Source organism: Desulfosporosinus sp. HMP52 (genome assembly GCF_000765145.1).
In the GTDB taxonomy this organism is placed as follows: domain Bacteria; phylum Bacillota; class Desulfitobacteriia; order Desulfitobacteriales; family Desulfitobacteriaceae; genus Desulfosporosinus.
The window spans coordinates 1-115,343 of the sequence record NZ_JMGA01000024.1; the positions used below are offsets into that span (position 1 = coordinate 1).

108 protein-coding genes, 1 tRNA gene, 2 pseudogenes and 1 riboswitch (1 of these 112 running past the window's edge) are annotated in these 115,343 nt (G+C 39.7%); of the genes and pseudogenes, 33 read left to right on the top strand and 78 right to left on the bottom strand.

Going from position 1 to position 115,343, the window contains the following annotated elements; all coding sequences use genetic code 11:
• Positions 1-125: 125 nt before the first annotated feature.
• From DP73_RS23440 to DP73_RS10765, 4 genes are all read right to left on the bottom strand, one after another.
• Positions 126-296, bottom strand: a complete 171-nt coding sequence (locus DP73_RS23440) for a hypothetical protein (protein ID WP_165574401.1) — start codon at positions 294-296, stop codon at positions 126-128.
• Positions 297-889: 593 nt separating this feature from the next.
• Positions 890-1,507, bottom strand: a complete 618-nt coding sequence (locus tag DP73_RS10755) for a recombinase family protein (RefSeq protein ID WP_034599446.1) — start codon at positions 1,505-1,507, stop codon at positions 890-892.
• 208 nt (positions 1,508-1,715) lie between these two features.
• Positions 1,716-4,787: an HD domain-containing protein gene (locus tag DP73_RS22525; protein ID WP_081963016.1), complete on the bottom strand. Its 3,072-nt coding sequence runs from the start codon at positions 4,785-4,787 to the stop codon at positions 1,716-1,718.
• Positions 4,788-5,193: 406 nt separating this feature from the next.
• Entirely contained in the window at positions 5,194-5,628 is a 435-nt protein-coding gene (locus tag DP73_RS10765) for a hypothetical protein (RefSeq protein WP_034599447.1), read from the bottom strand.
• A 413-nt stretch (positions 5,629-6,041) separates the two neighbouring features.
• Here DP73_RS10765 and DP73_RS10770 point away from each other — a divergent pair, with 413 nt between their 5' ends.
• Entirely contained in the window at positions 6,042-6,257 is a 216-nt protein-coding gene (locus DP73_RS10770) for a helix-turn-helix transcriptional regulator (RefSeq protein ID WP_034599448.1), read from the top strand.
• 737 nt (positions 6,258-6,994) lie between these two features.
• On the opposite strand, the gene DP73_RS10775 is transcribed toward DP73_RS10770, so the two are convergent.
• From DP73_RS10775 to DP73_RS10785, 3 genes are all read right to left on the bottom strand, one after another.
• Positions 6,995-7,069, bottom strand: a tRNA-Val gene (locus DP73_RS10775).
• Between the two features lie 437 nt (positions 7,070-7,506).
• The gene (locus DP73_RS10780) at positions 7,507-8,898 is read right to left on the bottom strand and encodes a hypothetical protein (protein ID WP_034599449.1); all 1,392 of its coding nucleotides are present in this window, start codon (positions 8,896-8,898) and stop codon (positions 7,507-7,509) included.
• Positions 8,899-12,150 (bottom strand): serine/threonine-protein kinase, encoded by a 3,252-nt coding sequence (locus tag DP73_RS10785; protein WP_034599450.1) that lies wholly within the window; start codon positions 12,148-12,150, stop codon positions 8,899-8,901.
• Between the two features lie 884 nt (positions 12,151-13,034).
• Between DP73_RS10785 and DP73_RS10790 the strand changes: the two genes are divergently transcribed.
• The 3 genes from DP73_RS10790 to DP73_RS22035 all read left to right on the top strand — a co-directional run bounded on the left by DP73_RS10790 (position 13,035) and on the right by DP73_RS22035 (position 15,684).
• Positions 13,035-13,814: a CPBP family glutamic-type intramembrane protease gene (locus tag DP73_RS10790; RefSeq protein WP_034599451.1), complete on the top strand. Its 780-nt coding sequence runs from the start codon at positions 13,035-13,037 to the stop codon at positions 13,812-13,814.
• 206 nt (positions 13,815-14,020) lie between these two features.
• Positions 14,021-15,454, top strand: a complete 1,434-nt coding sequence (locus DP73_RS24190; protein ID WP_052090557.1) for a sensor histidine kinase — start codon at positions 14,021-14,023, stop codon at positions 15,452-15,454.
• Positions 15,427-15,684 carry an ATP-binding protein gene (locus DP73_RS22035; RefSeq protein WP_242865736.1) on the top strand — a complete coding sequence of 86 codons (258 nt, stop codon included), beginning with the start codon at positions 15,427-15,429 and terminating at the stop codon, positions 15,682-15,684. Before DP73_RS24190 ends, DP73_RS22035 begins: the two co-directional genes overlap by 28 nt.
• Positions 15,685-15,795: 111 nt before the next feature.
• Here DP73_RS22035 and DP73_RS10800 read toward each other — a convergent pair whose 3' ends face one another.
• From DP73_RS10800 to DP73_RS10810, 3 genes are all read right to left on the bottom strand, one after another.
• The gene (locus tag DP73_RS10800; RefSeq protein ID WP_034599452.1) at positions 15,796-16,473 is read right to left on the bottom strand and encodes an ABC transporter ATP-binding protein; all 678 of its coding nucleotides are present in this window, start codon (positions 16,471-16,473) and stop codon (positions 15,796-15,798) included.
• Positions 16,474-18,114: an iron ABC transporter permease gene (locus tag DP73_RS10805; protein ID WP_034599453.1), complete on the bottom strand. Its 1,641-nt coding sequence runs from the start codon at positions 18,112-18,114 to the stop codon at positions 16,474-16,476.
• Between the two features lie 84 nt (positions 18,115-18,198).
• Positions 18,199-19,281, bottom strand: coding sequence for a Fe(3+) ABC transporter substrate-binding protein (locus DP73_RS10810; RefSeq protein ID WP_034599455.1), 1,083 nt, complete (start codon positions 19,279-19,281; stop codon positions 18,199-18,201).
• 401 nt (positions 19,282-19,682) lie between these two features.
• Here DP73_RS10810 and DP73_RS10815 point away from each other — a divergent pair, with 401 nt between their 5' ends.
• Both DP73_RS10815 and DP73_RS10820 read left to right on the top strand, forming a co-directional pair.
• Positions 19,683-20,054, top strand: a complete 372-nt coding sequence (locus DP73_RS10815; RefSeq protein WP_034599458.1) for a metalloregulator ArsR/SmtB family transcription factor — start codon at positions 19,683-19,685, stop codon at positions 20,052-20,054.
• Positions 20,021-22,327: a cation-translocating P-type ATPase gene (locus tag DP73_RS10820; protein ID WP_034599459.1), complete on the top strand. Its 2,307-nt coding sequence runs from the start codon at positions 20,021-20,023 to the stop codon at positions 22,325-22,327. Before DP73_RS10815 ends, DP73_RS10820 begins: the two co-directional genes overlap by 34 nt.
• Before the next feature lie 144 nt (positions 22,328-22,471).
• On the opposite strand, the gene DP73_RS22530 is transcribed toward DP73_RS10820, so the two are convergent.
• The 19 genes from DP73_RS22530 to DP73_RS10910 form a co-directional block, all read right to left on the bottom strand.
• Complete coding sequence (locus DP73_RS22530; RefSeq protein ID WP_081963018.1) at positions 22,472-22,603, bottom strand: CcmD family protein; 132 nt, start codon at positions 22,601-22,603, stop codon at positions 22,472-22,474.
• A gap of 10 nt (positions 22,604-22,613) precedes the next feature.
• Positions 22,614-23,300 carry a cytochrome c biogenesis protein CcsA gene (gene ccsA, locus DP73_RS10825; RefSeq protein ID WP_034599460.1) on the bottom strand — a complete coding sequence of 229 codons (687 nt, stop codon included), beginning with the start codon at positions 23,298-23,300 and terminating at the stop codon, positions 22,614-22,616.
• The gene (locus DP73_RS10830; protein WP_034599461.1) at positions 23,300-23,983 is read right to left on the bottom strand and encodes a heme exporter protein CcmB; all 684 of its coding nucleotides are present in this window, start codon (positions 23,981-23,983) and stop codon (positions 23,300-23,302) included. Before DP73_RS10830 ends, ccsA begins: the two co-directional genes overlap by 1 nt.
• Complete coding sequence (locus DP73_RS10835) at positions 23,983-24,681, bottom strand: ABC transporter ATP-binding protein (protein ID WP_034599463.1); 699 nt, start codon at positions 24,679-24,681, stop codon at positions 23,983-23,985. The genes DP73_RS10830 and DP73_RS10835 overlap by 1 nt, the downstream gene beginning before the upstream one ends.
• Positions 24,665-25,129: a hypothetical protein gene (locus DP73_RS10840; protein ID WP_034599464.1), complete on the bottom strand. Its 465-nt coding sequence runs from the start codon at positions 25,127-25,129 to the stop codon at positions 24,665-24,667. Before DP73_RS10840 ends, DP73_RS10835 begins: the two co-directional genes overlap by 17 nt.
• Positions 25,116-25,484, bottom strand: a complete 369-nt coding sequence (locus DP73_RS10845) for a hypothetical protein (RefSeq protein WP_034599465.1) — start codon at positions 25,482-25,484, stop codon at positions 25,116-25,118. Before DP73_RS10845 ends, DP73_RS10840 begins: the two co-directional genes overlap by 14 nt.
• 11 nt (positions 25,485-25,495) lie before the next feature.
• Positions 25,496-25,978 (bottom strand): cytochrome c-type biogenesis protein CcmH, encoded by a 483-nt coding sequence (locus tag DP73_RS10850; protein ID WP_034599467.1) that lies wholly within the window; start codon positions 25,976-25,978, stop codon positions 25,496-25,498.
• Positions 25,959-27,950, bottom strand: coding sequence for a heme lyase CcmF/NrfE family subunit (locus tag DP73_RS10855; RefSeq protein WP_034599468.1), 1,992 nt, complete (start codon positions 27,948-27,950; stop codon positions 25,959-25,961). Before DP73_RS10855 ends, DP73_RS10850 begins: the two co-directional genes overlap by 20 nt.
• A 23-nt stretch (positions 27,951-27,973) precedes the next feature.
• Positions 27,974-28,375, bottom strand: a complete 402-nt coding sequence (locus tag DP73_RS10860) for a cytochrome c maturation protein CcmE (protein ID WP_034599469.1) — start codon at positions 28,373-28,375, stop codon at positions 27,974-27,976.
• A gap of 14 nt (positions 28,376-28,389) precedes the next feature.
• Positions 28,390-29,397 carry a hypothetical protein gene (locus DP73_RS10865; protein WP_034599471.1) on the bottom strand — a complete coding sequence of 336 codons (1,008 nt, stop codon included), beginning with the start codon at positions 29,395-29,397 and terminating at the stop codon, positions 28,390-28,392.
• 169 nt (positions 29,398-29,566) lie between these two features.
• Positions 29,567-30,970 (bottom strand): HAMP domain-containing sensor histidine kinase, encoded by a 1,404-nt coding sequence (locus tag DP73_RS10870; RefSeq protein WP_034599472.1) that lies wholly within the window; start codon positions 30,968-30,970, stop codon positions 29,567-29,569.
• Positions 30,967-31,710, bottom strand: coding sequence for a response regulator transcription factor (locus tag DP73_RS10875; RefSeq protein ID WP_034599473.1), 744 nt, complete (start codon positions 31,708-31,710; stop codon positions 30,967-30,969). Before DP73_RS10875 ends, DP73_RS10870 begins: the two co-directional genes overlap by 4 nt.
• Before the next feature lie 50 nt (positions 31,711-31,760).
• Positions 31,761-32,087 carry a YnfA family protein gene (locus DP73_RS10880; RefSeq protein WP_034599475.1) on the bottom strand — a complete coding sequence of 109 codons (327 nt, stop codon included), beginning with the start codon at positions 32,085-32,087 and terminating at the stop codon, positions 31,761-31,763.
• Positions 32,088-32,312: 225 nt separating this feature from the next.
• Positions 32,313-32,651, bottom strand: a complete 339-nt coding sequence (locus DP73_RS10885; RefSeq protein ID WP_034599476.1) for a YckD family protein — start codon at positions 32,649-32,651, stop codon at positions 32,313-32,315.
• Between the two features lie 59 nt (positions 32,652-32,710).
• The gene (locus tag DP73_RS10890; protein ID WP_034599477.1) at positions 32,711-33,619 is read right to left on the bottom strand and encodes a cation diffusion facilitator family transporter; all 909 of its coding nucleotides are present in this window, start codon (positions 33,617-33,619) and stop codon (positions 32,711-32,713) included.
• Positions 33,620-33,803: 184 nt separating this feature from the next.
• Positions 33,804-33,893: riboswitch (NiCo riboswitch) on the bottom strand.
• Positions 33,894-34,025: 132 nt separating this feature from the next.
• On the bottom strand, positions 34,026-35,714 hold the full coding sequence (locus DP73_RS10895) for a methyl-accepting chemotaxis protein (protein ID WP_034599478.1): 1,689 nt from the start codon (positions 35,712-35,714) through the stop codon (positions 34,026-34,028).
• 327 nt (positions 35,715-36,041) lie between these two features.
• The gene (locus tag DP73_RS10900) at positions 36,042-38,387 is read right to left on the bottom strand and encodes a heavy metal translocating P-type ATPase (protein WP_034599581.1); all 2,346 of its coding nucleotides are present in this window, start codon (positions 38,385-38,387) and stop codon (positions 36,042-36,044) included.
• Between the two features lie 63 nt (positions 38,388-38,450).
• On the bottom strand, positions 38,451-38,816 hold the full coding sequence (locus DP73_RS10905; protein ID WP_034599479.1) for a metalloregulator ArsR/SmtB family transcription factor: 366 nt from the start codon (positions 38,814-38,816) through the stop codon (positions 38,451-38,453).
• 272 nt (positions 38,817-39,088) lie between these two features.
• Complete coding sequence (locus DP73_RS10910) at positions 39,089-39,832, bottom strand: ZIP family metal transporter (RefSeq protein ID WP_034599480.1); 744 nt, start codon at positions 39,830-39,832, stop codon at positions 39,089-39,091.
• A 339-nt stretch (positions 39,833-40,171) separates the two neighbouring features.
• Between DP73_RS10910 and sigI (DP73_RS10915) the strand changes: the two genes are divergently transcribed.
• From sigI (DP73_RS10915) to DP73_RS10940, 6 genes are all read left to right on the top strand, one after another.
• On the top strand, positions 40,172-40,894 hold the full coding sequence (sigI, locus tag DP73_RS10915; protein WP_034599481.1) for an RNA polymerase sigma-I factor: 723 nt from the start codon (positions 40,172-40,174) through the stop codon (positions 40,892-40,894).
• A 10-nt stretch (positions 40,895-40,904) separates the two neighbouring features.
• The gene (locus DP73_RS10920) at positions 40,905-42,176 is read left to right on the top strand and encodes an anti-sigma factor domain-containing protein (protein ID WP_052090561.1); all 1,272 of its coding nucleotides are present in this window, start codon (positions 40,905-40,907) and stop codon (positions 42,174-42,176) included.
• Between the two features lie 210 nt (positions 42,177-42,386).
• Positions 42,387-43,520 (top strand): peptidoglycan DD-metalloendopeptidase family protein, encoded by a 1,134-nt coding sequence (locus DP73_RS10925; RefSeq protein WP_165574403.1) that lies wholly within the window; start codon positions 42,387-42,389, stop codon positions 43,518-43,520.
• 225 nt (positions 43,521-43,745) lie between these two features.
• Entirely contained in the window at positions 43,746-44,441 is a 696-nt protein-coding gene (locus tag DP73_RS10930; protein WP_034599482.1) for a response regulator transcription factor, read from the top strand.
• A complete protein-coding gene (locus tag DP73_RS10935) occupies positions 44,434-45,864 on the top strand; it encodes a HAMP domain-containing sensor histidine kinase (RefSeq protein WP_034599483.1) in 1,431 nt (476 codons plus the stop codon). The genes DP73_RS10930 and DP73_RS10935 overlap by 8 nt, the downstream gene beginning before the upstream one ends.
• Positions 45,865-45,896: 32 nt before the next feature.
• Positions 45,897-46,568: a TVP38/TMEM64 family protein gene (locus DP73_RS10940; RefSeq protein ID WP_348982413.1), complete on the top strand. Its 672-nt coding sequence runs from the start codon at positions 45,897-45,899 to the stop codon at positions 46,566-46,568.
• A gap of 174 nt (positions 46,569-46,742) precedes the next feature.
• Here the strand turns inward: DP73_RS10940 and hflK (DP73_RS10945) are convergent, their stop codons facing one another.
• The 4 genes from hflK (DP73_RS10945) to DP73_RS10960 are packed head-to-tail and all read right to left on the bottom strand — an operon-like array spanning position 46,743 to position 52,495.
• Positions 46,743-47,876, bottom strand: a complete 1,134-nt coding sequence (hflK, locus tag DP73_RS10945; RefSeq protein WP_052090564.1) for an FtsH protease activity modulator HflK — start codon at positions 47,874-47,876, stop codon at positions 46,743-46,745.
• 36 nt (positions 47,877-47,912) lie between these two features.
• Positions 47,913-48,824, bottom strand: coding sequence for a protease modulator HflC (hflC, locus tag DP73_RS10950; protein ID WP_052090566.1), 912 nt, complete (start codon positions 48,822-48,824; stop codon positions 47,913-47,915).
• Positions 48,821-50,392, bottom strand: coding sequence for an FtsH protease activity modulator HflK (hflK, locus tag DP73_RS22040; RefSeq protein ID WP_052090568.1), 1,572 nt, complete (start codon positions 50,390-50,392; stop codon positions 48,821-48,823). Before hflK (DP73_RS22040) ends, hflC begins: the two co-directional genes overlap by 4 nt.
• A gap of 30 nt (positions 50,393-50,422) precedes the next feature.
• Positions 50,423-52,495 (bottom strand): peptidylprolyl isomerase, encoded by a 2,073-nt coding sequence (locus DP73_RS10960; RefSeq protein ID WP_165574404.1) that lies wholly within the window; start codon positions 52,493-52,495, stop codon positions 50,423-50,425.
• A 791-nt stretch (positions 52,496-53,286) separates the two neighbouring features.
• Between DP73_RS10960 and DP73_RS22045 the strand changes: the two genes are divergently transcribed.
• Both DP73_RS22045 and DP73_RS22050 read left to right on the top strand, forming a co-directional pair.
• Positions 53,287-53,520, top strand: coding sequence for a hypothetical protein (locus DP73_RS22045; RefSeq protein ID WP_052090569.1), 234 nt, complete (start codon positions 53,287-53,289; stop codon positions 53,518-53,520).
• 189 nt (positions 53,521-53,709) lie between these two features.
• Entirely contained in the window at positions 53,710-53,925 is a 216-nt protein-coding gene (locus tag DP73_RS22050) for a hypothetical protein (RefSeq protein ID WP_052090571.1), read from the top strand.
• Positions 53,926-53,952: 27 nt separating this feature from the next.
• Here the strand turns inward: DP73_RS22050 and DP73_RS10970 are convergent, their stop codons facing one another.
• The 16 genes from DP73_RS10970 to DP73_RS11040 all read right to left on the bottom strand — a co-directional run bounded on the left by DP73_RS10970 (position 53,953) and on the right by DP73_RS11040 (position 72,344).
• Positions 53,953-55,065, bottom strand: a complete 1,113-nt coding sequence (locus DP73_RS10970) for a VanW family protein (RefSeq protein WP_034599485.1) — start codon at positions 55,063-55,065, stop codon at positions 53,953-53,955.
• Between the two features lie 393 nt (positions 55,066-55,458).
• The gene (locus DP73_RS23035; protein WP_128751401.1) at positions 55,459-55,935 is read right to left on the bottom strand and encodes a hypothetical protein; all 477 of its coding nucleotides are present in this window, start codon (positions 55,933-55,935) and stop codon (positions 55,459-55,461) included.
• A gap of 372 nt (positions 55,936-56,307) precedes the next feature.
• Positions 56,308-56,967 carry a DedA family protein gene (locus tag DP73_RS10980; protein WP_034599487.1) on the bottom strand — a complete coding sequence of 220 codons (660 nt, stop codon included), beginning with the start codon at positions 56,965-56,967 and terminating at the stop codon, positions 56,308-56,310.
• A gap of 486 nt (positions 56,968-57,453) precedes the next feature.
• The gene (locus DP73_RS10985) at positions 57,454-58,281 is read right to left on the bottom strand and encodes a DMT family transporter (protein WP_242865737.1); all 828 of its coding nucleotides are present in this window, start codon (positions 58,279-58,281) and stop codon (positions 57,454-57,456) included.
• Between the two features lie 1,653 nt (positions 58,282-59,934).
• Positions 59,935-62,058, bottom strand: coding sequence for a penicillin-binding protein 2 (gene mrdA / locus DP73_RS10995; RefSeq protein ID WP_034599489.1), 2,124 nt, complete (start codon positions 62,056-62,058; stop codon positions 59,935-59,937).
• 63 nt (positions 62,059-62,121) lie between these two features.
• The gene (locus tag DP73_RS24195) at positions 62,122-62,631 is read right to left on the bottom strand and encodes a serine O-acetyltransferase (protein ID WP_282432672.1); all 510 of its coding nucleotides are present in this window, start codon (positions 62,629-62,631) and stop codon (positions 62,122-62,124) included.
• 105 nt (positions 62,632-62,736) lie between these two features.
• Complete coding sequence (gene rodA / locus DP73_RS11005) at positions 62,737-63,903, bottom strand: rod shape-determining protein RodA (protein ID WP_034599491.1); 1,167 nt, start codon at positions 63,901-63,903, stop codon at positions 62,737-62,739.
• Positions 63,904-64,075: 172 nt separating this feature from the next.
• Positions 64,076-65,503 (bottom strand): HAMP domain-containing sensor histidine kinase, encoded by a 1,428-nt coding sequence (locus DP73_RS11010; RefSeq protein ID WP_034599492.1) that lies wholly within the window; start codon positions 65,501-65,503, stop codon positions 64,076-64,078.
• Positions 65,503-66,186 carry a response regulator transcription factor gene (locus DP73_RS11015; protein ID WP_034599493.1) on the bottom strand — a complete coding sequence of 228 codons (684 nt, stop codon included), beginning with the start codon at positions 66,184-66,186 and terminating at the stop codon, positions 65,503-65,505. Before DP73_RS11015 ends, DP73_RS11010 begins: the two co-directional genes overlap by 1 nt.
• Before the next feature lie 163 nt (positions 66,187-66,349).
• Positions 66,350-67,078, bottom strand: coding sequence for a TraX family protein (locus tag DP73_RS11020; protein ID WP_034599494.1), 729 nt, complete (start codon positions 67,076-67,078; stop codon positions 66,350-66,352).
• 82 nt (positions 67,079-67,160) lie between these two features.
• Positions 67,161-67,946, bottom strand: a complete 786-nt coding sequence (locus DP73_RS11025; protein ID WP_052090573.1) for a M15 family metallopeptidase — start codon at positions 67,944-67,946, stop codon at positions 67,161-67,163.
• Positions 67,947-68,202: 256 nt separating this feature from the next.
• On the bottom strand, positions 68,203-68,277 hold the full coding sequence (locus tag DP73_RS24320) for a hypothetical protein (RefSeq protein ID WP_348982414.1): 75 nt from the start codon (positions 68,275-68,277) through the stop codon (positions 68,203-68,205).
• Between the two features lie 289 nt (positions 68,278-68,566).
• Positions 68,567-69,865 (bottom strand): M20/M25/M40 family metallo-hydrolase, encoded by a 1,299-nt coding sequence (locus tag DP73_RS11030; RefSeq protein WP_034599495.1) that lies wholly within the window; start codon positions 69,863-69,865, stop codon positions 68,567-68,569.
• A gap of 21 nt (positions 69,866-69,886) precedes the next feature.
• Positions 69,887-71,056 (bottom strand): energy-coupling factor ABC transporter substrate-binding protein, encoded by a 1,170-nt coding sequence (locus DP73_RS11035; RefSeq protein ID WP_242865738.1) that lies wholly within the window; start codon positions 71,054-71,056, stop codon positions 69,887-69,889.
• Positions 70,989-71,189: a hypothetical protein gene (locus DP73_RS23045; protein WP_081963022.1), complete on the bottom strand. Its 201-nt coding sequence runs from the start codon at positions 71,187-71,189 to the stop codon at positions 70,989-70,991. The genes DP73_RS11035 and DP73_RS23045 overlap by 68 nt, the downstream gene beginning before the upstream one ends.
• A gap of 33 nt (positions 71,190-71,222) precedes the next feature.
• Entirely contained in the window at positions 71,223-72,344 is a 1,122-nt protein-coding gene (locus DP73_RS11040) for an ATP-binding protein (RefSeq protein ID WP_034599496.1), read from the bottom strand.
• A gap of 500 nt (positions 72,345-72,844) precedes the next feature.
• On the opposite strand from DP73_RS11040, the gene DP73_RS23900 reads away from it, so the two are divergent.
• The gene (locus DP73_RS23900; protein WP_242865739.1) at positions 72,845-73,090 is read left to right on the top strand and encodes a hypothetical protein; all 246 of its coding nucleotides are present in this window, start codon (positions 72,845-72,847) and stop codon (positions 73,088-73,090) included.
• Positions 73,091-73,680: 590 nt separating this feature from the next.
• On the top strand, positions 73,681-73,872 hold the full coding sequence (locus tag DP73_RS23905) for an IS110 family transposase (protein WP_242865740.1): 192 nt from the start codon (positions 73,681-73,683) through the stop codon (positions 73,870-73,872).
• A 337-nt stretch (positions 73,873-74,209) separates the two neighbouring features.
• Here the strand turns inward: DP73_RS23905 and DP73_RS23050 are convergent, their stop codons facing one another.
• Both DP73_RS23050 and DP73_RS11055 read right to left on the bottom strand, forming a co-directional pair.
• Positions 74,210-74,374 (bottom strand): penicillin-binding transpeptidase domain-containing protein, encoded by a 165-nt coding sequence (locus DP73_RS23050; RefSeq protein ID WP_128751402.1) that lies wholly within the window; start codon positions 74,372-74,374, stop codon positions 74,210-74,212.
• Positions 74,375-75,105: 731 nt separating this feature from the next.
• Positions 75,106-76,521, bottom strand: a complete 1,416-nt coding sequence (locus tag DP73_RS11055) for a M23 family metallopeptidase (RefSeq protein WP_034599500.1) — start codon at positions 76,519-76,521, stop codon at positions 75,106-75,108.
• Between the two features lie 835 nt (positions 76,522-77,356).
• Between DP73_RS11055 and DP73_RS23670 the strand changes: the two genes are divergently transcribed.
• Both DP73_RS23670 and DP73_RS11065 read left to right on the top strand, forming a co-directional pair.
• On the top strand, positions 77,357-78,082 hold the full coding sequence (locus DP73_RS23670) for a hypothetical protein (protein ID WP_034599502.1): 726 nt from the start codon (positions 77,357-77,359) through the stop codon (positions 78,080-78,082).
• Between the two features lie 72 nt (positions 78,083-78,154).
• On the top strand, positions 78,155-78,844 hold the full coding sequence (locus DP73_RS11065; protein ID WP_034599503.1) for a hypothetical protein: 690 nt from the start codon (positions 78,155-78,157) through the stop codon (positions 78,842-78,844).
• Here the strand turns inward: DP73_RS11065 and DP73_RS23060 are convergent.
• Both DP73_RS23060 and DP73_RS11070 read right to left on the bottom strand, forming a co-directional pair.
• Positions 78,809-79,048 (bottom strand): hypothetical protein, encoded by a 240-nt coding sequence (locus tag DP73_RS23060; protein ID WP_128751403.1) that lies wholly within the window; start codon positions 79,046-79,048, stop codon positions 78,809-78,811. The two genes, DP73_RS11065 and DP73_RS23060, sit on opposite strands and share 36 nt — an antisense overlap.
• Positions 79,049-79,122: 74 nt before the next feature.
• A complete protein-coding gene (locus DP73_RS11070) occupies positions 79,123-79,470 on the bottom strand; it encodes a YckD family protein (protein ID WP_034599505.1) in 348 nt (115 codons plus the stop codon).
• 298 nt (positions 79,471-79,768) lie between these two features.
• Here DP73_RS11070 and sigI (DP73_RS11075) point away from each other — a divergent pair, with 298 nt between their 5' ends.
• Positions 79,769-80,497, top strand: a complete 729-nt coding sequence (gene sigI / locus DP73_RS11075; protein ID WP_034599506.1) for an RNA polymerase sigma-I factor — start codon at positions 79,769-79,771, stop codon at positions 80,495-80,497.
• A 6-nt stretch (positions 80,498-80,503) separates the two neighbouring features.
• The gene (locus DP73_RS11080; RefSeq protein ID WP_052090575.1) at positions 80,504-81,661 is read left to right on the top strand and encodes an anti-sigma factor domain-containing protein; all 1,158 of its coding nucleotides are present in this window, start codon (positions 80,504-80,506) and stop codon (positions 81,659-81,661) included.
• A 145-nt stretch (positions 81,662-81,806) separates the two neighbouring features.
• Here DP73_RS11080 and DP73_RS11085 read toward each other — a convergent pair whose 3' ends face one another.
• Positions 81,807-82,016 carry a hypothetical protein gene (locus DP73_RS11085; RefSeq protein WP_034599508.1) on the bottom strand — a complete coding sequence of 70 codons (210 nt, stop codon included), beginning with the start codon at positions 82,014-82,016 and terminating at the stop codon, positions 81,807-81,809.
• A gap of 421 nt (positions 82,017-82,437) precedes the next feature.
• Between DP73_RS11085 and DP73_RS11090 the strand changes: the two genes are divergently transcribed.
• The 4 genes from DP73_RS11090 to DP73_RS11105 all read left to right on the top strand — a co-directional run bounded on the left by DP73_RS11090 (position 82,438) and on the right by DP73_RS11105 (position 86,266).
• A complete protein-coding gene (locus DP73_RS11090) occupies positions 82,438-82,758 on the top strand; it encodes a hypothetical protein (protein WP_034599509.1) in 321 nt (106 codons plus the stop codon).
• Positions 82,759-82,851: 93 nt separating this feature from the next.
• On the top strand, positions 82,852-84,087 hold the full coding sequence (locus DP73_RS11095; protein ID WP_052090577.1) for a hypothetical protein: 1,236 nt from the start codon (positions 82,852-82,854) through the stop codon (positions 84,085-84,087).
• Between the two features lie 669 nt (positions 84,088-84,756).
• On the top strand, positions 84,757-85,356 hold the full coding sequence (locus tag DP73_RS11100; protein ID WP_034599510.1) for a type IV toxin-antitoxin system AbiEi family antitoxin domain-containing protein: 600 nt from the start codon (positions 84,757-84,759) through the stop codon (positions 85,354-85,356).
• A gap of 1 nt (position 85,357) precedes the next feature.
• A complete protein-coding gene (locus DP73_RS11105) occupies positions 85,358-86,266 on the top strand; it encodes a nucleotidyl transferase AbiEii/AbiGii toxin family protein (protein ID WP_034599511.1) in 909 nt (302 codons plus the stop codon).
• Positions 86,267-86,608: 342 nt separating this feature from the next.
• Here DP73_RS11105 and DP73_RS11110 read toward each other — a convergent pair whose 3' ends face one another.
• From DP73_RS11110 to DP73_RS11195, 21 genes and pseudogenes are all read right to left on the bottom strand, one after another.
• Positions 86,609-86,887, bottom strand: coding sequence for a hypothetical protein (locus tag DP73_RS11110; protein ID WP_034599513.1), 279 nt, complete (start codon positions 86,885-86,887; stop codon positions 86,609-86,611).
• Positions 86,888-87,632: 745 nt separating this feature from the next.
• Positions 87,633-87,899, bottom strand: coding sequence for a transposase (locus DP73_RS11115; protein ID WP_034599515.1), 267 nt, complete (start codon positions 87,897-87,899; stop codon positions 87,633-87,635).
• Positions 87,900-88,032: 133 nt separating this feature from the next.
• A complete protein-coding gene (locus DP73_RS11120; RefSeq protein ID WP_052090578.1) occupies positions 88,033-88,473 on the bottom strand; it encodes a DUF2812 domain-containing protein in 441 nt (146 codons plus the stop codon).
• A 181-nt stretch (positions 88,474-88,654) separates the two neighbouring features.
• A pseudogene (locus DP73_RS23065) lies at positions 88,655-88,813 on the bottom strand (PEP/pyruvate-binding domain-containing protein); the annotation flags it as partial.
• Positions 88,814-89,011: 198 nt separating this feature from the next.
• Positions 89,012-89,242: a hypothetical protein gene (locus tag DP73_RS11125; protein ID WP_034599516.1), complete on the bottom strand. Its 231-nt coding sequence runs from the start codon at positions 89,240-89,242 to the stop codon at positions 89,012-89,014.
• 107 nt (positions 89,243-89,349) lie between these two features.
• Positions 89,350-90,246: a DUF1385 domain-containing protein gene (locus tag DP73_RS11130; protein ID WP_034599517.1), complete on the bottom strand. Its 897-nt coding sequence runs from the start codon at positions 90,244-90,246 to the stop codon at positions 89,350-89,352.
• Between the two features lie 554 nt (positions 90,247-90,800).
• Positions 90,801-92,258 (bottom strand): Ig-like domain-containing protein, encoded by a 1,458-nt coding sequence (locus tag DP73_RS11135; RefSeq protein ID WP_034599518.1) that lies wholly within the window; start codon positions 92,256-92,258, stop codon positions 90,801-90,803.
• A gap of 323 nt (positions 92,259-92,581) precedes the next feature.
• Positions 92,582-92,722, bottom strand: a pseudogene (locus DP73_RS22555) (NlpC/P60 family protein); the annotation flags it as partial.
• A gap of 199 nt (positions 92,723-92,921) precedes the next feature.
• Positions 92,922-93,176 carry a membrane protein gene (locus DP73_RS11140; RefSeq protein WP_034599519.1) on the bottom strand — a complete coding sequence of 85 codons (255 nt, stop codon included), beginning with the start codon at positions 93,174-93,176 and terminating at the stop codon, positions 92,922-92,924.
• Positions 93,177-93,616: 440 nt separating this feature from the next.
• On the bottom strand, positions 93,617-94,093 hold the full coding sequence (locus tag DP73_RS11145; RefSeq protein WP_034599520.1) for a hypothetical protein: 477 nt from the start codon (positions 94,091-94,093) through the stop codon (positions 93,617-93,619).
• Positions 94,094-94,258: 165 nt separating this feature from the next.
• Entirely contained in the window at positions 94,259-94,519 is a 261-nt protein-coding gene (locus tag DP73_RS11150; protein ID WP_034599521.1) for an SHOCT domain-containing protein, read from the bottom strand.
• Positions 94,520-94,701: 182 nt separating this feature from the next.
• The gene (locus tag DP73_RS23445) at positions 94,702-94,857 is read right to left on the bottom strand and encodes a hypothetical protein (protein ID WP_165574406.1); all 156 of its coding nucleotides are present in this window, start codon (positions 94,855-94,857) and stop codon (positions 94,702-94,704) included.
• Positions 94,858-94,896: 39 nt separating this feature from the next.
• Complete coding sequence (locus tag DP73_RS11155; protein ID WP_034599522.1) at positions 94,897-95,097, bottom strand: hypothetical protein; 201 nt, start codon at positions 95,095-95,097, stop codon at positions 94,897-94,899.
• 526 nt (positions 95,098-95,623) lie between these two features.
• Positions 95,624-95,860, bottom strand: coding sequence for a FeoA family protein (locus tag DP73_RS11160; protein ID WP_081963024.1), 237 nt, complete (start codon positions 95,858-95,860; stop codon positions 95,624-95,626).
• Positions 95,861-96,031: 171 nt separating this feature from the next.
• A complete protein-coding gene (locus DP73_RS11165; protein ID WP_034599523.1) occupies positions 96,032-97,483 on the bottom strand; it encodes a ferrous iron transporter B in 1,452 nt (483 codons plus the stop codon).
• A complete protein-coding gene (locus DP73_RS11170) occupies positions 97,467-98,063 on the bottom strand; it encodes a FeoB small GTPase domain-containing protein (protein ID WP_034599524.1) in 597 nt (198 codons plus the stop codon). The genes DP73_RS11165 and DP73_RS11170 overlap by 17 nt, the downstream gene beginning before the upstream one ends.
• A gap of 212 nt (positions 98,064-98,275) precedes the next feature.
• A complete protein-coding gene (locus tag DP73_RS11175) occupies positions 98,276-99,607 on the bottom strand; it encodes an ATP-binding protein (protein WP_081963026.1) in 1,332 nt (443 codons plus the stop codon).
• A gap of 98 nt (positions 99,608-99,705) precedes the next feature.
• Positions 99,706-100,395, bottom strand: coding sequence for a response regulator transcription factor (locus tag DP73_RS11180; RefSeq protein ID WP_034599526.1), 690 nt, complete (start codon positions 100,393-100,395; stop codon positions 99,706-99,708).
• Between the two features lie 17 nt (positions 100,396-100,412).
• A complete protein-coding gene (locus tag DP73_RS11185) occupies positions 100,413-100,718 on the bottom strand; it encodes a hypothetical protein (protein WP_034599527.1) in 306 nt (101 codons plus the stop codon).
• A 177-nt stretch (positions 100,719-100,895) separates the two neighbouring features.
• Positions 100,896-102,071: an ATP-binding protein gene (locus DP73_RS11190; RefSeq protein ID WP_052090615.1), complete on the bottom strand. Its 1,176-nt coding sequence runs from the start codon at positions 102,069-102,071 to the stop codon at positions 100,896-100,898.
• Between the two features lie 47 nt (positions 102,072-102,118).
• Positions 102,119-103,477 (bottom strand): sigma-54 dependent transcriptional regulator, encoded by a 1,359-nt coding sequence (locus DP73_RS11195; protein ID WP_034599528.1) that lies wholly within the window; start codon positions 103,475-103,477, stop codon positions 102,119-102,121.
• 305 nt (positions 103,478-103,782) lie between these two features.
• On the opposite strand from DP73_RS11195, the gene DP73_RS11200 reads away from it, so the two are divergent.
• From DP73_RS11200 to DP73_RS11235, 8 genes are all read left to right on the top strand, one after another.
• A complete protein-coding gene (locus DP73_RS11200) occupies positions 103,783-104,433 on the top strand; it encodes a FixH family protein (protein WP_052090585.1) in 651 nt (216 codons plus the stop codon).
• A gap of 2 nt (positions 104,434-104,435) precedes the next feature.
• Positions 104,436-105,800, top strand: a complete 1,365-nt coding sequence (locus DP73_RS11205; protein WP_034599529.1) for a 4Fe-4S binding protein — start codon at positions 104,436-104,438, stop codon at positions 105,798-105,800.
• Between the two features lie 89 nt (positions 105,801-105,889).
• Positions 105,890-106,474, top strand: coding sequence for a DUF2318 domain-containing protein (locus DP73_RS11210; protein ID WP_034599530.1), 585 nt, complete (start codon positions 105,890-105,892; stop codon positions 106,472-106,474).
• 114 nt (positions 106,475-106,588) lie between these two features.
• Positions 106,589-107,272: an ABC transporter ATP-binding protein gene (locus DP73_RS11215; protein ID WP_034599533.1), complete on the top strand. Its 684-nt coding sequence runs from the start codon at positions 106,589-106,591 to the stop codon at positions 107,270-107,272.
• Positions 107,273-107,284: 12 nt separating this feature from the next.
• Complete coding sequence (locus DP73_RS11220; RefSeq protein ID WP_034599534.1) at positions 107,285-108,448, top strand: FtsX-like permease family protein; 1,164 nt, start codon at positions 107,285-107,287, stop codon at positions 108,446-108,448.
• Positions 108,449-108,478: 30 nt separating this feature from the next.
• Positions 108,479-109,612 carry an FtsX-like permease family protein gene (locus tag DP73_RS11225; RefSeq protein WP_034599535.1) on the top strand — a complete coding sequence of 378 codons (1,134 nt, stop codon included), beginning with the start codon at positions 108,479-108,481 and terminating at the stop codon, positions 109,610-109,612.
• A gap of 130 nt (positions 109,613-109,742) precedes the next feature.
• Entirely contained in the window at positions 109,743-110,435 is a 693-nt protein-coding gene (locus DP73_RS11230; RefSeq protein WP_034599536.1) for a response regulator transcription factor, read from the top strand.
• Position 110,436: 1 nt separating this feature from the next.
• Complete coding sequence (locus DP73_RS11235; protein ID WP_034599537.1) at positions 110,437-111,828, top strand: ATP-binding protein; 1,392 nt, start codon at positions 110,437-110,439, stop codon at positions 111,826-111,828.
• Positions 111,829-112,236: 408 nt separating this feature from the next.
• Here the strand turns inward: DP73_RS11235 and DP73_RS11240 are convergent, their stop codons facing one another.
• From DP73_RS11240 to DP73_RS11250, 3 genes are all read right to left on the bottom strand, one after another.
• Positions 112,237-112,677, bottom strand: coding sequence for a hypothetical protein (locus DP73_RS11240; protein WP_052090588.1), 441 nt, complete (start codon positions 112,675-112,677; stop codon positions 112,237-112,239).
• Positions 112,678-112,928: 251 nt separating this feature from the next.
• Positions 112,929-113,117 (bottom strand): hypothetical protein, encoded by a 189-nt coding sequence (locus DP73_RS11245; RefSeq protein WP_034599538.1) that lies wholly within the window; start codon positions 113,115-113,117, stop codon positions 112,929-112,931.
• A gap of 96 nt (positions 113,118-113,213) precedes the next feature.
• Positions 113,214-113,654, bottom strand: coding sequence for a hypothetical protein (locus DP73_RS11250; RefSeq protein WP_034599539.1), 441 nt, complete (start codon positions 113,652-113,654; stop codon positions 113,214-113,216).
• Between the two features lie 634 nt (positions 113,655-114,288).
• Here DP73_RS11250 and DP73_RS11255 point away from each other — a divergent pair.
• On the top strand, positions 114,289-115,343 hold the 5' portion of the coding sequence (locus DP73_RS11255) for a methyl-accepting chemotaxis protein (protein ID WP_034599540.1). 661 nt of this gene lie beyond the right edge of the window; only the first 1,055 of its 1,716 coding nucleotides appear in the window; the start codon lies at positions 114,289-114,291; the stop codon falls past the right edge of the window.

The following is a 115,343-nucleotide window of genomic DNA, read 5'->3' on the forward strand; positions in this document are numbered from 1 at the left end:
TTTCAGCGAGATGGTTACACTTTAACAATCAATTGAATTAGGGGGTCAAAATTGGATGAAAAACTGACCCCTTTTATCCAATAGTACCAGGGTCAGTTTTGAGTGAAACTTTTATGAAAAAGGGGTCAATTTTCATTGACAATCAACAATAGTTTCGCTCGCTCTTGTTTTCTTTTCTCCAATTTTTCTTGGTCTAGTTGATCATCATTTTCTGATTCGCGTACAAGTTCGTCATCTACTTCGTCCAACAAATCGTTCTGTACTAACTTTTCGACCGCATCTTCTCCATCACTCATCTCAATTCTCCTCACAAAGAACTCAAAATATGAAGTTGTCTTGGTGATGATGTCGCAACCAAAACTCCAACACACACCCAGAAATATACTTATCTACACATTTCAACACTGAAGCTAATATCCCTTCCAAATATGGAATTTTATTATATATTTTTTTCTTCTTTGATATGGAAAATAAATTGTATAGTTCTGGACAGAGTTCTGTCGATTCTCCCTTTTAGATGAGAGTTACAAAACTAAGCAAAGCTCACCATCTGCATTGAGCATTTTTAAACTTACCCTATCCAAGTGCAACCTCAATTTGCAACGCCCCACTCCTAAACCAATTTGTAGAGCGCCCTTTCTTGCGCAAGAATTATTTAGTCTGTCTGCAAGATTACACTGTTTATTGGGGCATGCTCTAGACGAACAAATCGAAGGTAAAAGAACAGCTTTCAAACGGCATTATTATATCCGTTTGAATATATTAGCCAAATATTAAACATTTGTTTAACAGCTCCAAAGACCTCAAACATACTTATCTGAAACAGAGGGATAACCTTCTGACCGTTGAATCAGAACCACTCCACCCTTGAACAAAGAGAAAGAAGGGCTTAATTACCCTTCTGAACTTCGTGTTGGTTTACCAACTTATAAAATGTAGTTGTCTTCAAATTCAATTCCTGCATTGCTTTTTTAGCCGTAATCTCTTCACTTTTCCATCTTACATATACCTCATTGAATCCTTCTGGAAATGTAGCTTTTGGTCTACCTAAATGCTTTCCTTGTAATTTAGCAACTAAAATACCTTCTGCCTGTCTCGTCTTTATATTTGCCCGTTCCTGCTCTGCAACATAAGCAAGTACCTGTAATATAAGATCAGAAATAAATGTGCCGAGTAAATCTTTGTGTAAGGTTGTATCAAGCATTGACATATCTAACACTTTGATATCTGCTTTAATTTCCTGGGTAATATACTGCCATTCTTTAATTATTTCTTTATAATTCCTTCCCAAACGGTCGATAGACTTAATAATAAGCAAATCACCTTCACGCAACGCGTTTTTTAGAATCTGATACTGAGGTCTATCAAAATCTTTACCACTTTGCTTATCTAACAATATAAACCTTTCATCAACACCAGCCTCAGTCAATGCTTTAATCTGCCTAGCTTCATTTTGATCTTTATCGCTCACTCTGCAATACCCATAAATCCTATTTGTATTTGTCATAGCGAACACTCCCTATAATTTCCTTATATCCAAATTATAGCAAGTGTATTCGTAAAGGTCAATGTGTTTTACGTTTATGTTCGTAATTGTTTTTGAACTTTTACGAATGTATATTTAGGCATATTTTTATGTTTTTTGTATATTTCCAAAGTTACACCTTTCCGAACACCAATAGCTCTAGATCGTCACGAAATAAGGAGTTTGCAAATTAATTTATGAGATCCTTCCCACAACAATTAGCAAAGTGCTGTTTGCTTCCACAAAAACACTTCTTTCCTATTTTCTTGCTACTGAATTTCGAATAGAAGTTCAGTCTATCTATTATTCTGTTAACTGCATCGTTAAATTCAATATCATTATCCTTCGATAAACGAATTAGATTATCTACAGCAATAGGATGCCAAGTCTTTTTGTCAACTAAAAAAGCCCCGTTCATATATGACGTATAACCTTCGTTTACTTCACCAGTTAGCACCAAAGCTAATCCTTTTGTAAAATGGGCGATGCTCCTATAGTTCCTCTGAATAGCCGAATTAGCTGCCTCTATTGATTTGTCGTACTCCCCTTTAAAGCAGTAAGCATAAGCAAGGTTTTCCAAATATTCATCATGATTAAGTTCTTCCATTAAAGGAATAGCATCAATGAAAGAATCATTATTTAAAAGTTTTATTAAAGTGTTAATTTTTTCAACTTCCACTTCATTAATCTTAACTATTATTTCTATAGTTTGCTCTTCTTGCCAAAAGTTTCGTTTCTTCGCCATAAAATTTAACAAGATTGTAAATTGCACTTGATCACCTTTGTCTTTTGACATATAATCAAGAACCTTTTCAATAGGATACCTATTCATACCTTCAAATGTATGTACCACTAAGTCATAAAAATCTTTTGCCCCATAACCGAAAAAATTCTTTCTTAGGGATAGGTTATGGTTTCGTTCATGTATATCTTTAATTAGGTTCTTATTACTTTTAGTATAGCTCTTAATTTTTAATCTTTTCAAATCAAACCAATAAGGTAAAATGCCGAGGCACTTTGTCATGATCGTTTTTTCATGTTTGTCGTTCATATGTAGATAAACTTTTGTAACTTGCTTAGGAATTGTATTTTTAACATCTTGAATTAATGCGCTGCAAAGACTTTCTGTAAGCTCTTCTTCTTTAAGGTTTTTAATTTTTTCAATTGTATCTTCTTTAATCAAATAAGGGCAATCATCCGTATCTATTCTTAATATCGAAATAATCTTGCTAAACTTATAAATAAATCTTCCTGTTTCATGCTTAATATTTGGAGGAACTATTTTTATTGGTTCTTGACCACCTTCACCACTATATATTATAAGCCTTCGAAAACCTTCATCCTCCCACATTCTCATTAACCCATTAAATTTTACTATTTCGGATATTTTTCCTGACATATTGCAGTTTAAGTTGAATGTAATCTCTTTAGACTCATCTCCTGCACTAATGTTGAATTCATAAGGATAGTGAACAGGTTCACTTATCACATCCTTCATAAGTTTGATTTTTAGTTCTCTTCTGCTACGATTAATATCAAAGTCGAATAGTACACTATGATTAAACTGCATACGTTCAATATTTGGCATAACTTTTAATGATATTAATCCGTTTTCGTGTATTTGGTTTAATTCATTATCACGATCAAACACTATATCTTTCATCGCAATATCTTTCGAGAATTCTATTGGAACACCTGCAATTCCTGAAGCAAACACCAACGTCATAAAATCAAGATTAGGCAATTGATTTTTTGTAATTGTAGTAGATACTGTAAACTTACCTCCTATAGATTCATCGCTACTTTTAAACGGATCAATTCCTTGTTCAAATAACTCAATCAATTCTCTTTTTTTTTCTGCTGCATCTGGAATTGAGGAACATATCTTTAGGAGGGGGAAAATATCATCTGAAAGTTTTCGTGCAATCGCCTGGGCGGCAAGATATGTTTCATTTTTTAGTTCCTGGGGATATTTTAATACATCAACACAAAGCGCGTGTAATAAACCTAAATCAAGAGTAACCCTCCTGTCAAAGTTTCCAAACTCATAGGGAGTATTTCTAGGGTCAAAAAAGTACTCAAGGCTTGTTGGGAAGTGAGTCAGTATTAGTATTCTATCCTCTCTATCACCTTCTGAATATGAAACTCCAAATCGATCATTAACATATTCATCAAAAGTTTGATTTAGGTAATTTTCAACAAACTTAGACCTTGTAAACTCCAATTCAGATTCAGTTCGAAGAAAGGTATATAGTAATACCTTGAAGTTCTTTTCTGACATATTTAACGAGTACCTGCCACCATCATCCATTATTATGGTCTTCATACTTTTTAACCTAATAATAGATTCACTAATTTCCTTTTGCCTGCGAGTGGATAATAGCTTTTCAAAAAGTTCTTGCTCGTTTACATTACCCTGGACTGCCAGATATAAACAAATCTCCTGATATACAACTTTCTCTGTATCGAGAATAATTTCTATACTACTAATGAATATTCCATTTTTTTGAAATATAGACTTGAGCTCATCATACTTAGCTTTAATGCCACTGTATAGATCGATTACAGCATGCTCTAGTCTATTATTGGGGATTGTTGCTTTAATTTGGATAATATTCGTTTCTGGATCACGTGCTATGCCTGTACATATTTCATGCCTTTCATGATGAATTAAACTCTCGGGTTTAACATCAAGGTATTTCTTAACTAATTCTGGAGCACGTTCCTCTAGTATATCTAATTCATCGCTCATTCTTAATATTGCTGCTAACAACCTAAGTCTTATTATATCTCCATATCCATAAGGTTCTTTTTCCGCAATTGAATCCAAATCGCGAACCCTGTGTCCTTCGACTATTTTAATTATTGCCTGCGCCTCTCTTTGTTCTAACATCAAGTCATCTCGATATGCATTAATAAAATCAGCAGATCGATACTGATGGCTATCTCTAACCTCCGCAGCATAGTCTTTTTCATCCTGATACTTACTTTGACCCACCATTCCAATATCATGAATAAGTGTTGCTGAAATAAGTAAGAATTTTTCATCATCATTCAATAAAGTAATAATCTCATTGAAACACGCACCAAATAGTTCCTCAACATTTAGAGAATGTTCAACAGTGTGCTCTGTATAATCAATATTAACATTTGTAGTTCTACTTAATAAGGGTGATACTTTATCTTGTATTAAGTCAATTTTTTGTTTAAGTGAATTGTTAATAATACTTTTTCTTAACAACTGCTTTCTATTTCTTGTCATACATTTCCCTCACAATTAAATCTTTGACCATAAAGTTTATTTTTGGTCATGCACAAAACATATTTCCCCATAAAATAAATCTAGCAATATTTCGAATTGTGTCCTTTCCAGTGCTCTTATGATCTAAAACATTATTACCATTTCGACAAGTATTTTCCTTATTCCTCTTTGGAAAACAAAAAACGCTCAAACCTCAATAGGTTTGAGCGTAAACATCAACATCTAAAGAAATTATCGTAGAATTACCACTGCTCTGTTGACAATGGTCGGTGATTTTCTCTAACTGGACTGCCCTTCATTTCCGTTAGCATAGTTCAAAGCAACATGTCATGGCTCTATTAGAAAGAGTTTAATGATTCAAGAATACTTTCGTTCGCCGCCAAAAAATTTACGCCGCGAATATAAATTATTTGCTCTTATATCGTTCTTCTCCAGACTGTCGATTAATCTTCCACGACCCATTGATTTTTATCAGCTCATAAATAGACACGTAGAAGCTTGAACCATCGTCCCTGTGTACATATTCGATAACTGCTCTTTGGTCGCTGATATCTTTCCGAAGTGGTGTCAATATCATAGGTGGTGGAATCTTATTTTCTTCATATAAAGATACAAATGTTTCATAGCCGCCCAAACCACTCTTTAGTCTATCTGTATGCATTGACCACATTTTCTCGTAGTTCTTCTTAGAAAGAGCTTCATGGTACGCTTCCATAGTGGCTTCTGGAGTTTTAGCACTAACAGAAGAACTGGACGTCTGAGACGATCCACAGCCCCCAACAAACGATAGGGCAGTGATCATCAATATAGCTATCAGAATTTTGCGAACTAACAACTTCATGATTGATGTCTCCTTCAATTATTCTTTTCAAATGTTGCTACGCAATCCAAGGATGATGAAGTGTTCAAACTGAGAATTTACTCTAGTTTAACCTAAGTTCTTTTACCAAGTGCGAATAATTTTAGTTGATAAATAACCTACAAATAATGCAGATATTGAATATATTAGTTTTATTTAACGATTACATGTCTCCGATATTTGCCATTTTATCGAACTATCACCCACCACACCAGTTCCCCTTGTCCTTAGATTAAAGTCTCAATTTTCAAGTAAGAAGGGGGTGTATAGATTCGATTCCTTTGATCAAAAGAACACTGCTCCTTTCAAATTGCAGACTATAGTCTGCAGATAACACTAGCTCATTATAATATACTTTTCTTGGTAAATAAATCTATTTTTTAAGCTGGAGTGCTATGGAAAAGTATGTTAATGAGTTAATTCACTTTGGAAATAAAGTTCGTATACTTCGTGAGAGGGCAGGTTTTTCTCAAGAAACACTTAGTTTTAAGGCAAATTTACATCGAACATATATAAGTCAACTCGAGTTAGGTCAACGTAACCCTTCCTACACTACACTTCTAAAATTAGCAAATGCTCTATCAGTTTCTGTTTCAGATTTAATGGATTGATGATAAAAGTTCATACGACATGGTTCTCGATAAGAAGATAATCGAGAACTTTTTTATTTCCTCAGGATCGCTTTTCTCACAGACTTGTAATTTAGGATAAATTTAGGCTACTTACAACTCTTTCGTTCTGAAAAGTTTTTTGTAATTAAAGACAATATCATATTTTTACATTCAGAGAATTGTGTAGGATTTATTTTAGTTTTGTGTTTCAGGTCCTCCGTTGTAATATTAAGAACCGTCCTTGTTTGATTCATAACCCTGCAGATAAATAAAAAATGAGACTGAGGATCTAACGTGGGCAATTAGGAACCCTAGAGACCGATGCAGTTTTTAAGGGTTATGCGGGGTGATTTAATGCCTATGAGTCAATCGTGACATCTTCAACAAGCAAAACCCCTCACTCATACATCTACAAGCTCTTAGAAGGCAATTCTGAAGGCTTTACAGCATAATAATAGTAATTTGTTGTTTCTCAAATCCAATATTACTAGGAAGGACAATTATTATTGAACAATAAAAAATACCCATCCTCTGTTAAAGAATGAGTATTTTGCAAAACTAAACAACTGAATTTATCTGACCGATTTGACCGAATTTTGACCGACTACTTCCAGATACTAAGGGGTTTTTGTAGGTATTTAGCTGTTTTGTCGTTCAGCCCCACAATTTTTATTTATTCGCAAATCCGCCTGTACCAAGGCTTTCAGGGTCTCTATCCATCAATATTTACCTTTAACTGGTGGGCGATACTGGTCTCGAACCAGTGGCCTCATCCGTGTGAAGGATGCGCTCTACCGCTGAGCTAATCGCCCGAAGGATTTATGTATTCTATATTTCCGACAAAAATAAAATTCCCACCATTTATCCACATTGATAAATGGTGGCACTACCAGGATAAATGTTAATAAGATGTTCTTAATGTTCCAAATGTTCTATAAATTACATCCTACAAAAAATACCACAGTTTTTGGAGTTAGTCAATTATTAATTAGCTTAAATTACAATATGTTCGTATGTTGGCATACACCTGTTCGTATACAATTCTCAAGTCATCCTAACCGCGCCAGAGATCAATCTGTTAAATACCCTTCCCCTCACGTCAGAAAAATATTACAGCAACTTTCTTATGTACAATACCGAACGAGTTGACACTCTTCAGTGGTGCGACGGATTTTTTGAATCGAACGGTGTATCTCTGAAATGGTCCGTCCTGCTCATCATCTCAGATTTCTAATATGACTAATTAACTCTATTTTACTTCCGAACGGTCAGATTGAATTAGGGCTCGTAAACTCTCCAGGGTTTGTTGAACTTTAAGAGCATCAAATGATATATCCGAAATCTCTCTCAGTAAATAGCGGCACATATTGTCTTTTACTAATTCATATAAAGAGTTTATTACAAAACCACCCGGGCTGCATACTATTTGAGTGTAATTAATTTTCTTGTCAGACGTTAAAGGACAAAAACTGATATTGTGTCTACTTTTATGGTTTCTTAGTTGAGTGAGTAAATACTGTTGAGATTTATCAACTCCATATTCATCGTTATTATAGATAAGTGTTATTTTTGTATTAGCTAGAATTCCAATAATGGTATTCGTAATGGCATTATCCTGCAAAAGTGATCTGATACGAGAAGAAGCAATGATTAACTCCCTAGGCTTGTATTGTTGGCATTCAGTTAGAATGTCCGTCAATTCTCCATCAAGAAGGTATCGATCTTTATAGTACAAAGACTCAATTTCATCTATAGGTATCGCCGTTTTTGACCTTTTCTGTAGCACGGACATAAGATCAATTAGCGCTTCGTTTTTTGCCGAATCATTTTGATGTACATTGGATTTTTGCTGAGCAATAAAACCCCTGTTAGTTTCAAACAATAAACTCGTGCTCGTAACGTTTTTGGAAATCTGCATATTAGCGATAAGTGAGTAATTAGAAGAGTTTTCTTCCTTAGTATCAAATATCAGTAGTAAGGAAGAGTCTTCCTCGTTAACATACACAAAACAGCCAACTGCTAGATATTTGATATTTAGATATGCAATATCAAGTATTCGATAAAGTGATTTTTCCTTTAATTTTCTTGATATAAAAAAATCTTCCTCTTTGTCTTTGTCATACATTTGCTCAATTATAGGGAATTTATCTCTCAGAAATTGTATATCCAATTCGATATTTTGGTCAAGATGTGCAAATCCTGGGGTAGGCCTATCGAGGAATCGTCCGTTACTATAATTCTCAATATCACCTGTTACCATATTAACAAATAGTTCATTAAGTTGGCTTTTTTTAATAGTAACCTTTGTCAGTTCCTGTAGTGCATTTTTACCTTTTACTGTTAATATAAGCGACATTTCAGATACATCTATAAGGTTCGCTAAAGCCATTTCTGCAATAACTTCTTTATAAATGTCAATCTCCAATCCGAGTAAAGTTGCCATCCTTTCAATGTCATCTACCCCGACAGATAGGTATTTAAGGACTGTTTCATAGACAAAAGATAATGGCGTTACTGTTCTTTCTAGAATACTAACTCCAATTTCTTTATATGGAATAAAGACATTCGTTCTTTTCACGAAAGAATACCCAACGTTTTTAGGAGGAACATACTCGCCAATAGAGTCAAGCAGATGTTTCATTTATTGATCACTCCCATGTTGAACAAAATGACAGAGCTCATTATTCTTGACCATATAATTAATAATTTCTGGGAACTTGTTTTCGGAGATATTCGGATTATTTAGAAAGTCAGAATCTCCCACAATAATAAGTAAACGCTTGGCTCTGGAAAATGAGACATTGATTCTGGCATGTTCATTTAAGAAACCAATTTTTGGTGATTCACTGCTTCTGACTGTAGAGTAAAGAATAATATCTTTTTGGCTACCTTGAAAAGCATCTACAGTATTAGCTTCAACAGATATATTCTTTAGTTCTAGTAGATTTATGTCTCTTTGGACTCTGTCAAGTTGTGGTCTGTATGGGGTTATCACACCAACAGTGTATCCTTTAGAACCAATTTCCTCATCGAGTTGTTTAATATACTCAAGCAATATACTTACTTCTGCAAAATTAAAATAACTCGATTTACCATTTTCATTTTCTACTGGAGTTTCAAATCGCTTACTCTCTGGAAGATCAGAAGTGGATACCCAAAGCATGGCATGATTCTTAAATGAAGGTAAATCTAAAGCACGGTCTTCTTGCCTAGTACCGTTCTGGATACCGTTACCATAAAACACGGTGCTTATCATATCACCGATAACCGGATGCATTCTATATTGTGTAGTAAGAACTTGTTTGCAATGGTCGGGAATCAAGTTAAAAATCTTCTCAAAGCCCCCATTTTTTAAATCGTTAATATCGATCTTTTTATCGGCTCTACTTATTGCTCCTTGATCAAAAACAGGAGGCAATTGCTTATGATCTCCAACCATTACCACCTTTTTGGCTTTTACTAGAGAAACCATAATTTCCGGAAAAGTAGCTTTTGCTGCTTCATCAACGATAACATAATCAAATATTGCGTCATTAACGAATGGATTTGCGGCAAACCCAGAACATGTACCTACTACAATCGATGCGTTCTTTATAAAATATTCTTCAATATCACTTGTTTCAATTAGTTGCCTAATCCAATTGTAGCTTATCAATAACTCGCGTAGTTCTGCGCTGTCTCCTCTGATCTTGTAATTCTGGTAAAATGAAGCCAATATATTGACATTAGTCTGATTTTCTTCGGTTGTACTATTTGCAATTTGTGTAAGATCCAAAGCAGTTGCAAATTGTACAAAACTTTCTTTGTCAATACCCATCGCAACTAAGCTTTTATCCAATTGTTTTTGACTTTCATATATAATATTTTGAATCCAGACCTTTTTCTTATTATCTAAGCTATACTTCTCTCTGGATAAATGAGATAGTTTTTCATCATAACCTATTCTAATAGCATTAATGCCATCAAGATGCGGATCTAGGTCCTCAAGTATTTTGTCAACTGCAGCATGCGATTGAGAAACGATTAAAACCTTTTGTGAGATACTTGGATTCCTCTTGTTATGAGCAATGATCTGTCTAATAAGCTCTACAATAACATTTGTTTTTCCAGTGCCAGGGGGACCTTGTATCAGTGCGATATCGCGAGCATCCATTATTTTTCTTATTGCCAGTTGTTGCGTATCATCAAGAGATGTATCGAAATATCTGACCATTCCTGAATTGGGAAAACTCTCTGGCTGCTCTAACCCAACAAAAATACTTTTTAGATTTCCATGACAGTTGAACTCTCCTCTTTGGAATTCATCTAAGGCACGTTCTTGTTTCTTGAATTGAGCAATTTCCATACGATAATCAATACAGAAATACCCTGATTGAGGTAAAGAAACAAATTTGTTCTTTTTAGCTAGGTTAGTAACCATGATTCTTCCGTTATCAACGTATCTTTCAAAATTACCAATTTCGGATACAGAGTAATCTCCATACCTAGTTAACGCTTCGAAAACTAAAGTTGTAGTTGTATTTAAGACTTCATCACCCACATGAGAATCTTTTTCCAAGCTAAAAAAAACCATATTATTCTTTACTTCATAATTCTTATAATAAAACTTCTGTGCACGCCTTCGAACATCCTCTTTCATTATTTTTATGAAATCATACCAAAAACCATAGTTGTTAGAGTATTCGATATTGACATTCTTTTTCGAGCGTAATGAATCAACATGATTATCAATTCTATTTATAAGCTGGAAATTATCATTTTCTAATGGCCTTTGATCAAATGAAGCTTGAAAAACCATATTTCCAGGTAAAGGCATATATGTTTTCTTGTTTCTTTCGCGGATAAACGATTGTAATTTATTAAATTGAGTAACTCTAAAGAATTGAGTGCTCGTATCGTAAAAACATTGCATACTGAAATTTATTCCATCAAATATGTAAATTGTTTGCTCATTGCGTTTTTCTAACGATACTGATGCATTACTAAAATTTGAAACTAAATCTTCGTGAAAGATCTGTGAATTTGTTTTGCCACTTTTCACAAGGTTGTTTCGCCGAAGGAAGTCACACTTCGTTGAGTCTACCGTTACACAGTACACTTCATTGCTGTTGAGGTATTTCTTGAACAAAAAGGAAAGGTCAATTTCTAAGTCAATCATATTTTCATATCTATTTGATGCATCGAGAGCAGTCATTTTTATAAGTATATCTTTTAACAATGGATCAATCCCACTAGAACTCACTATTGCTAAAGTCATTTCTTCAGGTACAAGTGGCTCCCTTTTTGTAAACATATAGTAGATAACTGTTCCTAGAGAGTATATATCACTGCGTTCGGTTGCATTTTCGCTATGATAACCAACTTCTGGCGCAGCATATTTATTTGTTGCAAAGCGATAAGTAGTACCCTTCATGGACATCCCTTTAATTTTGCAAATCCCGAAATCAATAAGTTTCACTCGCATGTCTTGTGTAATCATTATGTTTCTGGGATTTAAATCCCTGTGAATTATGCCAATTTCATGCGCATATCGCAATGCACTAATTAATTGTTGGATTACATTATATTTGTCACCGATATTAATGATTTGAGGACATTTAGTATGTAAAGTGTCACCGTCCACATACTCTAAGAAGATTCGTCCCTCAAAGACCCCTTTAGTTGTTTTACCACTTTTATAATCAAGTAATTTTACAATGTTCTCCGATTGACGTAATTTATATAGGGCACCTATCTCTTTATCAAATATAGCTCTATGTATAGGATTATCTATTCCACTTATAGATTTAATAACAAGCTCGTCTCCGGTGGATTTATTTTTTACCAACAGCACAGTTGAGTTACTATCGGGATTCTTGTTTAGGACTCGAACCTTTTCATAGTTTACTGCCATAAATCTCCCTCCGTTATTCCCTCGCTGGTTACTATAGACTTCGACCAACAACGCCCATTAGGAGAAGCTAAAAAGCCCCCAAATGCTTCTATTTAATTTTCCACAGAACTCCTTCGTTTCCTCCCACAATAGCAAAAAATAATCCAAGAATAAACAAAAACACCAAATCCTTAAATGATCATGGCATTTCTAGCATATTTAGAGCCTTTGATGTTTTATTGAAAAGAGACCACTTTAAGTTTGGCAAAATTATATCTTTGAATTTACATTCTCATTCAAACTCCATTGTACATTCGTTTTGGCATCAATTTTAGCAGTATTGACCACTCTGGGCCATTACTGTGTATTCTCAAATATTTCTCACTCTCATTGACGAAATAATTTCGTTCCGATGCACTAATATTTTATTCCAAAAGGTACGGTTCGCTGAGCTTGGTTTTCATGGAGATATTTCTACATTTGTGGCGTTTGCGGTTAAAAGTTCGAGATTAAATATGATGAGAAAAGCCAGTAGTGGTTAGCTGCAGATACCCTTCATTGCACGTAGGGAAACAGAGTAATAGTAGCACTTCGTGATAAGCTATCATATTGTTCTAAATAAATAATATGAAAATCAACAAGAAGGGATTAAGATTATCTTGATCAGCTCCAATTGATTAGAACCTGTCTAAAAGATTTGTTTCATTAACATACACAATTACAGAATATTTCAAAGCACTCAATAGACAAAGACATCCCCTGCACAGACTCTACATTCGTGCTTGGATGTCTTTGTTCAAATCTCTATCATATATAAGTTGGTTTAACCACCTACAAGAACTGCCTTGTAAATTTGTAATACTTGTACCTCCAAAATCATAGATTTAGCGATAGAGGTGTTTGACATGCTTGAAGTTAAAACCAAAAAGATAATCATATTTACTATCTTTCAACTGATATTAGGAGTTTTACTATCCTTTATAAATCACAGATACTTAATAAATAGTCCCAGTGATATTACATTAGAGCAGGACTTTTCAGACAGTTGGCAATTATTTATCATGCTCACGTATATATTAGTTATAGTACCAAAATACTGGTTCCTATTTAAGAAACTATTTATTTGCAAGGATTTATTTAAAGCGATTATGCACCCGATAATAATTGCACTATTTCTCTATTACATTCTTTCTATTATTCAATATCTCCCAGTAACGTTTGGAATGTCCTCAATTCCTGTTGGTAGGGGCCAAAGCACTTCTTCATACATCCCTTTATCTTTGGTAGACTTTATTTATATGGGATTTTTCCCTGCCTTTAATGAAGAATCACTTTTTAGATTTTTTCCATATGCCTGGCTATATCTATTTGTTACAAACGGCAGAAGTCGTCGGCTAGGCATATTTTCAAAACTAAAAGGTCAAATAAAGCATCTTCTCTTTGTTACCAGAGATAAACGATTAGAATGGATATGGATTTTCTTCTTCTCAACACTTTTTGCATTAATACATGAACCTAATGTATTTAATTTTTATATGTATTTTATTCCAGGGTCAGTTTTCAATTACATGTTTCTCAGATACGGCTTTATATCTGGAGTAATTGCACACGCAACATTTAATTTCATGAGAGTAGTGATGACCGGTGCAGCCATTGGCACATTAAAGTTGTTTTTCCCTATATAGACCATCCCGTAATGCTCCTCACGTAAAGGCATACGTAACTGAAGATGACCCTGTTAGAATACCGCTAACTCCGTCTGGATTTGTCGCTGAGGCAACATCTACTGAGCAAAAACTCCATTAAACTTCATATTTCACCCTTTCTCGGAAGGATATAATGACTTAATAAAGAATACCTTCTCTGTGTAATCGATAATTTGGAGGTTCATATGAGTGATGAGGAAAAAGATTGGGACAAACAACTATTATCTGAATTGAGAGGGTCTAGTAAATATAATGAGCAATTAGAAGAGCGCCTTTCTTTCGCGAGCGCCCTCAACCTTATTGCTAAAACAATTATACACAATGACAATACGCTCAATATTTTGCGATCGATGGTAGAAATTGTCGGATCAACTCTGTGCGTTGACCGCTCCTTAATTTATAAGGTGGATTTTACCAAGCGCCAAATAATTGATCAATGCGAATGGCTTAACCTCCAAACACCCAATGTTCTCTCCTTTAGGGATACTTATAGTTTAGATGTTTTTATCGATGCTTGCACGTATATGAAAAATTATCGACATTGGCTGGAAACTCATGCAAATGATTACGGTCCTTGTTTTTCCAGCGATGGCTCTGGGGCAATCCTACACGAGACAATGAAGATTAAAAGCGCTCTTTATTATCCATTCTTTTTTCACGAGCAAGATTATTACTGCCTTACGTTTGACCAAGTTAACGAATATCGTATTTGGCGGAAGGACGAAATAGAATTTATAGCCTCAGCTGCTGATTTAGTGGAAATTGCTATTCAGAAGATCCCTTTTATAGAAGAACAACGACGGCAGCAAGAGGCATTACGCTTATCTGAAGAACGCTTTTATAAGGTTTTCCATTATAGCCCAGTTTCCTTGTCGTTGTTCTCTCTTGATAGAGAACAATTTATTGACGCCAATGAGTGTTGTCTTAAAATGCATGGCTATACTAGGGACGAGTTCATTAATCATTCTCCATTGGATCTGAATTTGTGGGTAGACATCAATGATCGTACTAAATTTTACAAAGAACTTTTTGAACATGGATTTGCATATAACCATGAAATTAAATGTTATAAAAAAACGGGTCAAATATTTAATTCATTATTTTCTGGAGTTATTGTTGATCTAAATGAAGAAAAATGTATGGTAGGTACAAAAACAGATATTTCTGAACTCAGACAGTATCAAAGAGAATTATCTCATCTAAATAGTTTAAACCTAATTGGTGAAATGGCCGCTGGTATAGCCCACGAAATTAGAAATCCAATGACAACCGTAAAAGGATTTTTGCAATTACTCAGTAAGAAAAAGGAATATGAACTTCATGCGAATTATTTTTCGATAATGGTAAGTGAACTTGATAGGGCAACTTCATTAATTACTGAATTCCTTTCACTCGCCAAAAATAAGCCATTGGATTTATCGAAACAAAACCTTAATTTTGTTATAGAAAGCCTTCTTCCATTGATTCAAGCTGATGCAATCATTGACGAAAAATATGTTGAACTGGAACTAGGCAAGATTGAAATGTGTTGGCCGATGGTAAAGAAATTCGTCAGCTTATTCTTAACCTTGTTCGCAATGGTTTTGAAGCAATGTCTCCCGGTGGAAAACTCACTATAAAAACCTTCATGATAGATAACACAGTAGCTCTAGATATTCAGGATCAAGGGAAAGGGATAGATTTTAATTTGATAGACAAAATTGGCACTCCATTCTTCACTACCAAAGATAATGGCACCGGATTAGGATTGGCCACTTGTTATAGCATTGTTGCCAGGCATAATGCCTCAATGAATTTTAATACTGGAACATCTGGTACCACATTTAATGTTCTCTTCGATGCCTGCTAGATTCGAATTGGATGTTCGACTTCTACAACACTTCCACGGGTTTGAAAGGTACGTAATATTTAAGCTTGCTTAATTGAAAAATGCAACACGAAGAAATTGAGAGTAATAAACTCAGATAATAATTATGGCTTTTCCTTTCTCAATCGTCTCCCCTTTATCTAAGATCACGACCTGATCAGCGATACTCTTGGCATCTTCCCTATCATGAGTCACAAAAATCGAAGTTATCCCAGTATCCTTCAGAATTCCGTTTAACTCTTCCCGAATCGATTGACGTAAATGGGCATCTAAATTACTAAAGGGTTCATCAAGCAAGAGCATCGATGGCTTCGGAGCAACCGCTCTTGCAATCGCTATCCTTTGCTGTTGTCCTCCACTTAATTCGTAAGGGTAACGCTTAGCATAATCCTCTAAATGTACAAGTTCCAACATTTCACGGATTCGTTCGGTTTTTTCTTGTTTACTCAAATTCGTTAAACCAAACCGGATATTCTCCTCCACCGTCATATGGGGAAAGAGCGCATAATCCTGAAAAACCATCCCAATCCCTCGTTTTTCCGGAAGCACGAATTCATGTTCATTAAATAGTATCTTTCCATTGATTTGCATTTGACCGTTCAAAGGAAATTCAAGTCCAGCGAGAAGTCGCAAAACTGTACTTTTACCACTTCCACTTTCCCCTAAGATACAGGTAACTTCACCCTGATTCATTTCTAGATTAAAGTCCTTAACGTTATCTACAGATGAATTCTTATATCTAAAGGACAATCCTCGTATTTCGGCAAACATTTAGATTCCCTCCTTTTCTCCTAGTTTATTTAGCAAATACACGGAAGTAATGCTGACTAGAATAATCAACAAGGCTGGAATCGCAGCCTCATGAATCATTTCATCCGTGGCATACTCATAAGTTTTAGTAGCTAGCGTATTAAAATTATACGGTCTGAGGATAAGGGTTAGCGGAAGCTCCTTAACGATATCCACAAAGGTTAAAGCGAAAGCACTGATAACCGCCGGCTTAATCATAGGGAGGTCAACTCTAAAGAACGTTTTGGTTACCCCGTTTCCAAGCATACGAGAGGCTTCAAAAAACTTCTTCCCCACTTTTTCAAACCCCGCTTCAATGGATTGGTACCCAACGGCTAAGAAACGAACGGAATAGGCAAAGATTAGCATAACAACACTCGAACTGAGAACCAAAGTGATCGAGTTGGGGTTCAATGCTTTATAGAACCACTCTAGCTTACGATCAAAATCTACAAAGAAAAGAATCACTCCAATAGAAATAACGGCTCCTGGAATCGAATAGCCAAGCAAAGTGACCTTTGTGAAAAGCTTCCCAACCCAGTTTTCTTGAAGCCTAGAAAAATTCGCAATAATCACAGCAACCCCCAAGATAATTAACGCTGCCACCAGCGCTACTACGACCGAATTTCCGAGCAACTTAAGAAATGCTATATTAAAAACCTTTTTAAAAGTTAAGGTACTCCAAACAAGGAGTTGAAGGACTGGAATTATGAACCCTAAACTAAGAAAGATAAAACTGACGAAAAATGCCCAAAACCCCTTCATCCCCCTAAGCCGAGTCCTTACAATTGGCCTTACTTTAGAGGTGGTATAACTGTATTTTTTTCTCCCTCTTAATCCTCTTTCAAGGAGTAATACACTAATAACAATAGTCATCAAAACTCCTGAAAGCTTAACGGCAGTGTCGATATCCCCCATAGAGAACCATGCCTTAAAAATAGCAGTACTAAATGTTTGCACTCCAAAATAAGAGACTACTCCGTAATCATTGAGTACCTCAAAAATAACGAGAGTCATCCCACCTAAGATGGCCCCCCTCGAAATAGGTAAAACTACCTGAACAAAAATTTCTAGTGAATTCTTACCTAACAACCTCGCGTTTTCAATGAGAGACGCTGATTGGTTGGTTAAAAACGCACGAGTGACTGTATAGACATACGGAAATAAGAAGACAGCAAAAATGAATATTGCTCCCTGAATGTTCATAATATCCAACCACTTCGGATTGACTTGAACTTCCAAGACATTTCTGAGACCCCTTTGTACGACTCCAGTATAGTTTAAAATCCCATTATAAGTGTACGCCCCAATATAAGGCGGAATTGTCAATGGTAGAATCAGAGCCCAATTAAAAATCCTTCTTCCTGGAAAATCATAAGCGGAGATCAACCATGCCATCCCGCTTCCAATCAAAACTGTAAATACACCAGTAAAACCAATGATTACCAAAGTGTTGGTAATATAATCTTTAAGTAAATATGTTTTTATGTGATACCAATTCTCATTCGGTTGAACAAACAGATTCCCAAATAAGTCAACATTAGGTAAGATGATCAGTGCAGCGAAAAACGCACTCAACATTCCCCATAGGTTAAAGCTCCGTTTGATACTGCTACCACTCATCAAATTTACACCGCCCTTAATCTATCTATAACTACCATACCAACAAAGGCAGCCTCTCTAGGCTGCCTTTGTCGACTCGCAGGATTACTTCCAACCCACTTGACTAAAGATTTGTACAGCGTTGTTATTATTCTCGCCTAATTTCGTGAGATTGATAGTCTGTGGTTTAAAGGTCCCCCAGGACTTCAAAAGGTCTGAAGGCTCAACAGCAGGGTTAGCAGGATATTCGAAGTTTGCTTCGGCAAATTGCTTCTGCGCCTTTTCGCTAGAAAGGAATTCAACCAATTTAATTGCATTTTCCTTATTCTTTGCGGATGCAGTTACACCAGCTCCACTGACATTAATGTGAGTACCTGTTGTGCTTTGATTTGGGAAGAAGACCCCAAGTTGTTTAGCGACCTTGACTTCTTCGGAATCCGAAGAATTTAGGAGGAGGCCATAATAATACGTGTTCATGATGGCAACATCTCCTTCGCCTGCGACTACAGCCTTTGCTTGATCCCGATCCGATCCTTTGGGTGTACGCGCCATATTGTCGACAATCCCTTTAGCCCATGCTTTCGCCTTTTCTTCCCCGTTCACAGCGATAAACGAAGCAAGTAAGGATTGGTTGTAGATATTGTCTGAACTACGCACGAGAATTTTCTTTTTCCACTTGGGATCGGTCAGATCTTCGTAAGTTGATAATTGGGATGGGTCTACCCGATCCTTGGCATAAACCAAGACCCTCGCCCGAACCGTTAAACCATACCATTGATTATCCTTATCTTTTAGATTCTCTGGAACGTTTTTAGATAAGGTATCCGATTCTGCAGATTGTAATAACCCTTGTTCTTTTGCCCTATGAAGTCTTCCGACGTCTGCTGTCACAAGCAGATCCGCTTGAGAATCTTTCCCTTCCCGTGCAAGACGCTCAATCAATTCATCGGATTTCCCTTCGATGACATTGACCTTAATCCCAGTTTCCTTAGAGAACTCCTCTAAGAGCAACTTATCCGTCTCATAATGTCGGTCAGAATAAATATTGACAACTTGACTTGTTTTTTCCCCTTGCGGTGAACTGGATTCCGTTTGAACTGTAGTCGATGAAGTTGCTGAACAACCCGTAAGTACTGCTCCAGCTAGTGTAAGTACAGCAAGCATTCCTGCGAAGCGACGTTTTTTCATAATATGTTTCTCCTCCAAATTTTCCAAAAATAGTTCATACCCTTTGATTTTAATCTTGCACGCGTTCAAGATATTGAAAATCATTCTCACTCATGAGTATACTTCATTCAGCTAATTTGTCAACAGCTTTTTTGATACCCCGCTATTCATCCGAAGACTTGATTTTGTATCAAATTTAAATAGATATGCTCTCCCATGTATCTAATATTGGTTATCAGTTAACTCCATAAAAAAATTGAAAACCAAAATTCGGTTACCAGCTTGCTTAACGCACTAACGAATGTTTAGATGACAAAAGTATTTTGGATTGTGTTTGAAAGTTTAATCTTGACAAACACATTAGTCAATACTAATATATGAATTAGATATTAGTGCGCACTAATATATGGAGGTTAATTACAATGGATTATCTAGACCTTAAAGTGAAATTTTTAAAGGGGTTTGCTGATCGGACTCGTCTGGAAATACTGGAGTCAATAAAGGACGCAGAGAAAACTGTGCTGCAAATCGTTAGCGAAATCCACGGAAACCAATCTAATATTTCCCAACATTTAGCCTGTTTAAAAGGATGCGGTATCGTTACAGCACGCCAAGAAGGAAAATACATCTATTATTCGCTGCGCGATGAACAAGTCAGACGCCTGCTAACAATGTTTGATACTGTCTTAGGTGATGTAGAACAACAAGTAGCGTCCTGCGATAAAAACGACCAATGCCTTTGCGGAAAGAGTGAGTTGAAATGTCTAACAAAAAGAAGAATAATATCTCCTTGAAAAAGGACATCAGTTCTTGTTGTCAACCAGAGAAAAGTAAGAATCAGTTTCCAATATTTTTACAGACAGAAGCACCTATTATTTCCAGTTGCAGTTGTTGTAGTGATGATCCTGATTCATGTGAGATTCCAGATCAAAACCTTAACCACACTCAGGAATTAACTGGATACATACAGGAATTTCGAATCGAAGGCATGGATTGTGGGGTTTGTGCCCAGACGCTTGAGAAGTACCTAAGAACATTACCAACAGTAAAAGATGTGAAGGTGAACTTCTCAACTGGTAAAATGCAGCTAATACACGATATGACAATTGAAGAAGTTATTAAAGCAGTAAAAAAATCCGGCTTTAAAGCTACATTAACTTCAAGAAATAGAGAAAAGTCGAATGTACCTGTATCAGTTCCTAAAAGATTTATGGTCTCACTCAGCACATTCTCCGGTATTTTCTTACTATTGGGCTATCTCAGCTCCAAATTACCTGCTGTTCCGGAGTATCTTACCGTAATAATGTACTTAGTATCCCTCTTGACCGGAGGATATCGACCAACGAAAAGTGCCTATTACGCTCTAAAAAGCAAGTCATTAGACATGAATGTTCTTATGACCACAGCTGCTTTTGGTGCAGCATTCATTGGGCAATGGTTGGAAGCTGCAACAGTGGTTTGGTTGTTTTCTTTGGGTAACACCTTGCAAAGTAAAACCATTGATAAGGCGCGAAAATCAATTCGTGACTTAATGAACTTGACACCTCCCGAAGCATGGTTAAAAATTGGCCAAGATTTGAGCCGTGTATCTGTTGAAGATATTTCGATTGGCGATATTATTGTTGTAAAGCCTGGAGAAAAAATTCCCATAGATGGCGAAATCATCTCCGGAACTTCAAGTATTAATCAAGCGCCAATTACCGGAGAGTCAATTCCTGTCGACAAAAGTACTGGAGATACGGTATTTGCTGGGACTATCAATGAGAACGGTTCAATCGAAGTCAGAGTTAGCAAGCTGATCGAAGATACTACAATCTCGAAGATTATTCATCTTGTTGAGGAAGCCCAAGAGAAAAAGGCCCAAACCCAAGCCATTGTGGATCGTTTTGCTAAGGTTTACACACCTATTGTATTTGTTTTAGCCCTGCTAACCATGGTTATTCCACCTTTGCTTGGTTCAGGCACGTGGCATGAGTGGTTCTACAAAGCATTAGAGTTACTCGTAATAGCCTGCCCTTGCGCCTTAGTTATATCAACTCCTGTCGCCATCGTATCAGCAATTGGGAACGCGGCCAAAAACGGAATCTTAATTAAAGGAGGTACCTCCTTAGAGGTTGCTGGTACTGTGCAAGTGATTGCTTTTGATAAAACTGGTACTCTAACCGCTGGCAAACCAAAAGTCTCACGAATTATTCCGGTAGATGGCTCTGAGCAAGTGATTATAAGTGTTGCTCGAACTATTGAAGAATACTCCCACCATCCAATTGCGCTAGCAATATTAGACTATGCAATTGCCTACAATATTTCCGGTCAGCAAGCAGATTCCTTTAAGGCTATTGTCGGCAAGGGGGCTGAGGCATCTATTAACGGAACGCAATATTATGCTGGTAAACCGAACCTATTTACAGAATTGGGATTAGTTATTAATCTTGATATACAAAGCCTTATTGTTGATGCACAGAATGAAGGTAACACCGTTATTGTTGTAGGAACTCGGGCAAAAATATTAGGTATGATTTTAGTTGCTGATTTTGTACGAGATGTAAGCGTTGGTGCTTTGAACAAGCTAAAGAGTTTGGGTATCGAACAAATCCTTATGCTCACTGGCGACAACGAAGGAACTGCCAGAAAAGTGGCCTCTGAGACTGGAGTTGATCGATACTTCGCTGAATTACTCCCTGCAGACAAAGCAAATATGATTAGAGAGCTTCAAATGCAAGGGAAAGTTATTGCAATGGTTGGTGATGGTATCAATGATGCCCCTGCATTAGCTACTGCTAATATTGGAATAGCTATGGGTGGAGCAGGAACTGATACTGCTATGGAAACCGCAGACATTGTTCTAATGGCGGATAATCTCGAAAAGCTTCCTCATGCCATCAAATTAAGTAGACAAACACTCAGGATTATCAAGCAAAATATTTGGTTTTCCCTTCTCGTTAAACTAACTGCCTTAGTGCTAATTTTCCCAGGTTGGCTTACTTTATGGGTTGCAGTCCTTAGTGATACTGGCGCAGCAATTATAGTAATATTAAATAGTATGCGATTAATGAGACTAAGAGCTTAATATTCGGTTAAAGTGACCAACTTCAGAAGATTTATATAGACAAATTTAAAGACAGCCGAGTCGGCTGTCTTTAAATATTAGCAGAAACTTGTACCTTGAGCTTCCAAATCTGCAAAAAGTAATAACTACGTTAAAAAACTATCTTCACTTTTTTCCTAACACCATTTCTAACTGGTTAAGTTTAGCCTGAATCGTTCTTTCTCTAAAATCCAAGTAAATAACGTAGCCGAATAGTAACCCCCATATCACTGTATATCCCCAAAACAAATAATCCATTGAAACCTCCTTAATAAGCTTTTAGAGCCTCACTTATAAGATTTTGTAGTTTGCGTTCCACTTGCTCAATCTTCATGCTTTTTAATAGTAATACGAAATAAAGTAAGGTAAACGTTAACAAGCATACCATTAAGGTAGTAAGCATAGAGGGTGGCAGACCAATGTTATTAGCTTCAAAAACAACCGGATGGATAGTCCGCCACCACCGAACCGCCATGAAGACGATAGGTACGTCTATGAACCCAATGATCCCAAAGACAGCAGCGAGCCTAAGATTTCTTACATGCCCTTTTGCCGAGTTTCGAATAATTAAATAAGCTAAATAGATAAACCATAAAATCAAGGTTGTGGTCAACCTAGGGTCCCACGTCCACCACGTCCCCCAAGAGGCCCTACCCCAGATCGGACCCGTAATCAAGACAATTGCTGTAAAAACAACCCCCACTTGGGCCGAGCATCCGGCAATAATATCATATAATTCCAATCTTGTTTTCAAAAACATTAGGCTTGCTGCAAAAACTACAAAAAAAGCAAAAAAAGCTACCCAAGCTGACGGAACATGGAAATAAAAAATCTTCTGCACCGGCCCCATTTGCCTCTCTACGGGAACCCAAACAAACACTAAGTACAAGGAAACTAACATTGAAACAAAGGTCGAAGCCAACAGAACCCTTTTTAGTAAAGAAGTATGCTTCATTAATCCACCTCCATCAAGTAATCAAACAGCAATAAGGGTACTACTAGAAATACAAGATCGTAAACCAGGATTAGTTTAAGCCACGGCAGATATTGATTAAGTGTTAATCCAGCAAAGATTGCGGAAGTTGCTTCGATCGAAGCCAATAAAACTGGTACAAGCAGCGGAAATAAGATAACCGGCAGCAAAGCTTCCTTAGACCTCAGACTACTGGTTAAGGCTGCAAGAAAGGTTCCCACTAAAATAAAGCCCACCGAACCGAGTAACATGGTTAACAACAAAATCCCCAGAGATCCATCAATTTCAAGGTCATAAAAGACAAAGTACAAAGGAAACGTTATTATTTCTACGATGAAAAGCTGTACTAAGCTGCTCGCCGCCTTACCGATATAAATGTGGTAAGGAGCAATTGGAGATGACAGGATACCTATTAAACAGTCATTAAATCTCTCCCTTGCATAGGTGCGGTTAAGGCCTAGAATTCCGGAAAAAATCAGACTCATCCAAATAAGACCAGGCAGGATTTCCCTAACAGTCTCTCTCGACGGTTCAAAGGCCATGCTAAAAAGGACTAAAATCAGAACCGAAAAGGTAACCATGGTTACAACAGATTCTTTTGCTCGAAGCTCGCTGACCAAATCTTTTTTAATGATAGTTGTGATTAGAGCGAGCGCCCGTCCCATTAACTGGCCACCTTTTCAAAGTAGATTCTTTTTAAATCTCCGGATTGAAGATTTTCAGTGGGAAAGTCGGCAGCTATCTGTCCTTTATTGATAATTAGTATCCGATCAATGTCCTCCATCCCCTGTTCAAAACTATGGGTTACCATAAGTATGGTTTTCTGACTGGACTTTAGATCTTTTAATACGTCTTGAAGTAAACTTATGCCTTGCTGGTCCAATCCTGTAAAAGGTTCATCCAGAAATATTACTTCAGGACTATGAATTAGCGCTCTAGCTATGGATAGACGCTGCAGCATGCCTCTCGAAAAGGTGTAGACCGGTTCATTTAAGGCTAACAAGAGCCCAACCTTTTTAATAACCGATATAATTTGCTCTTCCAAATGACGAACATCATATAGACGCCCGTAAAACCGAAGATTTTCATAGGCTGTAAGCTCCGGATACAAGAAAGAGCTATGTGAAAGGATACCAATTTTACGTTTTAATTCACCTTTAAGGTTAACAAACGATTGTTTGCCGATTTTAACTTCTCCTGAATCGGGTTTGGAAATTAAAGCCAGGATTTTCAGGAGCGTCGATTTCCCGGCCCCATTAGGTCCTAAAACAGCTGTGAACTCCCCCTTAGGAATCATTAAAGAAATGTCCCTTAGTACGTTTCTGTTACCGTAGGTTTTAGATAAATTAATCCCTTCTATCAACGATCCGTCCCCTCTCTTCTTCCATTTTCTTAAGAAGAGCCTTATAACTAGCTAATGTCTTAGTATATTCTTCTTGAGTAATTTTCCCTTGGGCAAAGTGCTCTTCGAGTTGGCGAGTTTTGGCTAAAATTATTTGCTTTTTGATCTCTGAATTAGCCACATCAGTTTGAGATTCTACCTCTTGAGCCTTGGCTTGGTTTTTGCGGCCTCTGTATAGGAAGGTGCCTGGAATCATGACGAGCATTAAGCCCATAAAAGCTACCAAGACGTGAGGATCAAGACCCTTTAACGTGCTTTTATTCCACTTTGCCATATGGCTCGAAGAATGAAACAGTACTTTGTCCTGGTATCCTGCGTTAAGAGTGGGGGTTGCCTGAACTCCCAAAGCAGGAAAAAGGGAGAAAACTGTAAGACTACCTAAAACCATTAGCATTTTAACCCTTTTCATTGTCATCTGATCCTTCTAGACTTATTAAGTCAGCTTCGATTTCTTCTTCTAATTTTCTAACCAGATCCCTTTCGGTTACTCCAGAAACTTTGTCGTGATCTTTGAGCAGTCGTACAGCTTTTTCTTTATGTAAAGCTTTCAATTCCTGATAATCATCGACAGTCAGCTTATGCATATTAAAGTCAAATTCGATTTCTCCTAGGGAGGACATGACTATTTCTTTTTGCTGTTCATAGCCGAGGGGTATATTTTTCGCCGGCTTAACTTTCAAGTTATGAATATCCTTTTGAATTAATGGATATCCGATAATGGCTATAGCGCTAGCAATCATGACTAACCCAATAACAAGTTCCAATGCAACCCCTCCTATAAATACTTTTTAAATTCCTCTTCTACCCTGGCCTCATAATAATCATCCAGAGCCCCGGGTTTGGTTTTTGCTTGACTTTTTTTCACACTTGGAACCTTGACCCATCGACTTAGAGCCAAATATATCAAGGTTCCTCCCATCATAATCCCTAGGAAAGGAGTAACCCAAGCCATTAAATTAAAGCCCTTTTTAGGAGGACTTGTTAAAATTCCTTCTCCATACTGATCAACATAGGTTTTAATAATTTCTACCTTCGTCTGCCCTAATGCGAGTTTTTGGCGTATTTCTTCTTTAATCTGCTGGGCAGTAGAATCTTGACACGCTGCTACAGACATACTTTCGGCAAAACAAGCTGGGCAAATCAAGCTGTTTTCAATATCGCTTTGAGTACTGGCTAAAGCAGGGGAAATGTTTAGCAGTAAAAAGCTCCCCAGGAGAATCCAGGTCAGGCTTATCTTTCTAACTAACCCTCTTACCATAGGACACCTCTCCTCTCCCAAGATATCGGCTTCCAACCCCACTACCCTTTCCGGGCCATAGAGCGAATATAACCCCTATGACAATAACCCATCCCCCTGTCCATAGCCATTTAATCTGAGGGTTGATATGGATCTTAAAAATTGCTGACCCGTCATCCTCCCATCCTGTTAAGAGGACGTAAAAGTCTTCTTTAAACGTCGAGATAATGGCTGGTTCCGTCATGGGTTGTTCTGATGTTGAGTAAAAAACCTTCTCCACTTGTAAGTTCCCCATATCATAATTATTCTTGATCACTCTCAAATCGGCATAAATAACCTCCATATTATCCCTTGAGGTTTGCTGAAGTCCCTTAAAAGAGATAGTATAGTCTCCTACTACAGCAGTTTCTCCTGGCTTGAACGTTTTGACAGCTTCACTGTTAAATACATTTGAGCCTGTGATCCCTACAATCATCATCACAATTCCCATATGAATCACATAGCCGCCATAGCGCCGTCTGTTTTTGCTTAAGAGCCTGATTAAGGATACTATGAGATTCTCTCCAGTCAACTTTTTTCTTACCCGAACTCCTTTAAGAATATCCTGGAGCGTTGAAGAAATCACAAAAACGCAGATAGTGTAGGCAATTAAAGCATAGGGTTTGGTAATTCCGCCTATAAAAACCATCACTAACATGCCTATGATCGCAATAATCCATGGCCACAGGAAATTTTTAGCGATATTTTCAAAATTGGCCTTTCTCCATGCGATCAAAGGGCAAATTCCCATGAGCAACGTAAAGGCTAACCCTATGGGTGCGTTGACCTGATTAAAGAAAGGGATTCCCACTGCAATTTTTTGGCCTACAACGGCTTCTGAAACAATAGGGAAAACAGTTCCCCAAAAGATACTAAAGGCGGAGCCCACGAGTAACAAATTGTTTAATAAAAAGCTGCTTTCCTTAGATATATAGGATTCAAACTGATTTCCTTGTCGAAGCAGATTGATTCTGTCAGCTACCAGATATAAGGCTGCTAAAATTATTAATGAGGTAAAGATCAGGAAGTAAGCACCTAAGCTAGAATTCCCGAAGGCATGAACTGAAGCGACAACCCCACTTCGGACTAAGAACGTTCCAAAAAGCGTTAAGCCGAAAGTAACGATAATCAAGACCATGTTCCATATCTTAAGCATATTTTTACGTTCCTGGACCATGACCGAATGAAGGAAAGCAGAACCGGTAAGCCAAGGCATTAACGAAGCATTTTCTACGGGGTCCCAGGCCCAGTAACCACCCCAGCCCAATTCTACATAGGCCCACTGGGCCCCAAATAGATTACCCAGTGTTAAAAACAGCCATGAGATAAGTGTCCATTTTCGAGTCAGCTTAATCCACTGGTCACCGGGATTTTTCATAATGAGGGCTGCCATCGCGAAGGCAAAGGGGACAGTAAAACCAACATAGCCTAGATATAAGGTAACTGGGTGAATTACCATCCCCGGGTTCTGAAGCATTGGGTTCATACCCATTCCATCCGGTGGCGGACTTAGTAGCTGTACAAAAGGTTGAGAAACAAAATTTAGCATAAATAAGAAAAATACACTGACCACCATCATGATAGGACTGGCGTAGGGGATATACTCTCTATTTTCTTTCGAAACTGTAACAAGAGCTGCTAATAGAACAAGTATCCAAGCCCAGAATAATAGGGAACCGGCATTTCCCGCCCACAGAGCCGTTAATTTATAGATCGCAGGCAGATCCTGACTTGTATACTGGGTTACATATTCAATGGAAAAATCGCCGGTTATTAAAGCATAGAGCATAGCAAGGACGCTTATCGTCGTAAATAGTGCTGTTCCATAGACGGCATTTTTAGCGCTTAGGAGATATTTTAGTCCTCTATTACTATTAAACAAAAAGAAAGCAACTACGGAATAGATCCCCATTCCAAAGGCAATCGACAACCCGATAGTACCTATATTGGCCACAATGATGTCCTCCCATTTTCTATTTATTGTTGTTCTTCATATTTTGAAGGACATTTGGTCATTACTTTATCGGCTAGAAAAACTTGTTCAACTGTGTATTTCCCATCCACTATTACATCAATTCCATCATTAAAATTATCAGGCTTAACTCCTTTATATAAAACAGGCATAGTTTCTTTTTGATCTTCTGAGATCATTTCAAACCTTAATTCCACTTTAGATGGTTCCCACTTAACACTTTCACCGACTAATTTACCACTTACTTTAAGATTTTGTTCCCCTAATTTTCCTTTATCTGCGCTAGCCGTTACTTCATTAATGGTCATGTAATACGTCTTAGCATTGTTAAAACTGCTGACCATCAAGTAACCAAATGCCCCTAGTAGTACAGATAGTGCAAAGATAAGCTTTATCTTCTTGGGCATTATCACCCCTCCTCCTAAGAATCTTCCTCTTCATTAAGTTCAGCTAATAATTGGTGATAGGTTTTCTCGCTTATCCTTCCACTTAATAAGGCATCTCTCAATTTCCTTTTTTCTGCCTTAAGTTTTCTTCGGCTTGGTTGTTTATTGTTTGAATTTTGTAGTTCCCTAAATTCCTCATCTATTATAAATTCTTCATGTTCATATTCTTGCTTACGGTTTCGGTGTATAGGAATAGGCTTTCTACTCATCGCTTTATAGACAATTAGCCCTAGAACCCCGACAAATGCGGCTAAGAAGATCAATACAACCGCAGAGCTAGTCCTCTTGTTCTGTGGTGACTGAGTCGATAGACCACTTTGGACTTGCTGCTCGCTCAGAGGGGCAACCGAGGGGTTGGGATCAGACTTAGTGTAGCTGCCCTTTATTTGTACAATCTCTCCAAGTTTTAGGTTCTTTAATTCTTTCTTGTAAACGCTGAAGCCCTCGTAACCAGTTTGTGCTTGGCCAAAATCAGGGGTAACAACCATGTTTGAGGCTTTTTTAGGCTGAAATACGCTAACTTGGGCCTGGGCGACAGGATATTCGGAAATATATTCATACACGAAGGTTTTATCCGGGTCGCCCTCTAAATTGTTGTAATAATACTCAACCTGAAGAGATTTTGTTTCACCGGGTTGTAATGGTGTAGGAAACTTCCAGACAATTTGATCATTTTTTTCATTGTGTTTTATCGTAGGTTCAACGTGATTATCTCCCTTAGTTTTATCTGCTACCGTATATTTTTTTGAGTTCTTGGGAAGATTCCAGGCAAACTCACCTGAGTAGGGCTGGTCCGACGTATTTTTAAAGTCGACGGAATAAATTAATAAAATATCCGGTGTATCGTACTCTGGCATTACATTAATATCCATGTTCATGATTTCCAGTTTAGGCGTTTCAGCATAGGTAGTTTTGGTCCCTATCATTAAACTAAGAACGATGATAAGCGCAAAAACCCATTTTTTTGCTTTGGATTGCCTCATATTCCATACCCCCACGATTTAATCTACTAAATAAACCTATCGTACTCAGGTGTCAGAAGTGTGTCAGAGGTTTGTCAGGAATGGAACAAATAAAATAAGTAAAACCAGATGATAATCACCTGGTTTTAAATGTAATATGAACAAATCGGTTCTATATTTTTCAATTCTCTTATACTTTAGGGAACCTAACGCAAAAGATCGAACCCTTACCTAAGGCGCTTTCTACCTCAACTTGGCCACCATTTTTTTCGGTTAATTGTTTAACGATAGCTAAGCCTAAACCAGTCCCACCTGTTTCGCGGCTCCTGTCCTTATCCACTCGGTAAAACCTATCCCAAATATGGGGCAGATCTTTTTCCGGTATTCCTAGCCCAGAGTCCCTTATTAAAATGTTGATCATGTTCTCAGATTCTTCTATAGATATTGAAACATTCCCACCCTGAGGGGAATACTTTAGAGCATTATCCACTAAATTCACTATAATTTGGTGAAGGGAATTTACATCAATTTTTAGGAGAACTGAATTTACTTTAGATATGACTTCCATCGTAATCGAATTTTCTTCAGCCCTCGATCGAAAGCCTGTTATCACATTTTCTATAAAATCTTTAAGTTCGACATCTTCGGGTTCCAAATAACTCCCTTCTTCAGATCTAGATAAAATCAGGAGGTCATTCACAAGATAAGATAATCGATCAGTTTCGTCATTAATAATTGCAAGAAATCGTTGCTGTACCTCGGGGGTTCTGCCCTTGTTATCAATCAAGGCTTCAATAAAACCTTTGATGGATGTTAAAGGACTTCTTAATTCGTGAGATACATTAGCAACAAATTCCTTCATTCGTTCTTCATTGGCTTCAACCTTACTCGACATTTTGTTAAAGGTTTTTCCGAGTTGGTTTATTTCCTTAATTCTTGTATCCGTCGGAACAGTGACATGCTTTTGGCCATTTGCTATCGATATTGAAGCTTCGGTTATGGTTAGAATAGGCCTTGAAAGACGCCTCGATAGGATTATCCCTATTAGAAAAGCAATGGCTAACGAAACAATGCCTGCGCTCAATACCATTTGGGTAAGGTTAGCTAAGGCTTTATCAATCCCACGTATCGGAGAGTATAAAATAATGGCTCCAATGATCCTTTCCTCATGGTTTATGGGGATTATAACTCGAATAACCGGTTCCTGAAAATATTGGGATTGCCCTTTACTTACAGATACACTGCCTGATTGCATTTTCTTTAGTTCAGAAACCTCTAAATAATTCCCTTCGCAGTACTCATGATTTGCCGCAGCGGCTATGACAGCACCCTTTTTATCAACTACCCAGACCTCAGTCCCCATATTCAAGTCCAAGCGGTTAGCTAAGTTGACAAAATCGTGGGGGTCCCTCTTTTCCACGAGAAAGGGCTTAACCTCCTGGGCCATATCTTGTCCTTTAATAATCAGCTCCCTTTCTTTCTGCTCAAAAAGATAGTTTTTAAACATAAAGGATAAGCTTACCCCTATAACAACCAAACTTATTACAACAATAAGGATAAAGGAGCCAACCAGCCTTGTAAATATGGTTTTCATTGGTTGGGCACCTCAAATCTATACCCAATTCCCCGTACTGTATGTATGAAGATGTAGTTTTTTTCTTCATGATTTATTTTTTTGCGCAGCCTTTTGATGGCTGAATCCACTGCCCTTGTATCTCCTACATAGTCAAAGCCCCAAACTTTGTTCAATAATTGTTCCCGTGTAAAGACTTGTCCCCTGTTGCGTGTTAAGAAAGCCAATAAATCAAATTCTTTAGCAGTTAGTTCAACCTCCAACTCGTCTAAAAGAACCTGATACTTTATAAAATTTATATGAAGCCCTGGTAAGTCAAGAGTATCATCTGGAATACGTTTTCCTCGGCTCATGGAATCCGAAAAGCCCTTATTTGCCCCCCCTTCTCCGCCAATTAAGCTTCTTCTTATTTGGGCCTTAACCCTTGCCAAAAGTTCTCTGGGGCTAAAGGGCTTGGTTATATAATCTTCGGCACCTAATTCTAGACCCAGGACTTTATCAATTTCTTCTCCTTTTGCAGAAACCATAATAATTGGCACTTGACAGAAGGTCCTTATTTGCTTACAAACTTCCAAACCATTTATAACCGGTAGCATAATATCTAACAACACTAAAGAGGGCTCATCCGTTTGGACTTTCTCTATTGCCTTAGAACCATTTTCAGCATGAATAACGAGGAATTCTTCTTCTAAATAAACCTGGATTAATTCCCTAATCAAAGGGTCATCATCCACAACAAGGATCTTTAACCTGTCTTCCACTTTTAAGCCCCTTCCAATAGGATTAAGTTATCATTTGCATATTTTCGCTGCTATTGCCTGGGTGCCCAGAGTATCACAGAGACACCAATCATGCATATTAAAGCTCCAATCCAATCGTAAACATCCGGTGTTTTACGATCTATACCCCAGCCCCAAAGTACTGAAAGAATAACAAAAACACCACCGTAGGCAGCATACACCCTTCCAAAACTGGGAAACTTTTGAAAGGTAGGAATTATTCCGTATAGCACAAGAATAAGTCCACCGATAATTCCATACCCTACAGGCTTGCCCTCACGTAACCAAAGCCAAACTAAATAACCCCCACCTATTTCTGCTAACCCGGCTAGAATAAATAGACTTATTGTGCTAATCATAAATTCAACCCCCTTGTGATACTTATACATTTCATTATAAGTCAACAGTTCAACTATTACGAATCACCCAATTTACAATAAACACTTTTGCCGAAAAAAGTTGAGAACCCTACTCGATCCGTACTCAATTGGAACAATAATTTTTTTGATAACTAAAACACGGGTACCCCATACTGGTTACCCGTGTTTTAGTTATTTGCATATGGATCTATCTAAATCAGAGTCTTACCACATTCCTCCATTGTATCTAGCTCCGCCCCAGCCACAACCGTAACCATAACCTGGTGCATACCCGGGAGTTGGAATCTGACCCTGTTGTTGGCTAAACTGCTGACGATATTGTTCACTAGCGTCGATATTAGCCTTTGTCGCATCTGCTTGAGCCTTGGTGATCTCGCCTGCCTCGGCATATTTGTCCACAATCTGTTTTCGAATCTCTAAAATTTGTTTATTGAGGGCATCGATATCAGCTTTTTGTTGATCCGTGATAGCAGCATAGACAGGAGCAGCAGCCAAAGCGAGGGCAAATACCAAAGTAAGAATAACTAATAACCTTCTTTTCACGTTATGTACCTCCTTGTTATTTCTTGACCATAGTATAAACAAGTTTCTTTACAGAAAGATCACATTAGATTAACATTTTTGTTACATTTCACTTCGGTAGGAAAGGTGCTGACTACAATATCACACCTTGGCATTATATTGATAATCCTCTCTCTGATTTCATGAACTATGGCATGAACAGATCTGTGGCTTTGGTTTGGGCAAATCCCAACATTTATATCTATATATTGATTCCCTCCTAAAGGCCTTATTCTAATTTCTGCTATCTGGAGAACACCGGTAATTTGGCTGATCTCGTTTTCGATCATTTCCTTCATGCCTTTTGGTGCGGTATCAAGCAAAATATCAATGGTCTCCCTGCTAAGCTTGATGCTCACCTTTATAACAAGCAGCGCAACACCCAAAGCCGCTATTGGATCAGCATACTTCAAAACAGGAATGTTAATATAATTACCCATCCATACACTGACCAAGCCCACAAGGACTACTGATGAACTCCATACATCACTGCTGAAATGAAGTGCATCCGCTTCTAATGCCTGACTTCCATGTTCCTTAGCAGCCTTCTTCAAAACCTTTACTCTCGACGCGTCAACAATGATCGAAATAATCATTGTAAGTACACCCCATTGAACTCCAATCAATTCCACACCGCTGCCGAAAAATAACTTTTTCCCAGCTTCATAAACAATCCATCCGCAGGTTATGAAAAGAAGCACTGTTTCTATAAGGGCAGAAAAACTTTCAATCTTCCCATGTCCGTAGTGGTGCGTGGAGTCTGCTGGTTTATCGGAAAACCTTACTGCGAAGAAGGTTATAACTGCAGCACACAAATCCAAAGCTGAATGCAGTGCCTCTGATAAAATACCTAAGCTGCCTGTAAAAATGCCCACTGCAAGTTTCATTAATGTGAGAAATACCGCTGCAAAAACCGAACTCAATGCTGCCTTTTGTTTGTCGATAGCCATTATATCTAATCACTCCTATAATTTCTTTATGAATTTACCAATTAACTCACTACTAATGACGCCTACTATAAAGAAAACCCGGCTTCGCCGAGCCCAAGCGAAAGCGAAACCATTGGTTGCACTTATCAGAAAGTATGCAACGAAGTTTCTGATAAGTGCAAAAAACCTGTGGGACTATAATAATTATAGTCCCACAGGTTTTTATCCTGCTGCCGGCAAACCGGCCCAGCCCCACACACTTAAAGAAGTGTATCGCCTGCTCTATTTAGAGTAAATATTAAAATTTAATTATAGAATATGTTAACCAAATAGATTTGTCAACCAGTTATAACGTCCAAGCGAAGAATACATTTATGCATTTATGATTCCCCCACGCGACTATGGTATTCCTTTTTAAATAATCACGTTAAGTCAGTGTGAATTTCCGCGTCATATCTTGAAGCTTTTGAGTATGCTGTATGAGTTCGGCCATTTGAACTGAGATTTCACTAATGGAGCGAGCCTGCTCCTGACCTCCGAGACTAATTTGTTGAGCTGATTGGCTCATCGAATCATTGGCTCGTGCAATTTCTACGGTCGCCTTTAAGATGACTTCAATTTCTTCTTTCAACTTAAGAATTGCTCTATCCATTGCTTTTACATAATTAACCCCTTGCTGCGAAGCCAAGGCGATTTTTTGAAATTGATCCCCGGAAGCCTTTACTACCTTCATACCCTCTTGAACCGCACCATGTGTTATTTTCATTGATTCAACAACTTCATTCGTTTTATTTCTGATAGAGCTCCCGATCTTTACAATTTCTTTTGTGGAGGATGTCGATCTCTCGGCCAGTTTCCTAACTTCTTCCGCTACCACAGTAAACCCATGACCATGGTTACCCGCACGTGCAGCCTCGATGGAAGCATTGAGTGCTAACAAGTCCGTCTGGGCCGCTAATTCAGCAATCGTATTTACCATTCTCTCTATTTCAGCCGATTCTTCCCCTAAAATAATAATTTTCTCTGTCATTTCTGATTCCCGACGAGCAATTTCCTCTATCTGAAAAACAGAAGCTTTTACCAGAGACTCACCTTCAATTGCCACTTTTTCGGTTTCCTGAACAGCAAGCAGTGTTTGATGTTCAATCATTGAAACTTCATGCATTTCTTGTTTAGCTTGGTTAACCGAAGTAAGAGAATTTGTAAAGTTCTGCTGTTGGGTTTGAAGGCTTCTACTAACCTGATCAACTGACGCGGCGACCTCTTCCGAGTCAGCCAAAGCATGTTGTATTTCACGATCCAGTTTCATACTGATATCTTCAGCATGAATAGAGTTATTCCGAATTTCTTCAATCATCTCACGAAGATTGCTAATCATGCTGACAAATGCTTGAGCTAAACTTTGAACTTCATCTTTAATTTTGGAATTGTTGTTCAACTGAACCGTTAAATCGCCTGCTTCTAATTTCTGGCTTGCTTGTTCCAAAGAACGTATTGGTTTTACGACATTTCTTCGAATTATGAATAATGCAATGACCACTGCCAAACCCAAAATATTCAAAAAAATCGCCAAGTATAATCCTTTTTGCGTAATTAAATGAACCTCATTTATTTCTCTTTCGACTTCCTCCTTTTGATTATTAATTAGATCCGTGATTTCCTGATTTACTTTATCCTTTAGCATCATTTCTTTGTTATAATGTAGATTCTTAGCGTCTGCAAGTTTACCATTTTGCACTGCATCAAGGACTTGTTGACTAACTTGAACGTAATCTATGTAGCTTGTTTGAATTTTATCGACGATAAGTTTTTCCTTAGAATCAATTTTCAATTGGTTCGCTTGTTCTAGTGAATCCTTAATTTTCTGATCAATTGCTTCGAGCTTGTTCCTATTCTTAGGGTCTTGAGTTACTATATAGCTCAGTTCGGACATCCCGCGATCCGCCATATTAGATTTTACCTCTTGGGCAATAAATTGCAATGGGTAGTTGTTTTCTGCCAAATAGTTAAACTCGCTAATCGTTTTCTGTTGAGTATAAACAAAGGTACCTCCTAATGAGGCTAATGAAAAAAGAACTACTACATTCGCTAATCCAAGTTTGAAACCTATTCTCATCTTATTGCTCCGTTCCCCCATTCGCCAACATTTGTCCCTATTCTAATTTTCATAGGAATAATTATATTCTAAGATGATTACATAAAGTTAACGAATTTTTAACATTTTTGTTATAAACCCCGGTTCATAGTCTCTCGGACCATCAGTAATTTAGTATTTCTCCTCAAAAAGGAACAAAAGGTAAAAAAGCAATTGAAAAGGTAGGACAAGGGCCATTCTTAACCTTGTCCTACCTTAACCTTACTTTAACATTTCACGTTACATACTTAATCTCTCATCCCTTTAGGCGATCAAATTTACAAAATAACTTTCTAGTACTCTCAATAACTAATTCGTTTTCATGACACGCATTGCGTTAATAACAGCAATCAACGTAACACCGACATCAGCAAACACTGCTTCCCAAATAGTAGCGATACCTCCAGCACCTAAAACAAGTACAATAGCTTTAACTCCCAATGCGAAAACTATATTCTGCCAGACGATACTTCGGGTTCTTTTGGCAATTTTAATGGCATTTACTAGCTTAGAGGGTTCATCTGTCATGATCACAATGTCCGCTGCCTCTATTGCTGCATCAGAACCTAATCCCCCCATTGCCACACCAACATCAGCACGAGCCAGTACCGGGGCATCATTGATACCATCACCAACAAAGAGTAGCTTCCCTTTTGTTTTCTTTTGTTTTTCTAAGAGTTCCAGCTTCTCAACCTTCTGATCGGGGAGTAACTCAGCATGGACTTCATCAAGGCCTAACTGGTGCCCAATTGCTTCTCCCACCAGTTTGTTATCTCCGGTAAGCATTACCAGCTTTCTTACACCAATCGCCTTAAGTTCTTTGGTGGCCTTTTTGGCATCATCTTTTATTTCATCCGATATTACAATATAGCCTGCATATTTGCCATCAATCGCTACTTGAACTACTGTACCAATTTCATCAACCTCATCATAAGTGATATTTTCTTTAGCCATCAATTTTTTATTGCCGGCAAGAATACGTTTACCCTTGACACTTACTTTGATTCCATGCCCAGATATTTCATCGTAGTTTTCTATTTCGCTCTTATTGATTTCTTTCCCGTAAGCTTTCAGGATTGAAATTGCAATAGGATGGTTTGAATAGCTTTCAGCAAAAGCAGCATACTCCAAAAGATTCTCTTCAGATTCATGACCTTGTGTAGAAATTTTAGTAACCTTAAACACTCCTTTTGTAAGAGTGCCTGTCTTGTCAAAAACTATCGTATCTACATTATTTAAAGCTTCAAGATAGTTGCTGCCCTTAACTAAAATACCACTTTTAGCAGCTCCGCCAATTCCCCCGAAGAAACCCAATGGTATCGAAATTACTAAAGCACAAGGACAAGATACAACGAGGAAAACCAAAGCTCTATAGATCCAATCTGAGAAAGTGGCCCCTGAAACAACCAAAGGTGGAACAACAGCCATTGCTAAGGCAACAAATACGACGACTGGAGTATAATACCTGGAAAATTTCGTAATAAACTGTTCAGTCGGAGCTTTCCTGCTATTCGCATTTTGTACTAAATCAAGGATCTTTGATACGGTTGAATCTCCAAACTCTTTCGTTACCTCAACGGTTAACAGACCATTCTTATTAATGGTTCCCGAAAGAATTTCGTTTCCCGGCTCAACTTCTCTGGGCACTGACTCCCCGGTTATGGCCGAAGTATCGAGCATTGACATACCCTCAATAACCTTGCCATCGAGGGGGACCTTCTCTCCCGGTTTGATAACTATGATATCTCCAACACTAATTTCTTCCGGAGATACCCTCTTAATATCCTCTCCAACCTTAAGATTTGCATAGTCGGGTCGAATGTCCATCAAGGCACTGATTGACTTTCTCGAACGGTTCACGGCCATATTTTGGAACAACTCGCCAACCTGATAGAAAAGCATGACTGCCACACCTTCAGGAAATTCCTTGATTGCAAAAGCACCTATAGTAGCAACCGTCATTAAAAAGTTTTCATCAAACACCTGACCCCTTGAAATATTTCGAACAGCTTTTAAAACAACTTCCCCACCGACTAAAACATAGCTCACTAAGAATATACTAAATTCAGCCCAGAAAGGAAGCTCAACTAATATAGCAACGAAAAAAAGAGCTGCTCCTATACCTAATTGAATAGCTTTTGACTTCTTAATCCCTCCGTCTTCGTCTTCCTTGCTTTCCTCTTTCTTGTCCTGGTTTTCAACTACTTTGATTCCTGATTCTATTTGTACAGCGATTTTAGATGCTTGCTCAACGACCCTAGGCAAATCGCGCTTCTGGTCTACTTCAATGGTTAGTTTTCTCGAAACAAAGTCCACAGTGGCGGAACTCACACCATCAAGACTATTAATCGCTTTTTCAATCTTTGTAGCACAATTAGCGCAGTCTAATCCAATTAATAGTAATACCTTTTTTTCCTTACGTGACAAAGCTTTGTCTTTAATGATAACATCGGGTTCAAGTTTATTAATTATTTGATTAGCTTGATTTAGTACATCCTCTTGCTTTCCACTACTGTCCATGTTTATCGTGAGAATCTTGGTTACAAAATTCAAGGAAGCACCTGAAACACCTTCAACCTTTTTGACTTGCTCCTCAATTTTAGTAGCACAGTTCGCACAATTCAGACCCTCTAAAATAAGCTCTTTTTTTGCCAGTGAACTCACTCTTAATTCCCTTCTTTCTGTTCTACTTTACAACTCTTCAAAAGCGTAACCAATCTATTCATTAATATGGGTTAGACCTTGATTAAATATTTGCTTAATATGTTCATCTTCCAAGGAATAAAATACAATTTTTCCGTCTTTTCGATATTTCACCAGCCGTGCCTGCTTTAAAACTCTTAGCTGATGGGATATTGCTGATTGGGTCATATTTAACAAGACAGCGATGTCGCAGACACACATTTCAGCTTCATCCAAAGCCCAAAGTATTTTAATTCTAGTCGAGTCACCGAATACCTTAAATAATTCTGCAAGGTCGTACAGGTTTTCTTCCATAGGCATTTTTGCCCTGACCATATTTACGATCTCCTCATGTATAACATTGCAGTTACACCTATCTACATCATTTCTTTTATCAACCATTTTAATTCCTCTTTTCATATCCTTTCACTTGAACATATGACTAATCGTTCATATATTATCTTAATAATATCTATCTGTTCTGTAAAAGTCAATATAAAATCAAGTAGATGAACCTAAATAGTCAAAACCATTACAGGGGGCTCGATCCTCCGAGAGTCCATGAACTTCCTAATATTGTTCTACATAATCGGATTCCATGAACGAAATATAGCAATTTCGTCACTGCAGATATCAAATCGAAAAATTGAATAACTTATTAACTGTAGTACTAACTACAAAATGAGAGATGTAAATAAGATTCCCAGAATAAGACCTGTTATAATGCTAGGAAAAAGATGAATTCGTCGGGTATGTTTTATTGCATGGCCCAAGATCTCTTGCCAAGTCACCATGAAAATTGTACCGATTGCAATCCCAAAGAAGATAGCTAGTAATTTCGGGTTAATTATTCCTAAGCTTGAACCAAGGAAGGACCCAAGTCCGGCAGGAAGAGCTACAATGCAGGCGATAATTGGAATGGAAGTACTACTAAGCCCACTGAGTGCCAAGGGGAGTAAGATCGCGAAGCCCTCTGGAAAGTTATGCAATAACATAGTAGCAGCTAAATCTAAACCAATCTTGTCATAGTTCACCAAACCGATTCCCATGGCAAACCCGACTGGTAAATTGTGAATGGCTACCCCTATCGCGAGAAGTATTCCGGACCGAATAAACATGGATTTACTTGGATTGTCAGTTATAATCACAACTTTATGGAAAAAAATCTCCAAACGAATAATCATGAGGATACCTATAATGATTCCGATTCCAGTAGCAAATAAACCACCTGTACTGACACTTTCAGGCAAAAGTTCAAATGTCAGAAGAGAAAATATAACACCGGCTGAACAGGCTAGAATTAGTCCTGAGATTCTCGCGAAGTATTTTCCCAACCCGTAAGCAACTATGCCGCCTAGGGCTATACCCGAACCACCAACTCCCAATCCCATCAAGGTTGAAAACAACTGACTATTCATCAAAGCATCTCCTCCTATGGTAATTGTTTTACACACTTAGCTTTACGCCTTTAGGTGTCGTAGGGTTAGTTACATCAATTGAATATATGCTCATGTGTTAGGATAACAGTTATTGATTTAAGTAACAAGTAGTTGCTTGTCCTTTTTTAAACTTAATTTATTGCGTTGACGTTATTGTGCAATAGTACTTGTCTGCTCTGCAAATTTTATGCAACACAAAAGACACATTAATGTGACAATGCTGTAACATTCTACACCCATAATGGGGAGTAGAATGTTTTTTTCTACCCCTTGAAACTGCTACATACTTACGAATAACTATCAAGCGGAGTGATGAAAATGCAAGAACAGGTTTCGAGAGAGACCCTAATATCAGCCAAGAGCGGTGATCCTCTCGTCCGAGAGGAACTTATAAGATCTCATAAAGCATTTATAGCTAGGGTAAGTTCCAAAATCTGCAGTAGGTATTTAGCCTGGGATAATGACGATGAGCTCAGCATTGCTCTTTTAGCCTTTAATGAAGCGATTGACAGCTTCGACTCCCATGGAGGAGCTTCTTTTCATAGTTTTGTTCAAATGGTGATCCGGCGAAGATTAGTGGACTATTTTCGCAAAGAAGGCAAACATCAACATCTTTCCCTCTCGCCCATGAACTTAGAGGATGAAGAGCTAAGCCGCTACGATCTTGATACTTCCCAAGAGCAATATCAAGAAATCGAGAAGCAAGATGCCTTAGCAGAAGTCATTGAAAACTACGTCCGCGTGCTATGTTACTATAAAGTGACGTTAGATGATTTACTAAAAGTCTCCCCGAAACAAAAAGACAGCAAGCAAACTCTCCTAAAGGCAGCCTTGGCTTTAAGCAATAACCCTGGCCTTATGGCATATCTTAAAACTCATAGACTTTTACCCATTAAAGAACTGGAGGTATTGACCGGCGTAAAACGCAAAGCCCTAGAAAAGGGGCGAAAATATCTTATTGCTCTGGCTCTCATCTTATCCGAGCCGGCATTTTATCCCCTGAAAACTTTCATGCAGATTCCATTAGAACAAGAGGAGTAGGTGAAGAAATATGGAGAAAACCAAAGGCATTGTGATGCGAACCTCACCAAAGCTTACTGTCATCTTCACAGATAAAGGCGACTTTTTAGAAATCTCTACTCCTAAAGAGCCGCCTATAGTAGGCCAGACGATTGAGGTGATTATAAAACCTCAACGGATACCATCATTCCATAATTCCTGGCTTAAATATTCGACAGCAGCAGTTTTATTATTTGTATTTAGCATTACTGCGTTCTACCTCCTTTTCCTTCCTAATATGGCGGTTGCATCCGTTGCTCTGGATATCAACAAAGGTATCGAGCTGCTCGTTAACAACCAAGGCAAGGTTATTAAAGTGCGCGATATCAATGGTGCATCAAGTTTATCGGAAGGAATATCCATTAAAGGGTTAGACGTTTATCAAACCGTTAATTTAATCGTGGAAAATGCTAATAACAAAGGAATGTTAAATGAAAAACAAAATCTGGTTTTAGCCAGTGTGGTACCGGTTAATAAGTGGGGAAACCAAATGATTGATACGGAAATACTCCGAAACACAATCCGGGATGAAATGATTCGCAGGAACCTGTCCGGAAGTGTGGTTGTCGGTCAGACGAACCAGAAAACCCAACAGCAGGCTCAACAACAGGGCATGACGGTTAACAGTTATCTAATTTATGATCGATGTGAAGAAAAAGGTATCACTGTTCAACCTGATACCCTCCGCAATAATGTACAGAAAGCTCTGGTGGATGCGAATGTTAGTGTATCCAGCCTTTTCCCTGAAGAAAGTTTGGAGGTAAGAGCACAAAACTGGAAAGATAACTCCGAAGATACCAAGCCAGAACCACGTGCTAAAAAGGGTTCAGAACACAACCAACCTGCAAATATAGAATCAAAGACTACCGAGAACCATAGTTATACGGACCGTTCCAAGAACCAGAGCCAGTCCTCCGCTGGCAGCACCTCTAGTAATAGGAGCGAACCCAATGATTCCAGCCCTTCTTCTGTAAATCAACCTCCACAAGGAACAACCCCTGAACCTCCGCCAGAAACATCCCATAATTCGACCGAACCGAGTTCCGACGAAAAATCCCCTGACCACAGCACGTCGGAAAGTTCTACACCACAACAACCTACGAACCCTCCCTATAATAGGGAAACAGAACAAGAACGAGAACAAGATCAAGAACGAGAACAACCCATAGAAAGAGAAGATGGATTTAATACTCAGCTTCAGTCCAAGTGGCCGCAGAGTTCGGGGGAGCACACCGAGAGGGATAGCACAGATAGTAGGGATTAGTGATAAAAAACCAAACGAGAAGACAAGCGAAATGCTTGACCTTCTCGTTTGGTTTATGCGTACTAAGATTAATCAGCGTATAACGGATAGTCCATATACCTTTTTAACATTTTTGTTACAATTATCTTTTCAACAGGACTACAGACGCTTCATGTCGAATTGTAATATTTATAATCGGTATTTATGCAAATGTTTGGAGGTTTGTCACTGTTGCGTAATCCTTGGCTTATAGCACTTAGTATTACAATAATTTTAGTCAGTTCCATGGTTGTTCCTGCCAGAGCAAACGAACTTAATGATTTTATGAGTAAGCAAACAGAAATAGAAAAAGCCCAGGATAATGCGAAGAGCCAGATTAAAGATCTGCAATTCACTGAGGAACAAAAGAAACGGAATCTTAAGGAACTGGCGAGCCAAATTAGCGTGGCTAAAATAGCCATGTCCCAAAAAGATACTGCCTATCTTGAAGCTAAGACTAGCGTGGAAGCAGCAGAAAAAGAGCTTCTTGCCAAACAAAAGGACCTTGAAAACAGACAGGAAGCCCTTCGGAAAAGGGTTCGGGGGATTTACGAGGAAGGAAACTTTAGCTACCTGGATATGCTTTTTCAAGCTGAGAACCTCAGTGAATTTATAACCAAGTTTGAGTATTTTGAAATGCTGATACAAAACGACCAGAAACTACTAGAGTCTATTAAAGCAGAGAAAGAAAAAGTCCTTCAAAAAACTGAAGAACTTAAAGAAAAACGGGATATAGCCGAAAAAACAAGACAAGAAGCTATCGCTGCTAAAGGTGTTCTAGAGAGCAAAAAACAGGAAGAGCAGAATTCTTTGGCAGAAGTCACACAAGCACAAAACGAACTCTTTACCCAGATCAACAAATTAGAAAATGATTCCAAAGCCTTGGAACAAAAGATTCGTCAGTTACAAGCCGGGAGCACCGGCGGTGTGGTTGGCAGTATCAGTTATTGGCCTTTGTCAGATTATCACACCATTTCCAGCCCTTACGGCTGGCGTATTCATCCAATTACTAAAACCAAGCGCTTACATACCGGAGCAGACATACCTGCGCCAAGCGGGACGCCTATCTATTCTGTTGGTGCCGGTACAGTAATATACTCTGGCTGGTATGGGGCCTATGGCAATACTGTGATAGTCGATCATGGTCAGGGGATATCCTCGATGTACCCCCATCAGTCAAAAATAACCGCTCCAAACGGCCAAAATGTGAAGGCTGGTGATCTGGTAGGTTATGTAGGGTCAACAGGTTGGAGCACTGGTCCACACCTCCATTTGGAGGTTCGGGTAAACGGTAATCCTACTGATCCCCTTGCTTATTTTCCCTAGAAGTTGTCAGATATTAAATCAAATAATTAAATAACAAAAGAAAAGTAGTCTTTGCATTGCCGTAACAAAATGTTACAGATAGTGCAAAGACTACTCTGGCTAGACAGAACCTAATATGATATCAAAGTAATCTACTTCGTTTGTGGAAAAGGTCTTCATCCCCCTATTTTTATAGACTTTACAAAAAAGTAAAGAATACATTTGATTTCAAATAAGGAGATACCCATGGACAAGAAAAAAATACTCGTCGTGGATGATGAAGAACACATCTGTAATTTGGTAAATCTATACTTAAGCGATGATTTTAATATAACCTTAGCCTATGACGGTCAATCTGCCCTTTCAGCCTTCTTACAAAAACCGTTTGATTTGATCGTGCTGGACATTATGTTGCCTGGATTAAGCGGTTGGGAGTTGTGCCGAAAAATTCGTCAGGTCACCAATACACCAGTTATTATGCTTACAGCCAAGGACGACCCTTATGATAAAATCCTCGGGTTAGAACTTGGTGCTGATGATTATATTACAAAACCATTTATTCCTGGCGAACTTATAGCCAGAGTTAAAGCAGTTTTACGGCGTTTTAATTCTGCTCCTGCGGAAAACCTTCAGATCATTGAGTATCCAGGCATCTATCTAGACAACGCAACCTTTAAAGCAGAAATTCTTAACCAACCCTTAGAACTTACGTCCAAAGAATTCAATTTACTCTGGTTTTTTGCCAGTAACCCCGGAATAGTCCTCCAACGTGAAACTATTATGCTGAGAGTATGGGGATTCGACTATATGGGTGATACTCGAGCCATCGATAACACTATTAAGCGATTAAGAAGAAAACTTGAGTCCGTTCCTGGCGCTCTCTTATACATTCAGACAGTCTGGGGACTTGGTTACAGGTTCGTGGTTCCCAAAGATGAATAAGAGCATTTTTTCAAAGTTATTGGCCAGCTATATCGGGATAGTCCTGGTAGCAATTGCCATAGTCGGCAGTATGCAAGTCTATCTGGTACAAAACTATCTGATTAAAAACAAGGAACAAGAACTTGTAGTACGGAGTCAAGAGCTTAGCGCTATAGTTAAACCGTTTCTCCTGACAAACTTAGACCCTGGACCTATGTTAGTTACAGTTAATCGGGCAGATCGAGTATTAGGAACAGAGGCTTGGATCATAGACAAATACGGCAAAGTCATTGTTGCTTCGGCAGATCACTTATACTGCCTGGGAAATACCTTAGAGGAGATGGACCTCGATCAACTGAAATCCGGCAAGGTCAGTATTCGAACAGGACAGACCGAGTATTTCAAGGGTGCTATGATACGAACGATAGCCCCCATTTTTGAAGAAAATGAGTTTATCGGCGGAGTAATCTTATACTCACCGGTAAAAGGGGTAAATGATACTACCAAGATAATGAGCAAAATTTACCTTGGTGCCGCCTTGTTAGGAATTCTCATCTCAATTTGTATCGGCTTTTTGTTAACTAAACAGATTACCAGGCCAATTAAAAGAGTTTGTGAAATAACTAAGAACATTGCCGATGGTAAATTTGATGAGTGTGTGGAGGTTAAATCTAAAGATGAATTAAGCGTGCTGGCCTCATCGATCAATCACATGACTAAACGGTTATCTGAACTCGAGAAAATGCGACGCAACTTTGTAGCCAATGTTTCCCATGAACTTAGAAGTCCTCTAACCTCTATCCAAGGTTATATCGACGCCCTAATTCAAGGAAAAGCAAAAGATAGGCAAGACGAAACCAAATATCTTCAAATCGTTCAACAGGAAACTCATCGTTTAAGCCGTCTTGTTAATGATCTCCTAGAGATTTCTCGGTTCGATTCTCAAACAGCTCTTTTTGATGTAGATGAATTCCCGTTACGTTCGATTGTAGACAGAGCCTTAACAAGCCTTAAAATTCAGTTGGAAGGTAAGCATTTAAGCGTAAAGGTCGATGTTCCCCAGAACTTGCCTTTCTGTTATGGAGACGAAGATCGAATAGAACAAGTAATCTACAACCTTTTAGATAACGCTATTCGCTATTCTTCTCACGAGGGAGCAATCATTATCTGCGCTACTTCCCTGAACGAAGAGATCATCGTTGAAATTACCGATTTTGGCCAAGGCATCCCTCCTCAGGACTTACCCTCTATTTGGGACCGTTTCTACAGAGTGGACAAGGCACGGTCTAGAAGCGAAGGCGGAACAGGCTTAGGCTTAGCAATTGTTAAGGAAATTGTAGACAAACACGGCGGACAAGTCATGGTAGAAAGCAGGCTTGAAGAAGGAAGCAAGTTTAGCTTCACCATAAAACAATCTGAATCTGAATGTGAAACAGAAACTTAGCAATGTACTATTTCTGAGAGTTGCAGCAGGGAGTGGATATTATTTTAAACCAAAAAAAAGTTGCTTCTGTAGTTACAATATTCTTGTCTTTAGCTCTAATATGGTTCCTTTATCCACACCTTCAAAATGCGGGAGCCTTGCAGATTCTAATTAACGAACTAGGTTGGAAAGGGATCGTATTAGATTTATTCATAATTTCTGCTCAAACACTTTTTCCAATTGTTCCATTCGCATTACTGGCAGGTATAAATGTTATCCTATTTGGACCAATAGCTGGTTATTTCCTATCCTTGACCGGAAGTGTTTTTGGTTCCTCATTAGGTTTTTACCTCGCCAGATCTTTAGGGCAAGAATGGGCTAAACCTAAACTCCAAAAACTAGGAAAATGGGCAGAGTTGCCCGAATCACGAAGCTTTTTTATGGTTATGATGGGACGTATGATTCCAGTGATTCCGGCAGCAGCAATTAATTACGCTGCAGGACTGTCTCCTATGAAATTTAGGTCATTTTTTCTTGCTACTATTTTGGGCAAAATACCAATGATTGCTTGGGAGTCTTGGATAGGCCGTGACTTTTGGGATATATTTAAACATCCACAGAATTTTATCAAAGCCTTGGTAGCAGGTTTACTTTTATTCGGAGGAGCATCTTTATTTTGGTATTTCTCCTCAAAACGCAAAATAGTGAAAAAACAAATTAGTTGATTACTCTCGTTCAGCAAAAGTTGAACATCGCGACTTAGGTGACGAAAGCGCACAGCCCTCAACGAATACTATAGCGCTGGATGATGGCTTTCGTCACAGAAGCAGAGCACGAAGGGGCTGAAACAAACTTGAAAACAAGTTTTGTTTCAGCCCCTCTTGAAAGTAGAAAAGTTATTAATTTTTCTGGCTGGTAGCTTGGTCAAAAAGCCTTAAGTTAATTTTGCCGTCCGAGGGATTAACAATCAATTTTTTAACCTTAGGTAATATTTTTTCCATCGTTTCTAGGAACAAACGGTATTTTGTGGTATCCTGCGAATATATTTGGCTGTTTTTCTGATATTCTGCCAGCATTGTCTCAAATTTTTGGGAATCACCCTTCGCTATGTTTACTACTTCCGCTTTATAAGACTCAGCCTTGGTGATTTGTTCGTTAGCTTTGCCTCGAGCTTCAGGAATCAGGCTGTTGTAGTACCCTCTGGCTTGATTGATTTGCTTCTCTTTATCTTCCTTTGCTGTTGTAACATCCCGGAAAGCATTGGCAACCTCATCCGGGGGTACAATCGCTTTGATATTAAAGGTTGAAACCTGCAGCCCTGAATTATAGCCATCAAGGATAGCCTGTGCCTTTTTCATAATCATGTCCTGCGCTTTGACTTTTTCACTGGTCAAAATCTCATCCACACCCATGCTTGCTGTCAGATAAACCATTGCAGCTTCAACACTATTTCTAACTAAACGTTCCTCATCGGAATTTACATTATATAAATACTTAGGAGCATCTATAATTTTATAGTGCACAATAGCTTCGGTACTGATAATGTTTTCATCACCCGTCAACAACTGAATGTTTTGGGGAGGGTTGTCTTTGTGTACATGGTCGGGTAGACTGACCCCCACATCCGCTCTGCGAACCTCCGATACATTAACCTTTTCCACCTTATCAATAGGCCACGGCAAACGGTAGTGGATTCCCTCAGAAATGGGTTTATCCAAGACGCTGCCAAATCTCCTGATCACGGCTTGTTCACCTGGATTAACCATATAAATACCTGTCAGAACGTATACTAACAGAAAGCCTAATCCCATTGCTAGCGCAGTTTTTTTAGGATTAATATGATTAAACGCTTGGGCAATATCCTCTACAATTGAGATTCGTAACTTGTTATTTTGTGTATTATTATACTTACCGCTGAAACGGTTCTTGAGCATATGGAATAAGGCTGAAAACCTATCTTTTATGATTTTGTAGATTAAAAGACGACTATCTTTGATAGCTCTTTTAGGGGGCTTATTATCTCCTTCACTCACAGTAAATACCTCCTTCAGTTAGAATTTTACAAACGATCATTTTCCAACCTTGCCATTTTCCAGGTATTTAAGAATTTCGGAATTTGAAGGGAGTACAAGGGTTGTTTTTTCATCAATAGTTTTTTCATAGGTTTCAAGGGCACGAGTAAATTCATAGAATTTTGAATCCTTTTGGAATGCTTCCCCATATATTTTTATAGCTTCAGCATCCCCCTCACCCTTTAATTTCTGCGCCTGTTTATAGGCTTCTGAAAGAAGTATCTTTTGTTCCTTTTCAGCATCCGCCCTTATTTTAGCCGCTTCTTCGCTTCCTTCAGAGCGGTATTTCTTTGCCATTTGCTCACGCTCAGCTTTCATTCTGGCAAATACGCTCTGCTTGTTCGCTTCAGGGAAATTCAAAACCTTTATTTGAGCATCTACCACTTCTATGCCGTACTCTTTAGCTTTTTCCTTAGATTTCCGAACAGTATCCTGCATCATGGCATTGAGTTTTAATTTGTTAGTGTCTACACTTATTAGCTCATCTAAATTATACTGACCCAGTTTTACACCCAAACTTGAGGAAAAAACATCCTGCAATCTCGCTTCTGCTCCAACTTTGTCCTTGACTGTTTTCATGTAAGTAACAGGGTCGGTGATCCGCCACGTCCCGTAATAGTCGACCTTAACACTCTTTTTATCTGAAGTCAGCAGTTCCAAAGGCTCGGCCTCATAAATCTGAACTCTATTATCAAACCGTTGTACAGATTGTATAGGCTCAGGCAGCTTGATTCTTAAACCGGGTTGAAGCACCGTGTTTACAGGATTTCCAAATTGTGTTACCACGGCATACTCAGTGGTGTCGACTGTATAAATTATAAGGTTTAAAGTCAGTAAAACCAGACCAAGTATTACACCTACTAAAATTTTAGGTTTTATTTTTAACGTTTCACTCATCTTAACACTCATTCTTTCCCGCCTCCTCCATTAATAATAGGATTTCCTACTCCATCATTCGTCAGCCATAAGTCGGTGCCCTCAACTTTGATATTACCGCCCAGCAGTATCTTCATGACCTTCGGCAGGATTTTATCCATGGTCTCCATATAAAGCCTGTATTCAGTTACTCCCTTTGATTTTTGATATTCTTCAAATTTTTGGACAAAAAGTAAAGCGTCCCCCTGGGCTGTTTTAACTTTCTCATCCTTATAGGCTTCTGCTTCTTTAATGGTCTTATAGGAATTTCCCTTTGCCTCGGGTATGACTGTATTGCTGAATGCCAGTGCTTCATTGATATAAGTTGCCTTATCCTGCCTGGCACTAGCCAAATCTTGAAAACTGTCAATAATCTCCTGCGGAGGGGTCATCTCTAAAAGCTGCAGGTTTACAACCTGCACGCCTGTATTGTTTCTATCCAAGGCCTCTTGAAGTAGTTTCTTTGAAGACACTTCCACTTCATCTTTTCCAGTAGAAAGTAAAAAGTCAATATTCTTTTCACCCACCACTTGGCGAATGCTTGTGGTGGCCACAGCCTTAATCAGGCTGTCGAGATTGCTGACTTTAAGCGAATAATTTACAACGTTAGAAACCTTGTATTGGATTCCCATGTTTACATTTACAAGATTCATATCCCCTGTCAGTAACAAATTTGTTCCGCTCTGTACATTCCTAATGTTGTCCTTCTTCACCAGCACCACTTTCTCGATAGGAAAAGGCAGCCTATAATGCAGCCCGGGGGATACATTTTCTCGGGTAACCGCTCCGAATCTCCTCACAATTCCCTGTTCATCCCATTTTACGAAAAATATCCCGGACGCCATGTACACTGCAGCAAAAACCAAACAAACTCCCGCCAGCATTTTCTTATTTCTGAAAGAAAACTTAAAGTTTGAATGCTCGTGGTCATCCCTGTGAGCCTCTCCTGAACTGAGTGTTTTTAGATTAATTGTGAAGATTTCATAAGAGGCTATAAACATAAAAACCATAGCTATGATAGCCGTTATTTTATCCAAACTGTCCATACCAAATAAAGAACCCGTCAGGCCAACTAAAACTGCAATAGAACAGTACATATCCATCTTGGAATGGTAACCATCGGCAATAAGGCTTTGGGAGTTGGTCTGCATTCCTACATACAATTTATAACGTGCCATAAAGTAGTTTATTATTACACCTAGGAATGCCCCAGCAGCCGTAACGGCAACATATCTCAGTTCTTTTCCTTCATTTCCTAAGGCTTCAAACAATATCTCAATACCCATATAGAAAATAAAAACTGATACAAACAGGGCAAGAATATTTTCCAGCCTGCTTATGACCTTCGTTGCCTTCGTTGCCTTCGTTACCTTCCTTGCCCCAATACGCCCTATGAATAGTCCCAGGAAAACCACTGTCGATACAAAAACGTCTGTAAACGAATGCCAGGCATTCGCTTTCAATCCCAGACTCCCAGAAATATTTGCCAGGAAAAAGCGTAAAACAATGAGAATCAAATTTGCAATAACGGCAATTAGAATTGTACGCTCTTTTCTTTCCACGACCATCACCTTCCTTCACTTGATTATTTCTTAGTTTATGGTTGCTTCCTTCAGCATCTTTCTAAGAGAAGAATTATAAATCACGAGCTGCGACTTCTCAAGGAGTTCATTCTCCAGCTCCGCTTCCTTCACATGGTGCTTTTCATCCAACAGAACCTCTTTTAATTGCGCTTTAACCTCCTCAAACGTCTTCTGCTTTTTATCTTCCTTCTGCCTCAACTTCACTACATAGTACCCGCCTTCATATTCAAAAACACCGCTTATTTCTTCTGGTTGGAGCTTAAAGATATTTTTTTTCAGCACTTGGTCAAGGAGATCATTATCATAGAGCCATTCTTTCATTTTACCCCCAGCCGATGCTGTCGGATCATTGGAATACTCTTTCGCGATCGCCGCAAAGTCAGCCCCCTCTTTAAGTCTTTGCAGCGCTTCATCGATCCGCTGGCGGGCCCTAGTCTTTTCTACATCCGATGTACCCGTTTCAACCCTGATCAAGCTGATTAGTGCTTTAGGCGGATCAAACAATAATTTCTTTTTTTCTTCGTAAAATTTCTCTGCTTCCTCGTCCGAAATTTGTCCTATTTTTTCGTCTATTTCTTCCTTATGCAATATCTGACTTATATACTGGCTTTTCAGTTCCTCTATTTCCTTGCTGCTTTCCGTATCCGCTGTATCGTCCCCTGATTCCTCCAGGAGTAGCTCCTTGGCTATTAACTGGTCTATCAAGTCTTTTTTTGCTTCAAAGCCAGCAAATTTAGCTTGGGTTTCAGGAGAAAGCTCCTTGAATTCTGCTTTAAATTCACCTAAAGTAAATCGTTTACCGTGAATACTAAATAATGCTTCATTTTTTCTTAATTCATACTGCTTATCTTCCTTTTCACTCAGGACGCCTGCTTTAATCTCGTTTAGCGCTTCACCAAAGGTTTTCTGTCGTTTTTCCTGTTTTTCAAGGCACTTCACAATATAGAAGCTGTTCCCGTCCTTAAAAACAGAACTCATTTCGTTAACTTGGAGACTGAATACCTTGTCTTCAAAATTTGTTCCCTTCTCGCCCTGCTTTACATAGAAGGCATCTAACTGTTTACTATTTGAATACCTTTTAGAGATCTCCTCAAAGCTTTCACCGCTCATTATCTTGCTCAATGCCTCATTAGCCTTTTTAAGAACCTCATCCTCTGATCCGGATATATCCAACTGAATAGCTAGTATTCTAGCTTTTTGGGGCTCAAAGTATTTTTCCTTGTTTTTCTCATAGAAGTCTCGCATTTCCATTTCCGTCGGGTCATCTACCTTCAAGATATTATAATTCACATCCAAGGCTGCGTTCTTTTTTAGCCTTTCAATGTATTCTGGAAAGAATTGCTTATCCTTCTCATCGGCTAGAATAGTTCTAATTTCACCCTCAATTTCACTAAAAGGCCTATCCTTGTATTTATCTTTGTTGGCATCATAATACTTTTGTATTTCCCCCTTCTCTATCTTGTCAGGAGAAAGCTGGTCTTTGTGCACTTTATCCACTAGATTATCCAAGCTGACCTCTTCCACAAGATGTTGAAAATCATGCTTCACCTCATTTTTCTGAGTAACGCCTTTCTCCTTTGCCCAATCATCCACAATTTTCTGGACTGCCATCATTTTTATGATCTGCTGGTATGCTTCCATACTGTGTATAGGATGGGTTTCACACACCTCGGTCTTGTCGCATTTACTGTGGTCGAACCCATGTTTTTCGCATAAACCGTGTTCTTTGTCTTTATATCCCTTTAAACTAATATAATTAGATAGCTCTTCTTTAGTAAGGTATTTACCGCTGAAAGCAGCTACTACCTCTTCACTGGGGGGCTTTGGCTCGGTAATAAATCCATATAATTTATAGCCGGGTAATGATAAGATAACTAGAATCGGGATAATTAGGAGCTTTCTAAAGCTCTTTTTAGCAGGGATTTTTCCTACTTCCGAACCCTCGACCTCTTCTAAAGCAACTTCTGTGCTTTCCAGGCTATTTTCCACTTGATATTCTTTGATATTTTCAATTCCGCAGACAATTTTTTCTGCCTGATTTCCCAAATCGTGCCCTTCGGAATTTTTCTGATCTTCTGCCAAACCTTCATCTAAAATATTTCCTTGACTGCCTTCCTCTAGATTGCTTAAACTTACTTCTGAAGTAGCTCCATCAGCTTTGTCTGGTTTAGGTTCACTGATACCAATATCTTTAACTTGCTCTAAAGGAGACATCCTTTTGGGACCCCAAATCCAGAGTCTAATAGTCTCGAGCAAGTCCTGTGTTGCGCTGGTGTCGGATTTCTCCTCAGTATTTACCGGCTCGGCTTGAGAAGGTTCTCCTTGTCCTCCCTTGAGATTCTTCAACACCATTGTCTTCTCCCCTTCATCCGTGAGTTGAGTCCCACTTCCTGATTCCGTTTTATTTCTCGATTTCGTCCATCCTAAATCTTCCTTTGATTAGCCTTGGGCTATACTAGCTTAGTCCTAAATTGTAACAATTCAATGTCCAAAATTTAAAGAATATGTATCAAATATGTAACAAATATGTAACTAAATTTTAGAGAGTCAAAACACTTATAGAATCATCGCCTTATGTAGTAACACAGATGAACATTTTGAGACAAGGCTGTAATTCGCAAAAAAAACCAAACGAGAAGGCGGGCGAAATGCTTGGCCTTCTCGTTTGGTTTGTCTTCTTTTGTTTTTCTAATAGTTCCAGCTTCTCAAGCTTACAACTTTATGCAAGGCTAGTGAATAAATATAGGATGAAATAATATATAAGATGTTTATATTGGTAACTATATAAAGGTTACTTTTAGGTTCTCGTAGAATCCGTGCCGGAAGAAGAAAAAGTGATCAGAAAGTCTTAACTTATGAAAGAGGTGTTTTAATTGGATAATTGGTTCTCAATTGTTCCGTTTATTATTGCCGTGGTTATTGCAATGTTGACTCGACAAGTGCTGGTAGGTCTTATGTTGGGGCTTCTTATAGGTTCTTTCTCTTTACAACCTGGAATAGCTAGTACTCTTTCCAAAATGAGCGACTATATTTTAACTGCTATTGGGGACAGGGGTAACCTTCGTATCATAGTTTTCTTTACGTTTTCGGGGGCCTTGTTGGAATGATGCACGTTGCTGGCGGTGTCAAGGGTTTTGCTAATCAGGTACAAAAACGAATTAAAACCGAAAAGAGTGCTCTCTTGGTTACGTGGGCCACCGTTCTAGTTACCTTTATGGATTGTGAATTCAGGATTATGACAACAGTTCCGATAATGAAGGCTGTAAAAAACACGATAAATGTAACGAGGTCCAAACTTGCATATGCCTTTAGGGGTTTCGCTGGCTCAGGCGACAGGAGCTCCGATCCCTATAACCGTCGGAGCGGTATTTGCAGCTGGTTCCTTTGGTGATTTTACTTCTCCTTTAGGAGAAACTACTGTTACCACAGCATCCAAGGCCAAATTGCCTTCATCACTTGCAGCAGTGGGTATCTCAGCGATTTTGTTTGTTCTTGCGGGGCTGTTTTTATAGTAGAAGAAAGCGCCCGTGATTGCTTTGCTATGTAATGTCATTATCCCATTCCCGAAGAGTGGGATAACCCTTTGGATTCAGAAGCGCTGGGTGTTTATCGTCTGCTAATCCAAACAGTCGAATTCTTAAACATCCCTCCCCTGTTTTTGCACTGATTAAAAGGTACCCTTTCGTGTCATTTCGAAAGCGGAAATCAAGTATGCCGTAGGATACTGTTGCATCTTGCCCTTTTGACGCATACACTACAGGCAAGGAATGACTGTTTTTCTCTACTATAGTTAAACGAGACTGGCGGACAGCTTGATAGAGTGTGCTGGAATCTTGGCATACGCCCCCTCCATTCCCTTTGATTACAGACTGACCCGCAAAGATAGAGGCTTCCATATATCCAGCAGCCTCTGTACGTTCTCCAACGACATCGTTGAAAGAAAACTCTTGGCCAGGTGGAATCAAATAGTTATTTAAAGCCATCGCAGCTAAACGCACGTTTTTTGTACGTGCTACATCCTGAGGATCAAAATACGTCGTGTAATCCCCTAAAACACTCTGAATTTTTGTTATGTCCTCAGCTTTAGGTAGAACTGGCAGGTCTTTTACAACTACCTCAACCTGTTTCTGTCCATAACTACGCACTATTTTCAGCCAAGTCTCTTCGATATCTAGTTCCTGTCCTGCTTGCCCATCTGTCTTTTCCAATCCACTGTCCAAATAAACAATCCTTGCCGGACGCATAGGTTTGTTAATAATCTTACTTAATGATTGCAACTGTAAAATAATTTCTTCTTTATTCAAACCAATGTTATTCGGTGAGATGAACACGGAAGGACGAGCAATATTATTAAGTGCATCTGTGACAGTCTTAACCAGAAAAACTTGATCTAACCACGCCTCAATTTCTGCATCAGAACCATCCTTCTTCAGAGGGTATACATGTTCTTTGTATGTAACGGCATACGGAATCTCATTCTTTAATTGTGATGATAATTGAATTCTACTCAATCCAGAAAAATCCCGGCCCCATGCAATCACCCCTGACGGTGCCCGATCATGAGTATAGCCATACGTGATCAAGGTCCCTAACCCTAGAGAAACTATTAATTGAAGTAATAGAGCCATCGCAAAGACCAATCTTCTCCGCATTAACTTATAACCTCCTAATAACTTTCTTGGTTTTCCGCAAATGTGAACTAACTGCCTAGGTGATGGCAAATAAAAACGCATTATAACATTCTTAAAGCGTAAATTCAATAGGTTACTTGTCCGCTACTACAAAATGGGTGGTAAACCAATGGGTGGTAAATGAAAGATACCTACTGATAGGCATAATAACAAAACACGGGGAAAACAAACCAATTGGTTCGTTTTCCCCGTGTTTTTAATAACTTGTACCATAACCGTCCTACCACATTCCTCCATAGTAATTAGCTCCGCCACAACAACCGTTTCCGTAGCCAGAACCCGGAGCATACCCAGGATTTGGCGCAATCTGGCCCGGTTGTTGTTGGCCCAGTTAAAGTTATTCAGTAGTTCTTATCATTCATGACCGGATTTGCTACCGGACATATGATTCTCACCCGTATTAGTATTATGATTCTCGTTAGAATTATGATTAGTGTTATAACCATTTCCGTTCATATTTGTGCTTTTACTCGTACTGGATGGCTGAGCACTTTGGCTTGGTTGCGTACTATGCATTTGCTGGTGTTGTTGGGGATTCATATTTGAATGTCCGTCATTGTAGTGATAATTGTTTTGTGCAAGGGTGACGGGCGCTGGAGTGACAGGTGCCGGAGTAACTGGTGCCGGGGTAACGTTTGCTTGGGTAACTGATGCTGTGGTGACAGTTGCAACTGGGTCTGGTGCTGGGGTAACAATTGTAGTTGGGTCAGTTGCAGGATTGACAGTTGTAACAGAGTCAGTTACAGGGGTACTGGTTGTTACAGTTGCAGTAGTGCTAGGGTCTACAGACGTTCCTGATGTAGCAGCACTAACTGCTGCTACGGCTCCCATTATCAGCCCAAGAGACAATGTACTTACCATTAGCGTATTTTTTAAATTTTTCATTAAAAACATCCTTCCTTAAACTAATTACTAAAATTCACAAATTACTACAATGGCGCTGCTTTATTGAATAATCTTACATTCGATTCTTTTCCACTGATCACCCCCTGTCTTCAATGAGTTATTCGTAACAGTTTGTTATTTTTTGAGGGTAGTTTTAAAAACAAAACATAAATTTCTTCTTTATCCAACATTGCGCCATCCTTTAATATGAAAGCTTCAAACGTCTCGAGAAATTCGTGCTCCACTTCTAAAATGCTTTTATAGCTTGCTGTAGCCTACAAAGTTTAAGCTCTTTCTTCAGAAGTTTTTAGCCTTTTATTATTTACTCAACTTTCGGTCGCGACCGAAAGTTGAGTTATTTATAAAGGTAGCTACTCCCGGCAATAAAGAAATAAATATGATCGCAAATATTACAAGGGTAAAATTCTCTTTAACAGTAGGTATATTGCCAAAGAAGTACCCTCCGGCTATAAATAATGCTACCCACACCACTGCTCCAATAATATTGTAGCTGATAAACCTCCAGTAGGTCATCCTTCCCATTCCAGCTACAAATGGAGCAAAGGTTCGGATTATCGGTATGAATCTGGCGATTATGATGGTCTTGCCCCCATGCCTCTCATAAAACTCATGGGTTCGCATTAGATATTCTTTTTTTAAAAAACGTACATTTTCTTTATGGAAAATCTTTGGGCCTATGAGCTTGCCAATATGATAGTTTACCGTATCACCCAGAATAGCTGCCAAAATCAAGACAAGAGTAATAGCTGCCAAATTCAGCTCACCGCTCGCTGACAAGGCACCAATTACGAAAATCATTGAATCTCCCGGCAGGAAAGGTGTAACAACCAACCCGGTTTCACCAAACACAATTACAAATAGAACTAGATATGTCCAAATACCATAATCTTTAGCCAGTTCAGTCAGGTTTTTATCGAGATTCATAACAAAATCAAATAGGTTCATTATTAAATCCATTTCACACTTCCCTTGTATTTTTTAAGTCATTCAGTTCAAGTCATTGTAAGACCCTCCCAGTTTCATTATCAAATAGAATCTACCATATGAAAATCACATGAACTTAACGGTTTTTTAACATTTTTGTTAAAATACCATAGAAGCAACCGGGCTACACTAACAGCTTCCGGTGCAAAAACGGCTGTAGAAATAATACTAAAAAAAGCCCCTCAAAACGCTTAACGTTCGGGAGAGGCTTGTTTAATACAAGAACTAATAATTGTTAATGATCAAAAGTTATAGACTATGTGTCTTAGTGCTAATGTGCATGTCTATGGTAAATGTCAGGAGTATGTTGGTGTTCATGAATTATTGATTCGTGTTCATGAACATGGGAGTGGTAGCCACTTTCTGGTATTTTTATCACTAGAATGGCAGTGTGTATGGTGTGCTTCGTTGTGGTAATGCCTATGCTCGTGTTCAGTTAATTCGTGTTCATGTAAATGTTCATGCTCTTCCTTGAACAAAAAGACTGCCCCAATAATCATGATAGGAAGAGCAAAGAAAAAACAACATGCCCTGGCTTTCTCTGAACAAGAGCAATGATAGTACTGCTCCAACAAAAGGAGCAGTTCCGAACAAAGCACTTGTCCTAGCAGACCTTAATTCTCTCATGGCTCGAATAAATAATACGATACTCAACCCATAACTAAAATAGCCTAAGAGCATTGCCAAAAGAATGAATTTGAAAGAAGGCAACGAAAAGCCCAAGATAAAGGATAGAATTAAGGAGAAAGTACCGGCACTTAATCCTTTGATTGTTACAATCGAGAGAGGGTCTTTGTCCGAAACGTTTCGTGTGAAATTGTTGTCTATCCCCCACAGAATGCAAGCACCAAGTACTCCAATAGCACCCAATGAAAAACCCCACTGCCCGGATGAACCCCATGAAAGCAATATACTTGCCATGGTAATCAATAGTACAGCCATCCATATCCTTTTCCCAACAGCCTCTTTGAATACTACAACAGCAATTATGGTAGTTGCTACACCCTCGAAATTCAGCAAAAGGCAAGCCGTAGACGCCGGTGTATTTTTCAAGCTAAACATCAGCACAATGGGGGCTGCTATCCCGCCTATACATACAGCACCAATTATCCAGGGCCAATCATTTCTGGTAAGTCTTGCCTCATCACTGAAACGATTGTCTAAACTTCGGAAGTATCTCTGTACGTAAAGCCCGATACCACTGCCCAGATATAGAAAGGATGCCATTAGAGTTGGGGCAATTTCACCCAAAAGTAGTTTTGAAATAGGGGCACTTGCTCCAAACAAAGCAGCAGCAAATTATGGCTTTTAGTATTGGGGCAATATTTCTGTTCTTCATTCTTATTCAAACCTCTCTTGTATTCCTGAAAAATTATGGGTTACTGTATCATTTGTAGATTGGTAAGATAATAATCATACAACGTTTTTTGTATTAATGTAGCACTAAATGCCATAAATAGCTTATTAAGTATTAACTTCTTAAAACAAAGACCAATATCAGCTGTCACACTAACATAATACCTTGTGTTCAAACTAGTAACATCAGTCCTCTCAAGTGCATATTAATTTTCCTCGCTTTTCAGTTCCCATTCGTTGACTTTTAACGCTGAATCGAGTTTCGAGAAGGTCAATAATGAAATCCCCCAATTTAGCGATATCGGGCAATGTGCTGTCTTATGAGCTTGTATAGCTCCAACTTCTTGGGTTTGTCTAAGGTTCTAAACTCCTTAAGCGTTCATAGTATCCATTTTGCGCTATCTCACATCAGGCTATTACGCTATACACTATGTCCTAAAAAACAATAAATCTACTAACAAAGCCATTTTTTATACACCCCCCGATCTTTTATAGATAAGACGGGGGTTTTCGCTTATTTGGTCTTTGTTATTACGGGGTCGGAGGCGGAGTTGGTGGAGGGGGCGCAGGTGGCAACGGTGCGAATTTAACTTCAACGATAGCTCCCTTAGCCACCACCTTGCCTCCGACAGGGTTTTGCTCAATAGCAAGCCCACTATCACTAAAGTTGAAATGCAATGCCGACTTGCTTAACGTTTCTCCAACCTGTCGCATCGTCATTCCGATAAGATTAGGAACAACAACCTCACTAGCTAGTGGTGGACGCTCAGGGACGCTCTGTGATGAAACAGGTCTAACAGGAATATCGTTTTCGGTGACTGCAATGGTGCTTGTTGCATCATTAGAAAAAGGTACATCAAATTCTTCAAGAGCTCCTTGTATAATTATTTTAGCAACAGGACTACACAGTGGTCCACCCTCATAGATTTACCACCCACCCTAATCCCTGGGATGATCGTTAATTTCCCCGTTCCGTTGATAACAACGCTTTCCATAATCTTTGCCATCTCATCCGATGTGCGATTCGTTTGGATTCATTAGCATAACCAAAGCCTGGAAGTTTAAGTTTGCGAATTTGTTCTATTTTTTCAAGGTCTACTTGACGAGCTATATTAATCCACAACACATCTTTAATAAACTTCTTGAGCCAACACACTCCGACTTAAAATATTTCCCTTGCTATCAGATATAGTCCCTCGTTCAGGTAATAATGTTTGACTTGTCATTCGATTGGAAATCCCTTTAGCAGTTAAGGTATCGGAGTTATAGACCTGCATATAAAACAATCGCCCAACGATACAGATAACTATAAATACAAGAGGTATGTTATACTAAGAATTCTCTGGAAAAATAGACCAGTTTCCATTTTTTCTTCTTTGGTTTTTTCACATGTAAACCCTTCTCTGCTAGGAACTTATGACGATGAGCTCAGCATTGCTCTTTAGCTTTAACCCCAGTCCAATTGATCACACTTGTAACTGATGTAAGAAATAAAAGTAACTGGGCGAATTAAATTGTTTCAGCCCAGTTAATTTCTTCAAAAAATTTTATCATTCGTGACCGGATTGGTCATCGGACTCGCTTTCAGTTTTCATTCGTGGACTTCCAACCAAAATACTTCATAAAAGCTGCCTTTGCCACATAGGCTGCGGTGCTTCCACCACTCTCCCCAAACTCGACAACCCCAGCGAAGGCAATCTGAGGATTATCATAAGGGGCAAACGCCACAAACACCCCATTGTAGATCCTCTCTAACGCCGTGTTTACGTTTCCGATCTGGGCTGTTCCAGTCTTAGCCCCCCCGGAAAATTCCGGCAGATCTGCAAAAATTCCCGAAGCCGTCCCAGCATCATCTCCTGCACCAGTAACTACAGCTCGCATCCCTTGTTTGACCGCATCCAAATTAGCTGGAGAAATTGTTACGGTGTTGATAACCTTGGGTTGGTACTGTCGAGCTACCTCCCCTGTGATTGGATTCAACAGTTTATCTACTACATACGGAGTATAGCGCTTTCCGCCATTCACCAAGGTCGCCGTGTAATTGGCTAATTGCAAAGGGGTATAGCTGTTATATCCTTGCCCAATGGAATTGTTGAAACTATCATAGACCTTCCATTCCACATTTTCATAAACCTTTTGCTTATACTCAACGTCAACAGCATTTTTCTCGGCGTCTTTCTTCATTTGCAGCTTCTGTCGGCTTAACGCATCCGGGGCCTGCTCCAGTTTGGTCGCGTAATCGGCCTCAATTATTGCCAACTTTTTATCACGCGCCTTAATATAAGTAGGACCAAAATACGCTTTCTTCCATTCTGCTGAGGGTGCGGTTCCTTTTGCTTCTCCCGGCAAATCTACACCACTTTCGACACCTAACCCAAATTCATTGGCGATTTGGAGCACAATTTCCGGATTAGAATCGAACACTCGGCGACCGATAACTTGAAAATATATATTAGAAGATTTGGCCAGCGCTCGAGAAAGATTGACAAGACCAAAGTCGTTCCCTCCCCATTCAGCAGTACCTTGTTGCTGAGCAGCTAGATTTCCCAATGAGGACTTTTTATCATCAATGAGTTCAGTCGGAGTCGTCAATTTGAGTTGCAAAGCCGCCATCGCTGTCACCATCTTGAAGGTTGATGCCGGTGGATACAACCCGGACAACGCTCTATTCAGGGAAGCAGCTGGCGCTATTTTATTAGTGTAATATTTATCAAACATTGCCTCGGAAATAATGCCGGTCAAATCGTTGGGGTCCATCCCAGGTCGAGAAGCCATAGCAAGAATCTTGCCTGAATTTACATCCATCACCACGGCAGCCCCAGATTTTGCATTGGGATTAGTGTTCTTTTGAACATCTGCAATAACTTGATCGAGGCTTTCTTCCACAACCTTTTGCAGATCAGCATCAATCGTCAGTTGGACCGTCATTCCCGGTTCCGGTGGTTGGATTAACTGCTTAGAAACTGGGCGGGCGCGATTATCTACTTCAACTTGTTGAATGCCCTCTTTACCCCTCAACCAGAAATCATAGGATTTCTCTACCCCCATCTTGCCAATCATATCCCCCTGAGCGTACTCGAATCCTGCCTTTTGGGCATCCGCATTTTGATTGAACTGTTCAATCTCCTTGTCGCCTATCTCACGAACATACCCCATGAGCTGACCGGCTAGAGTTTTTTGAGGGTAGGAGCGAAGCGGAACCGCATCCACACTCACACCTGGGAGCTCATTCTGATGCTCAGCTATAATGGCTTGGAGCTCTTGAGGAACCTTATCTAGAATCATAACGGGACGATAACGTTCCCACTGACGATTCTGAGTAATAACCAATATATCTTCAGTAATTGACTCAATCGATTGATTGGGATTAGGCCAGTACGGTTTAATGTAACCCGCTAATCGCTTAATAACATCTTTCCAATTGCTAGCTTCGGATTGTTGCAAACCCATCAAATCTAAATTAAGAACAAACTCTGGAACACTTGTTACGAGAATCTTTCCATTTTTGTCTACAATATCTCCTCGTGTAGGGGGAACCTTGACAAGCTTCATGTAATTCCCCTCCGCCTTGGCGGTATAATATGAGCCTTCGGAAATTTGTAAACCCCAGATATTTACACCTAAAACCGTGAAAATGAGGACCACTACGATGTTTAAGCCCCAAAGTCTATATACATAAGGTTTTCGTTCTCTTTTATTTATCTCCATTACCCTCCTTTCGATGAGAGATACGAGCTCTGCACCGAAGATCAAATCGAATCTCGACTCAAACTAACGACCAAGTATATGGCATGCCCTTTCATAACCTTTAACAATTAATCCCGATGAATCTTTTTTTGAGATTATTTTTGCTGGTATTCCTCCAACCGTAACATTGCTAGGAACGTCTTTATTAACGACAGCGTTTGCTCCGATCGTTACATTATCACCAATCGTTATTCCCACAAATAATTTTGCCCCAGGGGCAATATAGACATTATTACCGATGGTTGGGCTCTTTTGATTAAATACCCCTATGTTGACCGCTGAATGAATTCTACAGTTATTTCCAACCCGCACATCTGGATGTACAACAATACTTCCCCAATGAGCAATACTAAGTCCTGGACCAAAGACGTGCCGTGGAATCGTAAATCCCAGCTTCGTCGAGAGCCTCATTAGTTTTAGTTTTAGAATGGCTAAAAAAATTCGCCCTAAAATATCTTTCCTGCAGTTTTCATAGTATTCCGCTTTCCTTAACGTCAGCTGAAAATAAATGAGTGGTTGAGAAAATCTAAACACCCATCTGTACCGGGTTTGATAATGAGCAGCTAAGTCCGCTGTAACATAGAGCTTATAATCTTGCTTGGATTGAATGATCTTAAACTACCCCCTAAGTCATGTGAGCTATTTAAATAGCAACCGACGACTTCTCAGATTAATATTTAGTAAGAGTCCTATGGAGATCATATTCGCCCACATTGCACTTCCGCCATAGCTGATGAATGGCAAGGGTATCCCAGTAACCGGCATAATACCAGAATTCATGCCAGCGTTGACAAGAATGTGAAATGAAATCATAGTTATTATTCCCGATGCTATTAACACACCATACAAATCTCTCGCATGCATGGCAATATTAATACCGCGTAATAGGAATATTAAAAAGAAAAATAGTAGGGTAATTACTCCGATAAAACCAAACTCTTCACTAAACACTGCAAAAATAAAGTCGGTATGATGTTCTGGGAGGAAACTTAGTTGTCCCTGGGTTCCTTGGCGAAATCCTTTACCCCAAAATCCACCCGAGCCAAGTGCCCACATCGATTGAAGAATATTATAACCATCTCCTGCACTGTCTGAAGCCGGGTTTATAAAAACAGTCAGTCTTTTCAACTGATAATCTTTCATTGGAAGAGGCAACCCCTCGGCGAATTTGAGCCAACTTGGAAGGTTTGTTGAAAAATGTAGCCATAGTGCTATACCGACAGCAGTTACCCCTGTGAGTAATAACCCGCCAAACTTACGAATATTCGCTCCTGCTATAAACATCATCCCTATAAATATTGCCATAAACACTAGGCTTGTCCCTAGATCAGGTTGTTTGAAAATAAGGAGCATAGGGACTAATACATATAAAAATGGCGCGATAAAATCTCTGAAACGATTCAGTTTACCCTGACGCTTTGCTAAAAAATCCGAAAACGAAAGGATCATAAGTATTTTTGCAAATTCCGAAGGTTGGATTGCAAAACTAGAAGTAATGGGTATCCAACGAGTAGCACCTTTTGATTCACTTCCGAAAATAAATACTGCCGCAAGCAATAGGATATTAAACCCATAAATATACCCGCTGAATTTCTGTAACTCTTGGTAATCAATTTGATTAACCATAATAGCTAAGAAAATTCCACTTAAAATCCACATGGTTTGAAGCTCGACATAATAATACGGTTGCCCTTTCACAAGATTGTAAGACGCAGTGCTTAAGACAATAAGGCTCGTCGCTAATAATAAGAGCACTGCCAGTAAAAACTGTAAGTCTATGTTTCTTAAATTTATCTTGTCAAACATTCCATCATTCCTTCTCTCCTTCAATGGCGAAATTCATACAACGGCAAAAAAATATCTTCAATCCGTGAACTTTCCAAATAGAGTAGTAGAAGAGACAACCTTTATCGAGGTAGTCTCTTTTCTTGTTACCTAGCGACACTTATCAAGAATGATAATATTTTGAATGCATTTTCTACATAGCATGGGGAAGTAAAAACCAAAATTCAATACCATCATCAAGACGGTTTATACCATATTGCCCGGCATGTGCGTTGATAATGGTTCGAACAATATATAAACCAAGCCCGGCATGAGTCTGAACAGTCGGAGTATGCGCCTTGTCAATCTTATAAAAGCTTTCCCATATCCTGCTTTCGTCATCAATCGAGATAGTACTGCCTTCATTAAAAACGGAACAAACCAAGGACGCCTTTTCTGTATAAACGGATACCTTGACTATTTTTTGTGATGGAGTATGGGCTATTGCATTATCTAGATAATTAGTTAAAGCTTGCTCGAGATAAAAAGCATCGCCTAAAACAAATAAATCATCCTGAATGCTTTTGAGCAACGTGATCTTTTGATTATCAAATAGGACCTGTTTCTTCGCACAAAGCCTATGGCACAAATTTGAAAAGTTAAATGTATCATATTGCATTTTTGTAAGACCGTTTTCGAGGGATGATATATCCAATAGTTTTTTCACTAGTCCACTTAATCTTTTACTCTCGTCTATAATTACATCATAGTAAAAATACTTATCGATATTTGGCAAATTGTTTTTTAGATTTTCACAATACATAACCATTAATCCTAATGGAGATTTTAACTCGTGAGAAACATTAGCTATAAATTCCTGGCGCATATTGTCAATCTGCTTTTGATGACCTAAGGCTTTTTCCAGTTGAGCATTTACAGTTTGCAGGCTGCCAATCATGTCAGATAATTGTTCAGACATGGAATTAATATTTCTGCCAAGTCTTCCTATTTCGTCATCAGAGAAAGGCCCTTGCAGCTTTTGGGAGAAATCCAAGGAAGATACACTTTTTGCCACATGATCGATTTGTATAATAGGCTTTACAAAATGCTTGCTCCAAAACCACGTAAAGATTCCACCAATGATTAAAGCCACAATAGCAATATATATATTTAATTCACTAATCAGTGCAGCACTTCGCTCTACCGCTGAAATAGGAGTATCTAAAACCACAAAAATAGTATTATTTGATGTCTCAATTTTCCCAAACAACATTAAGTTTTCCTTTTCAGAACGCGGGTTAATTGAATATTCTACCTCAGGTGTTTGCGAAAAAACATAATTGCTTTTTTGATAATATGTTATATCAATATTATTGCTATTATAAATTGCTTGATTATATTTGTCCCAAACTGAAACATTTATATTTTCATCTTCCTCATAATGCAACATTGCTTGTGCAATAACATCATGCGATTGAATACTACTTTTAAGTATTGCGAAACTTTCTTCCATCTGGTGTGTTTTCTTATTGATAAAATAGGGCTTAACAAAAAACAGGTTGCAAACAACTTGAATTGCAATAACCGAAAAGATTATAATGACAACAAAAATTACTAGTTTTATTTTTATGGTTTTTTTCATTACTCCACCTCAAAACGATAACCCACACCGTGCACTGTCTTGATATATGGACAGCTTTCCGTTAATTTGGCACGTAATTGTTTTACATGAGTATCTACCGTTCGTCCATCTCCTTCATAGATATAATTCCATACGGAATTGAGCAATTGCTCCCTGCTTAACGTCATATTTGCATGAACAGCAAAATGCAGTAATAAATCATACTCCCGCTGTGTAAGACAAATAATATTATCTTTAACATATACAGCTCTTTTGGCTGTATCAATTGTCAGATTGGCAAAAACAATAGGCTGAATTTGAAACTTTCCAGTCCTTCGTAATACAGTTTCAATTCTGGCTATTAGCAATGACGATGAAAACGGCTTTGTGATGTAGTCGTCAGCACCATTTGTAAGCCCTTTGAGCTGGTCGCATTCCGCTTCTTTTGCTGTAAGCATTATAATTGGAGTAAGCGAGCTCTCGCGTATTTCAGTAAGAACCGAAAAACCATCCTTTTGCGGCATCATAACATCAAGTAGAATAAGATCGATACTGCCACTGTTGGCATAAAATATATCTAATGTATTTTGTCCATTATCAGCCTCAAAAACAAAATATTTATTCGATTGCAGTAAATCTTTTATTGCTCTGCGCATGCGCATATCGTCGTCAGCTACCAGAAGGCATATTTTATTATCTAGCATCAAAGTCACCTCCCATTATTTAGTGATTGTGCAGTGCCTTTAATATTCCATTCTCTGAATCTTTGCCCTTTTGCCAATGAACGGAAAATGGATTCAAGGCCCACCGCCAGCACTTTTCCCGTATATAGCGATGGCCTGATACATAATTGTATCAGGCTGTTTCTTACATTTTAAAGAAAAGCCTTAATAACAAAAAAAGCAGGATTAAATGAGCTGGATAAAATATATAGAATCCCCATTTTAAGGTCTTTGAATTTTTACCTTGCCTTCCCTTATATAATGCTAATAACGGAATTGCTAATGCGATTGCAAATTGATAAAAATGTGCCCAATCCCAATTCAGTAAGGAAGGTATAGCGATAAAGAAATATCCTATAACTAGCATAGCGGTCATTTGCTCCTTAAACTGTCCCCTGAATACACCAAAACATACGATCCACAGTACCGTGATGTAGTTCCAATCGGCAGGATAAGCAAGTAAGCAACAAACGCCTACAACCAATATTTTTTTCCATGTATCAAGCTTATCACTTTTTACTGCTGTTAAAGCAATCAGCCCTAAAGCAAGACCCCAAAATACGCTTGTGGCTTTCCACCACGGAAGCTGACGATACATCACATATGGAAAATGAGATATAATGGCGAAAAGTAAAAGCCGGAAAATATATTTTTTAACGTTAGATGTATAGTGATACCCTTCTGCTATAAAAAAGCATAGTGTAGGAGCCACAATTCGCCCTGTTATTCGTGAGATTGCCCCGATCACACTTTCGTGCGGTAAAGCGACCAAAAAAAAGTGATCGGCAAACATAGCAATCATGGCTATTATCTTCAACGCATTAGCGGTAATATCATGTGTGTTTTTTGAATTTATCGTTATCTGGTTGCCCATGTAGCATACTCCTTCAATCTAAAATTAATATTTCCTGTCATAAAGAAAAGCGGCATTAAGTATAACAACCACCGAGCCGACATTATGTACCAGATGGTGATGGTGATGCAGGCGTGGGAGCATTGGCTTCGCGGTATTGCAAATAATCGTCAAATTTTACGTCAAGCCGCTCGTAATTTAAGTAAGTGGGCAAATAGTAGTGCCACCACTCGACTGACAACACCTTAAACCCAGCCTTCGCCATAATAGTCTTGAGGTATTCACGGTTTTGGGTCTGCGTCTCACTGGCGCCCTCATAATTGGGATAAGTCGCCTCGGTAAACTCGCAATAATCGGTAGGCATGTCAAGCTCAACGCCATTTTCGTCTACCAAAGTAATGTCCACGGCGATGCCTCTGCTATGCTGCGAACTGTTCGACGGCGCTGGAACAAAGTGCTTCTTGTCATCGGGCAGGCTTGCATTCATCGCGACTTGCACAGACTCCGGACGGTACGCATCCCAAATCTTGATTCTGTAACCGTCTGCCATTGCAAGCTCTTGCGCTCTCATGAGCGCCTTTGCTGCGTCAATGTTAATCAAACATAAATCGCGCTCATACTGCACCCTGCCTGTTATATTGTCAGCAGTTGCATTTTTGAGGTCGAAAACAAAGCTCGGGTCCACTTGTTCAAGCTCAATGAGCCCAGCATACGCGTAAACCTCGTCAAGTGACTTAGGCAGCGGTGGCTGCTCAACGGATTGCGCCGTCGGAGTCGGGATAGGGTCTTCATTCGACTGAAAAGATGTATTGCAAGCACTAAGTGTGGCCACAAGGAGCGTCAAACCCAGTATATTCATCACCATTTTACGGAGACTATTATTTATCATAATTAACACCTCATTTGTACTACTGTTGCAATACTGCCAAAACTATCCAAAACCCATAAAACTTAAAAGTTGCTTCTTGCTGCAAGTTCATTTTATTATAATTATAAGCGGAAATTGTGAGGTTATTGTGAGGTAAAAGATTACTTTTAAATGGTATTTTCTGAAAACAACTGAATATGTAAAAATAGAACTCAATCTCACACTCAGACAATTTATATTTTGCTATGTGTACAGATAATGTAAGTATTATATTCCGTTATAGGGGTGGTATTACACCTTTTGTATTAACAGTGTTTCGAGCAAATCGCGATATGGATTTTGTAATAACCATATCTATTAGACCTGCACGGCAATCCGCGAGAAGTCTTTGATTTATTCTCGGTCATCTTTTGTCCCGGTTAATGCTTCATCAGTATAGGACTCCGACATATTGCCAGTCTCTATGCTTCAAAGTACTTTACTTTTATTTTGCTCCTTGGGTCTGATAATTAGCGTTTTAAAAAGAGCTGCCATTATACTTCGGCAGCTCTCATTTATTAAAATTGGTAAGTCCCCCTTGGGCCAATATGCAGTATGTCTATAACCATGAAGTGTGCGCCTTGTTTCCGAAGACAGGTCACTTAGGGCAAGATGAAATGATCGGAAGAAAGAAATTGTGTTACAACTTTATATAATCGCTGCAAGGCAAATACCAAAGCATCTGCCGATATACGCTCATTTGCCCTGTGAATCAGACGAATATCCGTCTCAGGAGGCGTGGGGAAGAATCCATAGGAGATAATTCCCTTTGCTCTTAAGTGTCTGCTATCTGTTACCCCCGGGGTAATAAAAGGCAATAGTTCTGTGGTACGATCGGCCCGTCTATTCATTGTTGATACGATGCTGCGATACAGCGGTGTATCCATTGGTGAACTACTCGGTTCAACGCTGGAAACCACCTTTATCTCTGTCACAAATTCAGGTGAAATCAAATGTTGTTTAAAAATCCTTTGTTTCAATTCCGGTATCGATTCCCTGGGCAGCACATCCATATGTACACGAATGGCAAAATAACTACCATCAAATGATAGTAGGGGTTCCAGCTCAATTATATTATAAAGTAGGGTGTTGTAATCCAAAGGCAAGTTGGAAAATCGCTTTAATAGGGCTACTTTCCCGCCATAAGGTAATAATGAGCCCAAAGCAGTAGGAATGTTATGAAACCGCAATAAAGCCTTCAGCATGGGATTTATAAGATTGGAATCCTTATGATAAATTTGACCCTGTTGAGGTTTAAAGTGATGATCGTATGAATTAGCGAACCTTATCCTATAGTCTAATATCAAATGTCCTTTTTCAGCATATTGGCAGGTATACACGTCACGTGTCTTTTGGCGAAATGAAAAGCCTCCTCCTTCGTTTAATGCATATCGACATTCTTGGAAATCGTCGGTATGTTTCAGGAGCCATTCCACTCCCCACCTGCCTCCCGATTCCTCATCGGCAGTCGCCGCGAAAACAAGTCCTCTCTTCAAAGGGATTTTCTTCCGTTGGATCAGTATGACAAGCATCAACCAGACAACCACCAAGCCTTTACAATCAATAGCTCCTCGGCCCCAAATGTCTCCAGCCGCTTCATCCCCACTAAAGGGGAGATAACACCAGTCAGTCAGATCCTTGGCTGGAGCCACATCAAGATGAGATAGCAGCAGCAGCGATTGATTCGACACCTCACCTGGTTTGTGATAGATAAGAGAACCTTTTCCTGGAATAGGTTCTCTCACTGTGGCCGACAATTCATTGGATTTCAATACAGCCTGAATGTAATGAGCCGCCATGGTTTCCCCATGACGGCCGACTGAGGTATCAATTCGGATCAGTTGCTTTAAATAATGCGTCATTTCTTGCTTCGTATCTTCCCAATCAATATCTGCTATCATAAAAGTGCTGTAATCTCCTTTTCATACGGCAGATTGTGCTTGCTTGGAGGAAAAAGTTTCTGATTCGGAATAGTTCAATTTAAAGTTGAGCATCCGTGCTGAGTTCAAGACCACAAAGAGGGAAGCAACGTTATGAACGACAGCCGCTGCAATTGGTGAAAGGTAGCCCGATGTGGCCAGGGTAATCCCCGCAATATTTACACACACTGCAAATACCCAGATGTTCTGCTTAATAATTTTTAAGGCTTGGCGACTTAAACCGAGTGTAAAGGGAACCATTCCTAGATCATCCGCCATTAAGGCCATATCTGCCGATTCAATCGCTACATCTGTTCCAGCTGCCCCCATCGCTATCCCTACATCTGAGAGAGTGAGTGCGGGAGCATCAATGCCATCGCCGACCATCGCTACGACTTCTCCCTCTTTTTGTAAGGATCTAATATATTCAAGCTTTTCCTCGGGAAATAAATTCGCCTTGTATTCGGTAATTCCGACTTGCTGGCTGATCGAACGGGCTGTCTTTTCATTGTCGCCAGTGAGCATAATAATCCTCTTTATGCCGGATTTTCTCATTTCTTTAATCGCCTGTACCGCTTGCTCTCGAAGGGCATCAGCGATGGAGATGCCACCGATGACTTCTCCATTTTTCAGCACCAGAAGCGCCGTTCGTCCCTTTTCCTCTTGCGCATCCAAAAATGTCCTAGCCACTTCGCTATCGGGTAGTTGTTCCAACCTACGCCGATTGCTGACCTCAATCGTTGTCCCTTCATACACACAATGAACTCCGCGTCCAAAAACGGAGCTGAATTCCTGTGGATCTGGAATGGACAGCTTCCTCCGCTTCGCTTCATTCATGACCGCGCTGGCCAGTGGGTGTTCCGAGCGCTTTTCGGCAAGAGCTGCTGTAGAGAGGACCTCTTCCTGAGTATACGAGGCAAACGGTTGAATTTCTACGACCTGAGGGCGGCCCACCGTTAATGTCCCCGTCTTGTCTAAACAAATGGTGGTCACTTTACCCGCTGTCTCAAGGGTAATGCCGCCTTTGATCAGCGCTCCGCGCTGATATTCGGAACCAGTAATCTCGGAAACAGCGGCGCTTCCAGCATCATCGGAGCCACCGAATTTAGCACCCTTTAATGTGAATAATGGTATAAGGGCAATCAACGCAGCCAAAACTAATAAAATGATCACTTAATATAGAATGCAATGCCTCAGATAAGATTCCTAAGCTGCCTGTAAAAATACCCACTACAGTTTTCATTAATGTGAGGAAAACTGCTGCAAAAACAGAACTCAAGGCTGCCTTTTGTTTGTCTATAACCAAAATCAGACCACTCCCATTAACTTATTGAATTAACTAAATTAAGGGGAGGAGTATTTCTACCCGAACCCCTCCATCCCTTCGATTCGTAGTGGATATCTTCCCCCCGTGCTGATCAAGGATGCTGTGCACAACAGATAACCCCAACCCGGTACCTTTTTCCTTCGTCGTAAAAAACGGGTCATAAATATAGAGCATGACGTCCGGTGAAATACCTGATCCCTCGTCACTGACGGCGAATCCTACAAAGCCAACTTGTCGAACTCCTTCTAGCTGAATCACTCCGCCTTCTCCCTGGGCATCGATGGCATTGAGTAAGATATTTAGGATCACTTGCATAATCTGATCTGGGTCGACCTCAACCACTTGCTCATCAACCTGGCTTCGCGCTTGTTTTAACTCAATATAGTGTTGCCTCAGGGCAGGCTGGATCAAGGCAACTCCTTCGTCCAAGAGTTCCCCTAACGTAATCCCCGTACGCACAGGCTCTTTAGGACGGGCAAAGGACAGAAACTCGCTCACCAAGCGATTTAACCGTTCACACTCTTCCAGAAGCACCCTACAGTATTCTGAAACAACTCGATCATCGACTTTTTCCTGGGCAAGTAGTTGGATGCTCACTTTCATAATTCCCAAGGGATTTCGTATTTCATGGGCTAACCCAGCACTCATATGCCCCAGCGCCGTTAATCGTTCCGTTTGTCGTATCTCACCCTCCAATCGTTCACGTTCCTTCCCTTCTTGCTTTAACTTCTCCACCAACTGCGTTTGAATTTGCAAGGCGAGCTGATGTTTGCGTGACGCCTTCCGTTCCTGCTCAGTCAAGAATCCGGTTAACCAGCCGATTCCGTTAATCAAGCCGACTTCCACCCACTGTGTATACATGGCCGATGGTTCCATTGCCTGGAGATATATCATCAACGGCAGGATGAGGGCCGTAATGACCAAGCCGGATATTATCCCCCCAGCAGGGCCAAAACGCATGGCCGCATAAATCACCGGGAGGTAGTACGCGAATTGCAATAAAATGTGATAGTTCATTTCGTAATGGTAATTCGTGTAATGAATAACCGTCAAAATCACCACAACAATCCCAATCGCGATAAGATCGAAGAGAGTCCGAGCACGATTTTGTGCAAGGGGTTCATGATTTAACAAAAGAAGATCTCCTCCCTATCCTTTTATCCTCCCCTAAACACCCCAGTGTGAGTATCTATTCCGTATTTTAACACATACAAGAGTCGACAGTGACCTATTGTAAGCCGCCTGTCCTGAATCATCAAATTAGTATGATTAAATTTCAGGATTAAAATATTTCAAGCACTTTGCATGGATTGCCCATCAGTACCATAGAGTGTTTTGTCATAATAAGTTTCATTCCTTTCGCTGTGCTCAAGGCACAAAAATTTAATGAAAGTTTCTCCCCCTGAGTGATATAATTTATTTGGATAAGCAGATATACTACAGAGCACGGGGAGGTGAGTGGTGTAGGGTTTAGCCCCCTACCCGCATAATAAGATGTGCCGTTTGCTATTTCAAGAACAAATAAGTGTGCCTTAGAGCACGTAAACTAATCCTTGTATAAACAATTCCCGTTTATTATGTAGCAAACAGTCAATGTCTGCTTATCCACTATAAACTTATGCGGGGATGTGTTTATGCTCAAACTAGTTTTCCCTATTTGCTGTGGAATTGATGTCCACAAGAAGTTTGTTGTTGCAACGATTGGTACTACGAACAAATCGGGTGTTACGGATTACCAAACGAGGCAATTTTCAACCTTTACCGAGACTTTGCTTCAACTTTTAGACTGGTTGAAAGCTCAAGCTTGCAAACATGTCTGTATGGAGTCTACAGGCAAGTACTGCGCAACCTGTTTTCAATGTTTTGGAAGACTACTGTGATGTTGTCGTTGCTAATCCAAAGTATGTTAAAGGTATTCGTGGCAAGAAGACTGATAAAAAAGATTCTATTTGGCTTTGCGATTTACACAAGCACGGTTTAGTTCCCAGTAGCTTTATACCGCCCTTATCAATTGCCAAATTCGTGATTTAATGCGATATAGGTTTAAGCTCATCAACTTTAAGTCAAGTGAGAAAAACCGCATCCAAAACTCTTTAACTGTTTCAAACATTATGATTTCTAGTGTTGTTTCTGATACGTTTGGCGTAAGCTCGATGAAAATCATTCATCACATCCTTGATAATCCCGATGATAAGGATTTCGATGTTTCATCAATGTTACACGCAAGTATGCAAGATAAAGCTGAAACCATTACAAAATCAATCAACGGGAATTTGACTAAGCCACAAGCCGATAAAATGCGGGTTTGTCTTCATCATTTTGAGAACATTGAGAAACACATATCAGACATTGAACGGGTTGTTTTAGGCTTAGCTCAGCTATATTTGCCACAGATAGAGATCATTTTATCCTTGCCAAGTATCAAGGATGTTTTACTGTCATTGCTATCATCGGTGAGATCGGTAGCGATATGGCAGTTTTTAATTCATCCAAACATCTATGCTCCTGGGCAGGACTCACTCCGCAAAACAATGAAAGTGCCGGAAAGAAGAAATCGATCCAAGTGTCACGAGCTGGCGTATATATCAAGCCGCTATTAGTTCAATGTGCCAATGCTGCAATTAAAAGTAAAAAGTGGTCCGTATTTCAAAAACCGTTATGACCAAATTAAGAAGCGCCGAGGTCACAAAAAGGCCATTATTGCGATTGCCCATACATTGCTGAATTGTATATACCACATGCTTGATAAGAATGAGACATTTAACTATGATTTATACAAAATTGACTCCAAACCAAAACAAACTTATTCATCGCAGATCACTGAGGAAATGGCTATACGCTACCATTAGTCTACCAAATACCCGATATGCGTAATACCACTTAATATTTTAATTCAATATTCATTTTTCAAAGTCCGCTTTTGGTGGGCTTATTTTGGTGCACCCTTCTTTTTTTACAGTCTCATTTCTGAATTCTTTCAAACTAAGCCTCGATATCCCCTATCCCATGACTGCCTTTGCGATATAGCCTGCTGTGCTTCCACCGCTCTCCCCAAACTCAACAACCCCAGCAAAGGCAATCTGTGGCTTATCATAAGGAGCAAACGCCACAAACACCCCGTTGTATGTCTTCCCTAAAGCTGTGTTTATGTGATGGGTATCCATCAAGTGGCCACTTTCGCTTCACTCCCCAAAATAAAGACGACAGAAAGCAATAGGATATTAAACCCATAAATATACCAACTGAATTTCTGCAGCCTTTGGTAATCAATTCGATTAACCATAATAGCTAAGATAATTCCGCTTATAATCCACATTGTTTGAAGCTCGACAATAATAGGGTTGCCCTTTCACAAGGTTGTAAGACGCAGTGCTCAAGACAATAAGGCTCGTTGCTAGTAATAAGAGCACCGCCACTACAAACGGTACGTCCATATTCTTTAAATTTTGCTTATTAAACATTCTTACTCTCCTCGTATAAGGTTGAACCTACATCTGCGAAACATAAATCACACCCATTTCCGTGACTTCCTCTTAGAATAACCATAATATAGTAAGCAGGAGATATAAAACATTCTGCACAAAGGTCTAGAATTAATAGGACTCCATTTAAAAAGTCTTATTGAGGCAAGGAAGTTTTAGCAGCACCCCCGGCCCAAACACCCACTGCCAATTTTCCGAACTGTACCTGGTTATTTCTCAGATAGTAAGTATAGAGTTGTTATGTTACGCACACGTCACAGATTTCTAACTTTTTTGTTAAAAGGCAATGATTCTTAATAAACGAAGAGAAAACTAGGCAATCACCTAGTCTTCTCTTCGTTTATTATATAGTTGAGCTAAACTTAAAATTAAGCTTGTTCAGCAGATGGCAAGTAAATAGTAATGTTTTTGTCTTAACGCAAATAATTCAAAGGATTGGTTGTACCCCCGTTGACAATAACCTCTAAGTGAAGGTGCGGACCGGTAGAACGTCCAGTTGAACCCACCAGACCTATCGTTTGTCCCTGAGAAACCGTCTGTCCTGCAGCAACAAGAAGCTTCGAGGAATGAGCATAACGAGTCATAATTCCGTTTCCGTGATCAATAAGAATGCTATTTCCATAATTCCCGTTCCACCCTGCACTGATCACTGTACCCTTGGCAGTTGCAACATAGGGATCACCTAAGGAACCATTGATATCGAGTGCATTATGGAATCCTCCGTTCCTATATCCATAATAAGAATTAATTCTCCCTCTTAAAGGCCAAATCATACCCGCTGAGATCTGTCCACTTCCCCGTGAATAGGCGACAACTACTGGTTCACGTTTGGGCCCTTTAGCTACAATTTGGGGAACGGAATCGTTTAATACCTTCTCGTCCAATATCGTCTTGCTTATTACCTTGTCATTCTTTTGTTCATATGAATACTTGATTTCTTTTACTCCGTCACTACCTTCTTGGATTATTTTTGTTTGACTGCTGGCAAGGGTTGAGTCGATCTTCGCAACTTCGTCGAAGGGAATGATTTCTTTATCTGTCCGGGTCCCTTTACTCACAACCGTTAAGTACGGAGAAACCTTTTCTAGGTTAATCGTTTGACCGGGTTTCAACACTGTGTCAACAGTTGCCCCCGGGTTAGCAGCTAAAACTTCATTTGTTTTCAGATCATTTTTGCGAGCAATAAGCCACCATGAGTCATTTGGTTGAATAGTATAATCTTCTTTCTGCACATTTCCCTGCTTAAGCTTTTCCAGAGCCTGTTCATAGGTAATAACTCTTTCCGGAGAAACTCCTACGGAATTTGTCCCTACCTCTTCCTGAAATGATACGGAGGTAACCTGATTTGTCTCATCCGACTTGGCATAAATCTCTTGATAAGATTTCAATAATTTATTGATCTCCTCCTGACTAGGAAGAACAAAGATAGGATTATTAGCTACCCTTAGCTCAAATCCTTCAATATAAACAGCTAATTTTTCTTTTAAGTCCTCTTCAGAAAGTAGTTTATAGTCCCCCTTTGATAGTCGTACAGAGGAATACTTAATCTTGTCATTAGTTTTAGCTGTGACCCCTAAAGTGGCTCCCTTATCAGCCAAGATCTTATCGATAAGGTCTTTTGCACTACTAACATTGGAAACAATTCCTACTGTTTCCCCGTTAATAATGACATACGCCGCCGAAGTTGTAGACTGGTAATAATATGTCCCTCCTCCCAACATCAATAGTAATACTAACGAGCTTCCAATCACTTTCGGTGATTTCCAAGCTATTTTTTGTATCCATTGGGTAATGTGGTATCCATGCATGTTAACCTTCAACCTTTTCATTATGTCCCTCCGCTGTTGATTTAGACCTGTTAACTGTAAGAATATTTAGGTCAAAATTTAATAAATACCACTCGATCTAAAGTTGCAAATTCAATAATCCCTAAGTAACCAAAGACAACTTATCATAAAAATAAAAGATGGATGTGAAAAATCCATGAATATTTTGTAACTTTTTTGTATGCCCGATATATCAACCTGACAACTATCTAATAATGTAACTTTATGATAATACTTCACCTCAACTACCAAGAATGACCAGAAAGCCAGAAAAGCATCAGTATCCATGGCAACATGACAGAAAAAGCAAGATGATAGCATAGATCACTAGCAGGTAATTTATTAATGATAAAATAAGAGAGCGGTTTGAATTCAAATCAAACCGCTCTCTTATTTATTCCATTATTCCACACTATCCGATTACACTTTCAGGCAACAGTTCGAATGTTTAGAAGAGAAAATATAACACCTGAACCACCAACTCCCAATCCCATCAAGGTTGAAAATAACTGACTACTCATCCAATCATCCTCTCCCTGTATAATTACGCTCTCAAACGGCTTAACTGTGTCGTATAATTCAAGACATGGGAGTCCCAACCTACCCTCATATTATAAATATGGCAATTCCTGCTTCTTTATGGGGATATATTTATATATGTTCATATATTCATAAATTAATAACGCTATAATACAATATTAATGGAGTGAGATAGTAATGTTTTTTGGACTAAGGAGATGAGGCTTATGAAACCGCTCAATAACCCAAATTTTAACGCTACAGGGCTTGTTCTCATAGGTAACTTGCAACGTTAAGTTTCTGATGGAAGGTGAAGATAATGTCAAATCGGTGGGGCAGTATGCCGAGAGTCAAAAAGCGCCAATCGATAGGAAAATTGGTTTTAGTTATTGTACTTATTGGCATAATAGCGTATCAATTCTTCCCTAAATTTATTAATAAGATGTATTCTGTAATCAACCCAACCTATGCAGCAACGAATTCTAATGACTATAGCCTTCCTAATACAAATAATTCTTCAGCTCTGCAATCGCCCACATATTCCATGCAAAATTCCCCCAGTACTTACAATCTATCTAGTGACAAGAAAAGTGAAGTAACCACTGGATATTGGCTGCTCTTTGTAGTAAATGGTCAGATGAGTCAACTTTCAGCTGACGTTGAAACAACTACTTTTGTCCGACAGTTGATCGAAAGCGATCGTAAAAGTACAGGTAATAATACACTCTTTCTGGTCGAGAATGGCAGCTTCCGTCAATACATGGTCAGTAATGAAATCTATTCGGTTGTATCTAATCTATCGGTCATAGATGCCAGAGTGTCTAAGGGTTCAACAAATTCGAATCTAAATAGTTCCTTGAATTCAAGTCTCAATCCTTCTGGAAATCTCAATGTTCCTAATAGTTTGAGCCGGAACAATTCTGTGAATTCGAGTTCTTCTGCTCCGCCATCGGCCAATCAACCACCCAATAATTCGTCTGCCAATACAAGCCCAAATAGTTCGAACAATTCGAGCTCTAATATTCCCAATAATTCAGTTAAATAATCTATTCTTACGGTGTTTCCTAATCTAATGGGATTAGAAATCAAAGTAAATAAATATTAAAGGAGGAGGTTTATGCAAAACCAGAGAGGGCGTATACCCTATGGGATGAAACAACAAGAGATAGGCACTTTAGTTTTTGGCATAGCGATTATAATAATATTCTACCTTGTTTATCAGTTTTTTTTCAAAGGAGGTTCTTACACTCTGGGCTCCTCCCTTACCGCAACAAGTCAGATATACCAACCTAGCACTTATCCAACTAATAATTTGAATGCATATAGCAATCCAAGCCCAAGCTCCTCTAACCTATATGATTCTTCAACATTTAGTTCATTTGATTATTCTAACCAAAATTCTCTCACGACTTCCGAAAAAAGTGATATACTGACAGGCTATTGGATATTATTTGATAACAACGGAGTAATTACTCAATTTAACTTAAATGTAAATGATTACGCCTTTATACAACGGTTAATTCAAAATGACAACAAGGGGATTCCGAAAATTAAAATTTTCTTAGTTGAAAATGGACGAACACGTAAATACATAATCAGTAATGAACTATATTCAATTATTACCAATATGAATTATATTCTTGACTCAAGGATTGTCAATAATTCGGTAAATTCATCAACCAATGGTTCTCCATATCCCTCCCCAAATTCTTATCCTAATTCATCGATTCCTAATACCTCTCCTAATTCATCGATCCCTAATTCATCTAATTCAAATTCCACTTACAACCAGGGTATTAAACCCTAATTCTTTTGTAGACTTAGCCCCAGTGACCCATATTCCAATCATTATTACTGCACCGGCGGGCATTTCCGGAGTATTAGGTTTTAAGGGAAAATGTGTTACCAACTGATCCTTAAAAGGATTTACGATAGCTACTCTAAATACAGGGATCATAAATTGCGGATTTTTGCGGTTAGGACGATTCAAACACACATAAACATAAAACACAGGGAACCCTATACGGGTTCCCTGTGTTCGCACTCTACATATGAACTAACTAAAGCGAAATCTTACCACATTCCTCAATGGTAACCGCCTCCGCCCCAGCCAGAACCACATCCATAACCGTAACCGTTGCCATAACCTGGAGCATACCCAGGAGTTGGTGCAATCTGACCCTGTTGTTGGCTAAACTGCTGACGATATTGTGCAGTGGCGTCGATATTAGCTTTTGTGGCATCTGCTTGAGCCTTGGATATCTCTCCTGCCTCAGCATATTTGTCCACGATCTGCTTTTGAATCTCTGTTATTTGTTTGTTGAGTGCTTCGAGTTCAGCTTTTTGTTGATCCGTAATAGCAGCATATGCAGGAACAGCAACTAAAGCGAGGATAAATACTAAAGAAAGAATAACCAATAACCTTCTTTTCATTTGTTCACCCCCTTACCAAGAATAGAAAATAGAATAACTTAACCAAAGTATACCCAAGTTACTTTACAGAAAAATCACAACAGATTAACATTTTTGTGACATTTAAGTCTCTCAATAAATTCTATAGATTTCTTAATCTAATACTTACTTGTCTGTTCTTCTAATTTTATGTAACGCAAAAATAACAAAAATGTGACAATCCTGTAACATTCTACACCCATAATGGGAACAGAATGTTTTTTTCTACCCCTCGAAACTGTTTTAGTTTTACGAACTACTAGTAATTGGAGTGATTGAGGTGCAAGAGCAAGTTTTGAAAGAAACCTTAATATCAGCCAAGAGCGGTGATCCTCTCGTCAGAGAGGAACTTATAAAATCTCATAAAGCATTTATAGCTAGGGTAAGTTCCAAAATCTGCAGTAGGTATTTAACCTGGGATAATGACGATGAGCTTAGCATTGCTCTTTTAGCTTTTAACGAAGCGATTGACAGCTTCGACCCTCATGGAGGAGCTTCTTTTCACAGTTTTGTTCAAATGGTGATCCGCCGAAGATTAGTGGATTATTTTCGCAAAGAAGGCAAGCATCAACATCTTTCACTCTCGCCCATGAACCTTGAAGATGAAGAGCTGAGCCGCTACGATCTTGATACTTCCCTAGAGCAATATCAAGAAAACGAGAACCAAGAGGTCTTTGCGCAAGTCGTTGAAAACTACGTTCGTGTGCTCTGTGACTATAACGTAACGTTAGATGATTTAATAAAAGTCTCCCCGAAACATAGTGACAGTAAGCAAACTCTCATAAGAGCGGCCTTAGTTTTAAGCCATAACCCTAGACTTATGGCGCATCTTCAAAAACATAGACTATTACCCATCAAAGAACTAGAGTTACTGACCGGCATAAAACGCAAAGTCCTGGAAAAGGGTCGAAAATATCTTATCGCCCTTGCGCTCATCTTATCCGAACCAGATTTTTATCCGCTAAAAATATTTATGCAGCTTCCAAAAGAACCGGGAGAGAAGGTGTAAGCAAAAATGGAGAAAACCAAAGGGATTGTGATGCGGACTTCGTCAAAGGTTACTGTCATCTTCACGAAAAAAGGTGACTTTTTAGAAATTCCTACTCCAAAAGAGCCACCTGTTGTCGGTCAGACTATTGAAGTCGATTTAAACCCGAAGCGATTATCTGTGCTGCACAACTCCGCCTTGAAGTATGCAGCTACAGCAGCAGTATTATTGCTTGTTCTCAGCATCAGTATTATTTCCCTCTTATTTATTCCGAATATGGCAGTAGCCTCGGTCGCTCTGGATATTAATAAAGGCATAGAGCTTTTGATCAACAAAGAGGGCAAAGTTATTAAAGTACAAGATGTCAATGGTGGTTCAGGTATAATGGAAGGAATATCTATCAAGGGGCTGGATGTCTATCAAGCCGTTGATTTAATCGTGGAAAACGCCAACAACCAGGGAACTTTAAACGAGACTCAAAACCTGGTCCTAGCCAGCGTGGTACCGATCAATAAGTGGGGAACCCAAATTATTGATACAGAAAAACTTAGAAGCTCCATCCGTGCTGAAATGACTCGCAGGAACCTGTCCGGAAGTGTGGTTGTGGGTCAAACGAACCGGAAAATCCAACAGGAAGCCAAGCAACAGGGAATGACAGTTAACAGTTATTTAATATATGATCGATGCGAAGAGAAAGGTATAGCTGTTCAACCTGATACCCTCCGTAATGATGCCCAAAAAGCTCTGGTGGATGCGAATGTTAGTGTAGCTACCCTTTTTCCTGAAGAGAGTTTTGAAGTAAGAGCACAAAATTGGATAGATTACTCCACAGATGCCAAGCAAGAGCCGACTGTTCAAAATGGCCCAGAATATGAACATCCTTCAAATATGGAATCAAACACTACAGAGAACCATAGTTATATGGACCGTTCCGAGAGCCAAAACTGGTCATCCGGCAGCAGCTCCGGCAACTGGAGTGCACCTACGGCTTCCATCAGTCCTCCTGTAAATCAACCTCCGCAAGGAACATCCCCTGATTGGAGCAAACCGACTTCCGGCCAAGTTTCCCCTGACAACAAGATGCCGGAAAGTTCCTCATCGCAACAACCTACAACCCCTTCCTATAACGAAGATCGGGATCATGAAAATCCAGATGAGGAAGAGCACGACTATTATAATAATTAAACCCAGTCTAATTGGCGCCAGAATTCAGGTGAGCACTCGGAGTGGGATAGAAACGGCACGTGGTAATAAAACCACTCAGATAGAAAAACACGGGGAAGCCTCAATTGGTCCTCCCCGTGTTTTTCTTAATTTGACAAAACCGCTTTTACCACATTCCTCCGTAATAACCGCAACAGCCGTAACCATAACCATAACCATAACCTGGAGCCTGCTGCCCAGGTTGACTTGGGTCTGCCGGTTGTGCCATCCAGTATCCTTGCGGATAGCCTGGTGCTGCAGAGGCAATAGGTGCCCCTACCGTAAGTAAAGCAACACTTACTAAAAGAACTCGGGCTATTTTCGATAATTTTTTCATTTCGTTTCCCCCTCTCTACATTGCTAAGCTAAGTATAAAGTTATTACTTTACGCCAACGTCACAGATTCTTAACATTTTTGTTAAATAGTCCGGTATGTTGATCACTAAGGGGTTCAGTTTTGGAGTGGAAAATTCATTTTAGCGCCCTCTTTAGCGGTAAATATCAGCATGAAGATAGCACAAATTAAAACTCTGGAGGCCTTGCAAATAGCGGGGTCTCTTTTGAATTCGCAGATTTTTAACATAGTTTTAGCAAAAAATTAGCATTAGAATTATTTATTTCTACTGATAAAGATTTGCTAAAATCTTGCGATTCGCTATGTTAAAAATATGCTAAAATGGTGCTAGAAATTTGCTATTCCTGTTTATTTGGGCTCAAAAATGTCAAGCATATAAGTATGAACTATAGGAGGCTTTACCTTGGAAATCGTTCTATTGAAACCTAAAGACCTTGAAGAAAAAGCCGTTACACTTACCTTATCGGAGCGAACGGCTAGACTTCTGCAATTTTATTCTGAATACTGCAAGCGCAACCAGGATGATATTGTTGACCATTACTTAGAAGAGATTTTTAGACTAGACCAGAAGTTTCAAGCTTGGGGAACAACTAAGAGAAACAATAAAGTATTCATGAAACTCATTTCTGAAATCGCTTCAATTGAGGGTTATGATTCAGAAATCGAGGACATATTTGAGAATCATAGTGGCGACCAGATACATAATGAGGCAGATAATGGCTAATTTCAAACGATTGGCTTGCAATGCTGATGATTTAGTTCAAATTCAAGAACCACTTACCCCAGAGCAAATTAAACAAAGAGACATCGATTATGAATGATGAGCAATACCAAGTTTAATGCAAAGCATCGAGTTATACTTAGACACGATGCTTTTACTCCTATTGCATTTACGCTTAAAGGACAAAAATATTCAATACAGTTCAATCATTGTACGAATCCATTTTGTCGTTGGTACGGAGACAATCAATCCGAACTATGGCGAATAAACGTTAGAGGCAAAAGACGTTACAAATACAAACTTAACGGCCAACCCTTTATCGATGGCGATCGACGGATTGTTTGTAACGAGGACTCATTAACTCCTGGGGCATCCGGAGGGTGCGGAACAAGACCGATATCAACTTGGAGTGTAGCAGAAGAAATAAAGAGGCTTGTGACGTTAAATACGGTTCTAGACTTAGAGCCCGATTATAAATTTCATAAGGAGGTTTGTGATTTCGAGGGTGCAACCCCGTTTGATGGCTCAAAATCCTTTTACCCTCACGGTAAAAGTAAAACAAATTCCGAACGGTTTAAATGCAAGTCGTGTGGCAAAGTCACGAACATCTTGCCGAAAAGAGAACAGGCCTACAGTTATCACCAACAGCGCAATGAGATTCTGCCCACATTAGCAGCAATGCTCATTAACAGGGTTCCAGTACGCAGAGCCTGTGAGATATTGGCTATTGGTTCTCAGACGTACTATGACAAGATGGAGTACGTTTACATGCGTTGCTTAGAATTCCTTGAAAAACACGAGGCGAAGCCTTTATCTATCAAGACCTTTGACAAACTCTGGATTAACTCTGATATCTTTGTATATTATTTGAATAACAACCGGCACAAGTTCGCCGGAGACAATAAGGCCGTTCGCAAAGAAGACTTTAGAAAGATGCAAACCCGTTGTATTGTCTCTGGTGACATTCACTCACGCTATATCTTCCGGGTCGACCTAGCCTACGATTGGGACATTACCATGGATCAGCTTGAAAAGGATACCCAAGCCTACAAGTGCGACCACTTGGAGCGAAGCGAAAGGAAAAACGCCCGTCTGGAAATCTCGTACACTCCTCAATCCCCAACGACTTTTGATAAACTCGATCTGGCAACACTCGCCCATGTTACGCACGAATATAACGGCGAAAAACTAGCGATAAAGACCCGATTTGATTATGTACCAGGATTACATATTTCAACGAACTATACTGCTCTAGCGCACTTTTGGCTCGGAACGACCTTTGGTAACCGCAAACGTTTAGCCCTTGTCGTAGGTACTAAGGGAATATTCTGATGCCCAAGAGAAGATTCGTTACTGGCGCGAAGACCATGGCCTCCAAGAGATAAGCGATTATAAAGTTGGTATCGAGCTGTTGGCTGAACAACTAAAAAGGACGAAGTTCTTTGATCCAGTAGGGATATACGCCGCCTAATCTGCTGCATAAAAGTATCTGTTGGTCGGTTGTTAACCTGCATGAGTAGCTTAGCTAAATCATGTTCAGTCAAATGCCGATAGGTCAGTTAAAATGCCAAGTTCCCGATAGCCTATATCGTGAAATGCTAAAGGGTGTGTAATAAAATCATCGGTTCGTACTGCCCTTTTATAGCCTGAGCTATCGGTCACAGAGAGCCGATAAAAAGAGCTATATCTATTCAAATTACAGCCCTAAGTACGCCCAATTTCTAGTGACCATCTTGAGGACTTACTATAATTTTTGTACTGGGAAACGACTCAGAACTGGGGAAATCGTAACGCCGGCCATGAAACTGGGGATTGCAGATAGGCCCTATGAATGGAAAGATATCCTTTATTTTAAGTAATAGGTTTTTAAATATGATATTTCTCTAAAATTCGTCACTAACTTGACGCATTTTGCAAAAAAATGCGTATGTTTATTGCAGTTAATTATTTACAATATGCTTAATGCCTCTTATAATCTACTTAGGAAGAGGTGTTTTTACTATGGAAAATTCTCATTTTGAAGAACTGAAAAGAATATTTAAAAACAACAATGGTATCGCAGAAAGAAATGATTTTGCCGATATTCATTATAGACATATTAATAAGCTTATGAAGCAAGGCACTGTAATTCGTCTCAAACGTGGCCTTTATCAATGGGTTGACGGAATGGAGAATGACGAGGTTGAGGTACTATTTAAACTACTTCCAGAGTCAATTTTATCGATGGAAAGTGCTTTACACTATTATGAATATACTGACCGTACCCCTGACCATTGGACAATATCTGTAAATCGAAATATCAATAAGAATAAGCTTAAAATTGTCTATCCTCCAATTAAACCATACTATGTAGACCCAAATTTGCTGGAACTTGGTTTGACACTAGGAAAAATTAATGAAATTCCAGTACGTATTTACAACAAAGAACGGACTATTTGCGATATACTGAAATACGTAAACAAGATGGACAGGGAAATTGTTAATAAAGCAATTCAAGCTTATATTAAAGACCCTCAAAAGAACATCCCTCTACTACTTGATTATGGTAAAAATTTAAAGATTTCAAAAAAAATACAAATGTGGCTTGGAGTGTGGTTTTAAATTGGATAAGGGGCAATCAGTTTTAGACAAATTAAGAAATAAAGCTCGTAATGAAGGTAAAAGCGCACAAAAATTATTACAACTCTTTTGCCAAGAGGAATTCTTAAGACGACTGGAACATTCAGTGTATTACAATAACTTTATCTTAAAAGGTGGTCTCCTCCTATATTGTTTAAGTGAATTTCGAAGTCGCCCTACAATGGACATAGATTTTGAAATGCGGTATTTATCTAATACTGCTGAAAACATTGCAAAGATTATCATGGAAATTCTATCTGCAGAAACTGAAAACGATTTTATTTCTTTTGAATTATTGAAGACCGGGTTAATCACAGAACAAAAAGAATATCACGGGATAAGGATTAATCTTCGTGCTCATATAAAAAACACTCGAACTCCTTTTCATATAGACTTGGGAGTTGGTGATGTAATTATTCCTAACCCAGAACCACGCGAGCTTCCAACGCAGTTAGATGAATTTGAAAAACCAAAAGTTTTAACCTATTCATTAGAATCCACTATTGCCGAAAAATTTGAAGCTATTATATCTCTGATGGAACTAAGCAGTCGGATGAAAGATTATTACGACATCTACTTTCTTGCTAGTTCATATACCTTTGATGCGAGAAAACTTCAGGAAGCAGTTTGTGAAACCCTAAAAACTCGTGGTACGAGCTACGAATCAAATACCCTTGATAAAGTAAGAGTTTTTCAAGAGGACAAAGACATGAATCAAAAATGGAGAAATTTCACTAAAACACTTGAAACAAACATAGGATTCGTTGAGGTAATCGAAACACTATACGCTTTCATGCTCCCTATTTTTAATGCAATTATTAAGGAACGCGAAATATTTGGAACATGGAATCCCCATAATAATAGCTACGAAAAATGTAATAAGGTGATATAACAAGGCTTTCAGTATTGACTATGCTGCAAACCCTTTATTATGCCTCTCTTAAAAATAACCTAAATTAAATATATTACATCTCTTCAAAGGGGAGCGTCACTTGTGGCACTCCCCTTTGACTTACTAAAAACCGCTCTTTCGCGGTGTGTAGCCGGTTATTTCTCTGCTGAAATCATGCGATTAGTTATGCTAGGAATGTGCTAGAATCCTGCTATTTAGGGTGCTATTTTTAAAATTCCAAAACTGAACCCCTTATGTTGATCACTAAGCTTTTACAGTTGATGCATCATTCTTTGCTTGGATGGAAAAATGCATTTTATCAATCCATTTTATTATCGCAATTTACCAGCACCACCAATTTTTATAGGCATTATTCCAGCCACTATTGCGAGGACTATTATACCAATAATATTTAGGCTGATTCTTGGGATTCATCTGACTGTACCACGATCCACTCACATCAGGGTTAGCTGGCCTTACATCGGGTTTAAGCTGAGCTTGGTACAGGCTAGCAATAGGGGCTTGCTGCCAAAGACTGGGTGCTGTAAATGCTCTTGATAGAAAAAGAACTGTAAGAAATAGAGCAATAACAATAAATATCAATAATGCCTTCTTCTTCATTGTAGTCCCTCCATTTTTGATCCATAAATAGATTCTACCTTATGAGGATTACATAAAGTTAACGTATTATTAACATTTTTGTTAAAATACCTTTATGTGCTATCCCAGCAGATTTTTAGTCCACAAAGCTAGAATCTTCATTCATGATCTATATACATAAGGATCAACAATTTTACTCAATTCTTGTTCGTGTTCTTTTTCCTTATTGTCCTAAGTGAAAAAGTATGACAGGCGCTCATTGTAAGCGTTTGTCCTACTCTATCCTTATCTTTTTACCAGCCATGTCCGGTTCGGCTACCACCCATATTGGTATTACGGCTCTCGTTATGATTAGAGTTATAACCATTTTTGTTCATAGTATTTGTGCTTTTACTCGTAGTGACACGAAGTTGATTGGTTGAACGTATTCCATTGTTTGGCTCATTTCGCTATGTGTCATAATTGTAGGGGTTTGCCGGAATTATATTATGCGAAGAAAACAAATAAGGAAACTGAGGAAGGAAAATAAGCAGGATGGGTATGACGAATATTAACTACATTATGGATATGACGAAATCGTTTTTAGATGGAGAAATCGACTACATAAGTTTTTATCTAGACTTTCCCTATGAGGTAGAAAAGCGTTATCGAAAAATGGTTCGGGAAGACAGAGATCAGGGGGCCCATGGCCCGGGTCGATTACAATTGTCTTTCCAAGCGGTGTGCTTCCATAATTCAAAGCGTTCTATTTCTGATTTTTCGCGAATTAGGCTACCGCCTTTTTTAAGATAGCATTTTCCTCTCTCAAATCCATGATTTCCTTACGCAACCTGCGAAGCTCTTCATCAGCTTCAGGTAGGTGACCGCTACCAGGAAATGCGTTATTACCATGCTTGCTGAACTTGTTTATCCATCTGTGTAATGCGTTAGGACTTAAATCTAACTCACGAGCTGCCTCAGCAACAGGTTTTCCACTTTCCTTCACGTGAGTAACAGTCATTAACTTATAGTCCTTATCAAACTTAGTTTTCATATGGATACCTCTGTTAATTAATTTTTTCACACGTTCTAAGTGTCCATAAAACCTCGTAAGGTCACGTCATGCTTTTCTTCCTTACTGAATTCTTTTAAATAAGAAAAAAACATTGGTGTAAACAAAATTACAATCAGCCAATTAACAATAGAAACGTATATATTGAATAACCATTCTTACTTCCTACTATTAATCCAATAATTACATTTAATATAGCTAATATAAGATTGAGGAAGCCAAAAATTCCAACCAAGCTTGCTACCTTTTTATCACGCTTAATACACGAGCTATAATCAGAATTCAAATCAAAGGGCCCATCTTTTGATTTCTTCCTGAAATAAAACCATCTCGAATACGTACTGACGCATTCAACGCCTGTTTCCTCCATTAATTCAATATATGCTTTACTTTCGGGATATGAGGGTAATTGATCGAGAAGTTCAAGCTTGTAGATATATTCTCCAGGCGTCCCTTCTTTAAATAAATATCTTGCAAAAGAGTAATCAACAAAATTTAACCCCTTTGCAGTCATATCATTCAGCCATTTTTCTTCTTTTTCAAAGTTGACAAACAATTTTCATACTACAGATTTGACAGCACATCCCCCTTTGCTATTCTTTTACCGGAGGTTATGGACGATAAACTACTCCCCCAAGATGATGGAAGTCTAGGTAGCATTCTGCTATTTTTGCTGATAGTTCGATAAAGTGGCAGCACCAGCCACAACTAATGCGCCAATTTTCCTCAGTAGGGTTTGATACAAGTGCCTCGCCCAGTCCAAACCCAGCATCGATAGAAACCGTATACCGATGTCCTGTAATTGGGTCTGCTGTAAACATAATTCCGTACACGTCAGGAAATACCATCCGCTGCACCACGACAGACAAGAATACAGACCGATGCTCGAATCTGTTACTACTTTACCAATATCGTGCAAAGTGCCGAAACACCCCGGACGAGTCTACTCACGGGGGTACCGGTGGAAACTGTTCCAAGGGCACGACTTTTTTCACTCTAAATCCCCCTCTTCCACCCATGAAATAGTACCACCTAGTGCATGCAATAAAATGATTAAAATTAACACTTTAATCACTTGAGTTCTCCTCTCTCCACTAGCTTATTTTCATCAGGCCGCCATCCGTACTAATCGTATACACTGTTACCTTGTTTTCGCAGACTTTAAACTCAGTACAACAGTCTGCGCAGAAATACTGATTCTTGCCGATAATTCTTACCGCCCGGCTCCGGCACTGAATGCATTGTATTTGTTTCTCGAAAGAGCCCCTGATTCGTTTTACTTGATGCGTAATCTTCACTTTTTCCGACTTGGCTTTTTCGCCCATCTTTTCACCTTCTCCCTTTAAATTCGGTAAACATATATAAGAACCCGAGAACCTATTCGCCGAAAAAATACACATAATGAAATCTATCTAGCTTTCACATCCCAAAATCACGTTAGTTCCTGACCTGAATCCAAAACGCCTTTCAATGCAGCCAGCGCGACCTCAAGCTGCGCATCGTCTGGCTCTCTTGTGGTTAATTTCTGTAATAATAAACCTGGAACAATCAGCCAGCGAAACCACGGTGATTCTAAATGCCGTGAAGAGAATTTCAGGATCTCATAAGCTATCCCCGCAACTAAAGGCATAAGAAGCATGCGAGAAAGTAAGCGCCACCATAAGGGGTGCAGTCCCACAAATGCGAATACCAAGATGCTTACAACAACCACAATTAAAAGGAAACTTGTCCCACAGCGCGGATGCAACCTGGAAAACCGGCGCGCATTCTCTACCGTCAGCTCTTCCCCTGCTTCATAGGTGAAAATTGCTTTATGTTCTGCCCCATGATATTGAAATACCCGCTGGATATCTTTAAGCCGAGAAATCACCAGGATATAAAGGAAAAACACAACGAGCCGTATTGCCCCCTCCAAAAGATTCTGCCACACGACCCCAGAAATCTTTCCTCGGAGCAAATGGGCCATTCCTGTAGGCAATCCGACAAAAAGCAGAAGTCCCAGGCCAAAAGCTAACCCTATGGTCAACGCTAATTCCCAAAATCCAAGTTCTGTTTCACTACTCTCTTCTCCGACCTCTTCCCCTCCCATTGAACGGCTAGCTGAAAAGGTCAAGGCCCGCGTTCCTAGAATCAGAGAATCCACTAGTGCTACAAACCCTCGAAGCAGTGGTAATTTAAAAATAGGTTTTCTCGCCCATGCATTAATCTCCAAACGCGTAACCTCAATCTCGCCCTTTGGTAACCTGACCGCAATAGCACTCTCACGAGGTCCACGCATCATTACCCCTTCTATAACGGCTTGACCGCCATATTGGACCGGCCTACCCATCTCTCGTCCTCCTCACCTCTGAATAGACTCTCGACATTTGCCGAGCCTGTCGGGACAAGGGTTTCCTGACCCAACTTTGTAGATTCAACCCTTGGTACCCAAGGGTTTGGCAATCAACTTACTAAGATGTTATGTTTAAGTAAGTGTAAATTTTTTCATAAGTCCCCTATCTTTTTCCTAAAAGGATTTACCCTCTCCTTTCAATGTTGTTAAACAAAGTATAGAGTTTTCATTTAACGCCCACATCACACATTCTTAACATTTTTGTGAGATAGTCTGCTATTTGATAATCATGGTTATCGGCAAGCCCATATGACCATGATTTTAGTTCACAAAATTAGAATTTTCCTCAATTCGTTATCTATATTCAGAAGTATGATCAACAATTTTTCGATTCTTGTTTATTGTTCATTTCCATACCGTCTTAAGTGAAAAAGTAGGACATGCGCTCATTGTAAGCCTTTGTCCTACTCTAGCCTTATCTCTTACCCAGTCCATGTTACTGGACTGCCTTAATTTGTTTCAGCCCAGTTAAAACTAATACAATTGATTTATTATTCGTGCCCAGATCGGCTGCCAGACATATGATTCCCACCCATATTGGTATTACTGTTCTCGTTATGATTAGAGTTATACCCATTTCCGTTCATAGTATTTGTTCTTTTATTCACACTGGATGGTTGAGCACTTTGGCGCGGTTGAGTGTTATGCCGTTGCTGATCTTGATGGAAATTTTTATTAGAATGCCATTGTTGGTCATTATTGCAGAAATATTGACTGTTTTGTCCTGGGGTAACAGTTGCAGGCGGTACAGCTGGAGCTGCTGGCGCGGCTACTGTGGCACTCACGGCGTTACTCACAGTCTTCTCTGGTGCTGAGGCTGTTATCGAAAGTACATCCCCTTCGAATAGGGTTACTCCACTGTTCATAGTCACAGTGTATACACCTGTGGTATTAGATATTGCGGTGCCAATTTCCGTTCCACTTCTCTTAACGCTTACCGTTGCACCTGCTTCAGCAGTTCCCATAATCATGGTGTACCCAGCTCTGACCGTTCCCCTTACTGTCGGTTGTGTTGTTTGTTCTTGAATTAGTGCTGCAGATACCGTGACACTCACGGCGTTACTCTCAGTCTTGCCGAGCGTTATAGCTGTTATCGAAAGCGCGTCACCTTCGACTAGGGTTACTCCACTATTCCAAGTCACAGTGTAGGCACCTGTAGTTCCATCAGCTGTCGCTGCACCAATTTCCGTTCCGCTTCTCTTGACGCTTACCGTTGCACCCGCTTCAGCAGTTCCTGAAATCGCGGTGTCCCCAGCTTTGACCGTTCCTGTGACGGAGGGTTGCGCTGTTTGGTCTTGAACTACTGCTGCAGCTACTGTTACACTCACGGCGTTACTTTCGGTCTTGCCAGGTGCTGTGGCAGTTAACGAAAGTACTTCAGCTTCGACCAGGGTTACTCCACTGTTCAAAGTCACCGTGTAGGCACCTGTAGTTCCATCAGCTGTCGCAGTGCCAATTTCCGTTCCACTTCTCTTGACGCTTACCATTGCCCCAGCTTCAGTAGTTCCTGAAATCGCGGTGTCCCCAGCTCTGACCGTTCCTGTGACGGCGAGTTGCGCTGTTTGGCCTAGTGCTACAGATACCGTGATACTCGTGGCGTTACTCTCGGTCGCGCCGAGTGTGGCAGTTATAGAAAGTACTTCAGCTTCGACTAGGGTTACTCCACTGTTCAAAGTCACCGTGTAGGCACCTGTCGTTCCATCAGCTGTCGCAGTGCCAATTTCCGTTCCACTTCTCTTGACGCTTACCGTTGCCCCAGCTTCAGCAGTTCCTGAAATCGCGGTGTCCCCAGCTCTGACCGTTCCTGTGACGGCGGGTTGCGCTGTTTGGGTTTGGACTATCGTTGTATCTACCGTTGCTGATGTAGCAGCATTAACTGCTACTACCGTTCCCATTATCAGCCCAAGTGACAATGTACTTACCATTAGCGTATTTTTTAAACTTTTCATCAATATCATCCTTCCTCAAACTAATTACTAAAATCCATAAATCGACTACAATGCGCTTGCTTTTTTGATCTTGCTTCGTTCTTCTTTTTCAATGACCACCCCCTGTCTTCAGTAAGTTATTCGCAACAGTGTCTTCTATTTTAAGGGTAGCTTTTAAAAAATAATAAGTAAAAGTATGTATTATTTTCCCAATTCGTAATTTACAAATTTTCAGCGCAAGAAAAACTTCTATTAAATGAAGGGGAGCAGTATTTCTACCCGAACCCCTCCATCCCTTCGATTCGTAGCGGATATCTTCCCCCCGTGTTGCTCATATTCACTCTTTAAAAAACTCGCCGGGCACCAATATAAACGGCTTTCCAGTACGGTCCAATCACATAGACCGTAACCCCTTTAGACGACGAAGCATTGATGAATTGCCCATCGCCGAGATAAATACCGTCATGACTTACTACACCGTCACCAGTAAACGCAGGGACTCAGGTTGACAACGAAAGTGAAAAAATTAATAATAAGAGCACAAAGATAATTCTGTTTTTCATTCTTCTGTTCCATCCTTTCAAGATTAGCATCTCACAGGTAACGGAATCTTTGAAAGAAACTGGTATAACTAATTAATTGCATTTCCGGTTTATAGTATTGAAATGATTTCTGGTGCCGCTGTTACTGCAGCAACTCTTTTTTCCGCTTTTGATATTCTTTCAAATCAATCTCACCACAGGCATAACGTCCAAGTAAAACATCTAAGGCCTTATCTTGTTCGACAATCCGACGCGTAAGAACCCGAGAACCTATCCACCGAACTAAATTAATAATTAAGGCAATCAATACTATCCAAAAAAGTAATTGGATTGCCATCCTTAGTATCCCCATCCCCCAAAATCCGTCGCTAAAAAATGAACCCCAACCGCCAAGCATAATTCACTCCTCCTTTCCGTGAACTTTCCATTAAAACAGCCACAATAAGCAAGCGGGAAAATTTCAACGTTGTTAAGCTAAGTATAGAGGTTTCATTTTACGCCCACGTCACATTTTCTTAACATTTTTGTTAACGTAGCCTGCTGGACTGTCAAAACTGCAACTTGATAGATTAACTGAATACAGCCGTCAGTTGCATTAGAATCTCTTTAAAGGGTTTGTTTAATGTGAGTGTAGCTCGGGTTATATTAATCAATTCCGAGACACCCACTTCTTTAAGTGGGTGTTCCGATTTCTTCTTCGGTGGGGGTAGAATCCCCTACCGAAGCCCCGGTGTTCAGCTTTAGCTGAACGAGTTCACTAGCTGACCAGTTAAACCCCTAAAGGAACAGGGCAGGCGCCTATTGCAAACCGCCTGCCCTGCTCTAACCTCATTTCCCTTACCAACCCATGTTACCAGACCAGTTACCGTACATTCGGTCATTACCCCAACAATTTCCGTTGTATCCGTTGTATCCGTTGTTATAATTTTGCGTCGGTTGCTTGGGAGCAGTTTGTTGTATACTGCTCTGCCGTGTTTGGTTGTTTTGATTACCACTTTGTTGAGTCGCTTGGTTAGTACTAGGAGGAGCGACAGGTGTAGCAACTGGAGTAGCTACCGGAGTTGTTACCGGAGTAGCAGCCGGAGCAGCAACTGGAGTAGCTGCTGGAGTTGCTGCTGGAGTTGTTACCGGAGCAGCAGTTGGGGTAGAGGTGGTATTCATATTCATGACCATCGGATTAGGATCGTTTGCAATCCAGTCGGCTATTTGTTGCTGATAGTTTGTGGAAGTGGCAGCACCGGCTACCCCGACTGCACCAACTATTAAACCAAGTGATAAGGCACTTACCAAGAATGTGTTTTTAACATTTTTCATCAATAATCATCCTTTCTTTTTAAACCTTTTATTACTAATGTTTTAATTCGGATCATCGCTTAACTTGCAAACTTATGTTAACCACTTTCTTCTTTCTGCTGACCACCCCATGTTTTCATCCAGTTATTCGTTAAGAGAGAATATTTTTTGAGGGGTAGGTCAAAGTCACCGTAGCAATTCTTTTTTTCGCTTTTGATATTCTTCCAAATCAATCTCACTACGGGCATAACGTTCATTCAAAACATTCAAAGCCTGATCTTGTCCAATAAACCCTCGTGTATGAACCCGAGAACCTATCCTCCGAAATAAGTATATAATTAATGCTATTAATACTATCCAAAAAAGCAATTGGATTCCCATCCCAAGTATCCCCATTCCCCAAAATCCGCCGCCATAATATGAGCCACAGCCCCAGCCGCCAAACATAAATCACTCCTCCTTTCATATCTTGAATTTAGTTTACCCCTCATCTATCCCAACAAAGTTACAGTTTCTTTACATTTTTGTTAAAATCTAAACTTTAACCAACACTTGTTTTATGAAGTAACATCCCATGATTCGAACAACGAATTCCAGCCATCGTTACGAGGACTATTATACCTTCAGTATTAATTCTGAGTGTTAGGATCACTAGCTAGAATTTCCTCAATTTCGTCATCAACATCCATGAGTTTGATCAATAGCTTCACTCGATTCTTGCTCTCTTTCTCTAAGGTCATTATGACCCTATCTCTTTCTTCACGTAAACTTTCTAACCGTTTCATGGTTTAATACCTCCTTAATTGTGACGTATATTTTCAGACTTATGCAGCCTCCAATTCATTTTCAAGAAAGACAAGCATTGTTCGAGGCTGGCTATCATTCCTCTGAAATTCAACGAAATAAAGTATGGATACATCATCACTGCCTAATTCGATTTTTTTAACAACACCGGCAAGTCCATTGAAATCTTCGTTTCCCTGATCGTTAACTTTTACGACATCACCGATTTTGTAAATTGACATGTTATCACTGCTTCCTTTCTTTCTATTATCGCAACCCTGAGTTATAAATAGATTCCGTTCACTAAGTCATTCGTTAGAGTTTGATTTGTTTCGAGGGTAGGACATTATGATTTTAGCTTCTGTCATAAGGAAAATCGGCCCTGTAATAGTCTATCTTGGTTTAACCGAAAACTATTCTTCGTACAGAAATTGTTCTCAAAAGCTAAAATTATGATTAGCAGTTAATTAAACTATAACTATTTTATAAGAGAAGTTTCACAGCAAAGTTACAGGTTTTTAAACTATTTGTTATTTTGAATTGTCCAGCGATTAAAAGCTTCTCTGGAGTGGGAAGCCAACCTATGGACTTAGCCACCAAAGTTTACAAATTGACACAGGGTTTGACCGTAAAATCAGAAAACAATAAAAAGTGCCCCGGCCTACCATAGCGTTGCGCCTGGTAATAACACGGGGCTATCAGGACGAATAGGTACCACGTTTTGTGAAAAAACCGGGTTGCCCTAAATCAGGGAACCCGGGTTGGTATCTATATGTTAACAGAAATAACCGATGCGATCTCTCGATCAACTGCAACTTGTGTATAGCCAACTTGAAAAACGTAAGATGGAAATTTTTGAATAAGCTTAATCCGTGTTCCAGGTAGAATTCCCATAGACATGAGTTTCCTTAAAATACTCCCATTATCCGTTACCAGTTCAGCGACAACTCCCTTTTGCTGGATTTTCATATCGCTTAATGATATAAGATGAGTAGATTTATTCACGATTCTCCCTCCGTTTCTTCTTAAGCCAAGAAATTAACTTTGGTTCCTTGGGAATCTCAAAACCACAGTTTGGACATTTTACTTTTCCACAGGATTTATGCAGGGGGCATCCCTGACAACCCACTTGGCTATCCAACTCTGAAAATTCATAACCGCAAAAGCTACAAGTTATCATGGTAGTACCTTAAAGGTAATGAGTACCCAGTTTAAGGCCCAACCTGCTATAAAAGCGAAGGGGAAGATAAAACCGGCAATGGCTAATGCGGTTTTGACCCCTCTCTCTTTTAACATCATCGAAAATTGAGCTATACACGGGACAAACAACGTTAGTGTCGCAGCAGCTACGACCAATTGTCTGGGAGATAATAAGCCCGCTTCTTGTAAGTCATACAATCCTGCTGCTCCAAAGTCTCGTCTAAAGAAGCCAAAGAGGAATGCCTCTGCTGCCTTGTCTGGTAGACCAATGAAGTTTACGATTGGCTGCATCCAACTGATAACCACACCAAACAAGCCGGTAAGATTTCCGAACCAAATTAAAAGACTTGCTAAGATAAACAACGGAACAATCTCAACGAAATACCATTGCATTCTGGTATAGGTTTTAGTAAGCACATTAGAAACCTTTGGTAAGCGTAAAGGCGGGACCTCCATGTAAAAGCTTGGCTTATCCCCTGGAAGGATTTTCGTCGTAAGAAATCCGATCAATAGGAAGATGAACCCTATAAAGGCCAGCCATACACCTAATGCCCCCGGTGCGCCTGATAATAAGGCCAAGATGACACCCAGTTGCGCCGAGCACGGGATAGCTAGGGCTAATAACAGCGTAGCTATTACTCGCTCCCTCTTTGTCTCTAGAGTACGACTCACCATCGTTGCCATCGTATCACAGCCAAACCCTAAGGTCATGGGAATAACAGCCCTGCCGTTTAAGCCAATTTTCTTAAAAACCCGATCAACTAACATCGCCAGTCTCGGCAGGTATCCACTATCTTCTATGATAGAGAACATTAGGAAAAATGTTCCGACAATCGGTAATATAATCGCAACGGCGTAACGAATACCAAGGGTTATAATACCATAATCATTCGCTAATAAATCTTGCAGCCAGGTCCAGGGAATATATGTTTGCACAACTCCATTAACCCACGGATTGATAAACACACCGAATATGTGCTCTTCTAGAAAATCGACAACAGTTCCCGCGCCAAACTCTCCCACAAATTTATAAAGGCCATAATAGAGTACTAATAATAGAATGGGTACACCCGTTAAAGGATTCATAGTGAGTCTACTTAAATAATCAGCAATCCGATTTTCTTTGCCTTGAACCTTTGTCATCGTTTCTTCAACAATTGTATCCACCTTTTTTTGCCTAGAAAGGGAGATGATGTAGTTAAGTGGTCGGTTATACTTTTGTTTCGTGCTTTCAATAATCCGAGAGATTTTTAAGTAATTGTTGGTCTCCTTTTCTTTAACCATTGCTATGATATCTTCATCCTCTTGCAATAAAAGCAAAGCAATAGCCCGTTTAGATAGAACATATTGATACTGGAGTCTATTGCTAATCTCACTTACTGCAGATTCAATCTGCCGATCATAAGTCACTTCAAGCTGCGTAGACATACTCACCGATCCTTTCCTTCAATACCTCTATTCCCTTATTTAAAGCAGCGACAGTAGATAATACAGGAATCCCGAGCTCAGCTTCCAACTTCTTAAGATCAATTTTAAGTCCCAAGCTTTCTGCCTCATCCATAATGTTTAAAACCAAAATAACCGGTACATCTCCCTCAATCATTTGGAGGGTTAAGGGCAGCATTCTCTGGAGATTCTTCGCATCGACAACATGAACCACAGCCTTAGGACTCTCTCGAAGTAATAGGTCTCGGGTCACTTTCTCCTCCTCTGTAATACATAATAAGGAGTACATTCCTGGTGTATCGATAATCTCATATTCCTTGGTGCCGATTTTTCCTTTTCCACGGGATACTTCAACCGTGGTTCCGGGATAATTAGAAACGGTAACATAGGCTCCGGTCAGAATGTTGAACAAAACACTTTTCCCGACATTTGGACTCCCGACTAAGGCAATTTTTTCTAATCCTTGAGTCGCTTGATTCACTTCACCATGACAATTTCCTGTACCTAATAGAGTCGTTGATATCTTTTTATACCAAGGTTGTTTGGTATTGCAGCATTCCATTAGAACCTCACTCCTTTTTTTGATAATGATTATCATTTATATTAAGTTAATATTACCGAACTTATATTACAGAAATGTCACAGGTTTTTAACGTTTTTGTGACATAAACCCTAACAAAAAAAGAGCATCCTTTTACAGATACTCTGATAATAGAGTTGTTATTTTTGTCCATGTCAATCTTAACATTTTTGGTACCTAGTCTTTGTTGATTACTAAGCTTCTTCAGTTAATGGCAAGTACACGGTGAAAACGGCTCCATGGCCGGGTTCGCTTTTCGCTGATACTTTTCCGCCATGCATTTCAACGATTTTTTTAACAATAGAAAGTCCTAAGCCCGTTCCGGTTCCACGCCTCGATCTGGATTTATCGACCTTATAAAATCTTTCCCAAATATTTTCAATTTCTTCCCGAGGAATGCCGGGTCCTGAATTTTCCACGGATATAAACGTACAATTGTACTCCATACCCAACTCTACACGCACTGCACCACCTACTTCCGAATGTTTAATGGCATTATCCAATAAATTGGTAAGAACCTGTTTGAGGCGATCGATGTTTCCCCATATGGTAATCGTTTGTTCTGGCACAGAGAGCGTAAGATTAATTTCTTTAGAATTTGCCATATTTCTTAAACGCTCAACGGTGATTTGAGCGAGTTTATTCATAACCACATATTCCATTTCATCAAAGGTTTTGGCAGCTTCCATTCCCTTTAAGTCGAGTAAATCATCCACCAGGCGCCTGAGACGCTCGGATTCGTCAATAATGTTGCTTAGATAGAGTTTCTCCTGTTCCTTCGACTTGACTAGCCCGTCTAACACTGCCTCGGAAAAGCCTTGGATCACCGTTAAGGGAGTGCGTAATTCATGTGAGACATCGGAAAGTAATTCCTGCCTTAGGTGATCAAGTCTTTCGATAGCCTCGATTTTCTCTTCAAGCTCTGTAGACATACGATTGAATGACCTGGCGAGCCGCCCAACTTCATCTTCAGAAGTAACCGGAATTTGCCTACCAAATTCGCCTTCGGTAATTTGGCGCGCTGTTTCTTCCATTCTAGCAAGAGGACGAATCATCTTTCGAGATACAAATATACTTAATATAGTAGCTAAAACAATCCCTATCAAAGCTCCTATTAGTGTAATTCCCAAAATACTATTAACATGTTGCTTCATGGCATCAATTGGACTAAAGATTACTACCAAACCAATAACCCTGGTATCTTTTTTTAAAGGAACTGCTACAAGAAACTGCTCTTCATGGACCCCATCAATCTTTCCCGCAAACACAACATTTTTACCAGCGAGAATTTGCTCTTTAAATCCTGGCTCTAAAAGCAATTTTCTAGGTGATTGATCTTGAGATGTTTGACCGTACAAAGTGTTTCCATCGATATCCATAATGGCAGTTTTTGCACTTAAAACTTTAGTCAAAATATCTAATCTATCATTAATTACCGATTTCTGAGTGATTTCATATTTGTTAAACATTATTACGATTTCTTCTGCCTCATTTATAAAAAAACGTGCTTGTTGATTATAAACCATGGAAGTAATCTGCTTGGCCTGTATTCCAACGGAAAACAGATAAACAGCAAGGACGATTAGTACAATTGCTAACCAAAGCTTACTTACTAAGCTATTTCTTAATGACCACTTAATTCGAATTTGTAACCCACCCCTCTAACGGTCTGAATAAAGTCACTGTGACCCACTTGGCTTTCGAGCTTAGATCTTAAACGATTGATGTGGGTATCAACAGTACGGGAATCCCCGCAGTAATCGTATCCCCAGACCATGTTGAGTAACTGATCTCGACTATAGATTTGCCCCGGCCTTTTTGCTAGGCAATGCAACAGCTCAAATTCTTTAGACGTTAAGCTTATGTTTATTCCATCTACTTCGACTTCACGAGTAATCTGATTGACTTTAAGACCAGGGTAAGCAAGGATATGTTCCTTACTTTCTTCCCCTTCCAGCCTTCTTAAAACTGCCTTGACTCGGGCACTGAGTTCACGTGGGCTAAACGGTTTTACGACGTAATCATCAGCCCCTAAATCAAACCCTAACACTCGATCATTTTCTTCTCCCTTGGCTGTTAGCATGATAATAGGAATCTTGGTTTCCTTTCTTAATATCTTGCAGACCGTCCAGCCATCTAATCCAGGCATCATCAGATCGAGGATGACGATATCCGGATTATCGTTCCGAACCATCTCCAACGCTTTGTTTCCATCCTCTGCCTGGCAGACATCAAAACCTTCTGCTTCAAGGTAGAGGCACACAATTTCCCTAATTCGGTCGTCATCGTCAGCTATTAAAACCTTATTGTTCAATGTTGCTCCTCCTAAAGTTATTGACAACACCAATTCCTAATTACATTACTCAAGCTATTATCTTGAGGACTACTATACCAATAGTAGTCAGGCTGATAGTTTGGATTTCTTGGACTGTACAATGATCCGCTGATATCAGGCTTAGCTGATGTAGCATCAGGTATACTTTTATTTGGAATAGCTGTAGAAGATGGAATAGGTTGGGCTTGTATTGGACTAGCATTTAGTTGCCAAGGCCGGGGCTCTGCAAATGCTTTTGTTAGAAAAAGACCTGCTACAGTTAATGTGATAATAATAAATATCATTAATGCCTTCTTCCTCATTGTAGTCCCCCCATTATCTCAATCAATAACTATATTATATCTTAAGAGGATTACATTAAGTTAACGGATTTTTAACATTTTTGTTAAACTTCACTCTTCGAATAGAACCAGAACTAATTGATAACCTCCTACATTGGTGCTGGAGATTCAATTTGTCTTTCTATTAATTCCACTTCATCAGGGGGAGTTTACAAGCCCCTCGTTATGGAACACATGTTTTTTAAATGAAGGCAATGGCAACAGTATCTCTACCCGAACCCCTCGATCACTCCTATTAGTAATAGAAATCCTTCCTCCGTGTTGATAAAGGATACGGTGCACAACAGATAGGCCTAATCCTGTCCCTTTCTCTTTCATCGTAAAAAAAGGATCATAGATATAAGGCAGGGCGTCTGGCGAAATCCCAGGCCCCTCGTCACTGACGGCGAAACCTATAAACCCATCATGATGAACTTCCTCTAAAAGAATCACTCTGCCTTCCCCCTGGGCATCGATAGCATTAATTAGAATATTTATAATAACTTGCTTAACCTGGTCCGAGTCCACTTCAACCTCTTGATCTTCACATGGATTTCTCACCTGTTTTAATTCCATACGGCTTTGCCTGAGGGCAGGTTGAATCAAGGCGACTCCTTCATCCAAGAGTTTTCCCAAGTCAATCCTTTCGCGTACCGATTCTTTTGGCCGAGCAAAGCTCAAGAACTCACTCACTAAGCGATTCAACCGTTCACACTCTTCTAGCAGTACCCTACAGTATTCTGTAACGACTCCATCGTCGCATTTTTCCTGGGTCAGCATTTGGATGCTTACTTTCATAATCCCCAAGGGATTGCGTATTTCATGAGCCAAACCAGCACTCATATGACCTAGTGCCGTTAATCGTTCCGTTTGCCGAATCTCACTCTCTAATCGTTCGCGTTCCTGACCCTCACGCTTTAACTTTACAACTAATTCTTTTTGAACCGTTAAGGCCATTTGGTATTTGCGTTTGGCTTTTCGCTCTTCTTCAGTCAAGAAGCCAGTTAACCAACCGATAACATTAATCAGGCCAACTTCCACCCACTGCGTATACATGGCCGATGGCGTCATCCCCGGGAAGTCTATCATGAAGGGCAGAATAAGGATCGTTATAATCAAACCGGATACGATCCCTCCAACAGGTCCAAAACGCATAGCTGCATAAATCACGGGAAGGTAATACCCAAATTGTAATAGGATATGAAAATTCATTTCGTAATGGTAATTCGTGTAGTGAATAGCAGTTAAAAATACCACGACAAGCCCTATTGAAATAAGATCAAAGTGGATTCGGGCACGACTTTTAGTAGTTTGTTCATGATCGAAATTCTGCAAAAGAAAACCACCACCTCTATGCTTATTCAGAAAAAACTCTTGATAACTCAAATCCCCCAATGGGGATCTATTCCGTATTTCTCTAAACGGTATAAAAAGGCATGTCTGGACAGCCCCAAACGTTTTGCCGCCTGACTTTGGTTCCCACCCGTTTGTTCCATGGCCTGATGAAGGAAGGATTTCTCGATTTTTTCTAGGGAAACCCCTTCTGAAGGTAGTACAAATGGACAGGGGCCCTTCTCCTTTGTTGAGGAAGTCTTAATGACGGCCAATCCATCTGCCCCGATCACTGTTCCCGAGGAAATTATCACCATACGTTCAATGACATTTTCCAGTTCACGCACGTTTCCCGGCCAGCTATAGGCCATGAGTTGATTAAGAACTCCAGGACCAAGCTTCTTGCTATGCCCATAGTTTCTAAGTTTCTTTAAGAAATGTTCTGCAAGGTAGGGAATATCCTCCTGACGTTCCCTTAAAGGAGGAATCGAAATTGGAAAGACACTAAGACGATAATAAAGATCCTCCCGAAAACATCCTTCCTGAGTCTCTTTAATTAAATCCCGATTCGTCGCCGCAATAATCCGTACATCGACTTTGATGGTTTTCTCTCCCCCGACTCGTTCAAAGGTTCGCTCTTGAAGTACCCGCAACAGTTTGGCTTGGACGTTTAAGGACAATTCGCCGATCTCATCGAGAAAGAGAGTGCCCCCTTCGGCTAATTCGAAACGACCCGTCTTTCGAGCATGGGCACCTGTAAACGCCCCTTTTTCATGTCCAAACAATTCGCTCTCCAGTAGGGTCTCCGTCAACGCGGCACAATTAACCCGGATAAAAGGTCTTTCGACACGCGGACTTAAGGTATGTATCGCATTAGCTACTAATTCCTTTCCCGTACCAGATTCTCCTTGAATAAGTACTGTTGCTGGAGTGAGGGCGACTCGCTCCACTAAATGCTTAACCTTTTGCATTGCTTCACTGTTCCCAACCAGTTGCCAGCTGTTACTTTGGACCTCCCCTTTAAGATAATCCACTTGCTCACGTAGTCTTTCTACCTCAAAGGCTTTAGAGATAGTGATAAGCAATTCTTCAATATCGAAGGGTTTCATCAAATAGTCATGAGCCCCAGCCTTCATGGCCTCTATCGCCGAAGCTGTGCTCCCGTGCGCGGTCATCATAACAATCATTAAATCCGGATAATGCTCTTTAAGCTTTCTTAGCACACTTAACCCATCTAGTTTTGGCATCTTTAAATCCACAAGGACAAGATCTGGGCGTTCCGCCAAGGCTTGATCTAAGGCGAGTTGCCCGTCCTCCGCTGTCTCCACATCATAGCCGGCTTTACTTAATGTCCGTTCCAAAACCCAGCGCATATTCGCTTCATCATCCGCGATTAGTATCCTTCGCATATCCATCCTCCTCAAAGTGTGGGATTTCCTACAACATAGTGTGGGAAATCCCACACTTTTACTAATCTAAAACTAATATTCTTTCATTTTATAAAGGAAGCCTTTAAATTTTCTGATCAAAAATCCTTTATATTTAAATTTTTTCTCGAACGGATTAAGACCGATCTAAACTGGATTAATCCCTATGTACAGTATGCAAGGAGCTTCATTAAAAATTTATAGTTCTAACTTCGCGCACCTCTTTCCTCTAAAATGGCATGGCTTTTGCATATATCCTAATCGAAATAAAATTTAGGAGTGTGTTCATGAAAAAGAAATTATTATCCCTGATAGTCCTAACTCTAGTGTCCTTTATGATATTTGCCCTTCCAACAATGGCAGATACTAAACCGGCCGCACCCGATACTCATTCCGAGGCTGACATGAAAGACATGTCAGACCAGGAAATGTCCGGCCATTCAGAAGCTGAAGGTCAAACCGAAGTAATCGTTGCTAAGGAAGGCAAATTCCAAGTAAGTGTACAGTCTGAACCTGAGAAACCGGCGCCAAAAAAGCCAGTAAACATCATGATTACTGTGAAAAATGAAGCTACAGGAGAACCTGTTCTCGATGCCTCCATAAATGTTGAAATGATGCTCATGGAGGCCGGTGAGCACGGCAACATGGCCGGCATGGACAGTTCCTCCGCAACAACCCTTCAAGGACAAGCTAAACTCGACAACATGGAACCGGGAATGTACTCAGTCACCCTCACCCCAACCAAGAAGGGGGATTGGACCCAGGACATCTTTATCAGTTCCCCGACTCTCGGAGAAACCACCGTCTCTGTACCACTTACCGTAACCAAGACTGGCCCGAACTGGATTCTCATCGGGAGTGTTGGCGGAGTCGTCGTATTGGCCGGCATATTTGCCCAAATTCTAAAACGTAAGCAAAATTCTTCAAAGGAGGTTTAATAATGAGTCAACCATTAAAGCCTAAATCCTCTCAAAAAAGGAACTTTCTTAAGTTTAAACCTCTCAAATGGTTTTTGCAAAGTTCACTGTATCCAAGTATCTTCCAATGGGCAGCCGTGCTTGTTTTCGCGGTCATCATGGTCCAAACTCTAGCCGGACCCACCAGCGCCCATGATAACTTCGGTACTGCCGCTACTTGGGTTCTTTGGTGGCCACTCTTACCTCTCTTCTTCTTCCTATTCGGCCGGTTCTGGTGTGCAGTTTGCCCCTTTGCCTGGGTGAGTGATTTGACACAGAAGGTTTTTGGGGCCAATCGTAAAGCCCCTAACTTCCTGAGGAAATATGGACTATGGATCATTGATATCACCTTCATTTTTATCACTTGGGCCGACCACATTTGGGGGGTCGTTGAATCCCCCAGAGGATCTGGTACCCTCTTGCTACTCATCCTAGGTGGCGTCATGGTCACTGCAATGTTCTTTGAACGCCGTACTTGGTGCCGATATTTATGTTTCCTCGGTAGTTTGTCGGGTAACTATTCTCGCGCCGGTATGTTAGAATTACGCGCTGACAGAGAAATCTGTAAAACATGTACAACTCGGGATTGCTACAAAGGCAACAAAAAAACAGCGGGTTGTCCGATGTTTGAGTTTCCGATGGCTATGGAAAATAACGCCAACTGCAATCTATGTGGGAATTGCATCAAAAGCTGCCCCCATGATTCTATTCGACTAAGCCCTCGCAAACCAACCAGTGAATTTTGGTCTATGACTAGGGCACATTTCGAGGAGTCTTTCCTAGCCATCGTTATCGTCGGGATTGTCTTTGTCCAAAATATTACCATGTTGGATTTTTACCAGTCCTACCTTAAGTGGGCAGGGATGACATTGGGTCTTAGCAAGGATATCGCCTTTACGATAATCTTTATCATCGCAATGACGACTCCGGTCTTGCTACTTTACGCGGCATCTGCAGTTTCCAAGCGTTATTCAGGTGAAACGATACGAAATGCCTTTGCGCGTTTTGGTTATGCAGTCATTCCACTTGACCTGGCTTCTCACATGGCCCACAACTTGTTCCATCTTCTGGCGGAAGGAAAGTCAATCTACTACACGTTCATGGGGTTATTCGGAGTGCATATCGAGGGCCCAACCGACTTCGTTTCTGACCCGACGATTCAAATAATGCAATACGTCCTGGTCATCGCCGGAACTCTCGGATCTCTTTACACGGCTTATAGGATTGCCAAAAAGAATTATGGAACCCAAAAAGCGCTATCCGTTGCTATGCCGTATCTAGTCGTCATCTCGATCTTCGGTGTACTGAACTTCTTAACCTTCGTGGTTAGAATGAGTATGCGGATGTAATAAAGGCCTTCAGGTGGAGCCTAAAACTCCACCTGAACCATGGTTCCGATACTAAGTTCCTATTACTTTTCACAGGGAGGAAATACCATTTGAAAACTAATCATGTGGGCAAAAACCAGAAATTTACCCAACCCCAAAAGAGCAATACCCTGCTTTTTACTATTGTCGGCATTTTAACCGTTGTAATTATGATAGGAACCTATATCATAGTTGCTAACGGCAATAAACCTAGTGTCTCTGTCAATGCAGCTGCTGATATTGGACAAAAGATGAATTATAGTTCTGAAGTTAAACTAGAACAAACGAAAGTCGAAAGTAAAGTTGAAAACGGACAGGCCATTGTGACAACTCTCAGTGCCGTTAAAGAAAATAAGTTTATCTGGACAGAATATAAAGCGAACGGAAAAAGAATTCCTCTGACAGCCTTTATCCAACCTGATGGTAAAGTCATGGTAGCAGTCAGCTTCTGTGAACCTTGTAAGGGAGAAACCTTTCACATTATTGGCAATCAAATCGTTTGCAACGTTTGCGGAACCGTCTGGGATCTACAGACACTCAAAGGAATAAGTGGCGGTTGTCAAGCCTATCCCCCGGAAGCATTGACCTACTCTTTAAATGGGGATAATCTAGAAATTCCTCAATCTATCTTAGACGCGTGGGCACCTAGAGTTTAATTCTCTAAAGGTTGGCCATTGTAACATAGTTAGCCAAACGCACTCGTTCTTACGAGTGCGTTCATTCTTACAAGTCAACGTCCTTTAGTTCTTACAATTCAGGAGGAATTAGCTATGTCTTTAATAAAGCTCTGTGAGGCCGCCAAAACCTACAAAGGTGGGGACGGTGTTGTCGAGGCCCTTAAAAAAGTTAGTTTAGAGATAGTTGCCGGAGAATTCCTAGCTTTAATGGGACCTTCTGGTTCCGGCAAAAGCACCTTGCTCAGTATTCTAGGAGGGTTAAATCCGCCCACCTCTGGCAAACTAACAGTCGATAATATTGATGTTTATTCTTTAGAACCCGAACGGTTAGCCGATTTTCGACATGATTACGTCGGCTTTGTCTTCCAACAATATCAATTGATCCCCTATCTTACGGCTCTAGAAAACGTCATGCTCCCTCTGGCTATAACTTCTCGTCCGGGAAAAGAGCAACAAGAAATGGCTCACTCTGTCCTCGAAAAGGTCGGCTTAGGTTCCAAATCCCAACGTCTACCTAATCAATTATCAGGTGGAGAACAAAATCGGGTGGCTATTGCTCGGGCGATTGTTAATCAACCCTCCATTATGTTTGCAGATGAACCGACTGGAAGCCTGGACTCGAAAACAGCCACTGAACTTTTGGAGCTATTTCAAGTCCTTAACCAGGACGGTTTAACCATCATTATGGTGACTCATAACAAAGAAAACCTAGCTTGGGTTTCCCGAGCAGTCTATATTCGTGATGGGATTCTAGCCCAAACTCCTCAAGAGTCCTAAGGAGGAAACTAAATGCGTTTAACAGATATTGCGTTACAAAACTTACGCCGCCGTAAAATGCGCTCTGCCTTATTAGTAATCAGTGTTATTATTGGTGTGGCGGCAATTATCTTCCTGTATTCAACTACCCAAGCTATGAAAGAAGATGTCGCCAACAAACTTGATCAATACGGCTCCAATATCCTCATTCTTCCAGATACCGGGGAAGCCCTGACGTTTGGCGGGATAACCGTAGAGGCTCCTACTCAGGTCAAAGAACTAGACATGTCCCTAATTCCACTGATGCAAACCATTAAAAATAAGGAAACCTTGGCTACTATAGCGCCTAAACTTTTAGTCAACACTAATATCAATGGTCAAGAAATCTTGTTGCTCGGAGTAGATTTCCTGCAAGAGTTTAGATTGAAAAAGTGGTGGAAAGTCGATGGCCTTTCGAAAAACCAACTACCGAGCGCGGACGAAGTTATCTTAGGGAGTGACGTTGCCCTCTCCCTAAATCTTACCCTTAATCAAAATGTATCGATCAAAGGACAAGACTTCAAGGTAGCGGGAATCATCCAACCGACGGGATCAGCGGAAAACGACCAGGCTGTATTTATGGATTTAGCTGTTCTCCAAAAGCTGGCTAATCGCCCCAACGCTATAAGCCTTATAGAAACAGCGGCCTTATGTTATACCTGTCCGATCGAAGAAGTGACTCGACAGTTAAGCGACAAACTACCAGGCACTAAAGTGACGGCTCTAAAGTCTACCCTGGAATCTCGGGATACTACCGTCACTAAATTCAACTTATTTGCTAGAAGCGTATCCTTGATTCTCTTCCTAGCCAGTGGTTTAGTTATCACCATAACGATGAAATCCTCGGTTGAAGAACGGACCAGAGAAATTGGTATCTTACGGGCGATCGGTTTTCGAAAACGCCACATCATTCAGATTGTACTCACTGAAGCTGGCCTCTTAAGCTTATTAGGGGGGCTATTAGGATACCTTCTTGGGATGGGTGCAGCAGTTTATTTCGGATCGGCTATGGTTAAAGCTGAAGTTCTTATCCCCTGGCAATCAGATTTGCTGGTGTATGCCTTAAGCGCCTCTCTTTTAATCGGTCTGGTAGGAAGTCTTTATCCAGCTTGGAAGGCAGCGAGACTTGACCCGACTGAGTCTTTGCGCTACATGTGATCTCGGAGGATTTTAATATAGGAGGGAACCATGACACTTACTGATATTGCGATTCAAAACCTACGTCGGCGAAAAGGAAAAACAACCTTTTTACTTCTGACCTTCGTATTAGTCATCGGCATCACTGTCGCGTTGAATACGCTGGCCAAAAGCATGCACGACGATTTACAGAAAAATTTAACCCAATATGGTGCCAATGTCGTCATTACTCCCAAATCTGAACATTTTACGCTTAGCTATGGCGGGCTTTCTGTTCCCGGAGTTAACTTTGAGGTTAAGAATTTAAACTATGATAGTTTAGCTAAAATCAAGAATAGCCCTGATCTGATGATTAGCGGAATTGCTCCTAAAATTATTGGTTCTGTCAAGGGAGCTGATAAACGTTATCTTATCATAGGAGTCGATTTCCCTAACGAACTAAAAATGAAACCATGGTGGCAGATTAAAGGGTTACAGCCCGGTGACCAAGAAGTTATTATCGGCTCAAGTATCGCAAGCAAAGAAAATCTTGTGATTGGAAGTACTCTAGAACTTAATCATCAGATCTACCCGATTGTCGGGATTTTGGAAGAAACAGGCGGTTCTGAGGATAATGGAGTTTTTGCTAATTTCAGCACCTCACGCGCCCTGACAGGCATAGACTCTTGGTCCATGATTGAACTTAATACGGCCCAACCGAATAAGACTGCGGCCTACTTAAGTGAACTATTACCAGAGGCCAAAGTCGCCGAAATATCTCAATTGGTTCAGGGAGCTAAAGAAAGTGTCGATCGCTTTTCAAACTTCTCCTTGATTACTTCTATATTTCTAGGAGTCATTGGTGTTTTAATCGTCTTTGTAACTACGTCTGGTAACATCAATGACCGAGTAGCGGAACTTGGTATCCTCCGTGCCATCGGTTTTCGACGTCGCCATATCTTTTCCATTCTAATTCGGGAAACTGTCTTTGTAAGTCTTTCAGGCGGAGTTCTTGGCTATCTTTTAGGGGAACTTACCCCCATTCTACTAGGCCCAATCGTTTTCCAAAAAACCGTTAGTTTTCAATTTAACCCCTTTGTAAGTCTGACTGTTATAAGCGCCTCACTCTTAATCGGTATTGGTTCAATTTTTCTGACTAGGCGTGCTATTACTCTCGACCCTTTAGAAGCACTTTCTTATATCTAGGGGTTTAACCCTAATTGCAGGATGTCTTTATGTAATACTATAATGGTTATGCTTAGATTCAGAGACCACTTTCGAATTTAACGTACCAATTAGTTACTAGGTTTTGGAATTGGAAGGAGTCTATCTATTTATGAGGATTTTACTAGTTGATGATGAGAAAAAAATTACGACCGTACTCAAAGCCTACCTTCAACAGGAAGGATTTCAAGTAAGTACGGCTATTAATGGACTAATTGCATTAACCATGTTTAAAGAAAACCCTTTTGACCTACTCATCCTTGATTTAATGCTTCCTGGCATGTCTGGAACCGAGATTTGCCGCGAGATTCGCAAAATATCCTCCGTACCAATTATCATGCTCACCGCCAAAGTAGAAGAGGAAGACCGCATCGAAGGATTAAGTATTGGCGCAGATGATTACATTACAAAACCATTTAGCCCTCGTGAAGTGGTCGCCCGTGTCCGAGCTGTATTACGTCGAGTTAATAATGAAACTACCCCCCTTGCCGACGTGATCTCCTATGATAATGGCCTCACCATTGACAATATTCAGTATGAAATTAGGCTGCACGATCAGGAAATCTCATTAACTCCTACCGAATTTAAGATTCTCGGTGCCTTAGCTAAACACCCTGGACGGGTGTTATCACGAGGGCAGTTGGTAGAGATTGTTCAAGGGCACAACTTTGACGGAGATGACCGTGTGATTGATGCCCATATTAAGAAGATTCGTCAAAAGATCGAAACGACTCCCAGCAACCCCCACATTATTTTGACGGTTTACGGTATGGGTTACAAGTTTAACCCGAATGCGGTGGAATAACATGCGCACTAAGTTATTTCTTTCTACCCTGATCATTGCGCTTATTACCTTAACCTTCAGCATGCTTTCCGTAAACTTTGTCTTTAAACAACAGTTTAGTGATTACTTAACTCAGGTAAATGAAAGGACCTTGGAACAGTTACCCTCTCGTCTGAGTGAACTATACCAGGTCAAAGGGACTTGGGACCCTGTTGCTCTGAGCGAATTAAGCCATTCTCTCCCGTTTGGTACTGTTGTTACGTTAACTGATCCATCCGGTAAACTTATCGGCACGTTAGATAACCCCATGGAAAATATGATGCATGGACAAGGCGGAATGGGCATGAATATGGGCATGACTTCCTACACCACGACAAGTTGGAAAACCAAAACTTTCACGGTGACAGGACCCCTAGGGACTTTAGCGACTGCGGAGGTTCGCTACCCGGCAACGGCACAAATTCTTAACCCCCAAGATATCCGCTTCCAATCCGCCGTCTTTCGTTCTTTACTTTTCGCTGGAGGATTAGCCCTTCTATTTGGGATTGTTCTAAGTTTCTTTACAAGCCGTCAACTTGTCGCTCCGCTCAGACGATTAACCCAAGCGGCCCATCGTATTGGTCATGGACACCTCGACGAACGTGTATCCATTAGTTCTAAAGACGAGGTAGGTCAACTTGCCAACGCTTTTAACGTGATGGCTGATAATTTGGATCGACAAGAAACTCTCCGCAAACAATTCACGGCCGATATCGCCCACGAACTACGCACTCCCTTGACCTCGATCAAAAGCTATATTGAAGCTTTTCAAGACGGCGTCCTTCCTGCGGATCAAGAAAACCTCTCTTCTATTCATGAGGAAATAGACCGTCTAGTTGACTTGTCCAGTGATCTAAAGGACTTAAATGTGGCTGAAATCGGTGGATTACATTTAAACCTTGAACCTGTGGACATAAAGTACCTTCTTGAAAAAATTATTCGCAACCTATATCCCCTTATGCAGGAAAAAGAATTAACTCTGGACTGGAATGCACCGGAAGAATCCGTGACTACATCCGGGGACGGGCATCTTCTGACCAGACTCTTCTATAATCTAATCCACAATGCCTATCGTTACTCAGACCCTGGCGGTCAGGTTACCGTCGAACTTACGCAAACATCGAACCTTGCTAATATTAAGATCAAGAACACTGGAATGGGGATTTCTGAAGACGATCTCCCTCTGATATTCGAACGATTTTACCGTGCCGATAAATCCCGGACTCGTGAGACGGGGGGAACCGGAATTGGTCTAGCGCTAGTCCGCCAGGTTACGGACCTTCATCAAGGCACAATAACCGTACAAAGTAAAGTTGGGCATGAGACTGAATTTAAAGTTCAACTTCCTAAAGAAATAGAAGTAGCTAAGAATTAGATCCTCGGCCACTTCAAAATAATAGTTTCTATCGTCCACAGTACCCATTCATGCATTCTTTCATAATCTTAACATTCCCTTCTTGTATTGCTTCTGCATCTCCTGCGAATTATGAAGGTTCTGCATTCCGTTCGAATTCTCTAGCTCTTGGTATGGCTTCAGTAGGGTCCCTTTAGTACACTTAATCTATTAAACTAAAGATAGAAGGATATGCGGCACAGGAGCTCTAACCTGGGCCGCATTATCCTTCTATCTTTTGTCTTTCATATTCTATTTATCTCATTGATACAGAATCCATCATACCTGAACTTAAAGTCTTCAGTACCTTTGTCTACATTCTTTCAGTCTCTAACTGGTAGTTAACGTCTGTACTTAAAAAGTTGGGTTTTAAAGAGATTCACTTTGTCCCTAAAATTGACCCATCATTTGGTTCATACCCGTTGCATTTTGTCCATTCATCATTTGATTCATGGCCTCTAAGTTTTGACCTTGCATCATTTGACTCATCGCTTGACCGTTATCCTGCATGAACTGGTTCATTTGATTAAGGGTTTCTTCCCCAAGAAGAGCTTTCACTTCAGGATTAGAGTTCATTGCTTCTTGCATCTTTGCAATATCCCCAGTTTGCATAGCTTCCTGCATAGCTTCCGAATTGTGCATGTTCTGCATTGCGCTTGAATTCATAATTTCTTGGTGCTGACTTGAGGCCATAAAAGATCGCATTTGACCAAACAAGTTTTGTCCTTCGTCATTCGATGTTACTGCGAACGCTGGTATCGCAATGAGCCCGGTTGCAAGGACTGCCCCCCCTAAAATCGCTGTTACTTTTTTACTGATAAACTTTTTCATGTATTTGTCCTCCTTTAAATTCGTTTTTATTTTGGTAAGCTTTAACTTCCATGCTTTAAGTATAGATTAGAGATTCGATTTTCTCATGAAAGAGTTATGAATTTATCATGAATATACAAGGAGCGTTTTTACCAATTTTTCGCTTGTCTTTATATAAAAAAGCAATAGGCCAATTATAGTAATGGCCTATTGAACAAACATTCTAGCTTAAGGAGCTTGAAATTTGAGCCCAATATTTTAGGTTCCCTTTGTCATACTCTAATATCAATTATATTTCCTTCACTTACTTTAATTAGTTCGCTTGATAGCTTGGGTTGTTGTTCAGCTGCAAGTTCATCAATTTTTGGAACTTTATTTATTTGCGAATTCTCATGCATCCCTTTCATCCCACAATTTCTAGGCATACTGCTAGAACCTGACATTCCGCTGATTCCCATCATAAAAACTTCGACTCCTTTCTACGCGTTTATGAATAGATTTTTCGCGAATGTCCTCAGACATTATAAAGCGACAGCTCCACTCGTATATAATAACGTTTATTTTACACCCAGAATTTCCTTAGCCATGGGTTGAATGGCTGGGTCTTTTAACATGGCTTCAAACGTTGCTTTCATTTTAGGATCGGACATGACCTCTACCATAGGCTTAAACATTGACGGATTAGTCATTATACTCACCATGCTATCTTTATTTTCGCTACTTCCCATTATACTTATCATATTTTTTTGAACATCGCTATTTTTCATCATATCCATCATGACCGGCATCATTTTTGAAGACCCCATTACTTTAACCATGGACTGGCGAGCATCAGGTGAGCTTAAAACATCCATCATAGCCGTGGGATTACTGGTCATATATTGGGTCATGTCACCAGTATTCATCATGTCTTTTGTTTGGCTACCGCAACCAGCTAGACCTAAAATGGCAATCGAAGTTAGACCTATAAATATAATTGATTTAATTTTCTTATTCACAATTATCATCTCCTACTCTTAAATCACGTTAAATAAGTCCGTTACTAAAAGAATTAAGTACTTACCCTGGGATATTGGCTTTAATTGGTTTTGACGACTTCAAACAATAATGGAATGGTATTAAAAGGTCACAAAAGGAAGACATATCTCTAAATTCTAAAATTAGGAAATCCCGATAAGCAAACACCTCCTATACTAGGGATTTATCGTGTAACCAGAGTATCAAGAAGTAACTGGCATCCGTCCCTAACCTTCCAGAATTAGCGCATGTTTCGAAACAATTCATTAGTTTGTTTCGTTTTCTTGGCTTGATAATACCAATGGTTCCACATAAAGCCAGTATAAGTCTAAATTGTGAATAACCTATGAATTTGTTATAAAAAGATGAAATTAAGAGCTAATTTGATTCAATATAAAACTTTATCATACGAAAATTTATAATTATTTCACAGTAAATTCACAAAAATTCGCTACCGTAAGATGATATCCATCTTAAAAAAGGAAGGAGAAATCCAAAGAAAGTTTCAACCACCGGAAAGTTGCATTGATAAAATTGCAGGATATTCGTCTATAGCGCAGAATAATGTAGTATTTAGGGGAAAGACGACTAAAAATTCAAGGGAGTGAATCACGTTTGAAATTAAAAAATAAAGGCTTAGGCTTCCAGGTCACAGTCCTGATGCTATGTATTGCTTTGGCAGCAGGGGCAGTCGGAATGATCGGAATTTACGGCATGTATCAAATGAACGATATGTCAAATATGGTATATCAACAAGATGTAGTTCCGATGAACGAACTTTCGGAATTACGATTCGATGCCCAGACCTATCGTTCGGATGTTGTATTAGCGGTAAGTGCGCGAACTCCTGAAGAACGACAAAAGTATTTAACTGAAATTGAACAGAAAAGAAACGATATCGAAGACCATATTAATAATTACGATGACATTACCAAATCGGCTAAAGGGACCGATTCCTTGAAGCAATTTAAAGAAGCATGGAATGATTATGTTTCGGCATCCGAAGTTACCATTCAAGCCGCTGCCGAAGGCCGTATTGACGATGCTAAAGCCAATATGTATGGAGTCGCTGCAACCAAACACCAGTTAGCTGGGGATACCCTTCAGAAGATAGTGGACTCTAAAATGGACGAAGTAACCATGCACAGTACGATGACCACGAATGATATCTTCAAGAAGGCCTCATTCATTTCAATTATTCTTGTCGTGATTGATGTCTTTGTAAGCATCATTATTGGCTGGTTTTTGAGCCGAGCGCTCAGTAAGATGATGCGTAGTTTTGTGCTCAATGCCAATGAAATAGCCGCAGGGGATATTAGTCCTAAGAAGGCCCCTTGGAAAGCCTGGAACCGAGAAGGAGCAGAACTTCTTAAGGCTTTTGGCGATATGGGAATTTCCTTAAGAGATACCATTACTAACGTTGTCGACATGTCAGGGCGATTGGGGCGGACTGCTCAAGAAATGCGTATGGGTGCAGAGCAATCTGCTCAAGCAGCTGAACAGGTGGCCTCTTCAGCGACTCAAATTGCTACTGATGCTGAAATTCAGGTCAGGGAAATGACGGAAAATCATCAACGCTTGAACTATGTTATTGACCAGTTAAATCAAACGGAGCAGCATGCCGAAAAGGTAAACCTTGCCTCCAATCGTTCCGCTGAACTATCAAACAA

Bases quoted from the DNA above. Each gene is read 5' to 3' on its own strand.
- DP73_RS11055 (WP_034599500.1), bottom strand. From the start codon at position 76,521: ATGAAAAGGTTGAAGGTTAACATGCATGGATACCACATTACCCAATGG.
- DP73_RS11100 (WP_034599510.1), top strand. From the start codon at position 84,757: ATGGAAAATTCTCATTTTGAAGAACTGAAAAGAATATTTAAAAACAAC.
- mrdA (WP_034599489.1), bottom strand. From the start codon at position 62,058: ATGGAGATAAATAAAAGAGAACGAAAACCTTATGTATATAGACTTTGG.
- DP73_RS10930 (WP_034599482.1), top strand. From the start codon at position 43,746: ATGGACAAGAAAAAAATACTCGTCGTGGATGATGAAGAACACATCTGT.
- DP73_RS11195 (WP_034599528.1), bottom strand. From the start codon at position 103,477: ATGCGAAGGATACTAATCGCGGATGATGAAGCGAATATGCGCTGGGTT.
- rodA (WP_034599491.1), bottom strand. From the start codon at position 63,903: ATGTTTGACAAGATAAATTTAAGAAACATAGACTTACAGTTTTTACTG.
- DP73_RS11115 (WP_034599515.1), bottom strand. From the start codon at position 87,899: ATGAAAACTAAGTTTGATAAGGACTATAAGTTAATGACTGTTACTCAC.
- DP73_RS11215 (WP_034599533.1), top strand. From the start codon at position 106,589: ATGTCTTTAATAAAGCTCTGTGAGGCCGCCAAAACCTACAAAGGTGGG.
- DP73_RS10865 (WP_034599471.1), bottom strand. From the start codon at position 29,397: ATGAGGCAATCCAAAGCAAAAAAATGGGTTTTTGCGCTTATCATCGTT.
- DP73_RS10780 (WP_034599449.1), bottom strand. From the start codon at position 8,898: ATGAAACATCTGCTTGACTCTATTGGCGAGTATGTTCCTCCTAAAAAC.
- DP73_RS10770 (WP_034599448.1), top strand. From the start codon at position 6,042: ATGGAAAAGTATGTTAATGAGTTAATTCACTTTGGAAATAAAGTTCGT.
- DP73_RS10830 (WP_034599461.1), bottom strand. From the start codon at position 23,983: ATGGGACGGGCGCTCGCTCTAATCACAACTATCATTAAAAAAGATTTG.
- DP73_RS11065 (WP_034599503.1), top strand. From the start codon at position 78,155: ATGCAAAACCAGAGAGGGCGTATACCCTATGGGATGAAACAACAAGAG.
- DP73_RS10905 (WP_034599479.1), bottom strand. From the start codon at position 38,816: ATGGTTGATAAAAGAAATGATGTAGATAGGTGTAACTGCAATGTTATA.
- DP73_RS23035 (WP_128751401.1), bottom strand. From the start codon at position 55,935: ATGGGAGCCGTAGCAGCAGTTAGTGCTGCTACATCAGGAACGTCTGTA.
- DP73_RS10765 (WP_034599447.1), bottom strand. From the start codon at position 5,628: ATGAAGTTGTTAGTTCGCAAAATTCTGATAGCTATATTGATGATCACT.
- DP73_RS23445 (WP_165574406.1), bottom strand. From the start codon at position 94,857: ATGAAACGGTTAGAAAGTTTACGTGAAGAAAGAGATAGGGTCATAATG.
- DP73_RS11070 (WP_034599505.1), bottom strand. From the start codon at position 79,470: ATGAAAAGAAGGTTATTGGTTATTCTTTCTTTAGTATTTATCCTCGCT.
- DP73_RS10785 (WP_034599450.1), bottom strand. From the start codon at position 12,150: ATGGCAGTAAACTATGAAAAGGTTCGAGTCCTAAACAAGAATCCCGAT.
- DP73_RS11010 (WP_034599492.1), bottom strand. From the start codon at position 65,503: ATGAAAAAAACCATAAAAATAAAACTAGTAATTTTTGTTGTCATTATA.
- DP73_RS11110 (WP_034599513.1), bottom strand. From the start codon at position 86,887: ATGAAGAAGAAGGCATTATTGATATTTATTGTTATTGCTCTATTTCTT.
- DP73_RS23900 (WP_242865739.1), top strand. From the start codon at position 72,845: ATGCTCAAACTAGTTTTCCCTATTTGCTGTGGAATTGATGTCCACAAG.
- DP73_RS10980 (WP_034599487.1), bottom strand. From the start codon at position 56,967: ATGGATTTAATAATGAACCTATTTGATTTTGTTATGAATCTCGATAAA.
- DP73_RS22530 (WP_081963018.1), bottom strand. From the start codon at position 22,603: ATGGATTATTTGTTTTGGGGATATACAGTGATATGGGGGTTACTATTC.
- DP73_RS10790 (WP_034599451.1), top strand. From the start codon at position 13,035: ATGCTTGAAGTTAAAACCAAAAAGATAATCATATTTACTATCTTTCAA.
- DP73_RS11245 (WP_034599538.1), bottom strand. From the start codon at position 113,117: ATGATGGGAATCAGCGGAATGTCAGGTTCTAGCAGTATGCCTAGAAAT.
- DP73_RS11125 (WP_034599516.1), bottom strand. From the start codon at position 89,242: ATGGGCGAAAAAGCCAAGTCGGAAAAAGTGAAGATTACGCATCAAGTA.
- DP73_RS11030 (WP_034599495.1), bottom strand. From the start codon at position 69,865: ATGATAGCAGATATTGATTGGGAAGATACGAAGCAAGAAATGACGCAT.
- DP73_RS22525 (WP_081963016.1), bottom strand. From the start codon at position 4,787: ATGACAAGAAATAGAAAGCAGTTGTTAAGAAAAAGTATTATTAACAAT.
- ccsA (WP_034599460.1), bottom strand. From the start codon at position 23,300: ATGAAGCATACTTCTTTACTAAAAAGGGTTCTGTTGGCTTCGACCTTT.
- DP73_RS11235 (WP_034599537.1), top strand. From the start codon at position 110,437: ATGCGCACTAAGTTATTTCTTTCTACCCTGATCATTGCGCTTATTACC.
- DP73_RS23440 (WP_165574401.1), bottom strand. From the start codon at position 296: ATGAGTGATGGAGAAGATGCGGTCGAAAAGTTAGTACAGAACGATTTG.
- DP73_RS11015 (WP_034599493.1), bottom strand. From the start codon at position 66,186: ATGCTAGATAATAAAATATGCCTTCTGGTAGCTGACGACGATATGCGC.
- DP73_RS11145 (WP_034599520.1), bottom strand. From the start codon at position 94,093: ATGAAAAATGTTAAAAACACATTCTTGGTAAGTGCCTTATCACTTGGT.
- DP73_RS11095 (WP_052090577.1), top strand. From the start codon at position 82,852: ATGATGAGCAATACCAAGTTTAATGCAAAGCATCGAGTTATACTTAGA.
- DP73_RS11135 (WP_034599518.1), bottom strand. From the start codon at position 92,258: ATGAAAAGTTTAAAAAATACGCTAATGGTAAGTACATTGTCACTTGGG.
- DP73_RS11225 (WP_034599535.1), top strand. From the start codon at position 108,479: ATGACACTTACTGATATTGCGATTCAAAACCTACGTCGGCGAAAAGGA.
- DP73_RS11025 (WP_052090573.1), bottom strand. From the start codon at position 67,946: ATGATAAATAATAGTCTCCGTAAAATGGTGATGAATATACTGGGTTTG.
- DP73_RS11080 (WP_052090575.1), top strand. From the start codon at position 80,504: ATGGAGAAAACCAAAGGGATTGTGATGCGGACTTCGTCAAAGGTTACT.
- DP73_RS10890 (WP_034599477.1), bottom strand. From the start codon at position 33,619: ATGGCTATCGACAAACAAAAGGCAGCATTGAGTTCGGTTTTTGCAGCG.
- DP73_RS10820 (WP_034599459.1), top strand. From the start codon at position 20,021: ATGTCTAACAAAAAGAAGAATAATATCTCCTTGAAAAAGGACATCAGT.
- DP73_RS11165 (WP_034599523.1), bottom strand. From the start codon at position 97,483: ATGTCTACGCAGCTTGAAGTGACTTATGATCGGCAGATTGAATCTGCA.
- DP73_RS11220 (WP_034599534.1), top strand. From the start codon at position 107,285: ATGCGTTTAACAGATATTGCGTTACAAAACTTACGCCGCCGTAAAATG.
- DP73_RS10910 (WP_034599480.1), bottom strand. From the start codon at position 39,832: ATGAATAGTCAGTTGTTTTCAACCTTGATGGGATTGGGAGTTGGTGGT.
- DP73_RS11020 (WP_034599494.1), bottom strand. From the start codon at position 67,078: ATGGGCAACCAGATAACGATAAATTCAAAAAACACACATGATATTACC.
- DP73_RS11130 (WP_034599517.1), bottom strand. From the start codon at position 90,246: ATGGGTAGGCCGGTCCAATATGGCGGTCAAGCCGTTATAGAAGGGGTA.
- DP73_RS23670 (WP_034599502.1), top strand. From the start codon at position 77,357: ATGTCAAATCGGTGGGGCAGTATGCCGAGAGTCAAAAAGCGCCAATCG.
- DP73_RS10895 (WP_034599478.1), bottom strand. From the start codon at position 35,714: ATGAGAATAGGTTTCAAACTTGGATTAGCGAATGTAGTAGTTCTTTTT.
- DP73_RS11170 (WP_034599524.1), bottom strand. From the start codon at position 98,063: ATGGAATGCTGCAATACCAAACAACCTTGGTATAAAAAGATATCAACG.
- DP73_RS10800 (WP_034599452.1), bottom strand. From the start codon at position 16,473: ATGTTTGCCGAAATACGAGGATTGTCCTTTAGATATAAGAATTCATCT.
- hflC (WP_052090566.1), bottom strand. From the start codon at position 48,824: ATGAGTGTTAAGATGAGTGAAACGTTAAAAATAAAACCTAAAATTTTA.
- DP73_RS11155 (WP_034599522.1), bottom strand. From the start codon at position 95,097: ATGTCAATTTACAAAATCGGTGATGTCGTAAAAGTTAACGATCAGGGA.
- DP73_RS10880 (WP_034599475.1), bottom strand. From the start codon at position 32,087: ATGATTAGCACAATAAGTCTATTTATTCTAGCCGGGTTAGCAGAAATA.
- DP73_RS10805 (WP_034599453.1), bottom strand. From the start codon at position 18,114: ATGAGTGGTAGCAGTATCAAACGGAGCTTTAACCTATGGGGAATGTTG.
- sigI (WP_034599481.1), top strand. From the start codon at position 40,172: ATGCAAGAACAGGTTTCGAGAGAGACCCTAATATCAGCCAAGAGCGGT.
- DP73_RS11085 (WP_034599508.1), bottom strand. From the start codon at position 82,016: ATGAAAAAATTATCGAAAATAGCCCGAGTTCTTTTAGTAAGTGTTGCT.
- DP73_RS22035 (WP_242865736.1), top strand. From the start codon at position 15,427: ATGTCTCCCGGTGGAAAACTCACTATAAAAACCTTCATGATAGATAAC.
- DP73_RS10755 (WP_034599446.1), bottom strand. From the start codon at position 1,507: ATGACAAATACAAATAGGATTTATGGGTATTGCAGAGTGAGCGATAAA.
- DP73_RS10920 (WP_052090561.1), top strand. From the start codon at position 40,905: ATGGAGAAAACCAAAGGCATTGTGATGCGAACCTCACCAAAGCTTACT.
- DP73_RS11150 (WP_034599521.1), bottom strand. From the start codon at position 94,519: ATGTTTGGCGGCTGGGGCTGTGGCTCATATTATGGCGGCGGATTTTGG.
- DP73_RS10870 (WP_034599472.1), bottom strand. From the start codon at position 30,970: ATGAAAACCATATTTACAAGGCTGGTTGGCTCCTTTATCCTTATTGTT.
- DP73_RS11185 (WP_034599527.1), bottom strand. From the start codon at position 100,718: ATGAGGAAGAAGGCATTAATGATATTTATTATTATCACATTAACTGTA.
- DP73_RS10935 (WP_034599483.1), top strand. From the start codon at position 44,434: ATGAATAAGAGCATTTTTTCAAAGTTATTGGCCAGCTATATCGGGATA.
- DP73_RS23050 (WP_128751402.1), bottom strand. From the start codon at position 74,374: ATGGATACCCATCACATAAACACAGCTTTAGGGAAGACATACAACGGG.
- DP73_RS23905 (WP_242865740.1), top strand. From the start codon at position 73,681: ATGGCAGTTTTTAATTCATCCAAACATCTATGCTCCTGGGCAGGACTC.
- DP73_RS10840 (WP_034599464.1), bottom strand. From the start codon at position 25,129: ATGAAAAGGGTTAAAATGCTAATGGTTTTAGGTAGTCTTACAGTTTTC.
- DP73_RS24190 (WP_052090557.1), top strand. From the start codon at position 14,021: ATGAGTGATGAGGAAAAAGATTGGGACAAACAACTATTATCTGAATTG.
- DP73_RS11240 (WP_052090588.1), bottom strand. From the start codon at position 112,677: ATGAAAAAGTTTATCAGTAAAAAAGTAACAGCGATTTTAGGGGGGGCA.
- DP73_RS11200 (WP_052090585.1), top strand. From the start codon at position 103,783: ATGAAAAAGAAATTATTATCCCTGATAGTCCTAACTCTAGTGTCCTTT.
- DP73_RS11205 (WP_034599529.1), top strand. From the start codon at position 104,436: ATGAGTCAACCATTAAAGCCTAAATCCTCTCAAAAAAGGAACTTTCTT.
- DP73_RS11175 (WP_081963026.1), bottom strand. From the start codon at position 99,607: ATGGTTTATAATCAACAAGCACGTTTTTTTATAAATGAGGCAGAAGAA.
- DP73_RS10850 (WP_034599467.1), bottom strand. From the start codon at position 25,978: ATGGTAAGAGGGTTAGTTAGAAAGATAAGCCTGACCTGGATTCTCCTG.
- DP73_RS10860 (WP_034599469.1), bottom strand. From the start codon at position 28,375: ATGCCCAAGAAGATAAAGCTTATCTTTGCACTATCTGTACTACTAGGG.
- DP73_RS10970 (WP_034599485.1), bottom strand. From the start codon at position 55,065: ATGCGGAGAAGATTGGTCTTTGCGATGGCTCTATTACTTCAATTAATA.
- DP73_RS10810 (WP_034599455.1), bottom strand. From the start codon at position 19,281: ATGAAAAAACGTCGCTTCGCAGGAATGCTTGCTGTACTTACACTAGCT.
- DP73_RS11140 (WP_034599519.1), bottom strand. From the start codon at position 93,176: ATGCTTGGCGGTTGGGGTTCATTTTTTAGCGACGGATTTTGGGGGATG.
- DP73_RS11230 (WP_034599536.1), top strand. From the start codon at position 109,743: ATGAGGATTTTACTAGTTGATGATGAGAAAAAAATTACGACCGTACTC.
- DP73_RS10815 (WP_034599458.1), top strand. From the start codon at position 19,683: ATGGATTATCTAGACCTTAAAGTGAAATTTTTAAAGGGGTTTGCTGAT.